This window comes from Capnocytophaga sp. oral taxon 335 str. F0486, from assembly GCF_000277665.1.
Classification (GTDB): Bacteria; Bacteroidota; Bacteroidia; order Flavobacteriales; family Flavobacteriaceae; genus Capnocytophaga; species Capnocytophaga ochracea.
The window spans coordinates 57,672-173,014 of record NZ_AKFR01000015.1; the positions used below are offsets into that span (position 1 = coordinate 57,672).

Annotated in this window: 100 protein-coding genes, 1 tRNA gene and 1 pseudogene; 22 read left to right on the top strand and 80 right to left on the bottom strand. The window is 40.9% G+C overall.

The features are described 5' to 3' along the window. Nucleotides 1–66 precede the first annotated feature (66 nt). The 8 genes from HMPREF1320_RS02935 (at nt 67) to HMPREF1320_RS02970 (ending at nt 9,635) form a co-directional block, all read left to right on the top strand. Nucleotides 67–1,320 (top strand): sigma-54 interaction domain-containing protein, encoded by a 1,254-nt coding sequence (locus HMPREF1320_RS02935; RefSeq protein ID WP_009419829.1) that lies wholly within the window; start codon nt 67–69, stop codon nt 1,318–1,320. Nucleotides 1,321–1,448: 128 nt separating this feature from the next. Further along, a complete protein-coding gene (locus HMPREF1320_RS02940; protein ID WP_009751569.1) occupies nt 1,449–2,720 on the top strand; it encodes a nucleotide sugar dehydrogenase in 1,272 nt (423 codons plus the stop codon). Nucleotides 2,721–2,776: 56 nt separating this feature from the next. After that, nucleotides 2,777–3,721 (top strand): transporter, encoded by a 945-nt coding sequence (locus HMPREF1320_RS02945; protein WP_009417383.1) that lies wholly within the window; start codon nt 2,777–2,779, stop codon nt 3,719–3,721. Further along, nucleotides 3,702–4,832 (top strand): GNAT family N-acetyltransferase, encoded by a 1,131-nt coding sequence (locus HMPREF1320_RS02950; protein ID WP_015782369.1) that lies wholly within the window; start codon nt 3,702–3,704, stop codon nt 4,830–4,832. The genes HMPREF1320_RS02945 and HMPREF1320_RS02950 overlap by 20 nt, the downstream gene beginning before the upstream one ends. 7 nt (nt 4,833–4,839) lie before the next feature. Then, nucleotides 4,840–5,538, top strand: a complete 699-nt coding sequence (locus tag HMPREF1320_RS02955) for a ZIP family metal transporter (protein ID WP_009417406.1) — start codon at nt 4,840–4,842, stop codon at nt 5,536–5,538. 27 nt (nt 5,539–5,565) lie between these two features. Then, nucleotides 5,566–7,890 (top strand): glycoside hydrolase family 20 protein, encoded by a 2,325-nt coding sequence (locus HMPREF1320_RS02960; RefSeq protein ID WP_009751563.1) that lies wholly within the window; start codon nt 5,566–5,568, stop codon nt 7,888–7,890. A gap of 73 nt (nt 7,891–7,963) precedes the next feature. Beyond that, nucleotides 7,964–9,346 carry a dipeptidase gene (locus HMPREF1320_RS02965; protein ID WP_009751581.1) on the top strand — a complete coding sequence of 461 codons (1,383 nt, stop codon included), beginning with the start codon at nt 7,964–7,966 and terminating at the stop codon, nt 9,344–9,346. A gap of 215 nt (nt 9,347–9,561) precedes the next feature. Beyond that, a tRNA-Asn gene (locus HMPREF1320_RS02970) sits at nt 9,562–9,635 on the top strand. Nucleotides 9,636–10,317: 682 nt separating this feature from the next. On the opposite strand, the gene HMPREF1320_RS02975 is transcribed toward HMPREF1320_RS02970, so the two are convergent. The 47 genes from HMPREF1320_RS02975 to HMPREF1320_RS03200 form a co-directional block, all read right to left on the bottom strand. Then, nucleotides 10,318–11,745 carry a NupC/NupG family nucleoside CNT transporter gene (locus tag HMPREF1320_RS02975; RefSeq protein ID WP_009751561.1) on the bottom strand — a complete coding sequence of 476 codons (1,428 nt, stop codon included), beginning with the start codon at nt 11,743–11,745 and terminating at the stop codon, nt 10,318–10,320. Nucleotides 11,746–11,757: 12 nt separating this feature from the next. Next, nucleotides 11,758–12,366, bottom strand: a complete 609-nt coding sequence (locus HMPREF1320_RS02980) for a bifunctional nuclease family protein (RefSeq protein WP_009410183.1) — start codon at nt 12,364–12,366, stop codon at nt 11,758–11,760. 156 nt (nt 12,367–12,522) lie between these two features. Further along, nucleotides 12,523–12,969: a copper resistance protein NlpE N-terminal domain-containing protein gene (locus tag HMPREF1320_RS02985; protein WP_009417407.1), complete on the bottom strand. Its 447-nt coding sequence runs from the start codon at nt 12,967–12,969 to the stop codon at nt 12,523–12,525. Nucleotides 12,970–12,989: 20 nt separating this feature from the next. Continuing rightward, on the bottom strand, nt 12,990–14,444 hold the full coding sequence (locus tag HMPREF1320_RS02990) for a sensor histidine kinase (RefSeq protein ID WP_009751588.1): 1,455 nt from the start codon (nt 14,442–14,444) through the stop codon (nt 12,990–12,992). A 19-nt stretch (nt 14,445–14,463) separates the two neighbouring features. Beyond that, nucleotides 14,464–14,814: an SPOR domain-containing protein gene (locus HMPREF1320_RS02995; RefSeq protein ID WP_009410186.1), complete on the bottom strand. Its 351-nt coding sequence runs from the start codon at nt 14,812–14,814 to the stop codon at nt 14,464–14,466. Between the two features lie 10 nt (nt 14,815–14,824). Then, the gene (locus HMPREF1320_RS03000) at nt 14,825–15,511 is read right to left on the bottom strand and encodes a hypothetical protein (RefSeq protein WP_034553972.1); all 687 of its coding nucleotides are present in this window, start codon (nt 15,509–15,511) and stop codon (nt 14,825–14,827) included. A 35-nt stretch (nt 15,512–15,546) separates the two neighbouring features. Further along, nucleotides 15,547–16,107, bottom strand: coding sequence for a bifunctional pyr operon transcriptional regulator/uracil phosphoribosyltransferase PyrR (pyrR, locus tag HMPREF1320_RS03005; protein WP_009417399.1), 561 nt, complete (start codon nt 16,105–16,107; stop codon nt 15,547–15,549). A gap of 5 nt (nt 16,108–16,112) precedes the next feature. Beyond that, nucleotides 16,113–18,602, bottom strand: a complete 2,490-nt coding sequence (locus HMPREF1320_RS03010) for an O-antigen ligase family protein (protein WP_009751541.1) — start codon at nt 18,600–18,602, stop codon at nt 16,113–16,115. Nucleotides 18,603–18,688: 86 nt separating this feature from the next. Further along, the gene (recF, locus tag HMPREF1320_RS03015; protein WP_009751506.1) at nt 18,689–19,807 is read right to left on the bottom strand and encodes a DNA replication/repair protein RecF; all 1,119 of its coding nucleotides are present in this window, start codon (nt 19,805–19,807) and stop codon (nt 18,689–18,691) included. Between the two features lie 250 nt (nt 19,808–20,057). Beyond that, nucleotides 20,058–20,924, bottom strand: a complete 867-nt coding sequence (locus HMPREF1320_RS03020; protein ID WP_009751579.1) for a hypothetical protein — start codon at nt 20,922–20,924, stop codon at nt 20,058–20,060. Between the two features lie 813 nt (nt 20,925–21,737). Further along, nucleotides 21,738–22,223 carry a 50S ribosomal protein L17 gene (gene rplQ, locus HMPREF1320_RS03025; protein ID WP_002675077.1) on the bottom strand — a complete coding sequence of 162 codons (486 nt, stop codon included), beginning with the start codon at nt 22,221–22,223 and terminating at the stop codon, nt 21,738–21,740. Nucleotides 22,224–22,254: 31 nt separating this feature from the next. Beyond that, nucleotides 22,255–23,247, bottom strand: coding sequence for a DNA-directed RNA polymerase subunit alpha (locus tag HMPREF1320_RS03030; RefSeq protein WP_002675075.1), 993 nt, complete (start codon nt 23,245–23,247; stop codon nt 22,255–22,257). 22 nt (nt 23,248–23,269) lie between these two features. Beyond that, nucleotides 23,270–23,875, bottom strand: coding sequence for a 30S ribosomal protein S4 (gene rpsD, locus HMPREF1320_RS03035; RefSeq protein ID WP_009751554.1), 606 nt, complete (start codon nt 23,873–23,875; stop codon nt 23,270–23,272). Between the two features lie 84 nt (nt 23,876–23,959). Then, the gene (gene rpsK, locus HMPREF1320_RS03040) at nt 23,960–24,361 is read right to left on the bottom strand and encodes a 30S ribosomal protein S11 (protein WP_002679512.1); all 402 of its coding nucleotides are present in this window, start codon (nt 24,359–24,361) and stop codon (nt 23,960–23,962) included. 13 nt (nt 24,362–24,374) lie between these two features. Beyond that, a complete protein-coding gene (gene rpsM / locus HMPREF1320_RS03045; RefSeq protein WP_002675068.1) occupies nt 24,375–24,749 on the bottom strand; it encodes a 30S ribosomal protein S13 in 375 nt (124 codons plus the stop codon). A gap of 2 nt (nt 24,750–24,751) precedes the next feature. After that, nucleotides 24,752–24,868, bottom strand: coding sequence for a type B 50S ribosomal protein L36 (ykgO, locus tag HMPREF1320_RS11025; protein WP_002676536.1), 117 nt, complete (start codon nt 24,866–24,868; stop codon nt 24,752–24,754). 275 nt (nt 24,869–25,143) lie between these two features. Beyond that, nucleotides 25,144–25,359, bottom strand: coding sequence for a translation initiation factor IF-1 (infA, locus tag HMPREF1320_RS03050; RefSeq protein ID WP_009751557.1), 216 nt, complete (start codon nt 25,357–25,359; stop codon nt 25,144–25,146). A gap of 7 nt (nt 25,360–25,366) precedes the next feature. Then, complete coding sequence (gene secY / locus HMPREF1320_RS03055) at nt 25,367–26,710, bottom strand: preprotein translocase subunit SecY (RefSeq protein ID WP_002675064.1); 1,344 nt, start codon at nt 26,708–26,710, stop codon at nt 25,367–25,369. A gap of 10 nt (nt 26,711–26,720) precedes the next feature. Further along, nucleotides 26,721–27,173, bottom strand: a complete 453-nt coding sequence (gene rplO, locus HMPREF1320_RS03060) for a 50S ribosomal protein L15 (RefSeq protein WP_009751575.1) — start codon at nt 27,171–27,173, stop codon at nt 26,721–26,723. Between the two features lie 17 nt (nt 27,174–27,190). Further along, nucleotides 27,191–27,373: a 50S ribosomal protein L30 gene (rpmD, locus tag HMPREF1320_RS03065; RefSeq protein WP_002675060.1), complete on the bottom strand. Its 183-nt coding sequence runs from the start codon at nt 27,371–27,373 to the stop codon at nt 27,191–27,193. Nucleotides 27,374–27,385: 12 nt separating this feature from the next. Further along, the gene (gene rpsE, locus HMPREF1320_RS03070; protein ID WP_002675058.1) at nt 27,386–27,910 is read right to left on the bottom strand and encodes a 30S ribosomal protein S5; all 525 of its coding nucleotides are present in this window, start codon (nt 27,908–27,910) and stop codon (nt 27,386–27,388) included. A gap of 5 nt (nt 27,911–27,915) precedes the next feature. Continuing rightward, entirely contained in the window at nt 27,916–28,272 is a 357-nt protein-coding gene (gene rplR / locus HMPREF1320_RS03075) for a 50S ribosomal protein L18 (RefSeq protein WP_002679484.1), read from the bottom strand. An 11-nt stretch (nt 28,273–28,283) separates the two neighbouring features. Continuing rightward, entirely contained in the window at nt 28,284–28,826 is a 543-nt protein-coding gene (gene rplF / locus HMPREF1320_RS03080) for a 50S ribosomal protein L6 (RefSeq protein WP_009751543.1), read from the bottom strand. Nucleotides 28,827–28,847: 21 nt separating this feature from the next. After that, on the bottom strand, nt 28,848–29,246 hold the full coding sequence (gene rpsH / locus HMPREF1320_RS03085) for a 30S ribosomal protein S8 (protein ID WP_002675052.1): 399 nt from the start codon (nt 29,244–29,246) through the stop codon (nt 28,848–28,850). Between the two features lie 20 nt (nt 29,247–29,266). Beyond that, a complete protein-coding gene (gene rpsN, locus HMPREF1320_RS03090; protein ID WP_002675050.1) occupies nt 29,267–29,536 on the bottom strand; it encodes a 30S ribosomal protein S14 in 270 nt (89 codons plus the stop codon). Nucleotides 29,537–29,540: 4 nt separating this feature from the next. Further along, nucleotides 29,541–30,092 (bottom strand): 50S ribosomal protein L5, encoded by a 552-nt coding sequence (rplE, locus tag HMPREF1320_RS03095; RefSeq protein WP_009411644.1) that lies wholly within the window; start codon nt 30,090–30,092, stop codon nt 29,541–29,543. 1 nt (nt 30,093) lies between these two features. Then, the gene (gene rplX / locus HMPREF1320_RS03100; protein WP_002675045.1) at nt 30,094–30,408 is read right to left on the bottom strand and encodes a 50S ribosomal protein L24; all 315 of its coding nucleotides are present in this window, start codon (nt 30,406–30,408) and stop codon (nt 30,094–30,096) included. 16 nt (nt 30,409–30,424) lie between these two features. Continuing rightward, entirely contained in the window at nt 30,425–30,793 is a 369-nt protein-coding gene (gene rplN, locus HMPREF1320_RS03105; RefSeq protein ID WP_002675043.1) for a 50S ribosomal protein L14, read from the bottom strand. 2 nt (nt 30,794–30,795) lie between these two features. Further along, nucleotides 30,796–31,053: a 30S ribosomal protein S17 gene (gene rpsQ, locus HMPREF1320_RS03110; protein WP_002675041.1), complete on the bottom strand. Its 258-nt coding sequence runs from the start codon at nt 31,051–31,053 to the stop codon at nt 30,796–30,798. A gap of 14 nt (nt 31,054–31,067) precedes the next feature. Continuing rightward, complete coding sequence (rpmC, locus tag HMPREF1320_RS03115) at nt 31,068–31,259, bottom strand: 50S ribosomal protein L29 (protein WP_002675028.1); 192 nt, start codon at nt 31,257–31,259, stop codon at nt 31,068–31,070. 10 nt (nt 31,260–31,269) lie between these two features. Next, a complete protein-coding gene (gene rplP, locus HMPREF1320_RS03120; protein ID WP_002679503.1) occupies nt 31,270–31,689 on the bottom strand; it encodes a 50S ribosomal protein L16 in 420 nt (139 codons plus the stop codon). 20 nt (nt 31,690–31,709) lie between these two features. Continuing rightward, nucleotides 31,710–32,450 (bottom strand): 30S ribosomal protein S3, encoded by a 741-nt coding sequence (rpsC, locus tag HMPREF1320_RS03125; RefSeq protein WP_002679516.1) that lies wholly within the window; start codon nt 32,448–32,450, stop codon nt 31,710–31,712. Between the two features lie 8 nt (nt 32,451–32,458). Next, complete coding sequence (gene rplV, locus HMPREF1320_RS03130; RefSeq protein ID WP_002675020.1) at nt 32,459–32,869, bottom strand: 50S ribosomal protein L22; 411 nt, start codon at nt 32,867–32,869, stop codon at nt 32,459–32,461. An 8-nt stretch (nt 32,870–32,877) separates the two neighbouring features. Beyond that, nucleotides 32,878–33,156, bottom strand: coding sequence for a 30S ribosomal protein S19 (gene rpsS / locus HMPREF1320_RS03135; RefSeq protein ID WP_002675018.1), 279 nt, complete (start codon nt 33,154–33,156; stop codon nt 32,878–32,880). Between the two features lie 11 nt (nt 33,157–33,167). After that, complete coding sequence (gene rplB, locus HMPREF1320_RS03140; protein ID WP_009751580.1) at nt 33,168–33,995, bottom strand: 50S ribosomal protein L2; 828 nt, start codon at nt 33,993–33,995, stop codon at nt 33,168–33,170. A gap of 21 nt (nt 33,996–34,016) precedes the next feature. Beyond that, complete coding sequence (rplW, locus tag HMPREF1320_RS03145) at nt 34,017–34,304, bottom strand: 50S ribosomal protein L23 (RefSeq protein WP_009417396.1); 288 nt, start codon at nt 34,302–34,304, stop codon at nt 34,017–34,019. Between the two features lie 7 nt (nt 34,305–34,311). Further along, a complete protein-coding gene (rplD, locus tag HMPREF1320_RS03150; RefSeq protein WP_002675013.1) occupies nt 34,312–34,941 on the bottom strand; it encodes a 50S ribosomal protein L4 in 630 nt (209 codons plus the stop codon). Continuing rightward, a complete protein-coding gene (rplC, locus tag HMPREF1320_RS03155; RefSeq protein WP_002675012.1) occupies nt 34,941–35,558 on the bottom strand; it encodes a 50S ribosomal protein L3 in 618 nt (205 codons plus the stop codon). The genes rplD and rplC overlap by 1 nt, the downstream gene beginning before the upstream one ends. 171 nt (nt 35,559–35,729) lie before the next feature. Further along, nucleotides 35,730–36,041, bottom strand: a complete 312-nt coding sequence (rpsJ, locus tag HMPREF1320_RS03160) for a 30S ribosomal protein S10 (protein ID WP_009417400.1) — start codon at nt 36,039–36,041, stop codon at nt 35,730–35,732. Nucleotides 36,042–36,053: 12 nt separating this feature from the next. Next, nucleotides 36,054–38,174 carry an elongation factor G gene (gene fusA, locus HMPREF1320_RS03165; protein WP_009751505.1) on the bottom strand — a complete coding sequence of 707 codons (2,121 nt, stop codon included), beginning with the start codon at nt 38,172–38,174 and terminating at the stop codon, nt 36,054–36,056. Nucleotides 38,175–38,182: 8 nt separating this feature from the next. Beyond that, complete coding sequence (rpsG, locus tag HMPREF1320_RS03170) at nt 38,183–38,659, bottom strand: 30S ribosomal protein S7 (RefSeq protein ID WP_002675008.1); 477 nt, start codon at nt 38,657–38,659, stop codon at nt 38,183–38,185. Between the two features lie 32 nt (nt 38,660–38,691). Next, on the bottom strand, nt 38,692–39,099 hold the full coding sequence (rpsL, locus tag HMPREF1320_RS03175) for a 30S ribosomal protein S12 (protein WP_002675007.1): 408 nt from the start codon (nt 39,097–39,099) through the stop codon (nt 38,692–38,694). Nucleotides 39,100–39,512: 413 nt separating this feature from the next. Continuing rightward, nucleotides 39,513–41,945: a phenylalanine--tRNA ligase subunit beta gene (pheT, locus tag HMPREF1320_RS03180; protein ID WP_009751555.1), complete on the bottom strand. Its 2,433-nt coding sequence runs from the start codon at nt 41,943–41,945 to the stop codon at nt 39,513–39,515. 164 nt (nt 41,946–42,109) lie between these two features. After that, nucleotides 42,110–43,024: an SPFH domain-containing protein gene (locus HMPREF1320_RS03185; protein ID WP_002675001.1), complete on the bottom strand. Its 915-nt coding sequence runs from the start codon at nt 43,022–43,024 to the stop codon at nt 42,110–42,112. A 721-nt stretch (nt 43,025–43,745) separates the two neighbouring features. After that, nucleotides 43,746–45,737 (bottom strand): RagB/SusD family nutrient uptake outer membrane protein, encoded by a 1,992-nt coding sequence (locus HMPREF1320_RS03190; protein ID WP_009417394.1) that lies wholly within the window; start codon nt 45,735–45,737, stop codon nt 43,746–43,748. Between the two features lie 12 nt (nt 45,738–45,749). Then, the gene (locus HMPREF1320_RS03195) at nt 45,750–48,926 is read right to left on the bottom strand and encodes a SusC/RagA family TonB-linked outer membrane protein (RefSeq protein ID WP_034553978.1); all 3,177 of its coding nucleotides are present in this window, start codon (nt 48,924–48,926) and stop codon (nt 45,750–45,752) included. Nucleotides 48,927–49,889: 963 nt separating this feature from the next. Beyond that, nucleotides 49,890–50,546 (bottom strand): carbonic anhydrase, encoded by a 657-nt coding sequence (locus HMPREF1320_RS03200; protein ID WP_009417398.1) that lies wholly within the window; start codon nt 50,544–50,546, stop codon nt 49,890–49,892. Between the two features lie 287 nt (nt 50,547–50,833). On the opposite strand from HMPREF1320_RS03200, the gene HMPREF1320_RS03205 reads away from it, so the two are divergent. Then, nucleotides 50,834–52,519 (top strand): glutamine--tRNA ligase/YqeY domain fusion protein, encoded by a 1,686-nt coding sequence (locus tag HMPREF1320_RS03205; RefSeq protein WP_009751513.1) that lies wholly within the window; start codon nt 50,834–50,836, stop codon nt 52,517–52,519. Between the two features lie 75 nt (nt 52,520–52,594). Here the strand turns inward: HMPREF1320_RS03205 and bglX are convergent, their stop codons facing one another. The 11 genes from bglX to HMPREF1320_RS03260 all read right to left on the bottom strand — a co-directional run bounded on the left by bglX (nt 52,595) and on the right by HMPREF1320_RS03260 (nt 74,632). Then, on the bottom strand, nt 52,595–54,880 hold the full coding sequence (bglX, locus tag HMPREF1320_RS03210) for a beta-glucosidase BglX (RefSeq protein WP_009417409.1): 2,286 nt from the start codon (nt 54,878–54,880) through the stop codon (nt 52,595–52,597). A gap of 10 nt (nt 54,881–54,890) precedes the next feature. Further along, nucleotides 54,891–56,534: a family 16 glycosylhydrolase gene (locus HMPREF1320_RS03215; RefSeq protein ID WP_009751501.1), complete on the bottom strand. Its 1,644-nt coding sequence runs from the start codon at nt 56,532–56,534 to the stop codon at nt 54,891–54,893. Between the two features lie 36 nt (nt 56,535–56,570). Continuing rightward, nucleotides 56,571–58,115 (bottom strand): PKD domain-containing protein, encoded by a 1,545-nt coding sequence (locus tag HMPREF1320_RS03220; protein ID WP_009751507.1) that lies wholly within the window; start codon nt 58,113–58,115, stop codon nt 56,571–56,573. Between the two features lie 88 nt (nt 58,116–58,203). After that, complete coding sequence (locus HMPREF1320_RS03225) at nt 58,204–59,685, bottom strand: RagB/SusD family nutrient uptake outer membrane protein (RefSeq protein ID WP_009751584.1); 1,482 nt, start codon at nt 59,683–59,685, stop codon at nt 58,204–58,206. Between the two features lie 145 nt (nt 59,686–59,830). Continuing rightward, nucleotides 59,831–62,845: a SusC/RagA family TonB-linked outer membrane protein gene (locus HMPREF1320_RS03230; RefSeq protein ID WP_009751528.1), complete on the bottom strand. Its 3,015-nt coding sequence runs from the start codon at nt 62,843–62,845 to the stop codon at nt 59,831–59,833. 807 nt (nt 62,846–63,652) lie between these two features. After that, nucleotides 63,653–66,457 (bottom strand): triple tyrosine motif-containing protein, encoded by a 2,805-nt coding sequence (locus tag HMPREF1320_RS03235; protein WP_009751485.1) that lies wholly within the window; start codon nt 66,455–66,457, stop codon nt 63,653–63,655. A 310-nt stretch (nt 66,458–66,767) separates the two neighbouring features. After that, complete coding sequence (locus HMPREF1320_RS03240; protein WP_009751550.1) at nt 66,768–68,153, bottom strand: glucoamylase family protein; 1,386 nt, start codon at nt 68,151–68,153, stop codon at nt 66,768–66,770. Between the two features lie 235 nt (nt 68,154–68,388). Then, nucleotides 68,389–69,192 carry a prolyl oligopeptidase family serine peptidase gene (locus HMPREF1320_RS03245; protein ID WP_034553980.1) on the bottom strand — a complete coding sequence of 268 codons (804 nt, stop codon included), beginning with the start codon at nt 69,190–69,192 and terminating at the stop codon, nt 68,389–68,391. Next, a complete protein-coding gene (locus HMPREF1320_RS03250; RefSeq protein ID WP_009417393.1) occupies nt 69,182–70,036 on the bottom strand; it encodes a LamG domain-containing protein in 855 nt (284 codons plus the stop codon). Before HMPREF1320_RS03250 ends, HMPREF1320_RS03245 begins: the two co-directional genes overlap by 11 nt. A 19-nt stretch (nt 70,037–70,055) precedes the next feature. Then, entirely contained in the window at nt 70,056–71,591 is a 1,536-nt protein-coding gene (locus HMPREF1320_RS03255) for a RagB/SusD family nutrient uptake outer membrane protein (RefSeq protein ID WP_009751559.1), read from the bottom strand. 11 nt (nt 71,592–71,602) lie between these two features. Continuing rightward, a complete protein-coding gene (locus tag HMPREF1320_RS03260; RefSeq protein WP_009417395.1) occupies nt 71,603–74,632 on the bottom strand; it encodes a SusC/RagA family TonB-linked outer membrane protein in 3,030 nt (1,009 codons plus the stop codon). Nucleotides 74,633–74,830: 198 nt separating this feature from the next. Between HMPREF1320_RS03260 and HMPREF1320_RS11835 the strand changes: the two are divergent. The 3 genes and pseudogenes from HMPREF1320_RS11835 to HMPREF1320_RS03270 all read left to right on the top strand — a co-directional run bounded on the left by HMPREF1320_RS11835 (nt 74,831) and on the right by HMPREF1320_RS03270 (nt 79,438). Then, nucleotides 74,831–74,983, top strand: a pseudogene (locus HMPREF1320_RS11835) (glycine cleavage system protein T). A gap of 523 nt (nt 74,984–75,506) precedes the next feature. Beyond that, nucleotides 75,507–78,230, top strand: a complete 2,724-nt coding sequence (locus tag HMPREF1320_RS03265; RefSeq protein WP_009751546.1) for a penicillin-binding protein 1A — start codon at nt 75,507–75,509, stop codon at nt 78,228–78,230. A 161-nt stretch (nt 78,231–78,391) separates the two neighbouring features. Further along, nucleotides 78,392–79,438 (top strand): endonuclease/exonuclease/phosphatase family protein, encoded by a 1,047-nt coding sequence (locus HMPREF1320_RS03270; RefSeq protein WP_009422254.1) that lies wholly within the window; start codon nt 78,392–78,394, stop codon nt 79,436–79,438. An 80-nt stretch (nt 79,439–79,518) separates the two neighbouring features. Here HMPREF1320_RS03270 and HMPREF1320_RS03275 read toward each other — a convergent pair whose 3' ends face one another. The 15 genes from HMPREF1320_RS03275 to nrfH all read right to left on the bottom strand — a co-directional run bounded on the left by HMPREF1320_RS03275 (nt 79,519) and on the right by nrfH (nt 98,073). Continuing rightward, nucleotides 79,519–80,283, bottom strand: a complete 765-nt coding sequence (locus HMPREF1320_RS03275; RefSeq protein ID WP_009417403.1) for a porin family protein — start codon at nt 80,281–80,283, stop codon at nt 79,519–79,521. A gap of 18 nt (nt 80,284–80,301) precedes the next feature. Next, nucleotides 80,302–81,090 (bottom strand): porin family protein, encoded by a 789-nt coding sequence (locus HMPREF1320_RS03280; RefSeq protein WP_009751538.1) that lies wholly within the window; start codon nt 81,088–81,090, stop codon nt 80,302–80,304. An 18-nt stretch (nt 81,091–81,108) separates the two neighbouring features. Next, nucleotides 81,109–81,891, bottom strand: coding sequence for a porin family protein (locus HMPREF1320_RS03285; RefSeq protein WP_009751597.1), 783 nt, complete (start codon nt 81,889–81,891; stop codon nt 81,109–81,111). A gap of 33 nt (nt 81,892–81,924) precedes the next feature. After that, complete coding sequence (locus HMPREF1320_RS03290) at nt 81,925–82,572, bottom strand: CBS domain-containing protein (RefSeq protein WP_009751524.1); 648 nt, start codon at nt 82,570–82,572, stop codon at nt 81,925–81,927. Nucleotides 82,573–82,585: 13 nt separating this feature from the next. After that, nucleotides 82,586–84,742 carry a PepSY domain-containing protein gene (locus HMPREF1320_RS03295; protein WP_009751578.1) on the bottom strand — a complete coding sequence of 719 codons (2,157 nt, stop codon included), beginning with the start codon at nt 84,740–84,742 and terminating at the stop codon, nt 82,586–82,588. A 153-nt stretch (nt 84,743–84,895) separates the two neighbouring features. Next, nucleotides 84,896–87,136: a GH92 family glycosyl hydrolase gene (locus HMPREF1320_RS03300; RefSeq protein WP_034553983.1), complete on the bottom strand. Its 2,241-nt coding sequence runs from the start codon at nt 87,134–87,136 to the stop codon at nt 84,896–84,898. Nucleotides 87,137–87,204: 68 nt separating this feature from the next. Further along, nucleotides 87,205–88,782 (bottom strand): phosphoethanolamine transferase, encoded by a 1,578-nt coding sequence (locus HMPREF1320_RS03305; RefSeq protein ID WP_009751496.1) that lies wholly within the window; start codon nt 88,780–88,782, stop codon nt 87,205–87,207. A 6-nt stretch (nt 88,783–88,788) separates the two neighbouring features. Beyond that, a complete protein-coding gene (locus HMPREF1320_RS03310) occupies nt 88,789–89,952 on the bottom strand; it encodes a glycosyltransferase family 4 protein (protein WP_034553986.1) in 1,164 nt (387 codons plus the stop codon). Then, nucleotides 89,933–90,763 (bottom strand): glycosyltransferase family 2 protein, encoded by an 831-nt coding sequence (locus HMPREF1320_RS03315; protein ID WP_009417389.1) that lies wholly within the window; start codon nt 90,761–90,763, stop codon nt 89,933–89,935. The genes HMPREF1320_RS03310 and HMPREF1320_RS03315 overlap by 20 nt, the downstream gene beginning before the upstream one ends. After that, nucleotides 90,764–91,885 (bottom strand): EpsG family protein, encoded by a 1,122-nt coding sequence (locus tag HMPREF1320_RS03320; RefSeq protein ID WP_009751552.1) that lies wholly within the window; start codon nt 91,883–91,885, stop codon nt 90,764–90,766. Then, complete coding sequence (locus HMPREF1320_RS03325; RefSeq protein WP_083835354.1) at nt 91,882–93,294, bottom strand: lipopolysaccharide biosynthesis protein; 1,413 nt, start codon at nt 93,292–93,294, stop codon at nt 91,882–91,884. Before HMPREF1320_RS03325 ends, HMPREF1320_RS03320 begins: the two co-directional genes overlap by 4 nt. A 543-nt stretch (nt 93,295–93,837) precedes the next feature. After that, on the bottom strand, nt 93,838–94,632 hold the full coding sequence (gene ccsA / locus HMPREF1320_RS03330; RefSeq protein ID WP_009751525.1) for a cytochrome c biogenesis protein CcsA: 795 nt from the start codon (nt 94,630–94,632) through the stop codon (nt 93,838–93,840). Nucleotides 94,633–94,656: 24 nt separating this feature from the next. Continuing rightward, nucleotides 94,657–95,877 (bottom strand): cytochrome c biogenesis protein ResB, encoded by a 1,221-nt coding sequence (locus tag HMPREF1320_RS03335; RefSeq protein WP_009751590.1) that lies wholly within the window; start codon nt 95,875–95,877, stop codon nt 94,657–94,659. A gap of 83 nt (nt 95,878–95,960) precedes the next feature. Continuing rightward, nucleotides 95,961–97,427 (bottom strand): ammonia-forming cytochrome c nitrite reductase, encoded by a 1,467-nt coding sequence (gene nrfA, locus HMPREF1320_RS03340; protein WP_009751594.1) that lies wholly within the window; start codon nt 97,425–97,427, stop codon nt 95,961–95,963. A gap of 28 nt (nt 97,428–97,455) precedes the next feature. After that, nucleotides 97,456–98,073 carry a cytochrome c nitrite reductase small subunit gene (nrfH, locus tag HMPREF1320_RS03345; protein ID WP_034553989.1) on the bottom strand — a complete coding sequence of 206 codons (618 nt, stop codon included), beginning with the start codon at nt 98,071–98,073 and terminating at the stop codon, nt 97,456–97,458. Between the two features lie 186 nt (nt 98,074–98,259). Between nrfH and HMPREF1320_RS03350 the strand changes: the two genes are divergently transcribed. From HMPREF1320_RS03350 to HMPREF1320_RS03360, 3 genes are all read left to right on the top strand, one after another. Next, nucleotides 98,260–99,675, top strand: coding sequence for an alginate export family protein (locus HMPREF1320_RS03350; RefSeq protein ID WP_009751589.1), 1,416 nt, complete (start codon nt 98,260–98,262; stop codon nt 99,673–99,675). Nucleotides 99,676–100,258: 583 nt separating this feature from the next. Continuing rightward, complete coding sequence (locus tag HMPREF1320_RS03355; protein ID WP_009751534.1) at nt 100,259–101,167, top strand: hypothetical protein; 909 nt, start codon at nt 100,259–100,261, stop codon at nt 101,165–101,167. Further along, on the top strand, nt 101,148–101,774 hold the full coding sequence (locus tag HMPREF1320_RS03360) for an ATP-binding cassette domain-containing protein (protein ID WP_009751522.1): 627 nt from the start codon (nt 101,148–101,150) through the stop codon (nt 101,772–101,774). Before HMPREF1320_RS03355 ends, HMPREF1320_RS03360 begins: the two co-directional genes overlap by 20 nt. Before the next feature lie 450 nt (nt 101,775–102,224). On the opposite strand, the gene HMPREF1320_RS03365 is transcribed toward HMPREF1320_RS03360, so the two are convergent. Both HMPREF1320_RS03365 and polA read right to left on the bottom strand, forming a co-directional pair. Beyond that, nucleotides 102,225–102,743: a class I SAM-dependent methyltransferase gene (locus tag HMPREF1320_RS03365; protein ID WP_009422277.1), complete on the bottom strand. Its 519-nt coding sequence runs from the start codon at nt 102,741–102,743 to the stop codon at nt 102,225–102,227. Between the two features lie 149 nt (nt 102,744–102,892). Next, nucleotides 102,893–105,691, bottom strand: coding sequence for a DNA polymerase I (polA, locus tag HMPREF1320_RS03370; RefSeq protein ID WP_009751519.1), 2,799 nt, complete (start codon nt 105,689–105,691; stop codon nt 102,893–102,895). A gap of 253 nt (nt 105,692–105,944) precedes the next feature. Here polA and HMPREF1320_RS03375 point away from each other — a divergent pair, with 253 nt between their 5' ends. The 7 genes from HMPREF1320_RS03375 to tsaB all read left to right on the top strand — a co-directional run bounded on the left by HMPREF1320_RS03375 (nt 105,945) and on the right by tsaB (nt 111,607). Continuing rightward, a complete protein-coding gene (locus tag HMPREF1320_RS03375; protein ID WP_002674885.1) occupies nt 105,945–106,205 on the top strand; it encodes a thiamine-binding protein in 261 nt (86 codons plus the stop codon). Nucleotides 106,206–106,241: 36 nt separating this feature from the next. After that, a complete protein-coding gene (gene pnuC, locus HMPREF1320_RS03380) occupies nt 106,242–106,913 on the top strand; it encodes a nicotinamide riboside transporter PnuC (protein ID WP_009410835.1) in 672 nt (223 codons plus the stop codon). Beyond that, entirely contained in the window at nt 106,877–107,425 is a 549-nt protein-coding gene (locus HMPREF1320_RS03385) for an AAA family ATPase (RefSeq protein WP_009751586.1), read from the top strand. Before pnuC ends, HMPREF1320_RS03385 begins: the two co-directional genes overlap by 37 nt. 919 nt (nt 107,426–108,344) lie before the next feature. Further along, the gene (locus tag HMPREF1320_RS03390; protein ID WP_009751494.1) at nt 108,345–109,235 is read left to right on the top strand and encodes a fructose bisphosphate aldolase; all 891 of its coding nucleotides are present in this window, start codon (nt 108,345–108,347) and stop codon (nt 109,233–109,235) included. A 118-nt stretch (nt 109,236–109,353) separates the two neighbouring features. Then, nucleotides 109,354–110,226 (top strand): hypothetical protein, encoded by an 873-nt coding sequence (locus tag HMPREF1320_RS03395; protein ID WP_009751537.1) that lies wholly within the window; start codon nt 109,354–109,356, stop codon nt 110,224–110,226. Beyond that, the gene (gene rsmI / locus HMPREF1320_RS03400) at nt 110,226–110,903 is read left to right on the top strand and encodes a 16S rRNA (cytidine(1402)-2'-O)-methyltransferase (RefSeq protein ID WP_009751602.1); all 678 of its coding nucleotides are present in this window, start codon (nt 110,226–110,228) and stop codon (nt 110,901–110,903) included. The genes HMPREF1320_RS03395 and rsmI overlap by 1 nt, the downstream gene beginning before the upstream one ends. A gap of 68 nt (nt 110,904–110,971) precedes the next feature. Further along, nucleotides 110,972–111,607 (top strand): tRNA (adenosine(37)-N6)-threonylcarbamoyltransferase complex dimerization subunit type 1 TsaB, encoded by a 636-nt coding sequence (tsaB, locus tag HMPREF1320_RS03405; protein WP_009410830.1) that lies wholly within the window; start codon nt 110,972–110,974, stop codon nt 111,605–111,607. 9 nt (nt 111,608–111,616) lie between these two features. On the opposite strand, the gene HMPREF1320_RS03410 is transcribed toward tsaB, so the two are convergent. Genes HMPREF1320_RS03410 through HMPREF1320_RS03430 form a run of 5 tightly spaced genes read right to left on the bottom strand, consistent with a single transcriptional unit; the run spans nt 111,617 to nt 115,304 of the window. Continuing rightward, the gene (locus tag HMPREF1320_RS03410) at nt 111,617–112,336 is read right to left on the bottom strand and encodes a 3'-5' exonuclease (protein WP_009419085.1); all 720 of its coding nucleotides are present in this window, start codon (nt 112,334–112,336) and stop codon (nt 111,617–111,619) included. 24 nt (nt 112,337–112,360) lie between these two features. Further along, nucleotides 112,361–113,527: a serine hydrolase domain-containing protein gene (locus HMPREF1320_RS03415; protein WP_009751520.1), complete on the bottom strand. Its 1,167-nt coding sequence runs from the start codon at nt 113,525–113,527 to the stop codon at nt 112,361–112,363. A 30-nt stretch (nt 113,528–113,557) separates the two neighbouring features. Next, nucleotides 113,558–113,905 (bottom strand): DUF2149 domain-containing protein, encoded by a 348-nt coding sequence (locus HMPREF1320_RS03420; protein WP_002674860.1) that lies wholly within the window; start codon nt 113,903–113,905, stop codon nt 113,558–113,560. Continuing rightward, nucleotides 113,902–114,501 carry a MotA/TolQ/ExbB proton channel family protein gene (locus HMPREF1320_RS03425; protein ID WP_009751497.1) on the bottom strand — a complete coding sequence of 200 codons (600 nt, stop codon included), beginning with the start codon at nt 114,499–114,501 and terminating at the stop codon, nt 113,902–113,904. Before HMPREF1320_RS03425 ends, HMPREF1320_RS03420 begins: the two co-directional genes overlap by 4 nt. Nucleotides 114,502–114,548: 47 nt before the next feature. After that, nucleotides 114,549–115,304, bottom strand: coding sequence for a patatin-like phospholipase family protein (locus HMPREF1320_RS03430; RefSeq protein ID WP_009417408.1), 756 nt, complete (start codon nt 115,302–115,304; stop codon nt 114,549–114,551). Nucleotides 115,305–115,343: the final 39 nt, after the last annotated feature.

Below are 115,343 nucleotides of genomic sequence, written 5' to 3' on the forward strand. Positions count from 1 at the left end.
ATCGAACTGACATAAATTCAAAAAAATATTCGTACCTTTGCCGTTCATAAACTCTCAACTAAAAAAGTGGAAAATATACAAGCTATAAAACAGCGATTTAGCATTATTGGCAACGACCCTAAGCTGAATCGCGCTATCGAAAAAGCTATACAAGTAGCCCCTACTGACATTTCGGTACTCATTACCGGAGAAAGTGGGGTGGGAAAAGAGGTTATACCGCGCATCATTCACTCGCTGTCTTTACGCAAACACGGCAAATACATAGCCGTAAACTGCGGAGCAATCCCCGAAGGGACTATCGATTCGGAACTTTTTGGTCACGAAAAAGGCGCTTTTACGGGAGCTACCGCTACCCGTAGTGGGTATTTTGAGGAAGCCGATGGCGGGACTATCTTCTTGGACGAGGTAGGTGAATTGCCCCTCACTACCCAAGTGCGCCTCTTGCGGGTGCTCGAGAACGGCGAGTTCATAAAAGTAGGTTCCTCGGTAGTGCAGAAGACGAATGTACGCATTGTGGCAGCTACCAATGTGCAAATGCAAGAAGCTATTAAAAAAGGACGTTTCCGCGAAGACCTTTACTACCGACTCAGCACAGTAGAGATACATTTGCCTCCTTTGCGCGAACGCAAAGACGATATCCACTTGCTTTTCCGCAAGTTTGCTTCGGATTTTGCTGAGAAATACAAAATGCCTCCTGTGAAGCTCAGCGAAGATGCGGTACATCTGCTCACGAACTACCGCTGGAGCGGGAATATCCGTCAGTTGCGCAATGTAGCCGAGCAGATTTCGGTACTTGAACAGCGCAGGGATATTACAGCGAGTATTTTGCGCACCTACTTACCTGATGAGGGTAGCAATCTACCACAGGTTGTACCTCAGCAAGCGCGCCAGGATAGTGATTTTAGCAACGAACGCGAGTTGCTTTACAAGGTGCTTTTCGATATGAAATCTGACCTCAACGACTTGAAAAAGCTTACTCTTGAACTGCTACAACACGGCAATTCAGCCCAAGTACAACAGGACAACGAGGGACTTATTCACCGCATCTACGGCAATGATTCACACAAGAATGAGGCGAGCTCTCCAGCTTATTCTATTATTCCCGTACCTCCTACCGAGAAGGAAATCCTATCTCACGAAGAGGTGTACGACTATGAGGAAGCTGCGGAAGAAGAGCGTTTTTCACTTCAAGAGCAAGAGCGCGAGATGATACGCAAGTCGTTAGAACACAACGGTGGCAAGCGCAAGGAAACCGCCAAAGCCTTGGGGATTTCGGAGCGGACGCTATATCGCAAACTAAAACAGTATAATATGATTTAGGCACTAAGCTTTGGGGCATAAGCCTCAGGCAATAGGAGGTGAGAGGAGAGAACTTTCTGCCCAGCCGGACGAGGCGGAGTTTTGGGAAAGGATTGTTAATTATTAATTGTGAATTGTTAATTATTTAGATGAAATCATATAAAATAGGCATTATTGGGCTGGGTTATGTGGGGTTCCCCTTAGCTTGTCTGTTTGCCAAAAAATATCCTACAGTGGGTTACGACCCCTATACGGCGCGAGTGGAAAGCCTCAACACGGGTATTGACACTACGGGCGAAATCGGTAGTGAAACCCTTAAAGAACGGTTGGCTACCCACCTTATTTGCACTGCAAACCCTGAGGACGCTAAGGATTGCAATGTGTACATAGTGGCAGTACCTACACCTATCGACCTCTATCAGCAACCTGACCTTACCGCTTTGCGCGAAGCGAGCCAAACAGTAGGCGCATTGCTAAAAAAAGGAGATATAGTAATTTACGAATCGACGGTTTACCCAGGAGTGACGGAAGAGGTGTGTGTGCCTATCTTGGAAAGCGCGTCGGGGCTTGCATACAACCGCGATTTCTTTGTGGGTTACTCGCCCGAGCGCATCAACCCTGGTGATAAGCACCATACCGTGGAGACTATCTGCAAGATTACCTCAGGCTCTACCCCTGAGGTAGCACAGGAAATAGATACGCTCTACAATTCAGTGCTGAGGGGAGGCACTTACCTTGCCCCGTCTATAAAAGTAGCCGAAGCCGCCAAAGTGATAGAAAACGCTCAGCGCGATGTGAATATCGCCTTTATGAATGAGATAGCGAAGATATTCAATATTTTAGAGATTGATACTAATGCGGTGATAGATGCAGCGAGTAGCAAGTGGAACTTCTTGCCCTTCCGCCCCGGTCTGGTAGGTGGACACTGTATAGGGGTAGACCCTTACTACCTCATACAAAAAGCTAAACTGCACGGCGTATCGCCACGCTTAATGATGGAAGCCCGAAAGACAAACGACTCGATGGGAGGCTATATCGCCTATCAGATTATCAACCGCTTGTGTTTACAAGGTATGCCTGTGAAGGACAGCCGAATCCTGCTCTTAGGTTTTACATTCAAAGAAAACTGCCCCGACACTCGCAATACGAAAGTAGTGGATATCTACCGTACTCTTGAAAATTTTACTAACAATATTACAGTGTATGACCCTTGGGCAGACCCTAAGCGCGCTTGTGAAGAGTACGGCATTGAGGTAGCTATTAAACCACAAAACCTCGCTACCCACAACGATGTAGTGGTGCTTTGCGTGGCACACCAAGAGTTTCTGCAAATGAATATAGGAAATTACTTAAAAGAAGACGGTATCGTTTACGACGTAAAAGGGAAGTTAAAAGTGAAGAAGAATGTGTTTAGGTTATAAAAGTTGTATAGTAAAAAACTTTTTCCTACCTTTGTCGCCTAAAATATTCACATACAATGAAGAAAATATACTTGCTAATGCTTTGTGCTTTTCCGTTTTTGGCAAAGGCACAATACACTGAAATTATTAACTCAAACCTCCCAGGCACTTCACAAAGTGCTTATGCAGTAGGGGCGAGAGTATTACAATTTGAAGGAGGTTTTTGGTACGAGCACAACCACCACAAAGAGACAGGCACTTCTATGGATTTTACTGGAATGAACTATGCAGTGCGTTATGGTTTTTATAAAGAAGAATTGGAAGTGATGCTCAATGGTACTCTTGCTTATGACCGTACAATTGCATCTAACGGTACGACCTCGCACTTTGGTTTTGTGAATAATACTATTGGGGCTAAATATTTACTCTTTAAACCTGCTTTTTTAGATGAAGAGCCGAGTATTTACAGTTGGAAGGCTAATAACTCTTTTAGATGGCGCAATCTCACACCTTCCATATCTCTTTATGCAGGGGTGAATTTCTTACCAAACAAGCGATATTACTACGAGTCAATACCGGCACTCTCTCCCAAAGTAGCAGCTATCTTTCAAGCAGAGCCTATCCCTCGTGTGGTGTTGGTAGCAAACGGTATCATTGATAGATTCTTAAGCGGTAAAAACACCGAATACAGCTATTTGTTCACCGTTACTCATAACTTAGACAATGGTTGGTTTAGTATCTTTGCAGAACATCAAGGTATTCACAGCCAGCATTACAACGACCAGATTACGCGTCTTGGCGTTGCCTTCTTGCTTTCCGATAAAATACAACTCAATGCCGATATGGGCTTTGGCTGGAAAGATACCCCACAACGCTATATGGGATTGTTCGGGGCTTCTTATCGCATCGATAACCACAACAGCTATATCAAGAAGGTATTGAGTGAAACAATAGAAACCACCAAAATACAACACAAGAAAAAACCTAAAAGAAACAGACGTAATGCCATTGATCCTGATTAAAGAACTCACCACTAAAAAGGAACTTACCGAGTTTGTGAAGTTTCCTTTGTCTTTATACAAAAACAACCCTTATTGGGTACCGCCTCTCATCAGTGACGAGGTAGCCTCTTTTGACAAAACCAAGAACCCTGTATTCGACAATGCCGAAGCCTTCTTTTACGGAGCTTACAATGAGAAAGGTAAAATGGTAGGGCGCGTAGTAGCTATTATTAATCAGCACGACCTTAAACAGAGTATAAAGAAAGTGCGGTTTGGTTGGCTGGATATGATAGACGACATTCAAGTAACACAAGCTCTCTTGGATAAGGTAGCTGAAAAAGCCCGTGAGTATCAATTGGAGTATATGGAAGGTCCTATGGGCTTTTCGAGTATGGATAAGGTGGGCTTGCTCACTGAGGGCTACGAACATATCTCGAATATGATGACGTGGTATAACTATCCTTATTATAATCGGCATTTAGAGCAATTAGGCTTCACTAAAGAAAAAGGCTTTATCGATATGTCTTTCCTTATAGAGAATGCTAAACCCGAATTGTTCAAAAAAACAGCCGAAGCCATTAAAAAACGTTATGGCGTAAAACTTATCGATACCGCCACTACCAAAGAAGTGCTCAAGCACGTAGATGCAATGTTTGACCTTTACAACGAAACCTATTCTAAGTTAGCCTCCTACGTGCCTATAAGCGAACGTCAGCGAGAGTACTTCAAACAAAAGTATATCCCTTTTATCAATCCTGAGTATATACGTTTTATTGAAGATAAGGACGGTAAACTGATATGTTTTGCCATTGTGATGCCTTCGTTCTCTAAAGCATTACAAAAGGCAAAAGGCAAACTCTTCCCTTGGGGTTGGTGGTATTTATTACAATCGAAACGACATCACGATACGGTGGAGTTCTACCTTATTGGGGTAGCCCCCGAATACCAAAGTAAGGGTATTCCCGCCTTGTTGTTCGACTATTATTATGATATATTCACCCGCAATGGGGTTACTCATTGCGTGATTACACCTGAACTCGAAGAAAATATTGCTATTCAGCAACTCTGGAAGAGCTTTGACCCGGTTATCTTTGCTCGCCGTGCTACCTTTAAAAAACAGGTAAGAGATTAAATGTAAAATGAATTATCTTCTCCCTTTTCTGGCAGTAGTATTAGGCTACTCATTCGTTACCTTTTTTAAACCTGCCCAACAACAATACACCAAATTACTACTCTCTTTCAGTGGCGCTTACCTATTGGCACTCACTGTATTCGTGCTGATACCCGAAGTATATCACTCTCACGATGAGCACACGCAAGATTTTAAATACATAGGACTTTTTGTGATAGTAGGAGTACTCTTGCAAATTGTCTTAGAGTTCTTTTCGCACGGAGCCGAACACGGCCACACCCAGCACCCACACCCACACCAGCATAGTGCTTTTCCTCTCTCACTGTTTATCAGCCTTAGTATTCACTCGATTTTAGAAGGTTTCCCGCTATCTCACGGACATAATCACGACCTTGTGTATGGTATATTCGTGCACAAACTGCCTGTGGCTATTGTGCTCACTACTTTTTTTGTGAATTCGGGGGTGAACAAGTGGAAGACAGCACTGTTTTTACTCTTTTTTGCCCTAATGACGCCATTAGGCACTTTTTTAAGTAATACAGTACCAAGCCTTGTCAATTACCAAACGGAGCTTTCGGCTATTGTAATAGGTATTTTCTTGCATATTTCTACCGTTATCTTATTTGAAAACTCCGAAGGACATCGCTTTAACCTATTAAAGTTTTTAAGTGTTTGTGTGGGATTTGTGGTAGCGTATCTTACTTAGTAAATTGACCAATTAACAGATTAACCAATGAAGACGATAAAAAAATTCTTATGCATTAGTGTTTTATGGGTAATAGCTTGTCAGCCCCCTAAGAAAGAAGTTGTTTTCAGTGAAAACGACCTTAATGTTATCCCTCGACCTCAATCGCTCACTATGGGTAAGGGTAGTTTCCGGTTTACTAAGGAAACTATTTTTGTAAGCGATGTTTCTTTAACAGCTGCAGCCAGACTTTTTGCAGAGCAGTTCGAGAGAGCATCTGGTATCAAATTGCCCATCAAAAAAGAGGCAGTAACAACAAATTACATTGCTCTTGTAGTTGATAAATCTCTGCCAAAAGAAGGTTACTCCCTTGTGGTACAACCTGAACATATATCCATAGTCGCTGCCGACTACAACGGGGCGCTTTATGCCCTCGAAACGCTGCGTCAGCTACTGCCTAAAGAGTTTGAAAGCACTACACCCGTGAAGACTGATTGGGCGGTGCCCGCAGTTACCATCACTGATGTTCCTCAGTACGCTTGGCGCGGATTGATGCTGGACGTCTCTCGCCATTTCTTCCCCAAGGAATATATACTGAAAACTCTCGACCGTATGGCAATGCTCAAGCTCAATACCTTCCACTTCCACTTAGTAGACAATGAAGGTTGGCGCATAGAAATTAAAAAGTATCCTAAACTTACCGAAATAGGTGCGTGGCGTGTAGACCAAGAGGATAAACTATGGGATGAGCGCACTCCTAACTCCGCCAACGCCTTTGCCAATCCTGCGACAGCTCCTAAAAAATACGGAGGTTTCTATACTCAAGAAGATATTAAAGAGATTGTAGCTTACGCCTCTGCACGTGGCATTACAGTAATCCCCGAAATAGAAATGCCTGCCCACGCAATGAGTGCCATAGCGGCTTACCCCAAACTGTCTTGTCACAAACGCCTCATAGGAGTACCCTCAGGCGCGGTGTGGCCTATCACCGATATCTATTGTGCGGGGCAAGAAGAAACTTTCACTTTCTTGGAAGATGTACTTACCGAAGTGATGGAGCTCTTCCCCAGTAAATACATTCACGTAGGTGGTGACGAAGCCACTCACACCGAATGGGAAAAGTGCTTCAAATGCCAAGCACGTATGAAAGACCACCACTTAAAAGATGTGCACCAACTACAGAGTTATTTTATCAAGCGTATAGATGATTTCTTAGTATCCAAAGGGCGCACTTTGGTAGGTTGGGACGAGATAATGGATGGTGGTTTAGCTAACAATGCAGTGGTGATGAATTGGTGCGGTATTGAGGTAGGTAAAAAAGCCCTCGAACAAGGCAACCCTGTTGTCCTCACTAGCGATTGCTATATAGACAACTATCAAGGTCTTCCCGACTATGAGCCTCAAGCCAATGGTGGTTACTTACCACTCAAAAAACTTTACCATTACAGTCTTGAAAAAGAAAACCTCAGCCCAGCGCTACAAAAAAATATTTTGGGTACGCAAGCCAACTTATGGGCAGAACACGTGGGTAGCACTGAATATTCAGAATATATGCTCTTTCCGCGATTGTTGGCGCTTGCTGAAATCAGTTGGACAGCCGATAACTTGAAGAACTGGGACAACTTTATAAATCGCACTCAAGCCTTTATGAAGCGTTTGGACGTGATGAAGGTAAACTATGCCCACTCTATGTATCAAGTAGCCCCTACCGTTGAAAACCAAAAGGGGAATATCTTTCTAAAATTAGACTGTGAAGTCCCCAACGCCGACATTCGCTATGCTTTGGGAGATACTCCTATGGAGAAAGCCACGAAATACCACCAGCCTATTGCGCTGAATCGAAGCACGACCTTTAAAGCAACTGTTTTCAGTGGAAAGGCGACCAACACCATTACCACTGGCGAGGTAACATTCCACAAAGCGATAGATAAGAAAGTAAGTTACAGTCCACTTTATCACAAGAGTTACCAAGGGCAAGGAGAAGCGACGCTCACCAATATCATTCGCGGTACCAAAAACTTTCACGATGGGCAATGGCTCGGTTGGTTAGGCGACGATGTTACCCTCACCCTCGATTTGGAGCAGGTTACTGAGGTGAGAGAGGTGCACATAGGAGCAATGGATGCCCAAGCATCTGGCATTTACTTCCCTGTAAAATTTACGGTAGCCCTTTCAACCGACGGTAAAAACTACCGTGAAGTAGCCACTCACAACGAGCCTTGTGTAGTGAGAGGAAAAGTCACCTTAAAAGATTTTGTGTTGAAGTTTAGTCCAATGGAAGCACGCTATATCAAGCTCACCCTCAAAAACGTAAAAACACCGCCAAAAGGAGGTGATGCTTGGCTTTTTATAGATGAAATTTTGGTATTTTAGAAAAATAATGTACCTTTGTTGCGTTTTAAAACCACAAATTGATAATTATTAATTGTAAATTGTTAATTGACATATGGATTCAGTAAAAAATTATATCAATGAAAACAAAGACCGCTTTATTGCGGAACTGATAGAACTGCTTAAAATGCCCTCTATCAGTGCTGATGCTGCCTATTCTCAGGATGTGCTCAACACCGCCGATGCTGTAAAAAACGCCTTAGAGAAGGCTGGCTGCGACAAGGTGGAAATATGTGAAACCCCTGGCTACCCTATCGTATATGGCGAAAAAACTATCGACCCTGCCCTGCCTACTGTTTTAGTATATGGGCACTATGATGTACAACCCGCTGACCCTATTGAGCTTTGGGAATCTGACCCTTTTGAGCCTGTTATCAAAAAAACCGATATTCACCCCGATGGAGCTATCTTCGCTCGTGGAGCTTGCGACGACAAGGGGCAAATGTTTATGCACGTGAAAGCCCTTGAATATATGGTGAAAAACAACGTGCTCCCTTGCAATGTGAAGTTTATGATTGAAGGCGAGGAAGAAATAGGCTCAGGAAGCCTTAGTTGGTTTGTAAAAAACAACCACGAAAAACTCAAAAACGATATTATTCTCATTTCCGATACCAGTATGCTGGCTAATGACACCCCTTCTATCACTACGGGCTTACGCGGACTTAGCTATGTGGAAGTGGAAGTTACCAGTGCTAACCGCGATTTGCACTCTGGTTTATACGGTGGTGCCGTAGCGAACCCTATCAACGTGCTTACTAAAATGATTGCTTCTTTGCACGACGAGAACAACCGCATTACCATTCCGCATTTCTACGACAAAGTAGAAGAGCTCTCACAAGCTGAACGCGATGAAATGGCAAAAGCACCCTTCTCACTCGAAGCCTACAAAAAAGCCTTAGATATCGATGAAGTATATGGCGAAAAAGGCTATACCACTACCGAGCGCGCCTCTATACGTCCTACCCTTGATGTAAATGGTATCTGGGGAGGCTATACAGGGCAAGGAGCTAAAACCGTAATCCCAAGTAAGGCTTATGCCAAAATATCAATGCGCTTAGTGCCTAACCAAGACAACCACGAAATTACCGAGCTCTTCACCAAACACTTTGAGAGTATCGCACCAGCAGGTGTGCGCGTGAAAGTAACTCCGCACCACGGCGGACAAGGCTATGTAACCCCTACTGATACGCCTGCTTACCAAGCAGCAGTAAAAGCCTGCCAAGCGAGCTTCGGCAAGGAGCCTATACCTGTACGTTCAGGAGGTAGTATCCCTATTGTAGCCCTTTTTGAAGAAGAATTAGGTAGTAAATCTATTCTCTTAGGCTTTGGTTTAGATAGTGATGCTATCCACTCACCTAACGAGCATTATGGTATTTTCAACTTCCTAAAAGGTATTGAAACCATTCCGTGGTTCTATCACTACTTTGTAAACAAGTAATACAAGTTACATAGATAGTAATAAAGACTTTACCAAAACTCGTAGCACGAGAGGCTATTAAATTTTTGGTAAAGTCTTTTTATATTATTATTGAAAATAAACGACTTAGCAATACAGCTAAAAAATATATAATATTTTTCTGCTTAAAAATTTGCAGGTTTCAAAAATAGTTGTACCTTTGCACCGCAATTAAGGAAAACATAAGTAGAATATATTCCTCCTTAGCTCAGTTGGTTAGAGCATCTGACTGTTAATCAGAGGGTCACTGGTTCAAGTCCAGTAGGGGGAGCAACAAAAAAAGCACTTACATAATGTAAGTGCTTTTTTTATTTTATCTTCTTACAAATCTTATTCCTTAGCTCGGTTGTGAGCATTCTACATTCTTTCATACGATTCACTTTTTTGTAATAACTGACTATGAGTCCTTATAGCACTAATTTCATCTTTATAAAATACAATAATCTGGTGGGCTATCTGGTGTGAAGATTAGTTAGAGTTTTTAGAGAAGGAATAGAGATTAAGGCACTGCGAAAGGAAACGGAGAAGTTCGGAAGAAGCAATTCAGGTAAAAGATAAAAAATGAGCTGTAAGGAGGGTGGGGTTAGCTTATAGAGAGCTTATAGGAAGCTTATACGAATCTTGGACGATTGGTATAGAAAGGGTATATAAGTAGTTGATTCATACTGTGATACAACAACGTAAAAAATGTTAAAAATGGGGTTTCGTGGCGAAAGAAAAGGGAAGAGGTATTAGGCCTTAGGCCATAGGCACTAGGAGGGAGTGTGACGGGAAAGAGAATTAGCAAATTAGGTGTGAGCTGGACGGACGGGTACGAGCTACACGGGGGATTGTAGCAAAATAGGCAATAAAAAACTTTGCCAAAGTTGTAGAACGATAGGTGTTCAGAACCTTTGGCAAAGTGTTATGGTATAAAAAGCGATTTTAAGCTTGTGTTATTTAGAAAAGTGTGGTTACCCGATAATCATTCCAGCGATAGTTGCGGATAACAGAGAGGCTAAAGTACCCCCGAGAACGGCTTTTAAGCCGAATTGAGAGAGTGTTTTGCGTTGGTTGGGGGCTAAGGCACCTATACCACCTATTTGAATGCCTATGGAGGCGAAATTGGCAAAACCGCAAAGCATATAGGTAGCCATAATGATAGATTTGTTATACATTAAGTGAGGAGCACTCGTCATATCTTTTAGAGCAGCTAACTGAGTGTAAGCTACAAATTCTGAGGAGGAGAGCTTAATACCAAGCAATTGTCCCATCAGCATAACGTCTTCTTTGGCAATACCAGCGAGCCACATAACGGGTGAGAAAACGGTACCTAAAATCATTTCTAAAGAGAGTCCGTTATAAGGAGTATTGCTAGCTATGATATTGTTGAGATGTGTTTGATAACCTACCCAATTAAAGAAATAATTAATCATTGCGATAAAAGCCACAAATACTAAAAGCATAGCCGCTACATTGGCAGCGAGTTTAAGTCCTTCGGTAGTACCATTGGCGATAGCGTCGAGCACATTGGAACCTACATTCTCCATAGAGACGTGCGAATCGTTAGAGAATTGCTCGGTTTGAGGGCATAGCATCTTGGAAACTACGATAGCACCGGGGGCAGCCATTACGGAAGCTGCTAAGAGGTGTCGGGCGAAGAGCAAGCGCATTTGGGGGTCGTCGCCACCGAGGTATTGGATATAAGCAGCCATAACGCCTCCTGCTACGGTAGCCATTCCGCCTATCATCACAAGGAGGATTTCGGAGCGAGTCATTTTGGCTAAATAGGCTTTAATCATCAGAGGGGCTTCGGTTTGTCCTAAGAAGATGTTCCCCGTAACCGAAAGACTTTCGGCACCTGAAATATTCAGCAGTTTAGACAATGCCCACGCCATACCACGCACTATTACCTGAATAACACCTAAATAGAACAATAGGGAGGTGAGTGCAGAAAAGAAGATGATGGTGGGGAGTACTTGGAAAGCGAAGATATAGCCTATGCTATTGGTATCGACTAAGTTACCGAGGAGAAACTGACTACCTGCTCTTGTGAAATCTAATATGAGCACAAAGATACTACCGGCAAAATCGAAGGCGTCTTGTATAAAGCCTACTTTTAGAATACCTATTGCAATGGAGAGTTGTAGGGCTAAGCCTATGCCAATAGTCTTCCAATTAATAGCGCGCCTATTGCTACTGAAAAGATAGGCGATAAACAGGAGGGTAATCATACCTACCACGCCACGAGTAAAACTTTCGAGAGTGAAACCTTCGCTAGCGACAGCCTTCATTACTTGTGTAGTGGCGGTTTGTGTAGTAGGAGATTGTGTAGCGTCTTGGGCGACACTTATGAGTGGTAAAAGGAAGCTAAGGCTTCCGATGGTTATGTTTTTTTTCATTGGTATATAGTTTTAAAAAGTACTATCGCGTTTAGAGATTTCATCTCTGATAAGCGCTGCCATTTCGTAATCTTCATTTTCGATACAGTCATTTAGCATTGTTTTTAGTTCGGGTAAGGCGTATTTAGTATATCTGTTTCGGCTGCTATCTTCCTCATCAACATTGTCTAACGAAGGACTTATGGTATTGGAAGGCTCATCGTTGAGCAGAGGGATATAAATGCCGGCTCTTTGAATGATATCTCGATAGGTGTAGATGGGTGCGTTGCAACGCAAGGCAATGGCGATGGCATCGCTGGTACGAGCTTCGATGGTGTATTCTTGACCATTTTGTACACAGAGGATATTGGAGTAGAAAATGCCTTCTTCTAATTTGTAAATCACGACTCTTTTTATCTGTATACTGAAAGTATCGGCGAATATCTTGAAGAGGTCGTGCGTAAGGGGTCGAGGAGGTACAAGACTCTTCTCTAATTCCAAGGCAATAGATTGTGCTTCAAAGGTACCAATGACGATGGGTAGCTTTAAATCGGTCTCGACCTCGTGCATTATAAGCACAAAGGCATCGTTCTGCGATTGATTGTATGATATCCTTTTTATGAAAAGACGCACTAAATCCATTGGAAATTTGCTAACATAAAATACAAATTAGGGGGTAAAGTTATAACAATTATTTTAACTACAAAAGATTTTTTACATATTTTTTTCTTCTTTGTAAAAGAAAAGGCTGTTCAATACAAGATTGAACAGCCTTCGCTTTACATAAGATTTTACTTGTTACATTTGTTTGGTAAGAGTATATTCTTTTACCATTTTAGGTTCTTTACCATCTTCACCTACTTGTACGATATTATCGCCTTTGGTAATATAGAAAGATTTGTGATTATCAGCTTTAGAAACGAGTGTAAAACCTTTATCAGTGTGTTCTACTTTACCTTCTTCTTTAGATTCGAAGTTTTTGCTTGCACAGTTTTCTTGTTTTACATAGGTGTCATCGGCATAGAGATGGATAACGGTAGCCATTCCGCCGCAATCGGCTGCAGGAAGAGTACCTACATAAGTAGCTAACAATTGAGGAGTTACCATTTCTTCTACTTTTTCAGCAGCATTCTCCATCATAGTAGTGGTTTCACTTACTACAGTGTTAGCAGTTTGTGAAGGATTGTTTTGGCAGGAGGCGAGCATAAGCACAGCAACTCCCAATGTTAAGATGTGATTTTTCATAAAATATAATGTTTATTTATTTACTTATTCAAAAAGTGTACCAATACTACAGTAAATTCACTTCCCTTTCCTACTTCGGAAGTAAAATGAATGCTACCCCCGTAGGAAAGTACGATGTTTTTCACCATTGCTAATCCCAAGCCACTACCACTGGTTTTGGTAGTGAATTTTGGTTCGAATATCTTTTCTTTATCGGCGTCGGGGATACCCGTACCATTGTCTTTTACTTTTAGAGTAATATCGGTATCGGTTTTATTAAGGCTCACTTCAATAGAAGGGAAAGGTTCGTTTTCGGTAGCTTGTAGCGCATTTTTCACCAAATTGGTAACTACACGACCGAGCTGGTCTTTATCGAATACACTTATAATCTCATCGTGAGAATGGGTGAAGTGAATTTCATCAGAATTAAAGATATCTAAAGTGCGTTTGATAACAGACACAAAATCGAATTCCTCATCGTTTTTAGCAGGCATATTGGTAAGTGCTGAGAAGGCAGTAGAAATATTACTCAATATGTCTATCTGTTGGATAAGAGATTCGCAAAATTCATTAGTTTGTTCAGCGGTTTGAGGCTCTCGAAGGGCTTTGCGTTGATAACTTTGCACGGAGAGACGCATAGGAGTAAGAGGATTTTTGATTTCGTGTGCTACCTGCTTTGCCATATCGCGCCACGCTTGTTCGCGTTCGGATTGCGCCAAAAGGGCTTTGCTGTTCTCAATCTCATCAATCATTCCGTTATAGGCATTTACCAACTCGGTAATCTCGGCAGGGGCAGATTTGAGAAGTATCTTTTCGTTTTGGGAGAGCAAACGAGTTTTCTCTAAACGACCTTCGATAGTTTTAAGCGATTTGGTAATATATTTAGAAATGAAGTAAGCTACCGCAAGGGCAACTACTAAGAGCGAGAAATACACCATCGCTAAGTTATACAGCGACCCTTTTAAAGCGCGCTCGTTGAAGGTGTCGTTCTCGAAATAAGGAATGTTGAGAATAGCGATAGGCTTGAACTGCAAATCGGTAATATAACTGTAAGAGGTTTGGTAACCACGCCCTGCAAATTCGTGGTGCTCAACAAGACGTTTATTGAGTGTAGCGGAAAGCTGATGCAGTACATCAGGAGGAATAAAAAACGCATCTTGGTCGGGCGAGAGAGAGGCTTTGGAGCTTTTTAGCAGAACGCCGTCGAGGTCATAGAGGGCAAAGTTTAGGTTTTGGATATTGGCAATGCTGTAGATATCCTCCCGAAAGATAAGGGGTATATAAGGGGTTTCGACAGGGAAAGTGGTTTGCGAGAATACATATTGTATCTGCATCTTGATTTGGTTTTCCTTGTCGATAAGTCGCTCATCGTGATATTCTAATGCCTGTTTTTTATACTGCCCAATCATTACGAAAGCCAAAATAGCGAAAGCTACTAGCACGAGTAGGGTCATACTGAGGAATATCTGAAAGCGAAGGGTGTTTTTTTTAAACATAGTGTCCCCTTATTACAGGTTATTTTAAGCCTATCACAAAGGCTGCGGGATAAGATTTTTTAATCTCTACAAGTTTCTTCTCAGCCTCTAAACGCGTACGGAAACTACCAAGGCGCACTTTGTAGTTAGGCGACTCGAAAGTGAGCAATACAGGGTATTGTTTGTATTTGCTTTTGGCATCGAGCATTACTTTATTAGCTTCGGTGATATTGCCATTATAGATTTGTACTTGGAAAGCGCTCTCGGTACGAGCTATTTCCTTTTTGAGTTCCATAGCATCGGCTATATTCTTTTCCTGACTAATAGTTATTTGTGCATAGGAAGCGCTTGTGAGCAATAGTATTCCAGCTATAAATATGTTTTTCATCATCAATATAAATTTAATTCTTTTGTTTTCTTTGGCGTAAGAACCAATACAATTTACTAAATCCAAAGCCTATGCCAAACAAGGCTATAAAGAAAGTAAATATACCTCCCAATACTTTTAAATTGATAGGTTCACTTTGGGGAACGTAGAGTATTTGTCCGTTAGCAGTACCTATAAGTCCTAAGAGAGTGATAAGCAAACTCACCAAAAAGTGTAGCTCTAAGCGCAGGTCTTTCTCAGGTAACAGCTTTTGAAGACCCAAAGAACCTAATATTATGAAAACTATCACACTCGCACCTATCCAAAAGGCAATATGCTCAAACGATACCCCTGTATAATAAAAGATAGCTTGAGTGAGTACATAGAACAATGCAGGAAAGATAAGCAGGTTAGGATACCACTGCAAAACTTTATGCCAGCGACTTTCTTTACCTTTGAAAAGCGTACGTAGTGAAGTAAAACAATACGCCATACACACAGCAGTTTCTACGGTGAGCAGTACAGTGATATTACCGAGCACTTTGGGGTTGCTGAGCATTGTTTGGAGGGTAACTTGTGACTGTTCTGAGGCAAAATCAGTAGCCAACCATACAAACAAGAAACAAACAGCTGCAAATAACACGTGTTGCCACAGTTTCCAAAAACTGAGTTTCAGCACTACGTTCAGCATTATAAAGACTGTAAGAATTGCTATTACCATATCACATATTCCTTATCTCTTACTTACATTCTCTGCTACACCAGCTCACCCACTTTACTTATTACCTCTACTGAGTCTTCTCCGTCGTTTTGTTTCCAGTGTACTACCACACGTTCATCATTGATAGCGTCTACTTGCTTACCGCTGTAATCGGGTTGTATGGGGAGATGACGACTAAAACGCCTATCAATAAGCACTAAGAGCTCTATTTCAGAAGGGCGCCCGAAGCTCTGTATGGCACTGAGAGCAGCGCGAATACTGCGCCCTGTGTAGAGCACATCGTCTATAAATACCACTCTCTTGTTTTCGACGATAAAGTCGACAGCAGTAGAGTTGGCTTCAAGAGGTCTACTTGTGCGCCTAAAATCGTCGCGAAAGAAAGTAATATCCAATAAGCCTAATGGAATATCAGCAATGTGGTATTCGTTAGTAAGTAGTTCTACCAATCGCTCAGCTAAATAAGTGCCACGGGGCTGGATACCGATAAAAACCGTATTCGAGAAATCGTTATGGTTTTCTATCAGCTCACAAGCGAGGCGGTGTAGCATTACTTGGAGTTCCTTCTCGCTGAGGATTTGTTTTGTATAGGTATTCATTTGACTTAAAAACTGAGGGTATTTAAGTTGCGTTGAGCATCGGTATTGCCTTCGCTAGCGGCTTTTTGGAAAAAGACTTTAGCATTCGCCTTGTCGCCCAACATATAGTAGCAAGAGGCACGATAATTATTCAGTATAGCATCTACGGACACTCCTAAGCTCTCCATTTCAGCCATATCGTTAATGGATTTCTGGTATTGCTGAGTGTTGTAGTAACTAATAGCACGATACCTGAGCCCGTCTATATGAGCAGGGACTTTCTCCAAAAATCTCGTAAATATAGGAATTGCTTCAGCATAACGTTGCTGCAAATAGAGTTGCATTGCCTGAGTGTAAAGAGGGGCAAACTGTTCTACCTGCATACGCGAGATAATCTTGTTGCGGTTATTAATTATATCTTTATTGTCGGGCAAATACACAATAGCACTATCTAAGGTAGCACGAGCATCAGCTATTAAGTTATTTTTCTCTTGCAGATAAGCCAAAGAGTTCCACGCTTGTACTTCACTGCGATTACCGCGAAGAGCGTCTCTATCTACATCTACGTGGAAACGGTTTTTCAGTATAGTTTTCCACTTAGGTTGTGTTTTCTGCACACTGTCTTTCTCCAAGCCTAAATACTGTTTGAGCAAGTGAATCGATTCTTGTTCTTTACCCATATTGTTTAGCGCAAAGGTCTCTAAATTTAGGTTACCGAAGAAATTAGGCTTTATCATTCGGGCTTTATGAGCATATTTATAAATACTATCGTTGTTTTTGTTTTCTTCCATAAAGTATGATACAGCAGTAAAATACTCAGGGCGCGCATCATAAGGGTGGTAATGAATGGAAGCCAATACTTTACGTGCCTCATCGAATTTCTTTTCGTCTATCAAGTAACGCGCTTTTTCTACATCTACAGGCTCAGCCACTGCCGTGAGATTTGGAATACGAGGATAGTTGCGTATCAGGTAATCCGAAGGTGATTTAGTAGGACGCACCCCTTGTTGCTCTTCTTTTACCATACGTTGTATTTTAGAAGAATCAAAGTACATACGCTCTACTACCACATTCAAAACCATTGCCACCACGGCTACTGCTCCTATAAAACCTACAACACTCATTGGCAATTTGCGCTCTTCTCCTTTTTTCTTACTGAAATACAATACTGCCAAGCCTACTGCTATCCCTACATAAATACCAAAAAGGGCTTGAATTTCGGGGCGGTCTTGAGGAAAGTTAAAGAACGCATCAAACGAATAAGCAAAGAGACCAAACAATGGTAAGAAAAACCATTGCTCTTGCTCAGGATTCTTGTTTTTATAAGTGCCTCTTAGGAAATAATAAGCTGCCAAGAGGAAGATAGCCAAGAACGCCAACCCTGCGAAGATTCCCGCTTCGGCGGTGAGCTCCAAAAAGTCGTTGTGGTTCTTATACATATAAATATAATGCGGACTATAAGAATTCTCATACTGTAAGAAGCGTACCTTCCAGTTACCAATGCCTACACCCAACAGTGGGTCGTTAGGAATCATATCGGTAGTGGTAATCACCCAAGCAGTTTTACGCAAATTGTTACTGGTATTCTCTTGGTTAGCTACCTCAGCCAAACGAGCCCCGAAACTGGTGCTTTGTCGCACTTGTTGAGGGTATAAATAGTTCTGTACAAACGAGAAAATACCAAAAGCAAGAACTACCAAGCCTACGTGCATCAGTACTTTTACGCCCGTTTCACGGCGTTTTAAGATAAAATAGTCGATAGCACCATACGTGATGAAGATAAGCGTTGTAAGAATAGTTGCTAAGTAGAAAGCACGGGTACTCATAAAGAAGATTGCCAAAGTACCGACTAAAACACCTATCCCTCCGATGATACGCAAGGTGTTTTTGTGAAAATAAAACAACCAGATAGCAAAAGGTATCTTAATAAACATAGCCGAAGCCAAAATATTCTTGTTAGAATACGAGCCTTTGATATTGTAATCGGCACTAATACCCTTGATGATGCCTTTTACTCCGTCGAGGGTTACCAAAAAGTCATAACACAAAAGAATTGTCATCGCAACTGCCAAATGTACTAAACTCTTTTTGTTGTAAATTACCAAAGCCGATACCATCCAAGCAGCTGAGAAAGCTGTAAATATCTTAAAGAAGTGCAAAATCGCTTCTTCTATATCAATAGCTTTGGTAAACGAGAGCAATGCCAATACCATTATCAGGCAGTAAGCAATCCCTATTTTATTGGTAAAAAAGCCAAACAGTAATTGTGTGCGTTCTCTGAATTCTTTAATAAAAAACACAAGTCCTACTACTATCAAGTTCAGAATAGCAAAGGTGTAAAACTTTGTAGCATTGGAGTCGAATGCCATCCAGTTAGGGGTAAGTACCGTTACATAGCCATAGGCAATGAGCAAGACACTCGCCAAAAGCTTCATACTCGAACTCCTTTCCTCACTCACTGTGAGGGTAGGTTTAATAGGATTCTTGCTGGGTGTTTTCTTCTTGTTGGGTTTCATCTTATGTATTTATATAAATTTTCAACTAACAATTAATATCTGTAAAAGTCACTTTCTCTTCTCATTTACCTTTTATCTCTTATCTTTTACCTGCTTTTGTGGCTCTTACTGCCCGTGCGGCTCGCACCTATTTGAATCATCTCATACGCTAGTCCCGTTTGCTTCACTACGTCTTCGGTGCGTTGCGAATGAGTGTCGGTAATAAAAAGCTGTCCGAAATGTTTTTGAGTAACCAACTGCACCAACTGCGTTACGCGAGTATCGTCGAGCTTATCAAAAATATCATCTAAAAGCACTATGGGTGTAACCCCTAACGATTGCTTCAACACTTCAAACTGCGATAGCTTTAAGGCTATCAAAAACGACTTCTGTTGTCCCTGACTGCCATACTTCTTCATCGGGTAGCCCTCAATCTCAAAAAGCAAATCGTCCTTGTGAATACCTGCGGTAGTGTATTGCGCACTGCGGTCTCGCTCAGTATTTTCGACAAGCTGGGTAGCCAAATCACTTTGGTGCAAACTACTGTCGTAATGCAAACTCACTCGTTCCTTACCCCCCGAAATATACGCGTACTGCTCGCTAAAGATAGGCAAAAACTCTTCCATAAAAGCTCGCCGTTTCTCATAAATGTGTTGTCCTAAGGGTGCCAACTGCTCATCGTAAATGTGCAAAGTCTCTAAAGAGAAAACGCCTCCTTCTGCCATTTGTTTCAGTAACGTATTGCGTTGCAAGAGCGTGCGGTTGTAGCGCAAAAGCAGTTCTAAGTAAGCTCTATCGGTTTGCGAAATCACACTATCCAAAAACTTACGGCGTGTTTCACTACCTTCTACTATCAAGTCGCGGTCGGAAGGTGAGATAAGCACCATAGGGTATTTACCTATATGGTCAGCCAGACGTTCATAGGCTTTACCATTGTGTTTCATTACTTTCTTCTGTCCTTTTTTAAGGCTACACACTATCTGTTCTTCACGTTCTTCTTGCCGAAACTGTCCTTCGATAAGATAAAACTCCTCGCCGTGGCGTACACTCTGCACTGCCGAAGTAGTAAAGTAGCTCTTTGCCATACCTAAGTGATAAATAGCATCAAGCAGATTCGTTTTCCCTACACCGTTATCTCCTACAAAACAGTTGATAGTAGGGCTAAAGGCATACGCTTGTGAGAGTATGTTCTTGTAGTTTACGACCGATATTTGTTTGAGAAACATCATTTGTTAGTGCAAAGGTACGAATAATTTGTGAATTACCAAATTTGTCGATTGGGTAATGCCTCCTAGATATTCTCTGATCCTCTCCGAGAAAGTATGAAAACTCAGAGTACTCCGAAAACTAAGGCTTTCTACTAATTTTAATCTGTCTCATAAAAACAAAAAAGTAGAGAAAAACGCTATTTTCTCTACTTTTTTAAGCTACTTTTATTCTGAACGTTCTTTTCTAAAATTGAAAATATTGTTCTTTCTAATAAATATATTCTGTAACAGACAATTTTTCCTCAGGTTTATTTTCTTCATTAGGAACTGAGTAATACGTATCTCTTACAGGATAATCGCCGTTATATTCATAAACAGTTCTAAAAGTTACCTTAGAAACCTTGTTAGGTTCCTTTGGATTAGTTTCTGTTTTGGTTTGCTTGATAATATTGTTTCTGCTTACCCCTGTTGTAAAATAATCCGGATATAAATCTCTAAATGTAGGAGAAAACAAAGGGTTTATTTTATTATCATATTCATAGGTAACAACAATGTCATAATCTCTATAATCTTTATACTCTTGTTTTACTACATTCCCATTAGCATCTAAAGTATATGTACGTGATGAATATATTTTTTTGTTTTCTACAAATCTCTCTTTACTAGCGATTATTTTGTTTGCTTCACTATACTGGTAGTTTACTTCTTCATAATTATCCTGACGGTAACGAGTTAGTTTTTTAATGACTCTCCCATTGCCATCATATTGATATTCTGTTGTTGAAGGAGTGCTATTATATTTAGATTTAGACACCTCACGTTCTAATTTTCCATTGTTGTAAAAATAAGAGTCCTCATAATCACCATATCTCTTTTTTACAGGGCGTTTGCCATCATATTCATATTCTGTAACAGAAGAATACGAAACAGTATCCGCTTGATAGTGTGTATAAGATTCTTTCTTAGGACGGGCATCGTCATACAATTCAAATATACGTTCTACCCGAAGATAAGGACTTGTTGAAATAATTTTCTTAGGGTGTTTAGCTGAAACACCTTCCTCACTTCCCCCATTGTCCTTATTACAAGCTACAAAAGTAGCTATTGCTATTAAAGCTAAAAATATTTTCTTCATCGTTTAAAAAGTATTTGTTAATCGGCACAAAAATACATACTTTTTTGTTCTCCACCAAATATTTCATCACCTTTTTTGTTTTACATATAACACAAACCATTTGCTAACCTTCCTGTCTATGTGCTCACGCCTAATCTGCTAATTTTCTAATTTCCAAATTTTCTAATTCTCTAATTTCCCAGTCGTGCCACTCACACCTAATCTGCTAATTTTCTAATTTCCAAACTTGCTAATTTACTAAATCTCTTTTCTGTCACACTCCCCCCTAGTGCCTATGGCCTAAGGCCTATTGCCTTTTCTATTTCTTTCGCCTCGAAACCCCGTTTTTAACATTTTTTGCGTTGTTGTATCACAGTATGAATCAACTACTTATACACCCTTTCTATACCAATCGTCCAAGATTCGTATAAGCTTCCTATAAGCTCTCTATAAGCTAACCCCACCCTCCTTACAGCTCATTTTTTACCTTTTACCTAAATTACTTCTTCCGAACTTCTCCGTTTCCTTCCGAACCCCTCAACTCTCCAAATTTGCTAATTCAACAGCCTGTGCGGCTCGCACCTTTGGCAAAGTTAAATATTTCTAGTATTATTGGCTTTTTCAAGTAGCTTGCTACCTATTTGTTCGATTTTTTAAAGATTTGTATGATTTCTGTAGCCTAAACTACACTTTTCTTACATCAACCTCACCTCATCTTAAACTCTTTATATAAAAAGCTAAAAATAGCCTTAAAAAAGAAATCTTACACAATAAAAAAGGGCTTGCCGACGGCAAGCCCTTTTTTATAATTTACGAACCTAATAAACTGCAATATTATTCAGTAGCTTCAGCAGTAGCCTCTGGTTTAACTTCGGCTGTAGCTGGAGTTTCTTCAGCAGTTGCTTTCTTTCTACCACGGCGGGTAGTTTTCTTCTTAGCGGTTTTAGCTACGTTGTAAGTAGTGTTGTAATCTACAAACTCAATCATAGCCATTTCAGCGTTATCGCCCAAACGGTTTCCTAATTTAATGATACGAGTGTATCCACCTGGGCGGTCGCCTACCTTTACAGCCACTTCTTTGAAAAGCTCGGTAACAGCATATTTATTGCGCAATTTACTAAAAGCGATACGACGGTTGTGAGTGGTATCTTCTTTAGATTTGGTTACCAAAGGCTCTACAAATAATTTTAAAGCCTTTGCTTTTGCCAAAGTAGTGTTAATACGTTTATGCTCAATCAGTGAGTTCGCCATATTGGCAAGCATTGAATTTCTGTGAGCAGTTTTTCTTCCTAAATGATTAATTTTATTTCCGTGTCTCATTTTTCCTTAGTTAAAATATCGCAAGAGCGAGTTAATCTTTATCCAATTTATACTTCGAGGTGTCCATACCAAACACTAAACCTTTATTGACTACCAACTCATCAAGCTCAATTAATGATTTCTTTCCGAAGTTTCTAAACTTCATCAAATCGGCTTTATTGAAAGATACCAAATCACCTAATGTTTCTACTTCGGCAGCTTTCAAACAATTGAGTGCACGAACGGATAAGTCCATATCCACCAACTTAGTTTTTAGCAACTGGCGCATATGCAATGATTCTTCATCATAAGTATCAGTTTGTGCTATTTCATCAGCCTCTAAAGTAATTCTCTCGTCGGAGAAGAGCATAAAGTGATGAATGAGTGTTTTTGCAGCTTCTGTAAGTGCTTGTTTAGGGTGTATAGACCCATCGGTTTTAATTTCAAAGACTAACTTCTCGTAGTCTGTTTTTTGTTCAACACGATAATTTTCAATAGAATATTTCACATTTTTAATAGGGGTAAAAATTGCATCAGTAGCAATTACACCTATCGGTGCATTTGGTTTTGCATTTTCTTCAGCCGAAACATAACCACGTCCTTTTTCAATAGTAACCTCTATTGTAAAAGAAGCTGAAGAATCCATATTGCAAATCACCAAATCAGTATTTAATACTTGAAAACCTGAAAGAGCTTTTTGAAAATCACCGGCAGTCAATTGTCTTTTACCAGAAACAGTAATAGTTGCTGTTTCGTTTTCTATATCCTCAATCTGGCGTTTAAAACGTATTTGTTTCAAATTGAGAATAATTTCAGTAACATCTTCTCTTACTCCTGATATAGTAGAAAATTCGTGTCCTACTTTATCAAATTTCACAGAAGTGATTGCAAAACCTTCTAACGAAGAAAGCATAACTCTTCGTAATGCGTTACCTATTGTTAAACCATACCCTGGTTCCAAAGGGCGAAACTCAAATCGTCCTTCGAAATCAGATGATTCAATCATTATAACTTTATCTGGTTTTTGGAAGTTGAATAATGCCATAATTTGACTGCTGTCTTTATTATTATTTAGAGTACAACTCTACGATTAACTGTTCTTTAATATTTTCAGGAATCTGAATACGTTGAGGTACTGCTACGAAAGTACCTTCCATTTTTTCAGGATTCCAAGTGATCCATTCGTATACGGTGCTGTGAGCAGCCAATGAATTTTCGATCACACTTAAAGATTTTGATTTTTCGCGAACACCTACTACATCACCTGGTTTAAGAGAGTAAGACGGAATGTTTACAATATTTCCGTTTACAGTGATGTGACGGTGAGATACCAATTGACGGGCTGCACTACGAGTAGGAGCAATGCCCATACGGTATACTACATTGTCTAAACGAGATTCGCAAAGTTGAAGAAGCACCTCACCGGTAATACTTTTACTTCTTTTTGCTTTTTCATATAGATTATGGAATTGTTTTTCTAAAATACCATAAGTATATTTAGCTTTTTGTTTTTCTTGTAGCTGGATAGCATATTCAGAGCGTTTTGCTCTACGGCGTGCCAAACCGTGTTGTCCGGGAGGATAGTTTTTTCTTTCAAAAGATTTATCATCTCCGAAGATAGCTTCACCAAATTTACGAGCTATTTTTGTTTTTGGTCCTGTATATCTTGCCATTTTAAATTATTTAAATGAAAGGTAGTTATGAATTAAGGCATTCCTTCGATAACAACTCACCTTTCTTACTTGTTAGTATTGAAATTAGACTCTACGTTTTTTAGGAGGGCGACATCCGTTGTGAGGTAGTGGAGTAACGTCGATAATTTCAGTTACTTCTATACCTGCATTATGAATAGTACGGATAGCAGATTCTCTACCGTTACCCGGTCCTTTCACGTATACTTTTACTTTTTTAAGACCTGCGTCAAAAGCTACTTTAGCTGCATCTTCTGCGGCTACTTGGGCAGCGTAAGGAGTGTTCTTTTTAGACCCTCTGAAGCCCATTTTTCCTGCTGATGACCACGCAATTACGTCTCCTTTTTTGTTGGTAAGAGAAATAATAACATTGTTAAAAGTAGCTGAAACGTGTGCTTCGCCTACTGACTCAACCACTACTTTTCTCTTCTTAGAGACTTTTGCATTCTTTGCATTTTGTTTTGCCATACTCTACTACTTATTATTTAGTTGCTTTCTTCTTATTCGCAACAGTTTTTCTTTTACCTTTTCTTGTACGAGAATTGTTTTTAGTTTTTTGTCCGCGCAAAGGCAATCCGTTACGATGGCGGATACCGCGATAACAACCGATATCCATCAAACGTTTGATATTCAATTGGATTTCGGAGCGCAATTCTCCTTCAATTTTATAAGACGCAACCACTTCGCGAATACGAGTGATTTCGTCATCATTCCATTCGCTTACTTTTGTGTCTTCGTTTACTTGAGCTCTACTTAAGATTTCTTTAGCTCTACTTTTTCCAATACCAAAAATGTAGGTTAAACCAATAACCCCTCTTTTGTTTTTTGGTAAGTCAATACCTGCAATTCGTGCCATAATTATCCTTGTCGTTGTTTAAATTTAGGATTTTTCTTGTTAATTACGTACAATCGTCCTTTTCTGCGCACAATGATGCACTCTGAACTTCTTTTTTTAATTGATGCTCTAACTTTCATTTCGTTTTGTTTATATCAATAGAGTGCGCAAAACTACAATTTTTTTTTGTAATAGCCACATTTTTAGCTCACAAATATGCAATTATACATTCCACTCACTCATTTTTAAGCATAAAAAACCATATTCAAGATACTGAATACAAATGCTTTATACTAAAAATACTACAAATAAAAAATTCTTTTTTATGATTATAATTTCTCACAGATATTACTAAAATAGAAAAATATCTGTGAGAAATTAACAACCAAAATATTGGAAGAATTCTCTTAATTAACTAATAACGGTAAGTGATACGAGCTTTACTTAGGTCGTAAGGACTCATTTCGAGTTTTACTTTATCACCAGGAAGAAGCTTGATGTAGTGCATACGCATTTTTCCTGAGATATGGGCAATCACTACGTGACCGTTATCCAATTCAACTCTGAACATTGCGTTAGACAAAGCTTCTACAATGATTCCGTCTTGCTCAATTGCTGCCTGTTTAGCCATATATTAATTAAGATACTTTTCTGTTTTTACCTGTTTTCATCAAACCATCATAATGGCGATTGAGCAGATATGAATTTACTTGTTGCATAGTATCAATTGCAACCCCTACTAAGATGAGTAGTGAGGTACCACCGTAGAACAATGCCCATTGGTCTTGCATTCCGATGATTTTAAGCAGAGAAGGGAATATTGCTACCAAGGCTATAAATATAGAACCTGGGAGAGTGATGAGCGACATAATTTTATCTAAATAGTCGCCTGTTTCTTTACCTGGGCGTATACCTGGTATGAAACCTCCACTGCGTTTTAGGTCATCGGCCATTTTGTTTGTAGGCACTGTAATTGCAGTATAGAAATACGTGAAGAGTATAATCATAGCTGCAAATAGCAGGTTGTACCAAAATCCGAAGACGTTTGAGAAGGCTGCTTGAACACTTTTTGCAAATTCTGACTGTGATAGTCCGGCTACAGTGGCTGGGATAAACATCAAAGCTTGAGCGAAGATGATAGGCATTACCCCTGCAGCGTTAATTTTTAAAGGAATGTATTGGCGAGCTCCGAAGATGTTTCTCTCGTTAGTAGTTCCACCATCAGCTGTTCTGCGTGCATACTGTACTGGGATTTGACGTACTGCTTTGATTAGATAAATACAAAGCAAAATGATTACAAACCAAAGAATTATTTCGATAAGAATCAATAGAGGTCCTCCATTACCAGTAAGGCGAGAGGCTGTTTCAGACAAGAATGCGCGAGGCAAGCGGGCGATGATACCTACCATAATGAGGAGGGAGATACCGTTACCTATTCCTTTATCGGTGATTTTTTCACCTAACCACATTGCAAAAATAGTTCCTGTTACTAAGATAAGCACTGCTGGAACAATAAAATTGAGTCCCTTACCTAAAAGGAAAGCAGAATCAGGGACTCCTAATCTATTGATACCGTATAAGTATACAGGTGCTTGTACAATACATATTGCAATAGTAAGCCATCGAGTGATTTGGTTTATCTTTCTTCGCCCGCTTTCACCTTCTTTTTGTAGTTTTTGGAGATAAGGAATAGCGATTCCCATCAACTGTACTACGATAGAAGCCGAGATGTAGGGCATAATCCCGAGCGCGAATACTGAGGCATTAGAGAAAGCGCCCCCTGTAAAAGCATTAAGGATGTCGAGCAATCCGCCACCTGAGGTTTTCGTTGCTAACTCGTGGAGTTGAGCGGAGTCGATACCAGGGAGGACGATGTGAGCTCCAAAGCGATAAACTAACAAAATTCCGAGAGTTAAAATAATTCTATTTTTTAACTCTTCAATTTTCCAAATGTTGGTCAGGTTCTCGATAAACTTCTTCATAAATTAAATATTACAAGGTTACAGCTTCACCACCAGCTGCTTCGATAGCAGCTTTAGCACTTGCTGTAAACTTATGAACAGATATTTTTAGCTTAGATTTTAGTTCTCCACCACCTAATATTTTCACCAAGTCAGTTTTTTTAATGAGGTTTAGTTGAACTAAGATTTCAAGGTCTACTTTATCAGTAATTTTACCATTATCAACGAGTTCTTGTAGTCTACCCAAGTTGATACCTACGTATTCCTTACGGTTAAAGTTTTTAAAACCGAATTTTGGTACGCGTCTTTGGAGGGGCATTTGTCCACCTTCGAAGCCAATCTTATTAGAAAAGCCTGAACGAGATTTAGCTCCTTTGTGACCACGGGTAGCGGTTCCACCTTTACCGGAACCTTGACCGCGACCTACGCGCTTCCCTTCTCTGTGAATTGAACCCTGTGCGGGTTGTAAATTACTCAAGTTCATAACTTTGTATAAAAATATTATTTAACTTCTTCTACAGAAATTAAGTGTTTTACCTTATTGATCATACCAAGGATACTTGGTGTAGCTTCGTGTTCCACGGTTCTACCGATTTTGGTAAGTCCTAAAGCCTCAAGAGTAAGTTTTTGGTCTTTTGGACGTTTGATGCTACTTTTAATTTGTGTTACTCTAAGTTTTGCCATTGCTATAAAAAATTAACCTTTAAACAATTTTTCTAAAGAGATGCCACGTTGAGCAGCAACAGTTTTAGCGCTGCGCAACTGCAATAAAGCATCGAAAGTAGCTTTTACCACGTTGTGAGGATTAGAAGAACCTTGTGATTTAGAAAGTACGTTATGGATACCTACTGATTCCAATACGGCACGTACTGTACCTCCTGCGATTACTCCGGTACCCTCAGTAGCTGGTTGTAAGAATACACGAGCTCCGCCGTATTTTCCTTTTTGTTCGTGGGGCAAGGTAGTACCGTTAAGAGGGATACGCACTAAGTTTTTCTTAGCGTCTTCTACTGCTTTAGCAATAGCTTCAGAAACCTCTTTAGATTTTCCTAAGCCGTGACCAACCACGCCGTTTTCGTCGCCTACTACAACGATAGCAGAGAAACCGAAAGCGCGACCACCTTTAGTTACTTTAGTAACACGTTGTACTCCTACCAAACGGTCTTTCAATTCCAAACCACTTGGTTTTACATATTCTACATTTTTATATTTCTGATACATAGTTATTAGAATTTAAGTCCGCCTTCTCTAGCACCGTCGGCTAATGATTTCACACGTCCGTGATAAAGATATCCCCCGCGATCGAAGGATACTTTTTCGATACCTTGTTTTAAAGCTTTTTCAGCAATAGCTTTACCGACCAATGCTGCTTTTTCAGTTTTAGTACCTTTGGCGGCACTAATTTCTTTATCACGTGAAGATGCAGCCAACAGAGTAGTTCCTTTAGTATCATCTATGATTTGTACATAGATTTCGTTATTACTTCTGAAAACAGCCAAACGAGGTTGTTCAGCAGTACCTTTTACTACTTTTCTGATTCTGCTTTTAATACGTTGTCTTCTTTCTATTCTTGATAATGCCATTGTTCTAACTATTAAGCTGATTTACCTGCTTTTCTTCTCAACTCTTCGCCTACAAATTTCACACCTTTACCTTTGTAAGGTTCAGGTTTGCGGAAGCTACGGATTTTAGCCGCTACTTGACCGAGTAGTTGTTTGTCGTGAGAAGTTAATTTAATGATAGGGTTTTTACCTTTCTCGTTGATTGTCTCGAGTTTAATTTCTTTTGGCAATTCGAGAATGATGTTGTGAGAGAAACCGAGGGCTAAATCTAACTTTTGTCCTTGGTTAGCTGCACGGTATCCAACCCCTACTAACTCTAATTCTTTAGTGAATCCTTCAGAAACACCTACGACCATATTATGGACTAAGGCACGGTATAAACCGTGTTTAGCATTTTGGTCTTTGGTAGCATCTGTAGTTTCAAACACTAAATGTCCATCTTCTTGCTTTACAGCAATGTCTTTAACCTCTTGGGTTAATTCGCCTAATTTCCCCTTTATGGTTACAACGTTATCTTTGATAGTAACGGTAACGCCTGCGGGAATATTGATGGGTGCTTTACCTATTCTTGACATTCTTTATTGTCTTTTTATTGATTAGTAAACGTAACAAATTACCTCTCCACCGATATTGAGTTCTCTAGCTTTTTTACCTGTCATCACGCCTTGTGATGTAGAGATGATAGCAATACCCAATCCGTTTAATACTCGAGGTAGGTTATCAGCGCCAGCGTACTTTCTTAGACCTGGACGGCTGGCTCTTTCAATATGCCTAATAACGGGTTCTTTAGTCACTTTGTCGTATTTCAAAGCTATTTTGATAGTACCTTGAACGGTAGAGTCATCAAATTTATAGCTAAGAATGAATCCTTGGTCGAAAAGGATTTTAGTAATTTCCTTTTTGAGTTTAGATGCAGGGATTTCTACAACTCTATGACCTGCGCTATTAGCATTTCTAATTCTTGTTAAATAATCTGCGATAGGATCTGTATACATAAATTTGTCCTTTTAAATTATTACCAACTTGCTTTTTTTACACCAGGAATTAATCCTTTGTTTGCCATTTCGCGGAATAACACACGTGAAATTCCAAAAGTGCGCATATACCCTTTAGGGCGTCCTGTAAGTTTGCAACGGTTATGCAGACGGACAGGAGAAGCATTTTTAGGGATTAGCTGAAGTGCTTCATAATCACCAGCTTCTTTTAGAGCTTTGCGTTTAGCAGCATATTTAGCTACTAACTTTTGACGTTTCACCTCGCGGGCTTTCATTGATTCTTTAGCCATATACTTAGTTCTTTTTAAAAGGTAATCCTAATTCGCTTAATAATGATTTAGCTTCTTTATCAGTGTAAGCTGAAGTAACGAAGGTAATATCCATACCTGCAATCTTATTGATTTTATCGATGTCGATCTCAGGGAATATGATTTGTTCGGTAACGCCTAAGTTGTAGTTACCTCTACCATCGAAGCCATTTGCTTTCACGCCTTGAAAGTCTCTTACACGAGGAAGAGCTGTAGTGATAAGACGGTCTAAGAACTCATACATTCTTTCGCCGCGAAGGGTAACTTTGGCACCGATAGCCATACCTTTACGGAGTTTGAAAGAAGCTACGTCCTTTTTAGAATAAGTGGCAACAGCTTTCTGACCAGTAATTTTGGTAAGTTCGTCTACAGCATAGTCGATTTGTTTTTTATCGGCTACGGCTGAACCAACACCGCGGCTCACAACTATTTTTTCAAGTTTAGGAACCTGCATTACGTTTTTATAGCCAAATTCTTCTTTTAGAGCCGCAATAACGCGCTCTTTGTATTCTTGTTTTAATCTAGGTACGTAAGCCATATTATATTACTACATTAGATTTTTTAGAAATTCGCACTTTTTTACCGTCACGTACTTCGAATCCTACACGAGTAGTTTTTTTCGTTTTAGGGTCGATGAGGGCGAGGTTAGAAATGTGAATAGATGCTTCTTTTTCTACGATTCCACCTTGAGGTTTTTGAGCGTTAGGTTTGGTGTGCTTTTTCACCAGGTTAACTCCCTCAATAATCGCTCTGTTCTTCTCGCGATCTACACGTAATACTTTGCCTTCTTTACCTTTTTCGTCTCCAGCAATTACTTTTACGGTATCTCCAGTTTTAATTTTTAGTTTCATCATTTACTTTAGTTAAAAATTAAAGCACTTCTGGTGCTAATGAAACGATCTTCATAAATTGTTTATCACGAAGTTCACGTGCTACGGGACCGAATACACGGGTACCTCTCATTTCACCAGCTGCGTTCAAGAGAACGCAAGCGTTTTCATCAAATCGGATATAAGAACCATCGGCACGGCGTACTTCTTTTTTAGTTCTTACTACCACCGCGGTAGAAACTTGTCCTTTTTTTACGTTTCCGTTAGGGGTAGCTTCTTTGACGGTAACTACAATCTTATCGCCAACAGAGGCGTATCGGCGCTTAGTACCACCGAGTACACGGATTGTTAGCACTTCTTTAGCGCCAGTATTATCGGCTACTTTTAGTCTTGATTCTTGTTGTACCATAATTACTTAGCTCTTTCAATGATTTCTACTAATCTCCAACATTTGGTTTTGCTCAATGGGCGTGTTTCCATTATACGCACAGTATCACCAATGTTGCAATCGTTTTTTTCGTCGTGCGCAACATATTTTTTAGTGCGCAACACGAACTTACCATACATAGGGTGTTTTACACGTTTCACTTCTGAAACTACGATAGATTTATCCATTTTGTTGCTTGTAACAACCCCTATTCTTTCTTTTCTTAAATTTCTTTTTTCCATAAGGCAGGTTCGAATTATTGTAATTCTCGTTTAGTTAGCTCACAAGCCAATCTCGCAATAGTTCTTCTTACATTACGTAATTGAATTGGTTTTTCCAATGACGAAATTGCGTGTGCCATTTTCAAATCTGCATACGATTTCTTAAACTCACCAAGCTTTTCTTGTAGCTCAGTTATTGTCAATTTGTTAATTTCAGACTGTTTCATTGTTCTTTAATTAATTTTGATAATCTCTTGCTACAACGAATTTTGTTTTCACGGGTAGCTTTTGAGCTGCGAGGCGTAGCGCTTCTTTTGCTACGTCGAGCGGCACACCGCCTACCTCAAACATTATTCTTCCTGGTTTTACTACGGCTGCCCAGTATTCTACGGCACCTTTACCTTTACCCATACGTACTTCCAAAGGCTTTTTGGTAATAGGTTTATCTGGGAAGATTTTGATCCAAAGTTGACCTTCACGTTTCATATAACGGGTAGCAGCTACACGAGCTGACTCGATTTGGCGAGAAGTGATGAATGCTGAATCTAACGATTTAATTCCGAAAGTACCATTAGAAAGGAGCGCACCGCGGTGAGCTACACCTTTCATTCTGCCTTTTTGTTGTTTACGATATTTCGTTCTTTTTGGCTGTAACATCTTTCTTGTTCTTTAAAAAATTACTTTTTGCGACGCGCTCTTTTGGGTGCACCCGCGGGCTTGTCAGTTGATTTACCAGAGAAATTTCCACCGGTGGCTTTTTTAGTCATACCTACAAGTGGAGAGAGTTCTCTTTTACCATAGATTTCGCCTTTCATAATCCACACTTTGATTCCCATACGACCGTATGTAGTGTGAGCTTCGTCAATAGCGTAATCAATATCAGCTCTAAAGGTTGAAAGAGGGATACGACCTTCTTTAAAGCTTTCGGAACGTGCCATTTCGGCTCCATTCAAACGACCTGAAATCATTACCTTGATACCTTCGGCGTTCATACGCATAGCTGAAGCGATAGCCATTTTGATAGCGCGTTTGTAAGAAACACGACCTTCGATTTGGCGGGCGATGCTTGCTGCAACGAGAGCTGCGTCAAGCTCAGGGCGTTTGATTTCAAAAATGTTGATTTGGATGTCTTTACCAGTGATTTTCTTAAGTTCTTCTTTCAACTTGTCTACCTCCTGACCGCCTTTACCGATAATAATACCAGGACGAGCGGTGGTGATAGTAACGGTTACAAGTTTGAAAGTACGTTCGATAATCACGTGAGCAACACTAGCTTTAGATAAACGAGCGAGAACATATTTTCTGATTTTATCATCTTCAGCGAGTTTATCTCCGTAATCATTGCCTCCATACCAGTTAGACTCCCATCCTCTGATAATTCCTAGGCGATTTCCGATTGGATTTGTCTTTTGTCCCATAGTTTATCTTAGCTTTCTGTGTTAAAATTTTTAGCTCCAAGCACCAAAGTTATGTGGTTAGAGCGTTTTCTAATTCTGTGTGCTCTTCCTTGTGGAGCTGGGCGTAAGCGTTTAAGGATAGCGCCACCATCCACGCGGATTTCTTTGATGAATACTCCTGCTTCTTCCAAGTTAGCGTCCTCGTTTTTAGCTTGCCAGTTAGCGATAGCTGAAAGCAACAATTTTTCTAAACGAGCGGCTGCTTCTTTTTGGTTGAATTTCAAAATAGCCAAGGCTTTGTCTACTTGCTGTCCACGTACTAGATCCGCTACTAAGCGCATTTTTCGAGGAGAAGTAGGGCAGTTATTTAACTTCGCGAAAGCCAAGCTTTTTTTAGCTTCTTTAATTTCGTCTGCTCTTAATTTTTTTCTAACTCCCATAGCCTTAATTATTTTTTACCTTTATTTTTTGCACCTGCGTGTCCACGGAAGGAACGAGTAGGTGAAAATTCTCCTAATTTATGTCCCACCATATTTTCAGTGATATATACAGGGACAAACTGACGACCGTTGTGAACTGCAATAGTTTGGCCAACGAAGTCTGGTGTAATCATAGAAGCGCGTGACCAAGTTTTGATAACGTTTTTCTTACCAGATTGTATATTTTGTTGGATTTTCTTTTCCAAGCTATAGTGAACGTAAGGTCCTTTTTTTAATGAACGTGCCATTTGTTAGTCTCTTATTTTTTTCTGCGTTCTACAATATACTTATTACTTGCTTTGGTTTTAGAACGAGTTCTATAACCTTTCGCTGGTATTCCTTTACGTGAGCGTGGGTGACCACCGGTAGCACGACCTTCACCACCACCCATTGGGTGATCGACAGGGTTCATAACTACAGCACGTGTACGAGGACGGCGTCCTAACCAGCGTGAGCGACCTGCTTTACCTGAAAGTACCAATTGGTGATCAGAGTTTGATACGGCTCCTATGGTTGCGAGGCAAGTGAGGAGGATCATACGGGTTTCACCTGAAGGTAGCTTTACAGTAGCATACTTACCATCTTTTGCCATTAGTTGAGCAAAAGTTCCTGCAGAACGAGCGATGTTAGCTCCTTGTCCAGGGCGCAATTCAATACAAGAAATTACAGTACCGAGAGGGATTTGAGAGAGCGGCATTGCGTTACCGATTTCAGGGGCGATGTTTTCTTGACCTGAAACGATTACTTGATCTACTTTCAAACCAGCGGGAGCGATGATGTAACGCTTTTCACCGTCGGTGTATTGAACGAGAGCAATAAACGCTGTTCTGTTAGGGTCGTACTCGATAGAAACTACTTTGGCGTCTACGCCGAATTTGTTTCGTTTGAAGTCGATGATACGGTACTTTTTCTTATGACCACCACCAATATAACGCATGGTCATTTTTCCTTGATTGTTTCTACCACCGGTCTTTTTCAACGGAAGGAGCAAACTCTTTTCCGGCTTATCAGTAGTAATGGTGTCGAATTCGTTTACTACTCTAAAACGCTGACCAGGGGTAATCGGTTTTAATTTTCTAACTGACATTTTTGTCTATTTGTTAAATACTTATATATTACTATAAAAATCTATAGTTCCATCTTCTACTTGCACTACTGCTTTTTTCACAGCGTTGGTTTTAGCAATTTGCAAGCCTGTTTTTGTATAACGAGTAGATCGTTTAGGGCCGTAGTTAAGGGTACGTACGGATTTCACTTTAACGCCATAAGTAGCTTCAACTTCATTTTTGATTTGAATCTTGTTAGCGTCCTTAGCTACTACGAATGTATAGCAGTTTCTCAACTCGCTATTTTCGTTTGCTTTTTCTGTATTTACAGGTTTGATTAATACGCTCATTTTCTTCTTATTTTGTTAAAATTGACTCTAAAACTGCTACTGAGCTCTCAGTAAGTACTACATTTGAAGCGTTTACCAATTGATAAGTGTTTAACTCTGAAGCAGTTACTACACTTGAAGTAGGTACATTACGAGAGGACAAATATACGTTATTATTTGTATTTGGCAACACAAAAAGTGATTTTTTATTTTCTAAGCCCAAAGATTTTACAACTGCGGTGAAATCTTTAGTTTTTGGAGCGTCGAAATTTAAATCTTCAACTACAACGAGGGCTTGGTTTTGTAGTTTAGCGCTGAGGGCAGAACGGCGAGCCAAGCGTTTTACGTTTTTAGTAAGTTTTTGTGTATAGTCTTTAGGACGAGGACCGAATATGCGTCCACCACCCACAAATACAGGAGATTTTACGCTACCTGCACGAGCTGTACCAGTACCTTTTTGTTTTTTGATTTTGCGAGTACTTCCAGCCACTTCGTTTCTTTCTTTAGCCTTGTGAGTACCTTGACGTTTGTTAGCTAAATAGCGTTTAACATCTAAGTATACTACGTGATTATTAGGCTCGATACCGAACACAGCATCAGAAAGGGTTACCTTTCTACCTGTTTCTTTTCCTTTTATGTTTAATACTGCTACTTCCATTATTTGTGAATAGTTACGTAAGCATTTTTGTGACCTGGAATACAACCTTTTACAACTAAAAGATTTTTCTCAGCAACCACTTTCAATACTTTCAAGTTTTGTACTGTTACCTTTTCAGCTCCCATACGTCCAGCCATACGCATACCTTTGAATACGCGTGAAGGATAAGACGAAGCGCCTACTGAACCTGGTGCTCTGAGGCGGTTATGCTGACCGTGAGTAGTTTGACCTACTCCGCCAAAACCGTGGCGACGCACTACCCCTTGGAAACCTTTACCTTTAGAAACGCCTGTGATATCCACAAACTCTCCTTCGGTGAAGAAATCGACGGTGATAGTATCACCTAATTTGTAATTGTCTTCAAAACCTTGGAATTCAACAACTTTTTTCTTTACAGAAGTACCTGCTTTTTTGAAGTGACCAAGCTCTGCTTTGGTAGCACGTTTTTCTGCTTTGTCATCGAAACCAAGTTGAAGAGCATCATAGCCATCAACCTCTTTGGTTCTGACTTGGGTAACTACGCAAGGACCTGCTTCGATGATGGTACAAGGTATATTTTTACCGTTCTCATCAAAAATGCTGGTCATTCCTACTTTTTTTCCGATTAACCCAGACATAAAATTAAATATTAAATTAGTTATTAGTTCTTTTTAATTGACAATTAACAATTGATTATTGACAATTATTATAATGTTTCAGGGTCAAAAAATGCCCGAGACTTTTTAACCCTGAATCATTTTTATCCGTTTTTCCCTAACCCACAGTTTCGGGACATTTTAGTAAAGTTATCAAACTTTAATTTCTACTTCTACACCACTTGGCAATTCCAATTTCATCAAAGCATCAATAGTTTTTGATGACGAGCTATAGATATCTAAAAGACGTTTATGAGAGCTCAATTGGAACTGTTCACGTGCTTTTTTATTTACGTGAGGTGAGCGCAACACAGTAAAGATTTTTTTGTGTGTAGGTAATGGAATAGGTCCTGTAACTACTGCACCTGTTGCTTTTACTGTTTTTACGATTTTCTCAGCAGATTTGTCTACTAAGTTATGGTCGTAAGATTTTAACTTTATTCTTATTTTCTGTTGATTACTCATTTTATCAATAATTTAGTTGCCTCTGGCGTTTTTAATTACTTCATCTGCTATGTTTGATGGGGTTTCTGCGTAATGAGAGAACTCCATAGTAGAGGTAGCACGTCCTGATGATAGTGTACGCAATGACGTTACGTAGCCAAACATTTCTGACATTGGCACAAATGCTTTGATTACCTTAGCACCGTTACGGTCGTCCATATTGTTTACTTGACCACGACGGCGGTTCAAGTCTCCTACGATATCACCCATATTTTCTTCTGGAGTAATAACTTCCAATTTCATAATAGGTTCCATCAATACGGCTTTTGCAGCGCGAGCAGCTTCTTTGTAACCCAATTTGGCTGCCAACTCGAATGACAATGAATCTGAATCGACAGGGTGGAAAGAACCATCGATAAGAACAATCTTCATCGCATCCATTTCGAATCCTGCCAAAGGTCCGTTTTTCATTGCTTCTTTGAAACCTTTTTCTACAGATGGGATATATTCTTTAGGAATGTTACCACCTTTGATTTCGTTAACAAACTCGAGACCTACTTTGCCTTCTTCGGCTGGTTCCATACGGAATACGATATCGGCAAATTTACCACGACCCCCTGTTTGTTTTTTGTAGACTTCGCGGTGATCAGCTTTACCTGTGATAGCCTCTTTGTACTCTACTTGAGGTTGTCCTTGGTTTACTTCTACTTTGAACTCACGTTTGAGGCGGTCTACGATGATATCCAAGTGTAACTCACCCATACCAGAGATGATAGTTTGACCAGAGGCTTGGTCGGTTTTTACTTGGAAGGTAGGGTCTTCTTCAGCGAGTTTAGCTAAAGCCATACCTAATTTATCAACGTCGGCTTTTGTTTTAGGTTCTACAGCGATACCGATTACTGGATCGGGGAATACCATACTTTCGAGAACGATAGGGTATTTTTCATCGCAAAGAGTATCACCTGTTTTGATATCTTTAAAACCTACAGCAGCCCCTATATCACCAGCTTCGATGTATTCGATAGGATTTTGTTTATTAGCGTGCATCTGATAGATACGAGAGATACGCTCTTTGTTGTTTGAACGAGTGTTCAACACGTAAGAACCCGCATCTAAGTGTCCAGAATAAGCGCGGAAGAACGCCAAACGACCTACGTAAGGGTCAGTAGCAATTTTGAATGCCAAGGCTGCAAAAGGAGCATCAACAGCTGGCTTGCGGAGTGCAGGCTCACCTGTTTCAGGATTAGTACCCTCGATAGCTTCTTTGTCAAGAGGTGAAGGCAAGTAGCGGCAAACAGCATCAAGCATAAACTGTACTCCTTTGTTTTTGAATGATGAGCCGCATACCATAGGAATGATAGCCATATCCATTACTGCAGCGCGCAATGCTTTGTGGATTTCGTCTTCAGTAATAGAATTTTCATCTTCCATAAATTTTTCGAGAAGACCTTCGTCGTAACCAGCTACTTCTTCAATCAATTGAGCGCGATATTTGGCTACATCCTCTTTCATATCGGCAGGAATTTCTACTACGTCGAAAGTAGAACCTGAATTTTCTTCGTGCCATACGATGGCGCGGTTTTTAATCAAATCTACAACACCTTTGAAATCTGCTTCGTCACCGATAGGCAATACGATAGGAACCGCGTTAGATTTGAGCATATCTCTCACCTGGTTGCAAACGTTGAGGAAATTAGCTCCTTGACGGTCCATTTTATTTACGAACCCAATACGAGGAACTTTGTAGTTATCAGCCAAGCGCCAGTTAGTTTCCGATTGAGGTTCTACGCCATCAACGGCAGAAAAAAGGAATACTAAGCCGTCAAGTACACGTAAGGAACGGTTTACCTCAACGGTAAAATCGACGTGGCCTGGGGTATCGATAATGTTGAAGTGATACTCTTTGGCATCGGCGGTAGGTTTACCATTTTCGGTAGGGAAGTTCCATTTACAGGTAGTAGCCGCTGAAGTAATAGTAATACCGCGTTCAGCCTCTTGTTCCATCCAGTCCATAGTAGAAGCACCATCGTGTACTTCACCAATTTTGTGCGTTTTACCGGTATAGAAAAGGATACGCTCGGTAGTTGTGGTTTTACCGGCATCAATATGCGCAGCAATACCTATGTTTCTTGTATATTTTAAATCTCTACTCATCGTGTTAATTAAAATCTAAAGTGTGAGAATGCTTTGTTAGCTTCAGCCATACGGTGCGTATCCATTTTTTTCTTCACAGCAGCACCTTCTTCTTTAGAGGCAGCGATAATTTCGGCAGCCAATTTCTGAGCCATTGATTTCTCATTGCGTTTACGAGCGAAACCGATGAGCCATTTCATCGCCATAGACACTTTACGGTCTGGACGGATTTGCATAGGGATTTGGAAGGTAGCACCACCCACGCGACGTGAACGCACCTCAACGTGAGGCATCACATTGCTAAGAGCGTCTTTCCAAACATCTAATGCCGACTTTTCGTCGTTATTCTTCTTTTGTTCTACGATATCAATTGCGTCGTAGAATACTTTAAAAGCCACTGACTTTTTACCGTCCCACATAAGGTTATTCACGAAACGCGTAACCAATTGGTCGTTAAACTTAGGGTCTGGTAAAAGGGGGCGTTTTTTAGCCTGTCTTTTTCTCATTTCTTTTCAGTTAAAAGATTTTGTGTGTTAAATTACTTTTTCTTTTTGTCGGCGGGAGCTGCTTGTCCTGGTTTAGGGCGTTTCGCACCGTATTTAGAACGGCGTTGCGTTCTACCTGCTACACCAGCCGTATCGAGAGCACCACGAACAATGTGGTATCTAACACCTGGTAAATCTTTTACCCTTCCGCCTCGTACCAATACTATCGAGTGCTCTTGGAGGTTGTGACCTTCACCAGGTATGTAAGCGTTCACCTCATTGCCATTAGTCAAGCGAACACGAGCTACTTTACGCATAGCTGAGTTCGGCTTTTTAGGCGTTGTGGTGTACACACGTGTACATACACCTCGGCGTTGTGGGCACGAATCCAAAGCAACCGATTTACTCTTCTTGGTAATTCTGGTTCTTCCTTTTCGTACTAATTGTGAAATTGTTGGCATAATTTACAATACTATATATAATTATTTATTTACTTGTTGTCAGTCCATAGGACTTAGAGGTTTGGACTTAATTATCCAAAGCGGGTGCAAAAGTACAACTATTTTTTTAAACTGCAAAAGTCTCTGATAGATAAGAGGTGAGAAATGAGAGATAAGAGATAAGAGATAGGAGGTAAGAAACAAGAGGTATAGACACTATATTATCGTTGATTACCAATATTTTAATGAGATTTAGTTTTAGAAATTAGTGTAACATAAGTAGTTATGAAAAAGTTGTGATTTGTTATAAATATCACAAAATAATTCTAATTTTGTTCTATAACAATAGTCTTAATTTGAGAACTAATTTAAGGAGCATAAAAAAATAAGACGACGTAAAAACGCCGTCTTATTTTTGTTCTAATTTCTATTTTTTACTCTCTTAATGTAGCCCCTAATTGTTTTTCAAAAGCGTCTTGGAGGTGTTGCATCGTTTTGTCGATTTGTTTATCGGTAAGAGTTTTATTGTTGTCTTGAAGTACAAAACTGAGGGCATAGCTCTTCTTGCCTTCGGGCAGTTTGTCGCCTTGGTATACATCAAAAAGATTTACGTGTTTTAAGAGGTTTTTCTCGGTAGCGTATGCCTTTTCGTAAAGGTCGGCGAAGGTTACTTTCTCATCGAGCAAAAGAGCTAAATCACGACGTACTTCGGGGTATTTAGCAATTTCCTTGTATACCACTTTATGGTCTTGCACTTGTTCTAAAATCACTTCCCAATGCAAATCAGCTACAAGCACCTCTTGTTTGATATCGAAATCTTTAAGCACTTTGCTTTTTACTACTCCTATCGTTCCTAAAAGGGTCTCCCCTATTTGCCAACGGAACCCTTCACTACTCAACGTGTCGTTAGCTTCTAAAGGCAAAATAGTGATTTCCTTCAAGCCGAGACGTTCGAAGAGAGATTCAACTACTCCTTTGAGCTCAAAGAAAGAGGTTTTTTGAGCGGGAGCGCCCCAATACTCAGGTTGGGTATTACCTGTGAGATATAACACCAAATGCTTGCTTTCAGTATAATTACCATCAATATAGTGATAGTTCTTGCCAAACTCGAACAACTTCAAGTCGGAGCGTTTGCGGTTGTTATTATAAGCAATCACTTCTAAGCCTGAAAACACTAGATTCTTACGCATATAGCCCAAATCGCTACTCAAAGGATTGAGGAGCTTTACTGCTTGCTCTGGATTTTCGGCATAAGTAGTAATCTCTTTTTCTGACACAAGACTGTTGGTCATTATCTCAAAGAAGCCTTTCGCTACCAACTGGTCGGCTACCACATTTTGTATGTTATGGTCGTCGTATTTGTTAGAATACGCCATTGTAGCATTTAGCTTTTCAGAGAAAATGACATTGTTGTAACCATAGATACGAAGGATTTCCTCTATTACATCGGCTTCACGCTGTACATCTACGCGGTACGAAGGGACTGACAAGCCTAACCCACGTTCGGTAAACGAATTTACTTTGATATCTAAAGAGTGTAAGATAGCCTTAATCGTATCGCGTGAAATCTTCTGACCAATAAGTTTATCTATTTTCTCAAAAGTAAGAAACACCTGAAAATCTTCTTGCTTTTTAGGATAAAAATCTATCACATCGGATGATATAACCCCTCCTGCAATATTTTCAATCAGTACTGCGGCATACATTAGGGCGTATTTACAATCTTCTATATTAATACCGCGCTCAAAGCGATAAGAAGCATCGGTATTGATGCCGTGACGTTTGGCTGTTTTGCGCACCGATACAGCATCGAAATAAGCACTTTCTAAAAATACATTGCGAGTAAAATGAGTGATACCTGAGTTTTCACCGCCTAATACCCCTGCTATACAGAGAGGTTTTTCGGCATCACAAATCATAATGTCCTCAGCGTTGAGGGTGCGTTCTACTCCGTCGAGGGTTTTGAACTTCGTGCCTTCATCGGCATTCTTTACAATCACCTTGCGACCAATAATATGGTCGGCATCAAAAGCGTGAATAGGTTGTCCCATTCCGTGCAGTACGTAGTTTGTAGCATCTACTACGTTGTTCTTAGGAGTAATGCCTATGGCTTTGAGTTTGTTTTGCAACCATTCAGGCGATTCGTCTACGCGTACATTACTAATGGTAACACCGGTATAGCGAGGTACGAGTTTTTTGTTCTGTACCTCTATATCCATTTTAAGTGAACGGTTATCGACGTGGAATTTTGTAATAGAAGGAGTGATGAGCTCTAATGAAATACCTTTTTGCATCAAGCCTGCACGTAAGTCGCGTGCTACACCGTAGTGGCTCATTGCATCGGCGCGGTTAGGAGTCAATCCTATTTCGAACACTTCGTCGGTTTCTACCTCAAACACCTTACTGGCAGGGGTACCTACTTCCCATTTGCCGTCTAGCACCATAATGCCATCGTGACTTTCGCCTAAGCCGAGTTCGTCTTCAGCACAAATCATACCGTAACTCTCTTCGCCACGAATTTTACCTTTCTTAATTTCGAAAGGCTTACCTTCTTTGTCGTAGAGTACTGTGCCAATGGTAGCTACAAGTACTTTCTGCCCTTGTGCTACGTTAGGAGCTCCACAAACGATTTGCAAAGGAGCTTCGCCTCCTACATCTACTTTGGTGATTTTAAGTTTATCGGCGTTAGGGTGTTTTTCGCATTCGAGTACGTGACCTACCACTACCCCTTTGAGTCCCCCTTTTACGCTTTCGAAGTGTTCAATCCCTTCTACTTCTAAGCCTAAATCAGTAAGGATGACCGCTGTATCTTCAGCAGGCATTTCTAACTTCAAATATTGTTTTAACCAGTTATATGATATTTTCATAGTTGTTTTTTTCAATCTTCAATCAAGCGTTACTACACTTTGGCAGAGTGTATACGGCAAAAAATTATTACAGAGTGCAAAATTAGTAATTTTAGCAATAACCACAAAAAAAAGCTATTCAAAAAAAATGAATAGCTTTTAAAATCTAATTATTTAACAGTGAGTTAGTCGTTTTTCTTCTTCTTCAAGGTTTCGGTTACTTGAGCTGAAGCGGTGAAGGAGGTAATCATATTGTTGAGCATCTCACTACCTGCTTCGGGTGAGTTAGGAAGTAGGATAAGATTACTATTGGTTTGCTGACCTACGGCTTGCAAGGTGTCGTAGTGTTGAGTAACCACAATAAGCGCTGAAGCTTCTTGCGAGCTGATACCTACTTTATGCAATACGTCTACACTCTCTACCAATCCGCGAGCAATTTCACGACGCTGGTCGGCGATACCTTGACCTTGCAAACGTTTGCTTTCGGCTTCTGCTTTTGCTTTTTCGACGATGAGAATGCGTTGTGCATCACCTTCGTATTGAGCCGCTACTTTTTCGCGTTCGGCAGCATTGATACGGTTCATTGCGGCTTTTACTTGGGCATCGGGGTCGATATCGGTTACTAAGGTTTTGATGATGTCGTAACCGTAAGTTTCCATTGATTCTTGTACTTCGCGTTTTACGGCAATGGCGATATCGTCTTTCTTAACGAATACATCGTCGAGTTTCATCTTAGGGACTTCGGCGCGGACTACGTCGAATACATAGCTGGTAATCTGGTCGTGTGGGTATTCGAGCTTGTAAATGGCATCGTATACTTTTTCTTTGATCACCACGAACTGTACTGATACTTTGATTTTGACGAATACATCGTCCAAAGTTTTAGTTTCGACAATGACATCGAGCTGTTGGATTTTGAGACTGATGCGAGCGGCTACTTTATCGATGATAGGTATTTTCATTTGTAAACCCGAATGACGAATGCTTTCGAATTTACCAAAACGTTCTACTGACACGGCGGTTTGTTGGCGCACGGTGAAGAAAGTAGATAGCAAAAATACTAATGCAAAAAAGAATAAAATGTAAAATAAATAGGGCATAATGTGAAATTTTATGGGTTATTAACGGCTACAAATGTACTTTCTTTTTTTGAATTGTGCAAGAAATATGAGAACAGAATTTTGAGTTTAAAATAATTTAAAGAAAATGAGGAAATTAGAGGATTAGAAAATGAGAGAATGAGAAAATGAGAGAATTAGAAAATTAGGAAATTAGGAAATGAGAGAATGAGAAAAATAGGAAATGAGGTAAATGCCAATAATACCAGAAATACCAATAATACCAGCAAAGGGAATGGACGGGTCGGAGTTTTCAGACGAGTAGGACAGGTTAGAGGAGGGATTGGAGAGTTCGGAAGGAAACGGAAAAGAGCGGAAGAGAGGAGGGAGGGATTTTGACGAAAAAAGGCTGTAAGAAGGGTGGGGTTAGCTTATAGAGAGCTTATAGGAAGCTTATACGAATCTTGGACGATTGGTATAGAAAAGGTATATAAATAGTTGATTCATAATATGATACAACGAGTATAAAAATGGTAAAAACAGGGTTTCGAGGCGAAAGAAAGAGGAAGGGGCACTAGGCCTTAGGCCATAGGCACTAGAGGGGAGTATGACGGAAAAGGGAAGTAATGACGGAAGACGAATGATGAGTGACGAAAGGTGGGGCGATGAAAAAATTTATGGCGAATAACTACAAAATAGAAAAAGCTACCTTTTAGGGGTAGCTTTTCCTATTTAAGCAATAAAAATTATGTTATGAAAGATGTTATTTTAGACTTTCGCCGGCTACTTTGCTCCAGCCTGGATTTTGATAGATTACCGAACCATCTAAATTGGCTTGATTTTGAGAAGTAAGACGGAAGGCGTCCATAGGGATTGGCTCGAAATAATGAGCATCATTCCACTTATAACCATCGTAATAAAGATTGTTCACTTTATTGCGTTGATAAGGACGCAAGTAGACGCTGTTGGATTGTGGGTTTACATTTCCTTTATCGGTGTCGCTTACTACTAATTTGGAAGAGCCATCTTGGTTTTTATACCAATCTTTCATAGTTCCCCAAATTTTGAATCCTTCGACAATATAAGGAGTGTTTTTAATCTGTTCCATAGAGCGCCAACGTTTTAGGTCAGCCCAACGCATACCCTCGGCAATAAACTCGTTACGACGTTCGCGACGGATATTGTAAAGTGTTGTATTCACCAAAGTTCCTGAGGAGTAAGCTCCCCAGTCGCCAAGTTTTTCTTTCTCCATATCGGTAGCATTGATGGTTTTTTGGAAATCGGGATCTACGTTAGCACGTGTTCTAAGAGCGCGCCAATAGCTTTGAGAAGAGCCATCGAGGGTACCATCGAGGAGATATTGAGCTTCCATATAGTTGAGTAAAGCTTCGGCACCACGAAAAACAATAGAGCCTGTGATACCGCGGTTGTGGGTTGTAGCATCGTCTTCAGAATAGTTCAATCCTTTTTTCACGCGATAGCCTGTGGTAGCACGGGTTTCGGCAGGATTAAGGATTTCGGGTACACGGGCTTTTACAGGAGTCCCTTCGTGGTAATACAAGGTGTCGTTATCTAACTTAGTGAAGAGGCGCAAGCGGTCGTCGCGTTTTTCTATTGTATTGAAAAGAGTCTCATCGCCTAAATAGCCTGATCCTGATGCATAGATGGGCAAGCCGTTTTTCATTAGGTAAGAGTCTACGAGTCCTTTGGTATAGCCAGAGCCACCTCCGTTACGAGCTAATTCCATTTGGATATTATGCGTTTGTTCAGTTCTAGAATATTTACGCCAGAAGATAACCTCGTCATAAGATTCCATATTATCATCGGCAAACATCATAAAATAGCGATTCTTAATAGCCATACTAGCATCGCGAGCTACACGCACGCCAGAGTTAGGGGTAAGGTTATTTACCATCTTATCGGCGACTACTTTAGCAGCGTTTTTAGCTTCGGTAAGGAAGAACTTAATTTCATCGTCGATGTTGATACTGAAGCCACTCAAATAGCTTGCTTGAGCGCCAGGCCAGCCAGCTCCTCCTGGCACCTGGGCAGTACCTTTGTGGTATTTAAGCCAAGTACCTTCGTAGAGTGCTACACGAGACTTGAGGAGATAAGCAGCGTTAAGATTGATGCGATTTTTGCCATTAGGGGTACTTTCGCTGAGCAGGGCGATGGCTTTGTCTAAATCGGAAAGGATAAAGCGAGCGACCTCATTTTGAGGACGGCGTTTACTTTGCTCAGTTAAGATAGCGTTCTCGTCGGGCAACACTTCAGTAATGATGGGGAAGTCGCCAAAGTTTTGGAGTCTTACGAAATAGATTTGTGCTCTGAGCGCATAGACTTCTCCTATACACTGCTTAATATTAGCAGGGCTTCCTTTAATTTCATTGGCTTCGTATTTAGGAAGTACTTTCTCAAAGAAGTAGTTGCACTTTCTGATAGACTCGAAATCCCATTCTTTACTAGTACTAGGCACACGCCATTCACCGGGTAAGAATCGAGCATTACCAGCTGGGGCAACTTGGTTATCGGTTGCATCGTCCGATTTGAAGACGGAAAGCCCGTATTGTCCTGGTGGAATAGTAGAGAAACTTACATCGGGATAGAGTTTGATCGCATAAGAGAGTAAGTCGCTTTCGGTATTAAAGAAGTTATCGGGGGTTACTTTATCCAAAGGCTCTCTATCTAAGAACTTATCGCAAGAGGTGAGCAATACTCCTGCTGATAAAGCTATATATTTTAAATATCTTTTCATAGTTTACTAAAATTAAAGAGTTATATTTAAACCAATTGCCCAAGTTTTTGAGATAGGATAAGTTTTAGCACCTTCGTCGCCATAACCGATACCTAACATTTCGGGGTCGTAAAGTTTGCTGAGCTTGGTAAAGGTGAGGATATTTTCACCTGAAATATAGACACGTAAGTTACTAATGCCTATTTTCTCACTTACTTCTTGGGGGAGTGTATATCCGAGCTGTATGTTTTTCACCCTTAGATAAGCAGCATTTTGCAAATAGCGGGTTTGTGTATGGCGGTTTCTACCTGAATCCCAGTCGGGACGAGGATAGTAAGAGTCGAGATTTTGTCCTAATGGGTGATTAGGGTCATTGCGGAAATAGTCCAAATGTTCCTTAAAGACTACGGTTTGCCACTTACCGCCACTTGCTCCCCAGAAGTAAGAACCACTGGTGGCAAAGTCGCGTTTGCCTACCCCTTGCAAGAAGAGACGGAAGTCGAACCTTTTGTAAGAGGCATCGAGGGTTATACCATAGTTATATCGAGGGGTTTTGTTACCTATAATAGAAAGGTCGCCAGAGTCATCGACAGTGTTTTTACCGTTAGATATTTTACCGTCGCCATTAAGGTCTTCGTACATAATATCGCCCGCACTCCAGTTACTTCCTAACTGACTTTGGTTCACCTTAGCTAAATGAGCGTCCATTTCGGCTTGTGTTTTGGCGATTCCTTTGGTGGTGTATCCCCAGATATCACCATCATAACGACCCTCGTACCAATTATCTCTTTTGTCACCTAAACTCTTAGAAGGGTTAGGGTATTTAAGGATTTTCTGACGGGAGTCGGCAAGGGTAAAGGTAAGACCATAGCGAAAATCTTCACCGATTTTATCTTTCCAGCTGAGCATTACTTCAAAACCACGGCTTTCCATATCGGAGTTGTTAGTTTTAGGGACTGCTGCACCAAGGGTTTGAGGTAGCTCGGGAGCAGGTCCTATCATACCGTAAGTGGCACGGACAAAGTAATCGAACGTGAAGTTTAAACGATTTTTAAGGGCGGTTACATCGAGACCTGCATTCCAAGAACGTACAGTTTCCCACCCATAAGTAGTACTGATAAGTGCAGGTATACCAGCAACATTAGGACGAGATTCTCCTAAAACCCAATTACCTTCATTGGTTTTGTAATCGATTATAGTATAAAGCGGATACCAGTTTTTGGTATTTTGGTTCCCCAATTCACCCCAAGAGCCTCTAATCTTGAAGGTGCTCACATAATCGCGATAGGGTTCCCAGAAGTTTTCTTGAGCTACGTTCCAACCGGCAGAGAAAGAAGGGAAGAAGCTCCAACGTTGATTGCACAAGAAGCGAGAAGTACCATCATAACGACCATTTACCTCTAACAAATATTTACCTTGATAATCGTAGTTGATACGACCAAAGAAACCTAAGGTAGCCCAATGGCTATAGCCTCCTTTGGTTACTTCTTTACCAGAAGCGGTATTTAGAGTAGGAGTTAAAGGGGTAATCACATTCTTTTTATCGCCTGATAAATCTCTACTCTTTAGAAGTTCCGACTGAAAGCCCGCCATAAGCTTAAAGTTATGACCACTTTCTAAATTGATGTGATAATTTGTGAATACGTTAGGGTTTAAGAAGTTTTCTTTCTTAGCATATTCATATATAGAAGAAGTCTCGTTATCTACAATATAAGGTTGATTTTTCACATCTTTAGCGTAAGTAGTAAGATGGTCGGTGTGATTGAACTCTGTATAGATACGGTAGTTAAACTCAGCTACCACGTCCCATTTATCAGTGATTTTGTAATTGGCAGTGAGTTGAGAATACAACCAATCCTTCTCAGATTTTTGTTTACCACCTTCTTTCAGGTATGGTACTTTACTTTCACGGGTATAATTGCCATTTGGGTCTTTGAGAGGGATAATAGGCCAATAACGAATGATATCGTGGAAGAATACGGCATTGTGGGTAAGGTAAGAAGGGGCTTCGTAATTCTGGCGCACTAACCGAGAACTATAGCCTATGGAGAGTTTGTCATTAATTTTAGCGTTTATTTTACCTGTAAGGGTATAGCGGTCGAAGTCTTCGGAGGCATAACGGAAAAGTCCATCGCGGTTTAAGTAGTTAGCAGAGATGTAATACTGGTTTTTATCACTACCGCCACTTACACTGAGGTTGTGTTCATAAGAATAATAAGCTTTCTTGTAGTGTTCTTCAATCCAGTTGGTATTTGCAATAGGGAGCAAGTCGTGAGCGTCCCAAGCTTCCCATTTACCAGAAGAGTTTTCGAACATTGATTTGGTAATCTTTCCTTCTTGAAAGTCTTTTATTTGTTGAAGTTTCCAATCTTGGAATTGCGTACCGCCTACATCGGCGTCGTTAAAATAAGTAGCCCAAGAGTAAGAATCGACCATTTTAGGGCGAATGATAGGAGAATCAGCACGCAAATTAGAAGTATAGTTTACTATTACTTTACCAGATTTTCCTTTTTTAGTAGTTATGAGGATTACCCCAAACGGAGCTCTTGAACCATAGATAGAAGCAGCCGCAGCATCTTTAAGCACTGAAATATTCTCGATATCATTAGGGTTGAGGGCATTCATATCGCCTTCCATACCATCGATGAGTACTAACGGGCTTGCATTAGAGCCATCGCCAATGGTACCTGCCCCACGAATGTTAAAGCTTTTGGTAGCATCGAGCTGACCTCCAGCGGTGGAAGTGGAGATGTTCAGCCCCGGAACAATACCTTGCAAAGCCTCAGTGACGGTAGCTACGGGACGTGCTTCGATAGCTTTAGAGTCGACAGAACTGACAGAACCCGTAAGGTTTACTTTCTTTTGGGTACCAAACCCCACCACTACCACTTCGCTGAGTTGCTGGGTATCTTCTTTTAGCTGTACATTAACTGTATAAGAATTGCCACCCCCTACAACTTTTTTAGTCTGGGTAGTAAACCCTACAAAGCTAAACTCGAGCACATCGCCTGCTTTGGCTTGGATTTGGTAATTACCGTCAAAATCAGTAGATGTACCGTGCGTAGAGCCTTTAACCACTACGGAAACTCCGGGTAAAGGCGTTTTTTTATCGTCAGTAACTTTACCTTTTACTGAGATGGTTTGTGCCATAAGAGTTGTTAAAAAGCAACCTAACACAAACATAACAAATGTTAAATACTTTTCTTTCATAAGTTTGGCTATTAAATGAAATTTACGGCGTAAAAGTAGCACTATTTATTATATCTACCAAATAATCATAGCTAATATTTTTAAATAATTTTATATATCTCGTTAAATAGAGGGGATAATCATATGAATTACAATAAATAAGGAGAAAATAAAAGAAAGTGCATCATTATTAATTTTAATACTTTTCAAAAGAAAAAGGAAGAAAGTGTGAGGTCGTAGCACGACGGGCGAGGAAAATTAGCAAATTAGAAAATGAGGGAATTAGAGAATGAGGAAATGAGTAAATATTGTCAGTTTATTCAACTTTGCCAAAGGTGCGAGCCGCACAGACAAAAACTTTGGCAAAGTGTATACCCCTAAAAGTGACATATTTGAGCTATCGGAAGGAAACGGAAAAGTTCGGAAGAGGAGAGGGAGGGTTTTTGATGAGAAAAGGGTGTTAGGAGGGTGAGGTTAGCTTATAGAGAGCTTATAGGAAGCTTATACGAATCTTGGACGATTGGTATAGAAGGGGTGCATAAGTAATTGACTCATAATATAATACAGCGGAACAAAAAACGGTAAAAACAGGGTTTCGAGGCGAAAGAAAGGGAATCCTCACCCCGTCCCTCTCCCAAGGAGAGGGAGTGTAGTGACGAGGAACGAATGACAAATGACGGAGGTAATAGGGGGAATGTAGCGAAGGAAAAGTGTGAACCACACAGGCAGGTGTCAGTCGCACGGGCAATGAGGAATGAACGGAGAATGACGAGGGTGAGACGGTGAAAAAGTTTTATGAGATAGGTTAAAAAAGTGGGTGCTGTCGGAGAGACTTAGGGAAGCGAAAAGATAGACGTGGTAGAATAGGTGTTTATAAAAAAACTTTTGAAAGAAATTGTATTTAATATAAGTTCGTTGTAAAGTAGCCAGAGAATAGTTGGAGCTGATATATGACGTCTTTTGATTTTTGACTATTGAGTGAAATTAGTAGGGTTTATACCATTCTTGTCCGGTGAGGTCGTATATCTTTTGGATTTTATGAAGGAAGGCTTCGAAGTCGAGGTTAAGGTCTATAAGTTCGCCGGTGTGAATATCGAATACCCAACCGTGAACAGCAGGGTATTGGTGTTTCAGATAACTTTCTTGCACAACTGCCATTTTGGTAACATTGAAACACTGTTCTTCTACGTTCAGTTCTACCAAACGGCGGTAACGCTGGTCGGCATCAGTAATGGCATCGAGTTCTGCTTGATGCAAGCGGTATACATCGCGAATAGTACGCAACCAAGGGTTTAGCAAACCAAAGTCTTTGGCTTGCATAGCAGCTTTTACCCCTCCGCAATCGTAATGACCACATACGACAATATGCTTTACTTGCAGGTGTTCCACGGCGTATTGTATCACGGCAGTAGAACTCATATCGAGGGTGTTTACTACATTGGCAATATTGCGATGCACAAACACTTTACCAGGACCTACACCCATTAACTCTTCGGCAGCTACACGACTATCGGAGCAACCTATATAAAGATAGTCGGGGTTCTGGTCTTCGGCGAGTTTCTCGAAGAAATGAGGGTCGCCCTCTTTGCGGTGTTTTACCCATTGACGATTGTTTTCAAATATTTTGTTGTAAGTAGGCATAAGTTATAATGATTAGTGGCTACTGAGGTGGCAAAGGTAGGTGTTTTTAGGGAAATGACAAATATTCGCAGGGAAATCTCCGAAAAGCTGAATATCAGTGTGCATACAATAAACCGCCATAGGCAAAATATCCTAAGAGAAAACACACGCTGATAATGTGGAAGCTATTGCCTTCGCCAAAAGAATGAGAGTAATTGGTTAATTAGTAAATTAGGAAATTATTTGTATCTTTGCACCTTGAAAACAAGAATTAACTATCTACCATTCATCATTAATCATTAAAAAAGATGTCAGAAGAATTAAAAGAACAACGCTCTAATAACTTTATAGAAAATATCATTGAGGAAGACCTTGCGAAAGGCTTTTCCGCCAACGCCTTACGCTTTCGCTTCCCTCCAGAACCAAATGGCTACTTGCACCTCGGTCACGCGAGTTCTATCTGCCTCAACTTCGGATTGGGCTTGCGCTACAACGCCCCTGTAAACTTGCGTTTCGACGATACCAACCCTTCTAAGGAAGAACAAGAATACGTAGATGCGATTCGCCGTGATGTAGCGTGGCTCGGATTCAAATGGGATAAAGAATGCTATGCTTCCGACTATTTTCAAGAACTTTACGACTGGGCAGTAATGCTCATCAAACAAGGAAAAGCCTATGTAGATAAACAAACATCGGAAGAGATTGCCGCTCAAAAAGGCACGCCAACGGTAGCAGGAACTGAGAGCCCTTATCGCAATACCTCCCCTGAGGAAAACCTCGCCCTTTTTGAGCGTATGAAAAACGGTGAATTCGAAAATGGCACGTATGTACTCCGCGCCAAGATAGATATGGCATCGCCTAATATGCTAATGCGCGACCCTATCATTTACCGCATTATGAACGCTTCACACCACCGCACAGGTGACAAATGGCATATCTACCCTATGTACGACTGGGCGCACGGCGAAAGCGACTACCTCGAACAAATATCACACTCCCTTTGTACATTAGAATTCTTACCACACAGAGAGTTATACGATTGGTTTTTAGACCAGGTATACGACAACACTCGTACCCGTCCTAAACAACGTGAGTTTGCCCGCCGTAACCTCAGTCATACGATTGTGAGTAAACGTAAGCTGTTGCAATTGGTAACCGAAAACTATGTTGCTGGCTGGGACGACCCTCGTATGCCTACTATCTCAGGCTTACGTCGCCGTGGTTATACCCCTGAAGCCATTCGTAAATTTGCTGATACCATCGGTATTGCCAAACGCGAAAACCTAATAGATGTATCGCTATTGGAATTCTGCGTGCGCGAGGACCTCAATAAAAAAGCTAACCGTGTAATGGCAGTGCTCGACCCTGTGAAGGTGGTGATTACTAACTATCCCGAGGGACAAGAAGAGTGGCTTGACGCCGAAAATAATCCTGAGATAACCCCTATGACCTATCGTAAGGTGCCTTTCAGTAGAGAAATTTATATCGAGAGAGATGACTTTAGAGAAGAGGCTGACAAGAAGTATTTCCGATTAAAATTAGGAGGAGAAGTACGTTTGAAGAATGCTTATATCATCAAAGCTGAAAGCGTAGTGAAAGACGCTCAAGGGAATATTACCGAAATACATTGTACTTACGACCCCGATAGCCGCAGCGGTAGTGGTACCGAAGCGAGTATGCGCAAGGTAAAAGGCACATTGCATTGGGTATCCATACCCCACGCCGTGAAAGCCGAAGCGCGCCTCTACGACCGCCTCTTTACCGTTGCTGAACCCGACCGCCAAGAAGATAGCTTCTTAAACTACATCAACCCCAATTCTCTAAAAGTAGTAACTGCTTATGTAGAGCCAAGCCTCAAGACCGCCCAAGCAGGCGACACGGTACAGTTCCAACGTTTGGGGTATTTCAGCGTAGACCCTGATACTACCCCCGAAAAATTGGTGTTCAACAAAACCGTCGGCTTAAAAGATACGTGGGCTAAGATTAGCGAATAAGATATCATACACTAAAACAAAAAAAGGATTGCCCTAGAAGAGCAATCCTTTTTGCGTGTAATGAAAGAAAAAAATCTACTTTAGTTCAAAATCTTTTTCGTTGCTGTTATCGGCGGAGTGTTGGGCTACCCAGAGTTTGAAAGCGCCGGGTTCGGTTACTTTTTTCAAATCAGCGTTGTAGAAGGCTAAGAGGTCTTCGGTAATTTCAAACTGTACTTGTTTGCTTTCGCCGGCTTTGAGTGCGACTTTTTGGAAGCCTTTGAGCTCTTTCACCGGACGGGTTACACTACCCACCAAATCGCGTATATATAACTGTACTACTATTTCACCATCGCGCTTGCCGGTATTGGCTACTTGGGCTGTAACAGTGATCTTACCTCCTTTGCTGAGGGTGGCACTGCTGAGCTGTACATTACTAATATTAAAGGTGGTGTAGCTCAATCCGTAACCAAAAGGATAGAGAGGTGTGACAGGCGCATCCTCATATTTAGAACGGTAATCAACTGTTGGGTTATTAGGATCAACGGGGCGACCGGTGTTCTTGTGATTGTAATAGATAGGCACTTGCCCAACATTACGAGGGAAACTCATTACCAAACGCCCTGAAGGGTTGTACTTACCAGCTAATACATCGGCGATACCATAACCTGACTGAGTACCAGGGAACCACACTTGCAAAATAGCATCGGCTAATTCACTTTCTTCACTGAGGTCGAGCGGACGACCGCTATACACTAATAACACTATAGGTTTACCTGTTTGTTTGAGGGCGCGGAGCAATTCGCGTTGAGGAGCGCGCAAACGTATATCGGTAAGGCAAGCGGATTCACCAGACCAGTTATAATCTTCACCTAAGGCTACCACTGCTACATCAGCGGTACGTGTTGTAGCTACTGCTTTGGCTATATCGGCAGAAGTTGTGGCGGTAAGGGTACAACCTTTAGCATAGCTAAACTGCACCTTACTATCTTTATACACTTCTTGTAATCCTTTGAAAAGAGAAGCGCTGAGTTCACGGTCGCCGCGACCTTGCCATTCGCCATTTTGGTTAATAGAATCTTTTACCATAGGGCCTATAAGGGCTACCTTTTTCGGCATATCGGGAGTGATAGGCAATACCTCGGCGTTGTTTTTGAGCAATACCACTGATTTAGCAACCGCAGTGCGGGCTACTTGCAAGAACTCCGGTTTCATAAGGGTTGTTTTGGCGCGATTCTCATCGAGGAACTTATAAGGGTCGTCAAACAAGCCCAATACGAATTTCATTTCCAAGATACGGCGTACAGCGGTGTTGATAGTCTCTTCTTTCACCTTACCCTCTTCGACTGATTTTTTGAGGTGCTTGATAAAGTTAGCGCCTGTCATATCCATATCAATACCAGCATTGATTGCTAGCTCGGCAGCGTGCTTATTATCAACCGCAACACCGTGAGGAACCAGTTCGTTAATACCGGTATAATCGGTTACTACAAAGCCTTTAAAGCCCCATTGCTTGCGAAGGATATCGGTCATTAGATAGCGATTGGCAGTTGCAGGGATACCGTTCACCTCGTTGAAGGAAGCCATTACGGTGCCCACTCCTGCATCAATTGCTGCTTTATAAGGTGGTAGATAGGCATTCCAAAGGGTGTGCTGAGAGAGCTCGGCGGTATTGTAGTCGCGCCCTGCTTCGGCAGCACCATAGGCAGCAAAGTGTTTTACACACGCTAAGACAGTATTGGTTTTGCTAAGCGAATGCCAGTCGGTTCCCCCTTGAAAACCTTGTACGCGAGCTTTGGCGATTTCACTTCCCAAGAAGGGGTCTTCGCCAGCGCCTTCCATCACACGCCCCCAGCGTGGGTCGCGAGCGAGGTCGACCATAGGAGCAAAAGTCCATTTGATGCCATCGGCAGCAGCTTCTTCGGCAGCAATAGCAGCAGTTTGGCGCATTAGGTCTAAATCCCAAGAGCAGGCTTCGGCAAGCGACATAGGAAATATGGTTTTATAACCGTGAATCACGTCGTAACCAAATAGAATAGGGATACCCAAGCGAGTTTTCTTGACAGCTATATCCTGCAATTTGCGCACTCCAGGCACGGTAACAGCATTGAACACACTACCTACGAGACCTTTTTCGAGATAAGGCTGAAAGTCATCGGACATTACGGGGCCTGTAACATCCCAATTAGCGGCAAACTGAGTAAGTTGTCCTATTTTTTCTTCTAAGGTCATTAGCGATAGCAAAGAATCTACCTTGCGTTCGATGTTTTTATCGCCACTGAAGGATTCCCATTTCACAGGGGTTTTATCGTCGGTTTTTGACGAATTGTTACAAGCTACTACAGCTAATGCCATAGCGATACAATACGTTATTTTCTTCATAATAATTAATTTACTGATAAATTCTTACATAATCGATTTCAAGGCTATCTTCGGTGAAATTATTAGCTACTTGACCTCCCAATGTTCCTCCCATCGCGACATTTAGAATAAGGAAGAATTTTTGGTTGAATGGCAATTTAGCATTGTTGTCCATTTCGAAATAGTTCTTGTTATCGACTGCAAAGATAATCTTTTTTTCTGTCCACGTCATCGTATAGATATGAAAATCTGCAGAAGTGTTTGCAAATTCAGTTTCTTTGTCGTAATCGCCCTGATGGTTGTTATCGGTGTCGTACCAATGGCAAGCGCCGAGTATATGGGTCTTTTTATTACCTTTTTGTTCGAGCATATCTATTTCGCCACATTTAGGCCAGCCATCGGTAGCGAAGTTATTGCCCAAGAACCACATTGCAGGCCAGGTGCCTTGAGATGCTGGTAATTTGGCTTTGATTTCCACTTTACCATATTTGAAGCCATACAAACCTTCAGTTTTGAGTCGTGCAGAAGTATACCCTCCACTGCCATCGGCTTTGGCTGTAATTTTGAGCAGACCGTTTTCAACTTTCACATTTTCAGGGTCTTTGGTGTATGTTTGCAACTCGTTATTACCCCAACCATTACTACCTTTGCCTAAATCATACGTCCATTTTGTCGCATCGGGGGTGCCCGCTTTATTAAACTCATCAGACCATACGAGGTTGGTAAAACTATTTTCGGAAGGTTTGGTAGTGGTAAAAATGTGATACCAAGCAAGCTGACTATTAGGTTGGATCACGCGCACGACAAGTTGTGTATCGGTAAGGCTGATGATATCATAAGTGCTTGCTCCTACCCACCAACCGAGCATACCACCATTGGAGAGCTCGATAGCTGTACCGCGATAGGCTTTGTTGTCGTACTTACCTTGGGTAGCGGCTTTAGAAGTAGAAGGCACGAAGGACACTTGTTTCTCGCCTGTAATCGTAGGGACTACATCGGTGCCGTGACATTGGTCTTTAGCTACACCTAACACCTCAGCGTAAGCTCCTGGTATAAACACGTGATCGGCAGTTTGTTTATAGGTAATACCATTGGCTGTACGGGTGAAGATGAAGGAATTTTCGAACATACAAGTACGAGTAGGGTCAAATGGTGTTGCTTGCCACCAAGCGGGGTAGCCATATTCGCCATTATCGCCACTTTCTTGAGGGCCTAAGCCTGCATATCCCGCTACATTGGCAGCCCAATACCAAGTTTTAGTATCGCCTACATTCTTACCAGCAAGCATATTTTCAGCTTCAGCATCGGAGAAGGAACTATATACTTCCAATTCTAAAGACACAGAACTCATAGAGCCTCCTGCACCTACAGCACTTACTACCGCTGTGAATTTGTTGGTACCTACTTTGGTATAGCGGTGTTGGATTTTACCAGAGGGAGCCATTTCGGTCTTGCCATCGCCAAAATCGACACGGTAAGAAATGGCATTTTGGGCGGTTACTACAAAGTTCACCAAACCCGTGCCGTCGCCGTGAGGATGAGTGTTATCAGCCCCCACGATGCTGAACGAGGCATTTACATTAGATGGAGGTGTAAGGTCTCCAAACTCGTGCTTATCTTTACAACTTATAAAGACAAAAGCTACTAATAGGGTTAAAAGATTTAAGGTTTTCATTTTAATTTGTCAATTTAGTGCGAACCGCACGGGCAATTAATTAAGTGTTATTTCGTCGTAGTAATAAGTGGTATCATCGCCTTTTTCACCAAAGTCGAAGAAAACAACTACTTTAGTATATTTTGCGCTGGTATCAATACCAGTAAAGTCAAAAGAAAGTTCTTCCCAAGTGTTCTTTTTGGTGATGCGAGCATCTACTTCTTTTGCGTCATCGCTAGTAGCTCCCTCTAATTTCACTTTTACAACAATACCTGTTTTAGGTGACAAGGCTTTTAGCTTCAATACCTTGTGACTTTTCATATCCAAACTTTCGGAAGTGAAGAACGCACCTGCCCACGTTTCACAACCTTTGGTGCGTACCATTTTTACTACTTTGGTAGATGTATTGCCTGTAGTATTAGGGTTGGCTACTACTTCCACATCTGCCATATTGCCAAAGGTAGTAAATTCGGGAGCTGTACCTTCAAAGTTTTCGATTATCACGATATTCGATTTTTTGTAGAAATACAGGTTATCAATAAATACCGTACCTTGTCCTACTAATTTGATTTGGTGTACATCGGTGATTACAAATCCTTGTTTGGTGTAGTCGCTTAGCGGAATATCGATACTTGTCCACTTATCGGCAGTGAGGGTCTTTTTGATAAACTTCTCACCATCAGCGCCTGTGCTTTTGCTAATCAAATAGATATCTAAAGCTGTAGCATCGGCAGTCCAAACGTCTAAATGCAAGAACTCCATCGCCGATAGGTCGATTTCTCGGGCAAATTGGATACCTTGATAATTGAGGTGAGCGTATTGCAAGATTTCATCAGTACCCAACTTAAAGAGGTTGTAGGCAGTGGCTTGTCCCCAATTAGGATTGAAATCGGTACCTGCCACATTGGTATATCGTCCGCTGAAAAGCGAAACGACCTCTTGTGCTTTGCGAATTGGAGGTTGAGGAGCCGCAGTAGTAGGCTGTTGCAAAGCAATTACTCGTACCGTTTTTTGTACTTTGGTAGTTTGTTTGCCAGCACCTTTCACCTCTATCGTAAGGGTGTAAGTACCTGTTTGTTTATAAATATGTGAAACAACTTCACCTATATTGCCAGACACTGGTTTTTCATCAGCGCTTTCACCGAAATACACATCGTAAGTAATCGCAAAGTTAGCTTTAGCTGTTACATTCACTTTCTTAGAAACCGCTTGGTCGTTAGCCACAGTTACTTCTACATTCTCAGGAGCGCGGAACGACACCTCTAAAGGCAAAGTCGCTTCGGCTTCCTTGCCTGCGATGTTCACAGCTACTATTTTCACTTGGTAACTACCTTCAGCATAAGTGTGTGTTACCGAACCACCTGCTTTCACTGTAGTGGGAGTTGCAGTGCTATCGCCAAAGTAGACTTTGTAGGAGGTTACTCCCGTAGCTACTGGCGTGATGGTTACAGCTCCTGAGTTATCGGTGCTCACCTGAAATTTAGCTGAGACATCGGTAGGAGCCGTGGCATTTTGGACGAAACTGAGATCGTCCTTATCTTTTTCGCAAGCTACCATTCCAATGAGGAGCAGTAGTGCTATTAGGGTTTTGAGTGCTTTCATTTTAATTTAGATAAGAGTTTTTAGCCCCCGAACCCCCGAAGGGGGACAAGCTGCAAAGGAGACTTACTTCGTAATTCGTAATTCGTCATTAATATCCTTGGTTTTGTTGCCAATTGCCGTTGGCGTAACGAATTTCTTCGTGGGGTATGGGGAAGACTTCGTTTTTATTGGCAGTAAAGCCTTGTATTTCGGTACCTTTACCCGTGCGGACTAAGTCGAAAAAGCGCAAGCCTTCGCCTAAGAACTCTACACGGCGTTCTTTCCAAATTGCTTCGGTAAGGGCAGTGCCTGACACAGTAATATTGTGATTTTCATCGCCAAAGGCACGTTTGCGCACTTGGTTGAGGTAATCGCGAGCGCGTTCATCACTGATATTACCACGATTGAGCGCTTCGGCAGCCATTAAGAGCACATCGGCATAGCGAATGGCACGATAGTTATTAGGGTTGGTAAGGTTTTGGTCGGGGCTATTGAGGTCGCCTTTGCGAGCAATATATTTTCTATTGAAATAGCCCGTATGTTTGTAACCTTCGGCATAAGTAGCGTTGTTCGCTGCTGCCCACGCTACGATATCCAAGATAGCTACATCTTTGCGGAGGTCGCCTGCTTCAAAAGCATCGACAGCTTCTTGCACAGGCACATTGAAACTATAGCCAGAATCGAACACAGGGCCGTTGTAGTTGCGGATACTGTTAAACCCTACCGCTACATTCCCTTTGCTACATTGCAAACAGTCGAAGCTCGCACCTTCAGCATCGGTGTATTGTATCTCGAATACCGATTCAGTACCGTTTTCACCTTCTTTTTCAAAGATAGACGCATAGTCGGTTACAAGAGAATAGGTATTGCTGTGTATCACGGTTTCTAATACTTGAGCAGCTTCGGCAAACTTGTTTTGGTATAAATACACCTTGCCGAGGAGGGCTTGAGCCGCACCTTTGGTAGCACGCCCTACTTGACCGTCGGGGGGTGTTGTAGGCAAGTGAGGAATGGCAGCCAAAAGGTCTTTCTCAATAGAAGCATAGACCTCACTCACAGGGGAACGAGGTATTTTTTGTTCGTCGCCACGTTCAAAGCGTTTGTTTTCCTTAAGAGGAATTGCTCCGAACCATTTCACGAGTTCAAAATTGTAATAAGCGTGAAGGAAATGTGTTTCGGCAATGATCATCTCTTTGCCCTCAAAGGCTGTTTTGTTTTGGAATTCCAAGATATAAGCCGTGCGGTTTACACCAGCAAACATCCAGTCCCACAAGTCTTTGAGTTGTGCATTGACAGGAGTATGAATCATCTGGTCTATTTGCTGAAAGCCTATTACATCCGATGCTCCTTCCCCTCCGCAAAGGGTATTATCGGAGGCAATTTCGCCCATCAATACATTTATATACGTAGAATGCAACAAGTTGTAGGATGCAATCAGCGCATTTTGGTAATCTTCTTTAGAATTGAAGTAACTTTCGGAGTTTATCTCGTACTGTTTGGTTTTGTCGAGAAAATCGTCGGAACAAGCAAGGGCAAAGGCGAGGAGCATTAGCCCTACTGTCCATTTTTGTATGTGGTGTATCGTTTTCATTTGTTTATGTTTTTATATGTTATAGAACAGCCCACAAACTTCAGCTTATGCTGATAGTTTTTTCGCCCACGAATCGCACGAATTTACACGAATTTCAGCTTACGCTGATGAGATTGGTGGCTTCGCTGTTAGATGGAACGACTTTTTAGAATGATGTATTAAATCCTAAGATAAACTGACGGGCTTGTGGATAAAAGCCGTAATCAATACCTCCACCAATGGCATCGCCAGAGGTAGCTGAAGGGTCATAACCTTTGTACTTAGTGAACGTAAAGGCGTTGTTTACTGAAAAATATACGCGGAAGCTCTTCATCTTCACACTCTCCAATACCGATGCAGGAATCGAATAGCCCAACTGTATGTTTTGAACGCGCAAGAATGAGGCGTCCTCTACAAAGAAACTTGAGAACAGATTATTAGTAGTTGCTCCCGTAGTTACACGAGGTGTGCTGTTGCTAGTACCCTCACCACGCCAACGGTCAAGATACAAACGCTGACGGTTTACGTTAGGTTGTGAACGCTCGTAGTTACGCACCATCTCTTTATCGAGCTCGGCATACATATAGGTCGAGAAATCAAAGTTTTTATACTTCGCATTGAGGTTCAAGCCCATATAGTAAGTGGCGGTAGGTTTACCCAAATAAGTACGGTCTTTAAAATCGATTACTCCGTCGCCATTCACATCTTTATACCTGATGTCGCCAGGTTTGGCAGGAGCCCCTAAAGCGAGTTGTGAAGGGTGCGCATCTACCTCAGCTTGGTTTTGGAAGATTCCATCGGCTTGCAAACCGTAGAAGTAACCAATAGGTTGCCCCACTTCCATACGTGCAGGCGCTAACTGACCGACGCTGAAAGCCCCTCCTTCTGGAATCACATCACCATTGATTGAGACCACTTTTCCGTCCAAACGGGTGATATTGTAGTTAAAGCCCCAAGAGAAAGGTTTGGTTACATCACTTTTATAACCTAACGCCACCTCAAAGCCTTTATTTTGAGTATTCCCTGCATTCACAGTAGGGTTTGAAGCCCCTGGTGCAGCCGTTCCTATAATACCTGAGACAGGGAAATTAGAAATGAGCAAATCGTTGCGGTTTTCTATAAAATAATCGAATACTAACGACAAGCGGTTGCCAAGTGTATTGAAGTCAAAACCGACATCTAACTTTTCGGCTACTTCCCATTTGGCACTTGGGTTGGGCAATTTGCCTACAGCTTTTCCGCGCACTATCTGTCCGTTGAACACGTACACAGCTTCCCCGTTTAAAATTGCCTTATAGAGATTCTTACCGGCATTGTTACCGAGTGTACCGTAACTACCGCGCAATTTGAGGAAGTCTATCCATTTGCTATCTTTTAGGAAACTTTCGTCGGATACTTTCCAACCTGCTGTTACTGATGAAAACAAGTCGGCACGGTTATCTTTCGGGAAGTCTGAAGAAGCATCACGGCGCAACATTGCTGACAGGAGGTATTTGCTCTTATAATCGTATTGCAAACGACCAAAGAAAGAAGTAAGACGCGAATCGTTCGTATACGAGTTATCAGTTTTGCTGTTGTTCGTACCTGTAGTAAGCCCTATATCGGCAAAGTCCCAAGAGTTATTAGGCACATCGTAACCTGTAGCACTGAGTCCACTACCCCAGTTGCGTTGCGCACTAGTACCCACAGTGAGTGAAGTGTTGTGATTTTTCCAGAAAGTTTTGTTATAAGTAGCAAAAGTCTCCCACGTATAAGCGTGTGTTTCATTCTTTTCCTGAGTTACCGTACTGCGGCTACGGTTGAAGATTTTGCCCGTACCAAAGAAGCTCAGTGGTTGGAAATCTTTTTTCTCATCGTTATAGGTTTTAAAACCGATGCGTGAAGTGAGGTCTAAACCTTTGATGAGGTTATAACTCAACTGAAAGTTACCTTCTAAGCCATTGCCATCGTACTGATTATAAGTATTTTTAATCTGTGCTAAAGGGTTGATCACCTCATTGCCCAAGAAACCTGTTAAATCCTCGTCGTCTAATTTATAGGTAGGTGAGAAGTTCAAAGCGTTGAAGAGCACTGCACCCAAACCGTTTTCCTCAATGGTTTTGCGCTTGTTGTTGTAATAATTAGCAGTGAAGTTCATCTTGAGTTTTGGAGAAATATCAGCACCTAAACTCACTTTCACATTATTGCGTTTGAAGTTAGATTTTTCGGGAGCGACGATACCGTCTTGAGTGAGGTGAGAAGCACCAAAGTAATAGCTAAATTTCTCTCCACCACCAGAGATGCTGGCAGTTACATCGGAAATTGTCGTATTTTTGAAGACCTCATCTTGCCAATTGATACCTTTACCTAAAGAAGCTAAATTGCCAAAAGGTAATGGCTGACCGTTGGCTGCATAACTTTCATTGAGCAAGGCGGCATACTCGGTAGCGTTCATATAATCCAACTTTTTGGTAGTTTGCTGGATACCTGCATACGAACTGATTTTCACTTCCAAAGGTGTATTTTTACGTCCTCCCTTAGTAGTTACGAGCACTACCCCATTGGCTCCTTTGATACCATAGATAGCTGCTTGCGCATCTTTCAATACAGTAAGACTCTCGATATCCTCGGGGTTGATACTGTTGAGTGCCCCTTCGTAACCATCGATAATTACCAAAGGCTCGTTGCTACCGTTAGAACTCACTCCGCGAATGAGAATGTTTATCTTCCCTCCAGGTGAACCCGAAGCCTTGTTTACGCTCACCCCCGAGGTAGTACCTTGCAGGGCAGTAGCTGCATCCACAGGCTTTAGTTCGGTAATGGTTTTAGCATCTACTACTGATACCGAACCTGTTACGTCCTTTACTTTTTGAGTTCCATACCCTATAACTACCACTTCACCGAGGGTTTGGGTATCTTCTTTCAAGGTAACGTTCAGCGCATTGCCATTGTTCACAGTGATTTCTTGAGTGATGTAACCCACATACGAAAACACCAGAACCTGACCTTTCTTCACATTGTCTAAGGCAAAATTCCCTTCGAAATCGGTAGAGACCCCGTGGGTAGTGCCTTTTACAACCACCGAAACCCCCATCATCGGACTGTTAGGAGCTTCTTTCACATTTCCTTTTATGTTATAAGTTTGTGCCACTGCCAAACTCGTACATAAAAATAGCAACATTGGTAAAATAAATACTTTCATCTGAATTGCTCTTTTTAAATGGTATGTTAATGTATTATATTAGGTTTAAACTGTTTCTAACTTGCTCTTTTCTTTCCTTTACTTTCGCTTCTCTACCTATTACTGATATTACTGGTATCGTTGTATTGTATTATTAATCAACTATTTATACACCCTTTCTATACCAATCGTCCAAGATTCGTATAAGCTTCCTATAAGCTCTCTATAAGCTAAGTCCATCATTCATCTAGTAAAAATCCGTCTCTTTTTTTGGATAAAGTTAAGAATAATTTTCGTGCGCTTTCGTTCTTCCATTCCCCGTGATAACTTTTGATAAGTTTTATCTCAAAAATGATAAATTACAGCCTTAATTTCAAAACAACAAATCACCTTTTTCAGTTGCTTTTTCCTACTCTCTCTAAATTTATACTTTTCAATCAGTATTATTGGCATTTCTGGCATTAACTCGGTATTACCTTCTCTTTCTTTTATTTCTCTTTCAATCACGCAACAAAGATAAACGCAATTATTCAACACACAAAATATTTTACCTATACAAAAAATATACAAGGAGTATTTTTAACGTAAATGTATAGTTGCTATTAACGAGAATTACAAAACAAACCATTGTAAATCTTACATTTAAACTTATATGCAAAAAATCTATGTAAAGGTAACAACAAATAAAAAACACCTCTTAAAAAGAGGTGTTGTATAGGTAATGTATATATTTTTTTAAGAAAATCAATTTATGTTTTCTACTCACTCGTACATCTCACATCTGCCTGTGTAGCTCGCACCACTAATCATTAACCATTAATCATTAATTTAGAGCTTTAGAATATAGTCAGTAAGGTTCTGATTGCGCGCTAAACGCATCTTTTTGCGCAAGCGGTAGCGCTTTATCTCTATACTTTGCGTAGAAATGTTCAGTAGTGGAGCAATTTCTTTACTCGAAAGGTTCAAACGCAGGTAAATGCACAGTTTAATGTCATTAGGAGTAAGGTCAGGGTGAAGTGATTTAAGCCGATTAAGGAAGTCACGGTCAGTTTGATTAAAGATTTCTTGAAAATGCTCCCAGTCACCTTCGCTGTTGATGTTATCTTCCACAATGTGTAACACTTCTTTGCTATTGCCACTATTCAAAAGAGCCTCTTTGATGCTCATCAGCAGTTCATTCTTGCGCACGATGTTCATCGTAGTCACCGCCAGCTCGCGGTTCTTGCTCTCCACTTCACTATGGAGCTTATCGTTTTGGAGTTTCATTACCGTGCGGTCATTTTCCAATTGCAATAGGGCGAGTTCTTTCTCTTTTTCTTGTTCTACCTTCTTCTTATGACGCTTGTAATGAACTCTATACACTCGGTGAATTATAAAAAGCAAAAGCAGTAAGAGTCCTATATAGGTAGCTATCACTACATTAGTGGCATACCAAGGTTTTTCTATTACAAAGTGAAAAATAGCCGTATTGGTCGAAACAGCATTTCCCACTCTGGCTCTTACCAGAAAGGTATAATCACCTGCAGGCAGATTATCAAACTGCACACTTGCCTCCTTGCTCCAGTCGCTCCAATGCTCGTAAAGTCCTTCTAATTTATATTGATATACAGTTTGAAACATCGCATTATAGGCAGGCACACTATAGCTAAAACGCAGATTGTTCTGGTTGTATGCCCAGCGGGTATCAGCACTATTAAGAGCAATAGGTTGCCATACGCCTTCCACTTTGCTTTTATCTATATGTTCTATATGCACTTCATAAGCAGTATGGTGCGACGGATTAAACACAAAATCCATAAAGCCGGTGCTCGTACCTAAAAGGCAATCACCTTCTCGGTACTCATTGAGGTTCTCAAACCCTACCAAATCCTTGCGAAAAGCAGCCGAGAGAGGCATCTTTTTCAGCTGAAGTGCCTTGTCTAACTTACCCTGACTCATCTTCACTATATTGTATTGGGTAAAAAACCACAATCCGTCCTCTTTACCCCGTAACATAGTGCCCGATAAGTAGGCATCTTGGTCGAATAGCCGATGGGTAAGGCTTTCATCTTGCACAAACTTACGTGCGGTAATATCATATTTAAACAAGCCTTTTTCGGTGAAATACCAAATCTCATTGCGGTATTTAGCAATCGCCGACTTGCGTCCCATTGGGGCAGAAGTCTCTTTGTGCACTTGGAGTACTCTGGTAAAATCAGGGGAGAGTTGTAACCGGAACACGCCTTTGTACTCGTGGCTTACCAATAGTTCAGTAGGCGAAATAAACTCAAAAAACCTACTAGATACGTTGAATCCTGTTATCTTATTGCGGTATTGCCAACGCCCTTCTTTCAGTTCCAAAAGGTATAAACCTTCATAATTGCCTTGCAAAAGCCAATTAGGATGTCCTTCCACAGGTTTAATATCCCAAGTACCCAAAACATTACACACCAATTGTGCTCGATGGTTGTTTATCACAAACGTACCTGAATTGTGCCCACAAAACAAAGTGCCTTGTAGTTCTTTCAGTTGCCACACTTGCCCTTTAGTACCTTCAACCAACTGAAATGGCTGACCTGCTTTCAAAGGAAAAGACGCATAAAAAAGCCCCTGATTAGTACCCAAATACAAATCACCTTGGTAAACAATAGACGTATAAACGGCTCCTAACACTCCTTCGTTATCTTTATACTGACGGAAAGGCGAAAAGAAATTCACCATACTAATGCCATTGTCTAAGCCTAACCACACATTGTGTTCCTTGTCCTCGAAGATAGAAAGCACCGTGTTGTTTTGCAAGCCTTGCTTCTGATGAAGGTGCTCCCACATTTGTCCTTCTGGTGATAATCGGTATACACCATTGGCAATCGTCCCCAGCAAGATAGAACCGTCAGAGAGTTGTTCGCAACTGTAAATATTTAGAGAAGAAGTAAGCGCTCCTGTACTCACTTGCCAAGGTTTCACCTCAGCAGGTGTTCCTTCGTAAATGCCTTTGTCTTGGGTAACAAATAGAAACTTACCTTTATATGGGAAGATATTAATAACAATATGCTCGCGGAAAAGAGATGCTTCTGAACGCAACTCCTCTTTACCATTCACAAGAGCAAAAAGCCCCTCATTCATCTTTTGAAAGAAGATATGCTCGCCCACTTTGAAGATTTTAGGTAGGTTGTTTTGCGAATGCACAATGTGAAAGCGGTCGTGCTGAGAGTCGTAAATATAAAGTTTGTGCAACGACTGGAAGAGCACCCAATGGTCAAAAAAAACAATTTTCCATACCTCTTCGTCTTCTATATCCTTAGGCGCCAAGCGTTTACTTAGTGAAGTATATTGCAAACGGTTGAAAGCATCTGCTTGCCAATAACCAAATTCAGCAAAACCTCCCGTATAGATAGTGTTATCTTTGGCGTTTACGGCGCGCACTATCGCCCCATTGGGCAAGGGGTAATGTTGCCATACCACCCCATTGAACTCCAATAGACCTATATTGTTAGCAAAATATATCTTTTGATTTATCGCTTGACATATTTTCCAATTCTGACTCTCACCCGAGTATACCGAAGGAGCGTAGTTATAGATAGGTGGCAATAACTGAGCGTGTATCGTCCCTACAAACCACCCCATCAAAACACACAGAAAAACACGCATACGCATAAGGTATTAAAGCTTAGTTGCTGGCAAAGATAACTATTTTATTTTGAATATTCCAAAAAACATCCTCTATTTTCAATGAAAGTCTCTTTTCGCTTATTTCTCCCTCATCATTTGTCTCTGAGTTGGTATTATTGGTATTTTTGGTATTATTGTATTAAAATTGGTGTTCTTTATTTTTAGTCATTAATCAAACAAAGGGCGATGTGTGAACATCGCCCTTTGTTAAAACCTAATTTTCAAAACACTGTTAGTAATAAACTTCTGGTTAGGTTAGATATAAGATAATGTTAGGCTTTATCTTTTATCTTTTTTACTGCACCTTAAAATTCAGCTTCTTTAATCCCTCCTGCACTTCGGGGCAACTCATAAACAGTTTCCAAATGAGACCCGTGCGGTGGTTTTCTATCATCGGGGCAATAGTGAGCTGGTCGATAGCCAAATAACGCTTAGGATACCATACCGCTTGCTCGCTGAAAGCGTCGTAAAAGCCGTATTTACCCCAAATAGTATCGCCCAAATCGTAATAGAAATGCTTGAGTGCAGCCATTGATTCCTGAGGCGTATAAGGGAAGCTAGAAAGTGCAGCAGTAGGCACTATCACCCCTAAATCGTTACTGGGGCTGTGGGCTGAATATCCTTTTACTGAATAACTGGCGGTAAGTCCCCAGCAGTTCGCCCCATAACCTTTATAACCTTTCGGGTTTTCTAGGCAATATTTGTAGTTGATAAGGGTGTGATTGCGATTCAAATCCCAATAATTGGCATAATCATCGCTGAGTCCTTTGGGGTTCAATCCTATGTACGAATAATGCGCCCAAAATAGCGGACCTCCGTATTGTTCTGCGCCGTTGTGTTTGAGAATCAATGGCAGATTGTACGTTACCTGAGTGCTTTTGATAGCTCCCCCACGTGCCCAACCGTTGTGATAAGCCGAAGCAGGAATGGTGTGGGTTGGCGAAGCAGCGGCTAAAATATAGGTAATCAGGCACTCGTTATAACCTTTGAGTGGAAAATTCATCTGCCAAGCATAATCAGGACTCCAATGCCAATAGAGCACATCCTGTCCGTTTAAGTACCAATCCCATTCCATTTCGCGCCATAATTTATCAATGCGAGAAGCTAAGGCTTTTTCGGTATCGTTGCCATCTTTGAAATACTGACGCACGCAGAGCAATCCTTGCATCAAGAAAGCACTTTCTACAAGGTCGCCCCCATTGTCTTTCTGTCCGAAAGGTTTCGTTTTACCCGTACGCCCGTCAATCCAGTGCGACCATACACCGTGATAACGGTCGGCTTTCTCCAAGAAAGTTACGATTTTAGTAAATCTTTCTACCGCTTGTGCACGAGGGATAAAACCGCGCTCTACACCCACCAATAGCCCCGCAATCCCAAAGCCCGAACCTCCCGTAGTGATGATATGAGCATCATCGGAAGGCACATCTATATGATTGCGCTCAGGGGCTAAACCCGAATTAGGTTCTGCGCCGTCCCACATATAGTTGAGGTGCGCACGCTGGATATAATCTAAGAAAGCATCGTCGGAAGCAAATTCCATTGGACGGTTCTTTTCGGTAGGTGGCTGAGGAGTAGGTTTTTCTACCACCTTTTTATTGTCCTTACTACAACCGCAAGAAACGAAGAGCAGGAGGAAAGCTAAAAGTGAAAAGTGAATCGTGAAAAGTTTGTTTTTGTTCATAATAATATTTTTAAGATTTTAGTAAAAAACTTGTTTTTTGTAAAGAAAGTACCTGAAAAAGTTATATTTGTATGGGCGTTTGCAAAACGCCCGTACATAACATACTTCAAAAATTATTAATAATCAGAGTAGTCAACTTTGCCAAAGGTACGAGCCGTACGGGCAAGAAACTTTGGCAAAGTATAGCGACAGATTTTAGTGAATCGTGAAAAGTTTGTTTCTGTCTATAAGAGCATTATTTCTTTTTAAAAGTCCATTGCAAAAAGTCTGGAGTGTTGAAAGCGGGATGCCAAGCGTTGTGATTTGCTCCGTAAAACTCTATATATTCGGCTTTTTTGCCGGTAGTTTTTAGGGCTTTATAGGCTTCACGCGAGTAGGTTACAGGAATCACATCATCAATATCACCGTGATAGAAACGGAATTGAGTTTTCCCTTTGAACTCACGCATACGCTCTATATTGGTCGCCCCACATATCGAGACAGCTTTGGCAAAGGTATCGGGGAAGCGATACACCATATCCAAAGTAGCAATCGCCCCCATTGAAATGCCCATAATGTACACTCGTTTAGGGTCGATAGGGTAAGTAGCCAAAGTCTCGTCTAAAAGTTCCTTCACCAAGCGTAAGTGTTTAGTGATAGGCACTTCTTTAGGCAGCGGATTAGCCGTATTCTTATACCCTTGATCGGGGCGTTTTTCAAGCGACCAATACGCACCCTCAGGACACTGAGGGAATAGCACAAAGCAAGGGTACTTATCTCGGTTCGCAGGATTGGTAAACACTGTACCCCCATTGCGCAACTGACTTTCATTATCGTTCCCTCTTTCGCCTGCTCCGTGCAAGAAGAGCACCAAAGGGTATTTCTTGCCTTTCTCCATTTTTTTAGGTTGAAGAAAGCGATAAGGCATACTATTCTTTTGCTTATCCACATATACGCCTTTGGTATACGCCTCATTCTGCGCCCGCACCGCAGGGGCATCCAACAGTATAAATAGTGCAAAAAAACAATATAAATAAGGATATAAATGCTTATTTTTCATTATATAACGCTTTGATAGCCTCATCGCTGAGTGCCTTGTTATAGAAATAGAACTGGTCGAGTTCACCAGGGAAAGCATTCATCCAAGTCTCTACCTTCTTGCTTGGCGCAAGTGGAGGGGTAACACCATTACCAAAAGTGCCAATTACAATAGGTCCCATATTGTGAAATGCTGGGGTGCCAAAGTTATCTTTTGTAGCAACTACTTCACCATTTCTCAGTATATCAAACTTACGTGTTTGAATATCATAACGAAAAGCCAAATGTACCCAATCGCCAATAGTATTTGCTATTTTAGGAGTATACCAAATATTTGACTTGCTATACTGCTTTTCACCATTGACAGCCCTCTCAGTGTAATGTGCCATTTGTATCTTAAAGAAACCTTCATTAGGCACATTGTTCCCACTGAGGAAAATATCCAAGTTTCCCCACGTATCCTTAGTGTCGGAGATAGTGAACAGCCCACCAGTTTTACTCTCATTAGCTTTCATCCAAAAAGCTACCGTAAAGCTTTCGAGATGGGCAATTGTATCACGCAAGGAGATATCACCAAGATAAGTTGCTTTTGATGGTTTAACAAGGATATATGACTTCTCTGCTCCTTGGTAGCATTTACCCACTTTGCCATCAGGATAAGTGATATTGCCATCTTGCTGTGTAATTACGTGGTAATTACTCATATCTTTATTCTTATCTTCAAAGGTAAGCGCTAACTTACGTGGGCTATAAGTAATAGGGGGTTGCTCTGGGTAGTTGAACTCAGGGTCTTGGTCTAATTTTTGAAAGCAGCTCCCAAAACCGAGCAGCCCTATGTTTATCATTAGAATATATATCTTTTTCATCGCTATTTAAATTTAATGATTAATTATAGTCAGGATTTTGTTTTAATACTCCATTAGAGGCTGTCACTTGGCTATTAGGCAAAGGTAGGTATCTGTGTTTAGGTTGATACCCCAAAGAACCCAATACAGCTGAGGCTTCACCCCAGCGCACTAAGTCGTAGAAGCGGTCAAACTCCATAGCGAGTTCTATACGGCGTTCGTGATGTATCGCCTCACGAAGTTCAGATTGGGCTGCAGTGGTTATCCTTGGCAATACATTGCTATTACTTCCTCGTGCCCGCGCCCGTATCATCTCTAAATAAGTCAATGCTTCACCTGCGTTTCCTATTTCATTAGCAGCTTCGGCTGCCATTAGCACTACATCTGCATAACGAATTATGCGGATATTAAACCAAAAACCATTCTTTGCAAACTTCTTTCGCAATTCAGGGTTGGTGTATGCCTTTTTATTGTAGTACTTATTGGCAACATCACCATTGGCAATAGGTCTTTCGTTGTATGGCGTATTAGGCTGTATAGTACCTAACTGACTTTCTGATTTCACAAAGTAAAGTAATGTCTCATTTTTACGAGGATCACCTGCTTCAAAAGCATCAGCAAGTTCTTGGGTAGGGGTGTTCCAACCCCATCCTAAGTTCCATTCACCAGGTCCACGAACCCCTTGCACTTCTGCAAATTGACTACCTACTTCATTTGATGCTTTGTAGGTTTCATTTGCTGTACACTGTATCTCAAAAATAGATTCACTACTATTCTCCCCACTTTCTCTGAAAATCTGTTCAAAAGGAGTGTTAAGGTTGTAAAGCCCTGACTGAATTACTTCAATAGATGCAGTGTAAGCACTCTGAAAATCAGAACGCATTAAATAAGTTTTTGCATGTAAAGAGCGTGCTGCTCCCCAAGTGAGGCGACCGACATAAGCGGCAGGCCAAGTTCTTGGAAGTCCTTCTTCTGCAATGGTTAAATCCTTATCAATGAGCTTATAAATGTCTTCAACTGACGACTTTGGTATATTAGCTTCATCTTGATTATTAATAGCAAAATCAATCAAAGGTACTTCGCCAAAGGCTCGTACTAAATTAAAGTAAGCAAAAGCGCGGAAAAAATGTGCCTCAGCAAAGTTTACTTTGTCCGACTCAGTGCGCTTGCTCTCTTCAATCTCGTTGATCTCTTTAATAGCTGTATTTGACAAGTGTATCAACTCATAATGTGAAGAATAGTAACCCGATATAATGCTATTGGTTGATGTGTATTGAAAATTATCATACATTCTTCCGTGTTCTGCACCATCTGAGGCAGTAGAACCTTTTTCAGCATCTTCACTACGGAAAGAATGGATTGCCAAGGCAACATTTCCTGAGGTAATATTGAACCCCCGTATTTTAGCATACATCGTAAAGATCTTAGCCTCTATACTACCTGATATGCTGTTTTGGTCACCATCTTTCCATTCGCCTTGTGGCTCTTGGTCAAATTTAGCACAACTCATAGGTAGACTTAGGCACACTGCCATAAGCCCCGTAATACATAATTTATAAATTGTATTTCGTTTCATAGTCTACTTTGTTAAAATGTTAGGTTAATACCATAAGTTAAGATCATTGGCATTGGGTAAGTACCTCCATCAATACCAAAGGCTAAGGCACTACCCCCAATTTCAGGGGTATATCCTGTATTCTTATGCCAAGTCTTGATGTTTTGTGCATTGGCATAAACGCGTATCTTCTTTACCTTCAATCTTTCTAATACTTGCTGAGGTAAACTATACCCTATCTGTAAGTTGCGGAAGCGGAAGAAGCTGCCGTCCTCAATGTAGTAATTGGAGTTCATACGGTTGATAGCACGGCTGTTGTCAATTACAGGTTCCCAATTAGAAGTTCCCGCTCCTCGCCAACGTCCCATACGATGTGCCTGATAATTGAGGATTGCATACTCTGATTCGCCCCATCCACGATAGATTTCATTGCCATAAACACCCATAAAGTCAGCAGTAAGGTCAAAGCCTTTATAAGCGAGGCTTACATTAAAACCATAAGTAAAATCAGGGGTAGGGTTACCTATTTCGGTACGGTCAGCGGGGGTAATTTTGCCATCACCGTTAATGTCTGCAAACTTTAAGTCACCAGGGAGTACATCAGTCAATGTATTTTTAGGTGAATTGCTAATATCATCATTATTTTGATATACTCCTATAACTTTATAGCCATAGAAATGTCCAATAGGATGCCCCTCTAAGGTGCGTGATATACCTTTTGTTCCGTTATAGAGGGCATCATCTTTACCTCTACCAAGTGAGAGCACAGTATTCTTAATTGTAGTGAGGTTGCCTGAAAAGGAGTAGCTAAAATCACTATCTTTTGCCTTATCATTCCAAGAAGCAGAAAGCTCCCATCCCTTGTTTTCAATTTCACCTAAGTTCTGCAATGAGTTCTTAGCTCCTGCAAAACTTGCAAGTTCTACAATAAGGTCTTTTGTGTTTTTGCGATAGTATACAGGTTCAATACTCAAACGATTATCCAAAAACCGAATTTCAGCACCTGCTTCCCAAGCGTAGGTCTTTTCCCAGCCTAAGTTCTGTACTAAGTATTTCGGTGCATAACCTGTAATAATACGGTCACCAAACACTGCACTACCTGAACTCTGCAATATTGGGTAAGTAGGGTAATTATTAGGCGTATTTTGATTCCCCAATACCCCCCACGAGCCTTTTAACTTTAAGTAGCTTATTGCCTTTTGCCGTTTCATAAAGGCTTCTTCACTCACTACCCAGCCAGCTCCAAAAGAATAGAAGTTATCCCACGTATTGCCTAAGTTGTGGAATACTGAGGCACCATCACGGCGGAACGAAGCATTCACTAAATAGCGATTATCGTAGTTATACAAAGCTCTGAATAAGTACGACATCGTAAAACGGCGATATTGCCCTGAACCATTTTTAGCACCACTTTCATTCCCAATAGATGATAACCACCACTTGCTATCGTTCTCATCAGGGATAGAGAAAATAATATCTTCCATCTTTTGTTGGCGAGAACCATTCAATGAAGTGTGTTCAAGATAATTGCTGGTAAGCCCAGTCATCAAAGTAAGATTGTGCTTATCAAACATCTTTTTATACGTCAGGATGTAATCCTGTTGAGTGGCCATTGTAGTAGACTTGCTCTGTGAGATACTCTCTTGCTCATTCGTGTTGATTCGTTTGTTGGTGTCACGGTTAAAAACCCAAATGATTGGTGTGTAAGCTCGGCTTTCACCTACGCGATAATCCATTGAAAGTGTTGCTTTAAAAGTCAGGTCTTTCAGTATGTCCAATTCTCCGTATACATTCCCTGCTAAGCGGTGATTTACTGCTTTGTTATGATTGGCAAGTTTCTCTATATCAATCAAGGGGTTACCTACTTGCGTACCTTGGAAATTTGGCAAATAGTTCAAAAGTCCAGTAGCACTATCATAAGGCTCAGCTATAGGGGCCGCTTTCAAAGCTCCTGCTACTCCCTTAGCATCTGCTGGTAAAGTGCGAGATCCGTTGGCTTGAAAACCTAAACGCAAGTAATCTGTCAAGTTATAATCACTGCTAACGCTCAACGTAGTCTTACTGAGCTTCTCGTGCTTGATAGAACCTTCCTCTTCTGTATATCCCGCACCGAGGTAGAACTTACTTTTTTCATTTGATGAAGCAATGCTAATATTGTGGTTCGTCACCCAAGCAGCTTTGCGAAATATCTCATCTTGCCAATCAGTATTGGCTGTCCATTTACTAAAATCAAAGTATCTGTTATCAACATCTTCGCGGCTGGCAAGCTCTTCTTTAAAAAGCTCACGAAACTCATCGCCGTTTGCCATCTTGATGCGGTCGTAGATCGTCTTAAAGCCCAGCGAGCTGTTGATGTTCACCATTGTAGTGCCCTTCTTAGCTTTCTTAGTGCTGATGATGATCACCCCATTGGCACCACGCACCCCGAAGATCGCCAGCGACGAGGGGTCCTTAAGTATCTCCATCGACTCTATATCTTGCGGATTGAGGTAGTTGATATTATCGGTAAAGAGCCCATCGACTACGTACAGAGGTGTATAGCCGTTGATAGAGTTTGTACCGCGGATACGTATTTCGGGGTCTTGCCCTGCACGTCCTGTATTAACGATTTGCACCCCTGCTACCTTCCCTTGTATAGAGGCTACGGGGTTGGTCGAAGGGCGATCAGCAAACTGCTCGGTCTTGATGCTGGCAATGGAGCCTGTGAGGTCGCGCTTCTGCGTAGTCCCATAACCGATCACCACCACCTCTTTTAGCTCTTGTGTATTTTCTCTTAAAGTAACATTAATGCGGGAGCGTCCTGCTACTTTTACATCTTGGGTCTGCATACCTACAAAGCTGACTTCCAAGACGGCATTGGAGGGCACATTGGGAAGTGTATAGTGCCCTTCGAAGTCGGTAGAAGTACCCTGGGTAGTACCCTTTACAATTACGTTTGCTCCTGGAATGGGGTTTTTAGTCCCTTCTTCATAAACGGTACCTTGTACGGTAATTTGCTGAGCGTGCAGGGTAACGGTTAGAGAAAACATCAGGAAGAAAAACAATATTTTCTTTATTTCCATATGTTGTTGATTTTTTTCACCGCAAAATTGCTAAAAGTTTCTTTTGTCTCCAAAAAAAGAGCTACGTCAAAACTACTACAATGAAATGACGTACTACGTCAAAAGTACTACAAGAAAATACAATATTTTGATTGTTAGATATTTCTGAGAGCAAAAAAGTGAGTAAATTAGAAAATGAGAGAATGAGAGAATTAGAAAATGGGTAGTGATAAAAAAGGTTTTTTGACAGGTCTGACTTGTCGGACAAATTGGACTGGTTAGGATTTTCGGAAGGAAACGGAGAGGTTCGGAAGAGGGAAGGGAGAGTTTTTGATGAAAAAAGGCTATAAGGAGGGTGGGGTTAGCTTATAGAGAGCTTATAGGAAGCTTATACGAATCTTGGACGATTGGTATAGAAAGGGTGTATAAAGAGTTGATTTATAATATGATACAGCAAGGTTAAAAATAGAAAAAACGGGGTTTCGAGGCGAAAGAAAGAGAAAAGGCAATAGGCCTTAGGCCTTAGGCACTAGGAGGGAGTATGACGGAAAGGAGAAGGGATAATTAGGGAATTGGCAAATTAGAAAATTAGTAAATGGGAAAGTGTGGGGGCTTAGGTCAATAGATAATAGAGGGAAACATCCCCCCTAACTACCTTCAAAGGGGAATGTGATGACGGAAAAGAGAATTAGCAAATTGGCAAATTTGGAAATTAGCAAATGGAAAAGAGGTTAAGAAATTCAGAGAGGCTCAGGAAAGGTGTAAGCGGTGAGAGAAACTTATTAAGGAACTAGACCCTAAATTGCTATAAAGTGGAATAAGAAAAACGGTGGGATTCTTTGTTAATTGAAAATTATATCGTACTTTTGTACTTTAAACATCATTAAAACTAAGTATGAATCTGAAAAATATATCGTTTAAGAAGCTACTTACACAAGGCGGTCTTGCGCTTGCTACCCTGCTATCACGGTTGTTAGAAGGCTGTATCGCTTTGGCTTCGATGGTATATAAATTACTACGTTATGCCTTAAAAGTGCTCTGGGCGGTATTTATCTTCGCTTTGCTTATAATCCCTTATGGTATCTTTAGACTTTACCAAGGATATAAGAATAGAAAAAATGCTCCGAAAAAGGAACAGGAACAGATAGTATATACGGGCAACATATTCCACCGCAGTTGGCAATGGTTGCGGGCTAAACCTTATCAGTTTTACCTCAAATGGATAGGTATACCGATTGGGATAGGCGTAGCAGGTATACTGTTGCTCATCTTGTTAATTTACTTTGGGGCTTTTGGCAAGTTACCCTCAGAGGAGGATTTGAAAGAGTTGCGCCAATCGGAAGCGAGTCTTGTTTACGATTACGAGAACCAATTGATAGGGAAATTTTATATCTTCGACCGTACTAAAATAGAATACAAGGACTTTCCTCCTTATCTTATCAACGCACTTATCGCTACCGAAGACGAGCGTTTTTACTTGCACGGAGGGGTAGACACGAAGAGTTTGTTTAGGGTTTTCTTTAAATCACTGCTTTTGCAAGACGACTCATCGGGAGGGGGAAGTACTGTTACAATGCAGTTGGCTAAAAATATTTATGGGCGTGGACAGCGCTACGGGAAACTTTCGATGCCTATACACAAAATCAAAGAGATGATTATAGCCAGACGCATAGAAAAGGTATACAGCAAGGAGGAAATCTTGACACTTTACCTCAATACTGTGCCTTTCAGCGATAATACTTACGGGATAGAAAGTGCGGCGCAACGATTCTTTGACAAATCGGCGAGAGACCTTACGCTTAATGAAGCGGCTACGCTTATCGGCACGCTTAAAGCGACGAATAGCTATAATCCGCGTACCTCACCCAAGCGCAGTGAAGAGCGTCGGAATGTGGTATTGGCACAGATGAAGAAAAACAACTTGCTGACCGAAGACGACTTTAAAGTTCATACGAGAGACACTCTTAAAACTACGGCAACTACGGCTGAAAAAGATGGTGTAGCGCCTTATCTTGTAGAGCAAATACGCTTATTATTACCTGAACTGCTGAAAGACGTGAAGAAGCCAGACGGTTCGGCTTATAATATCTATAAAGATGGATTGCGCATCTATACGACCATTGACAAGACAATGCAGGAATATGCTGAGAAAGCAGTGGAAAAGCATTTAACATCGTTACAACAAGATTTTGAACAGACCTATGGCAAACGTGCTCCTTGGAACTTGGACAGTGACTGGTTTAAGGAAGAAGTGAAGAAGTTGCCTGCTTATAAAGAACTTGAAGAGCAAAAACTCTCGGAAGCGAAGATATGGGCGAAGCTGAGTGAGAAGAAGCCAATGGATTTATCTTTCTATACCGAAGACAGTATCAAAAAGCATAGTACATTGGACAGTTTGTCGCGTTTTATACGCATATTAAACACGGGATTTGTGAGTGTAGAGCCTCAAACAGGGGCAATTAAAACTTATGTGGGTGGAGCAGACTTCCGCTACTTTAAGTACGACCATATCCTACAAAGCCGTCGCCAAGTGGGCTCAGTTTTTAAACCGATAGTATACGCTACTGCCTTAGAGATGGGAATGCCTGTGTGCACGCACTTTTCGCCCCTGCCTTTAACCTATGCTGATTACGAATATTGGTCGCCACGCAACGCTTCTAAGACTGACGAAGACCCTAACATATATTACTCAGTATGCAAGGGATTGCGAGAATCATTGAACACCATAGCAGTACAAACGCTCTTTTATGCGGGGTTAAAGAACGTGATAAAGAAAACCCGACAATTAGGCATCACCTCTACCCTACCGAATGTGCCTTCGATAGCATTGGGTTCGGCTGAACTATCGGTGATAGAAGTAGCTAAGGCTTATACGGCTTTTGCGAACAAAGGGGTACCCGTAGAGCCTTATTTTATCACTCGAATAGAGAACAAAAAAGGGGAAGTAATATGGGAACGTAAACCTAAGGTTTTAGCTCCTGCACTGAGTGAACGCACTGCCCAAATAATGATACAGATGATGCGCTCGACCGTGAACGAAGGTACCGCATCACGTATGCGTGGACAATACGGACTTACCAATGACCTTGCGGGTAAAACAGGTACGACCCAAGACAATAAAGACGGTTGGTTTGCGGGAATGCTTCCCAACCTTGTGATGATTACGTGGGTGGGTAACGACCAGCAGATAGGTTTTAAAAGTACGCGTTTGGGACAAGGAGCTAACTCGGCATTGCCTATTGCTGCCTTGTTTGTATCGCAACTGAACCGCAACAGCAAGTATAAAGACCTAACGCGAGCTACTTTTAAGGTAAGCGAAGAGATACGTACGGAGGTAACTGAATGTGAGCCTACTGTACGCGAAGGTTTCTTTGACCGCCTTTTGAGCAGTACTGCCAAAGATACTATAAGAGCAGGAGATGTGCATTATCGGATTTATGAGCGCAAAGGTAAGCTACACAATGTGGAAGATGAGGAAGATATATCGGTAGACGATGTGGTAAATCCTGCCAATACCCCTGCGCCAGCACCAAGCACTCAAACAGCTACACAGGAGGGAAAAGAAAAGAAAAAAGGGCTTTTGGATAGGATTTTTAGTCGTAGCACGACAGGCGATTAGTCGTAGCACGACAGGCGATTAGCCATAGCACGACAGACAATTGAATGAGGAAATTAGGGAATGAGAAAATTAGCAAATGAGGAAATGAGAAAGGATAAGATTTTAAGAGAGGCAATAAAATATTGAGATAACTAAAGACTAACAAATTAAAACTAATATAGATGAAAAGAATAGTATTTTTAATGGTGTCGTTCATCTTGATGACACCTTACATAAACGCACAAGAGAAAAAGAAGTTTGCTGTGAGAACCGTTGCTTTTTACAACGTTGAGAACCTTTTCGACACGATTAATGACCCTCATAAGTTTGATGATGACCGCACTCCTGAGGGAGCTGACCGCTGGACGAGTAAGGTGTATAACGACCACGTACACAAGATAGCCAAAGTAATTTCGGAGATAGGAAGTGATGTTACCAAACACGCCCCCGATATAGTAGGTCTTGCCGAAATAGAAAACGAAGCGGTAGTGAGAGACCTTATCAATACCGAATATTTAAGGAAATATAATTATGGGATTGTACATTACGAATCACCCGACGCTCGTGGGGTGGATGTAGCCCTCATCTACAAGAAAAGCGTGTTTAAACCTACTGCTTCATTTCCACACCCTTTATACCTCACCAAAGATGACGGGAAGCCTCTTTACACTCGCGACCAACTGTTAGTAAGTGGTGAATTGGACGGAGAAATGATTCATTTTATAGTAAACCACTGGCCTTCGCGTTTTGGAGGAGAAGCTAAAAGTAGACCCAGTCGTGAAAAAGCGGCGGCTTTGAACAAGAAAATTATAGATTCACTCCTCAGTAAAGACCCTAATGCTAAAGTGATAGCAATGGGTGACTTTAATGACGACCCTATTAACTCAGGCTTTAAGAATGTGTTAAAGACCAAAGACAAAAAAGAAGATGTAAAACAAGGAGAGTTATTTAACCCTATGGAGGCTATGCTGAAAAAAGGAATGGGAACATTAGCCTATCAGGACGGATGGAATCTTTTTGACCAGTTTTACTTTACTTATGATTTGCTAAAAGAAGACAAGAGTAGTTACCGCTACTGGAAAACGGGGATATTCAATCGCTCGTATTTGGCTAACCCCAAAGGGCGCTATAAGGGATATCCTTTCCGCAGTATGAGCAATGGCAATTACACTTGGGGATATTCTGACCACTTCCCGGTGTATATGTACCTTATCAGAGAACTGAAATAAGGCTATAAGAATATTTATGTTAGCAATTGAGAGGCTACCCGAAGAGTTTAAAATATTTTCGGGTAGCCTCTCGAACTTTTCTATTCTTCTCTCACCTCTGTTGTCTCCTGAGTAGGTGCTTCTACAGGTGCTACACTCTCAGGCTGTGGCGCAATTACAGGAGGCTCTTGCTCTTGTAAAGGTCTGTTTTTAGAGAGTTTAAACCCTACACCTACCGAAATGGCAAAGTAATAACTTTGAGCGTCTTTAAAGTTTAGGTAAGGTGTATATTCTTGATTGGTGAGAGGCGATAGATTGGTAGAAAAACGGCCGTCTACCGTAAGTATGATTTTAGGAAATTCCCACATCACGCCTCCTCCTAAATGCAAATTCATCACAACACTATTGAAATTTGAGGTGATATCATACTTTTCATTGTATTGTTTCTCGGAATAAGAAGCTAAAAGTAAGAATTTAGGAGCTACTCCTATTTGTCCAAAGCCCCTAAATTTCTTTTTACCTTCTATTTGTAGTAAAAGAGGTACTTCCAAGCAGTCAAAACGAATAAAATGACAGTCGGATAGTTTTAAATCAGAACCTTCGGGACGAAAAGGAATAGCTTCGCGTTTGTACATCACTTCGGGTAAGAATACCCAATGGGTCTTGAGTGGAAGGCGGAAGAATACGCCTGTGTTAAAAACTCCTGAATGCCCAAAGTACTCTATATTATAGCTTTCATTGGCTGTTTTAGGAGTTATAACGCTTACCGTTGCCAAAGGATTATTAAGTTTTACTCCTATGGCTGTCTGAGAAAAACCGAGTGTAGCAACACTCAAAAAAACGATGGTGATTAAAAAACGTTTCATAATATATGTTGTTAAAAATTAAATTTCTTGTTCTTGTGGTGTATTCGCCTCAGCAGAAATACTATCATTAGTAATTGTTGGGAGCTCTTCCTGAGGAATAGCCGTCTCTAAAGGCAATGCTTTCTTTTTAAAAGGTTTGTAACCTACTCCTAAAGAAAACGCAAAATAATAGCTTTGCGCCTTACTGAAATCAATATCAGGGGTGTTCTTTTTAGAGGTAAGTGGTGTAAGGTTAGTAGCGAGTCTTCCATCAGCAGTAAAAACCCAATCTTTTCTGTTCCATAAAACACCTCCCCCAACATTTAAATTGAGAACAACCCTATTAAAAGAGCTCGTAACATTATGGTCGCCTTTTTCTAAAACAGCAGAATACTTTGCTGAAGTTAAGAATTTAGGAGCCACTCCTAATTGAGCAAACCCTCTTACGGTGCGCTTTCCTTCCCATTGTAACAGGATAGGGACCTCAGCATACCAAAATTCATATACTCCGCGATCAGAGAGAAGTTCTTCTATTGTTTCCTCTTGATGAAAAAACCAAACCCCTTCACGCTTGAACAACACTTCGGTTTGTAGTGCCCAATGTGTTTTTAGAGGCATTCGCATAAAAGCTCCTATATTAAAAGCCCCTATATAAAACTCACCAAAAATACCTCCTCCGTTTCTAATCCCCTTAGGTGTATTTGCAATTTGATGTTTCATTACATTAACTGCTACAAACGGATTAGCAACTTTCACCCCTACGGCTATTTGGCTATAGCTAAATGCCGAAATACTTAAAAGCATAGCAGTAATTAAAAAACGTTTCATAATACCTTTAGTGAAAGATTATTCGGTTATGGGTTCTTTATTTACCTCTTCAGTAGGAGTTACGACTTCTTCAGTAGGTGTGATGACTTCTTCAGTAGGAGTTACCACCTCTTCAGTAGGAGGAGTATTATTTTTCTTTTTAGAGAATTTGTAGCCTGCACCTAACGAAAATGTAAAGGTATGATTTTTCGCTTCTATAAAATTTAAATAAGGTGAACTGCTATTCGTTGCCATTTTGGTGAGATTAACTGAATAACGCGCTTCGGCGAACAACAACCATCTGGAGCGTTCTACGATCAACCCTCCTCCTATATTGAAATTGATGTGTAGTTGTCCTGTGCCAAAATAGTATTTCATATCTTGCACCTCATTACTTCCTTTATCTCTAAAAGCTGCTCTTGTACTGATTTTAGGTGAAAAACCTAACTGTGTAAATCCTCTAACGGGTTTTTTGCCCTCGAATTGCATCATAAGAGGGATTTCTAAGTAATCAAACTCATAATAAGGGCGTTCTTCGGTATCCCAAGTGCTATTTTTAGGACGGAATGACAATGTTTCTCGGCGATAAAGCACTTCTGTTTGTAAAGCCCAACGTTTGGCGAGTTGGAAATGCGCAAATACACCTGAATTAAAAGCAGCAATTCGCGGATAAATCTCAATGTCATAACTTTCGTTAGAGGTGAGATCGTTGAAAAAATTAAAAGTATGTAATGGTGTATTCACTTTCACCCCTATCGCGGTTTGCGCAAAGCCAACATAAGCAGCACAAAACCATAAAATTGTAGTTAAAAAACGTTTCATAGTATATATTTAGTTAAAGATTATTCTTACCTCTTATCTGCTACCTAAGTCTAAGTATTTTTCAAAATAATCAGCGATGTCTTTGAGTTCTTGGCGGTAGTGATCGTCGTCTTTTTCGGTGAGGATACCATAGCCATAACGACGGAAGTCCTGTAGTATATCCGAAAATCGTTCGCTTGCGAGTTTGAGTGTGATATGTACGTTGTCTTCCGTGCGATTGGAGAGATAAAGTCCTAAAAGTGTCCCCCCGTTTTCCTCTACAATTCTGCTAATTTCAGCAAACGAATAGCTCAGCGCATCTTTCTGTAAGATAAGCACGTGTCCTGCTTCTTGTATAAAAGGGGTTTGGGTGAGTTGTAGCACAAACTCATCTAAGTGATAGTAGCCTATAAAGTGTTCTTCTTTATTGATAACGGGCAACATATCGGTGTGATAGCGTCCAAAAGCCTCTACTACAACATCCCACGTAGCAGTTAGCGGTACAAAAAAGCGTTCTAACGCATATTGATAATCGGCTACTGTAGCTTCTTTATCCTCCTCATCCACTGCTTCTTTGCGGAGTACCCCTATAAAAGTATTGCCTTCACACACGGGCAAAGCCGAAAGTGAATGTGCCTCAAAAAGCAACTTCACTTCCTCTATTGAAGTTGTAAGCGTAATATGTAAAGAATGAGTTGTCATATTATTACTTGAATTAATAACAGTCAGATTTTATTTGTCCTTTGTTTTGGTAGTAGCTCAGCGGTTTTTCTAAATGCTCTCTACAAATCGCCTCTAAAACTTCGGTAACTGCTTTCTCCATCGCAACCGACCCGCATATCATTATAATTCCTTTGTTTTTCAGGAGTTCTGCAAAAAAAGGAGCTTCTCTTCGCAAGATGTCTTGCACGTAGAATTTATCCCCTTCGCGCGAGAGGGCTTGCCAATAGTTGGCTATTTTTCCTTCGCGAGTAAACTGTTCTATATAAGGGCGGTAGATTTCCAAAGAGGCTTCACGGCGACAACCCCATATCAGGGTGATAGGTTTCTTTTGGGTATTTTCGGCTATCATTCCCATAAAAGGCGCCATCCCCGAACCGTTGGCAATACACACCACTTGAGGCGCTTCTTTAGGGAAATGGAAGTGTTTGTTGGCTACCAAAGCCCCTTGCAGCATATCGCCTACTTGCAAATTGTTCAGCAGGTTAGAAACGACCCCTTGTGAGTGTAGCTTCACGCTCAACCACACATTTCCTTGGTATTTGGCAATAGAATAGAGTCGTTCGCGCCCGTCTTCGGGGGTAATGCCCAAGAGGTCGCCTGAGGTAAAACTACTTTTTTGGGAAGGGCGGAGGGCTATTAGGAAAATATCGTCGTCCATTACAGGCGTTTTCTCTGTTACGGTGAAAGTGAGCAGTTTTCGTTTGGGCTGTACGCTGAAATCATCAGGCAAAGCCAAAGAGAGTTTTTGAGTCATAGCCCAAGCTGTTGCCCACGCTTTAAACTGACCAAAATCTTGGTCGTTTACGGTATGCAAAGGCAGTGCACATTCAGCTTGTGCAGTAGCCGATAATAATTGGTCTACTTCTTTGGCATATTTGCAGAAATCGGGGTAAGTGTCAGAGCCAAAGCCGAGTACGCTATACGCTAAAGGTTGTGCGGGGGGATATTTCGCCCATAGTTGCGCAAAGTGAGTCGCATTGATAGGCGCCTCGCCATCGCCATAAGTGCAAGTAAATACAATGAGTTGCTCTGCTTTAGCAAAACGAGTGTAGGCATTCATATCGGTGAGGTAGGAACGCTTGCCCAAACGGAGGAGTTCGTTGTGGAAAAGGATAGCAAATTTGCGGGTAGTACCTCCTTCAGTGCCTACTAACACGATATACTCACATTCGCTTTTATCAAACGGATTATTGATGCCTTTCTTTCGTTTTCTGAGGGTCATCGCAAAGCCAGAGTAGAGGAAGAACAACAGCGCCATACACGAGAGCAACAAGACGGTCGCCCAGAGGTAATGCCCTTTGCCTACGTGCAGGGTGCGCACCAAATACGCCAAGCCTTTGTATGGAGAGGTGGAGGTGCTAATCACCTCACCCGTAAACTGATTGACTACTATATTTTTATCGATGAAATCTACTTTATAGACCTCTTCTACATCTTCAAAAGCAGGAAATTCTACTTGACGCACTTCGGCGAGAGGTACTTGGAAAACGGGGAAGTCTTTAGCGGGTTTTGCGGGCGTTTCTTGTAGTGTGCTAACATCGTAATTGTGTTCAGCTTTGAACTTAGGAAACACTTTCACGGTTTCGAGCATCATATACACCCCTGTGAGGGCAATAATAAAGATAGGCACGAGCGCCCAGCGCCCCAGAGCACTGTGGTAATGATTGTAGAATTTCTCTTGTGGAAACTTGTGGAAAAACCTGCCCCAGCGTTGCTGTTTGCGGGCGATGAGCCATATACCCGACAAGGCTACTACACACAAACACAAAGCTGTAAGTCCCATTATCACCCGTCCCGTTTTGCCCATATAGAGTGAGCGGTGTAGCGTTTTGATGAATTGTATAAACTTCGAGGGTTTGTAATCCCCTTTGATGACCTCCCCCGATTGCGGATGGATAAAGAGTTTTTCGCCCTCAGCCGTCTCTATTTGCACAAAGTGATTGCGGTCGATAGAGAGTTTAAGCGCATCTATATTCTTTTCCTTCAAAACGGCAATTGTTTGGGCAAGGGTAGTGCTTTCAAACGCTGCACTTTTGTAAGGCAACGTTTGGTTATACACCGATTCACCTGCTAAGATGACCCCCGTGAGAGCCCCCAGCAGTATGAATACCCCCGCTATCAGGGAAAGAATTAAATGAAGTTTACGCATAATAATTACGAATTACGAGTGACGAATTACGCAAAGGCGATTTGTTGATGTGTTGATTTGTCAATTTGTTTAGCACGAGCTACAAGCTCGCGCCAGCGGTGTGACGAAAATGTGATTTAGTTTTTTGAATAGCGCCTCAGTATCACACTTTTCTTATCTCTTACCTAACTCAAATCGTATTTTCTTTGCATTTTTTAGCGCCTCGTGACTGATAAAATAGGTTTTGTAAGGCTTGTCGTCGATGTAAATGTTCTTAATGTAAATGTTTTCAGGCGAAGCATTACTTTCTATTACCAAATCACCAGCAGGATAGTACTGCGGATTGCGTTTGAGGGTGATTTTAGTAAACTTAGGCGAGGTGAAAGTATAGTTAGGCTCAGCGGGAGTAATAGGATAAAAACCTGCCATTCCATAAATGAGCCAAGCCGACATTACTCCTGTGTCTTCATTGCCTGGGAGCCCCGCAGGTTTGTTTTGAAAATACTCATTGATGAGTTGGTCTACTTTCTGTTGGGTTTTCCACTCTTTGCCTTTTAGGAAGTTGTAGAGATACGGATAGGCAATATCGGGTTCGTTTGCCATATCGTACTGTTTACTGTCGAAAATATGGTCGAGTTGCTTTTCAAAAGGTTTTTCACCGCCCATTAGCTTGATCATTCCTTTTACATCGTGGGTTACCATATATACGTATTGCCAAGCATTGCCCTCGATATAGCCCACATTCTCTTCAAAATTAGCCCCACTTTCGGGGTTGAAAGGCGCATACCACTTGCCATTGGCGTGACGTGGACGCAATAAATGGGTTTCCTTATCGAATAGTTTTCTATATGAATAGGCTTGTTTGTTAAACTTCTCGTAATCGGCTTTTTTGCCGAGTTTCTTGGCAATTTGTGCAATGGCAAAGTCGGCAACATTGTACTCTTGGGTAGTAGATACCGGACCTCTTACACCCCCATCTACACTCAGGTACCCCAATTTCCAATACTCTTTCACCCCTGGGCGTATAGGGTTGTTTTCAAGGGTATTCGCCCCTTTGAGCATCGCCTCATAAGCTGTTTGTATATTAAAATCGGTAAGACCGCGCAGGTAAGTATCCGCTAATACTATGCTGGCAGGATCGCCTACCATCGTAAAGGTTTCGGTAGAATTGAGTTCCCATTTGGGTAGCCAACCACTTTCTTTGTAGATATCGAGCATCGTGCGCACCATTTGCAATTGTTGTTCGGGGTAGAGCAAGGTGAGCAATTGGTGGTAATTGCGATAGGTATCCCACAATGAGAACACCGTATAACGCTGGTGATTTTTGCCTATTTTGTTAGTCTTGCTCTCAGGGTAATCGCCATTCATATCGTTCAGAAGGTTGGGGTGAATAAGCGCGTGATAGAGTGCTGTGTAGAATATGGTTTTTTGGTCGTCGGTACCGCCTTCTACGGTAGCGCGGAGGGCATCGTTCCACGTTTGGCGGGTAGTGGCATATACCTCGTCGAAAGTGCGGTCGCCTATCTCTTTTTCAAGGTTTTCACGGGCGTTGGCTATGCTCACGTACGAAATACCCACTTTGAGTTCCACTACTTCATCTTTGTCGAATTTATAACGGAAATACGCCCCTATACTATCACCTACTACCTCGCGGGCAAATTGTTCTTTGAGGCGAGTGTCGCCGTTGTACCACATCCATTGGGCTTCCACCCCTTGATGTTTTTCGGGCGTATGCCATACCCCATATGAGGGGGCAACTTTGCTTACTTTGGCTACAAAATACACCGGATAAGCCAGCTCCGGACTGTTATAGCAGAAAGTCCCTACCATACGCATACCTTCCACCTCGGTAGGCGATACGAATTTCAGCATTGCGCCTTTCTCATTGGTGAGTCCAAGTCCGAGGTTGATAAGTAGGTTAGCTTCTCCTTTAGGGAAGTGATAGCGAGTGATACCTGCGCGGGTGGTGGCAGTAGCTTCGGTTTTGATATTGTATTTAGTGAGGAAATTGCTATAATAGCCAGCTTTGGCAACTTCTTTTTGGTAAGTAGAGCCGTATTTTAAGTGATTTACCTCCAATTTACCAGTGGTAGGCATTGCGATAATCACCCCGAGTTCAGGGCATCCTACACCACTGAGGTTCACGTGAGTAAGCCCCGTGAAGAATTTATTTTCATTTACATAAGGATTAGAAAGCCAACGACTGTCTTTTTCAAGCGGAGCTTTCACCCCCGTAGTATCGAAAGCCACATTGAAAGGTGAAATGCTAAGCATACCGCGTGGAGCAATCGCGCCAGGGTGGGTAGCACCAAAATTAGAAGTACCAATGAGCGGATTGATATAATCCACAGGTTGCTGTTGTGCGTGTAGTGATAAAGCCACCCACAGAGTGGTAAAAGCAAATAGGTTTCTCATTCGTATAAAACGCTAAAATGGTTAATCAGGCTACAAATGTACAATTATTTTTTAGAAGATGCAACACATTATCTATGTTTTTTATCTATCAAAATAGGATCTTCTTCCAAAGTATCAAATGGTACATATTGGTTAAACTCCTCTATTATATCATTCTTGTCTGAAAGAAAATTGTAATCAGGATCAAGGCTCTTCTCTCGAATTCCTAACCAATGCGCATAACCACTTAAGAAATGAAATCCCGATTTTTGTACCTTTAACATCTTGTGTTCTGTGTCATCGCTATTGATTTGTATAAAAGGTGTTTCGAAAGCTTCTTTACTGTATCCGTGTACCAACCACGCATTTTTACTTTCTCGTTCTTTAGTAGCTAATCCGTGGTCTGAAAAATATATCATAGAAAAAGGTTCTCCTTGTTGTTGTAATTTTTCGTATATTTGTTTTAAGAAATCATCTGTTTGTTCTATGGTTTGTAGATAAGCTGAAATAATTCTGTTGTAATAATTGTAATGAATAGCATTTGAAAGCCTATCTTCGAAATATTCGTGGGATCCCATTATATGAATGATAAACAAACGGTTCTTTGAACTCTTTTCATTCAATCTTTTCTCAAAAGTAGGTAACAAAACAGTATCAAAATAGTTAATAGAAGAATAATCTCCCGTTTTCGTAAAATCATAATGATTTGACAAAGCTGCTATTTTAGCAATAGGTGTATCGTATTCTCCTACAGTACCTTGATTAGAAAGCCAATAAACTTCAAATCCCGCCTCTTTTGCTAATGATACAATATTGTTTGCATATACAAAATCGTTGTTTTTTATCTGTAAAAACATTCGCAATAAAGCGGTTGTAGTATTAGCACCAGCCGCTGTATATCCTTCTATTACAGTGCCCTTTACATTTTTTAGAAACGTAGAGTTTTCTAAAGGAAAACCATATAACGACATATAGTCTCTTCGCACACTTTCTCCTATCACTAATACATAGTTCTTGTAAGTAGGGGCTACTGAGGTTATTTTCCAAGAAGCCTTTTCTTTAATTTCCTTACTTAGTGATTTCCTTAACTGTTGGTATTCTGTAACGCTTTGATACATAAAATCATAAAAACCTATAAAAGAAACTCTTGATGCAGATAATTCCCATCTGCTTTCTGTATTGGTCTTCACGTGTGATTTTCCTAATGCGAAATAACCTCCTAATACACAAAATAACAAGGTTATCAATAGTTGTTTTTTAGTATAATAAAATCCTTTCTTTTTTCTTCCTAAATATAAAATTAGTATTCCATATAGGAGGATTAGCAACGAAATAAGATAGGTGTAAAAAGGTAAAGTTTTTAAAAATTCTTTGCTCTCTTGATAATTAGTTTCAAAAAAAGCTCCTACCAGAGTAGCAGGAGGTGCTCCAAACCATATTATTATCGGAGCAAACAACACACAAGTAATAACAATAAGGAAGAAAACTATTGAAAATACCCAATAGTGTATGCGTTTCAAAACAAGAAAAAATAAAAAACTTGCCAACACTCCTCTTAATGAAACATATCTCCCTAAAGTATAAGGCATTACAATACAAAAGACAAGTAGTAATATCTCAAATAAATGTAATTTTAAAAATGCTAATAAACGTTTTATCATCTTCATATTAATCTATAAATTTTTAGTTTTTAATAAATTATTGTATTCGTTCAAAAGAGCTTTCCACACTTCTTCTCGCTGATATCTGTTGGCGATAAGAGTTCTGCTATTCAGTTGTAAATATTCATATAGTTCTTTGTTATTTAATAACTCTGTCATTGCTTTTTGAAAAGCTTCTGTATTTTTAGGAGGAACGATAAGTCCGTTTTTGTTTTCTATAATAATTTCGTTACTACCGTTGATATCGGTTACGATACAAGGCAATTCCATAGCACCTGCCTCTAATACTACATTGGGGAAGCCTTCGCGATAACTTGGGAATACAAAACAGTTGGCTATTGCTAAATAAGGGCGTACGTCTTTTTGCTCTCCTACGGATATAATATCAGGGTCTGTATCTATGGCGCTTAATGTTTTAGTTTGCAAGGGGTCTAAATGAGCTTCTTGTCTGCCTACCAATAGCAGTTTTATAGGGGATGTTGTTTGCTGTTTCAGTGCTTGAAAAGCGGTAACCAATTCATTAATGCCCTTATCACCTACTAATCTTCCTACAAATATGTATACAAAATCTCCTGCTCCTATCTCTAACGATGCTCGTAAAGTAGCTTTATCAGTAGCCGAAAAATGTGTTTTAGAAAAATAATCGGTATCTATCCCGTTGATATTGCCATTAGCCAATACTTCTAAGAGTTTTGCTGTAATATGAAATCGCTGTAAATCTCTTTTTACCCCTTCACCTTCGGGATATATATCGGTAGCCGACCAGCATAGTAGCTTATCCATCGCTATGAGTAGCCGTTGCATTAAACCTTTGCGAGTGGGAAAAATGAGTCCGGTGAAAGTATGTATCCTGATAGGTACTCCTGCCATTTTTGCAGCCAGCATACTCAATAAGCCTGCCTTTGGAGTAATAGAATGTACTATAGTAGGTTTTTCTCTCTTAAACAAGCGGTAAAGTTTCAACAGAGAACTCAAATCTTTCAAAGGAGCAATAGGGCGCGACATTGCAATAGCAAAGGTATTTACTCCTTCTCGTCTCTTTACCTCTTCCAAGTCTTCTCCCTCACCCGAAATAGCAGTTACCTCAAAAGTCTCGTTCAAGAACTTTAACTGTCCTTTCAACAGAGTGTTTAAAGATGAGGGTACAGTGGAAGTTCTAAATAGTTTTGTTTTCATCTTGATAAGCTGTATAAGGTTTTACAGGGCTGATTTTTACATTGCGCCTATTCACAAGCCATTGCTCCATACCAAAAATATGAGCTATTCTATATACAATACCTTTGAGAAAATTCGCTCTAAAATAGTGTTTCCAATAGCTTTCATTAGGATATTTACTAAAAATATAGGCTTTACTTTGCTGAGCTAAAAAATACTTCTTGTAATAGTTATTGCCCACTTCTCTATAAAACAGCAACGGCTCATTCAAACGCACAAAATGGTATTTTGAGTGGGTGCGATACCACAGTTCAGCATCTTCTAAGCGAATAGCCTCGATATCGTAAGGATTTGTTAAAAACCATTCAGTCTTTGCCATTATAGTAGGTTGCATAAAATCCTTCACTCGTTCCAGTCTTTCTTCGGAGTCAATGGGGTATCGCGTTCCTATCACTTTGTTATCATCATTGATGATATACGCATTGGTACCTAATACATCTATTTCGGAGTGTGTTTCTAATATCTCTACTTGTCGAGCAATACGGTTAGGGTGCATCATATCATCGGCGTCCATTTTAGCAAGATATTTAGTTTTTGTTAATTGAGCAGCTTGATTATGTCTATAGCCTGATTTTCTATTTTTGCTATCTGATAACACTCTTATACGACTGTCTTTCTGAGCATAGCTTTGAGCAATAGATAAAGAATTGTCAGTGCTTCCATCGTCCAATAGCAACAATTCCCAATCGGTATAGGTCTGTTGTAATACCGATTCAATGGCTAAAGCTAAATACTTTTCGGCATTGTAAAAAGGGAGTCCAATGGTTACCATCTATGCGTGTTTTAAAGTGTTGTACAAAGTGAAAAAGGCGTATAGGAAAATGAAAAAAGCAATCACGGCGGTCTTAGGTTTAAAGTCTTTTGAAAAACAAGGCAGTACAATAAACGGAATTGCTATCCAAGCAAAGAGTCCCCAACGGTCGGAATACGGAATCTGGAATGCCATAAAAAACAGAAAACTTACGCTTACAAAGTATTTTAAAAGCTGGTCGTAAGAGGTGCTCCGAGTGCTCGCTACCATAAACGATTGCCTTCGCATATAGAGCCCTATCCCCAGAAAAAGTGTGGTAAAAGCTACAAACTGTGGTTTGAAGCCCACTTGATATAAGCCATCATCATTTAGAAAATAAGTACTAAATCGCCCTGGGTCTTTCCGCAAGATAACTTCCATAACCAAAGCAATATTTAACAGCCCTATATTTAGATAGGCCAAAACAATCCCCAATACGTATAAGGCTAAAAAATAGTACAATGGAATTCTTTTAGCTATTAATTGCAATAGCAGAAATACAACAATAGGAATTATTACAGTGGTGTGAGTAATAAAGGCTAATAATAAAAATAAATAAGCTGTGTATTGTTTTCTTTCCCATAAACTATAAGCAAATATTAAAAAAGCTAAAGAAAGTCCTTGTCTGATAATATTAATGGCTAAACTCTCTGCAAAAAACAACGACACAAAGGAGAAAAAAACAAAAAAAGCATTCGCTTGGTATTCGTTACTTAAGTTTTTCAAAGCATAGGCTATGATTCCGTAGAAAATTCCTGCAATTATTAGTAAAAATACCGAAAAAGGAGCGCCTATACTACTTAATCCTGCCATCAACCAGCTGAACATTACCTCCATTTTTACCTCTTGGGGTACATCACCTGCCATCCAGTAGTGATAATTTACCGTATCTGTACCTACACTTACATCTCTAAACCCTACAATCGCAATAAAGTAGAGCACAAAGAAAGGTAAAGCGTGTTTTGAAATAAAAGAGGGTAATTTATCTTCATTACCTCTATCTATTTGGTATGCCCAAACGAGGGCTATAATAGCCATTAGTGCATAACCAACGTTATACAATAGTTTAAAATACGCTTCTGAAATTCCTAATGGTGTAATCATAGTTCTTTATTTTTATACATAATTTGTTTCACTTCCTTTGCATAAAACACAGCAAAAAGCGACCCTATCACTAAACATTTTAACACAAAAGAGAGGTATAAATTATGAAATTCAATAGCTCGAATAAAATAGGCTATCAATAATAGCCCTACAAATATAAAGGCTACTTTCAGCAGATTCCATAACTGATGTTTTAAAATTCCTTTGAGTACTTTATCAAGAGAGAAACTCACCCAAAGGAACATTATCAAACTGTGGATTACAATTCCGTAGAGCACCCACTGAAAACTTCCGCAGTAGGCAATCAAAAGAACGGGAATAATGAGCAGTTTCCCGATGAGTTCTATCCGCAAATATTGGTTAGTGTCACCTAATACCGCAAAATAATCGATATTTAAGTTATAAAGCACTATAAAGACTCCTGAAAGGGAAAGGATTTGTAATATCGGGATACTTTCTATCCATTTTTCTGATAATATAATAATTATTATCTCCTTTGAAGCAAAAAATAGCACACAACTCACAAAACTCACCAATAAGAAAGTAACCTTTTCAAAAAAGAAGAACTTATCACTTTTAGCTTTGAGATTTTCTTCCTTAGAAAGAGTTGAGAAACTTACCTTTTTTACAATCGTAGAAATATTGGAAGAAAACAAATCGCGAAAGGTTACTGCACGAGTGTAATAACCCAAAGCACTTGCACTAAAAAACTTACCAATAAACACGTAGTAAATATTAGTTTGGAGGATATTTAGCAGGTTTGAAAATAGTAGATTCCCTCCATACAAAAACAACTGTTTAAACGATTGCCAAGAGAACAACCAACTGGGGCGCCATTTATTTAAAATCCAAAAAAGTACGACTGTAATAGCTTCTCCAATAAGCACTCTATACACCAAACTGTACACACCCCAGCCTCTTTTTGCCATTACGATAGCGCAAACGGCACTGATAGTTACAGAAATGAGCGAAACAACAGCAATCTTTCTGAAAGCTAATTCTTTTATAAGTATAGTGCGATGTATGAGCTCAAAAGAAACTAATACAATGTTAAGCCCTAATAACTGTAATAGAGGCTTAATCGATGGATTACTGAAAAAAGAGGCTATCCCTGCTGATGAGACATAGAGGAGTAGGTATAAAAATACTGAAAAACATATATTTATAAAGAAGATAGTGCTATAATCGGTTTGTGTAGTGTTCTTTTTATTGATAAGTGCTGCTCCAAAACCACCTTCTACCAAAACATTTGTTACAGTAATGAAGAAGGTAGCAATACCAATAAGACCAAAATCTTCAGGCACGAGGATACGAGCCAAAATAATCCCTACTACAAAATTCAATATTTGTTGTAGGAAATTATCCACTGAACTCCAAAATAGATGCCTAAAAGAATTGTTTTGTAACATTAAAAAAATGATTCTCTACATTAAGTAGTTAAATTGCAAAAGTAGCAACTCTGCCGAAAAAAAACAACAAAAAGAACGTATTTTTATTTTTTGAGTATTGATAAACAACTTCTCAGAGAGAGTCTGAACACATCGGAAGGAAACGGAGATTTTCAAAAGTAGGATTTTAGATAAAAGGTAAAAGATGAGCTGTAAATTGGGTGGGGTTAGCTTATAGAGAGCTTATAGGAAGCTTATACGAATCTTGGACGATTGGTATAGAAAGGGTATATAAGTAGTTGATTCATACTGTGATACAACAGCGCTAAAAATGTTAAAAGTAGGGTTTCGAGGCGAAAGAAAGAGAATCCTCACCCCGTCCCTCTGCCAAGGAGAGGGGAATGTAGGGACGGAAAAGAGAAGGGATAATTAGGGAATTAGCAAATTAGAAAATTAGTAAATGGGGAGGTGTAAGCTACACGGGCAGTTATAGCTTTCGGTAAAAATCGTAGCACAACAAGTAAAAAAGCTGTTAAGCGAGGGCTTAACAGCTTTTTTTATTATTTATCCTGAATAAGTATGTACACTCATTTGTGCTGTTGGCAAGTAGTTAACGCCAAACCAGCAGATGAGCAACAGTATAAATGCGAGCCCTACGATGATAAAACTCTGAAAGGGTTTCTTTTCTTTGTGATTGTACTTGTGGTGGAGATATACCAAATAGCCGAGCCAAGTGATAAACGCCCAAGTTTCTTTAGGGTCCCACGTCCAATAGTGTCCCCACGCTTCTTTTGCCCAAAGGGCTCCAAAAAGCAATCCAAAGGTGAGAAATACATAACCTATTTTTACGAGTTGGTCGATAACAGTAAAGATTGATTGTACTTCTTGTCCTTTTTTATAGCGATAAATGCCATAGAAAGCGGTAAGTGATGCCATACCCAACATCGCATAAGCAAAGATATACACGATTACGTGTGGAATGAACCACACGCTCTGTAAGGCAGGCATCAAGGCTTTGTTCATTGTATCGGGGTGAGTGTAGGTAAGCACTACAAATACAATACCCATTACTGCCGAATAGCTTAGCATCCACTTTTGACGATAGAGCCAATAGATAGCACAGCCTATGAGCCCCATAAAGAATGCGTACCAAACGCGCGTTTCGGCAAGTGTGCGCAATGGTGGACGGTCTAAGTTTTGCCATAAGGCAACGATAAAACCTCCTATGGTTAGGGTGGCTACTAAATGAGCTGTAATACTGAGGTTTCTAAGGTTTTTGCTTTTGCTGTAGATAAGCGTACCAGAAAGTAGCCATAGGGCTACTGAAATGTATGTTATAAGATTGAAATAATGCCACATAGTTTAGAAAATAGGAATTAGGAGTTAGGAATTAGATGTTTGTTTTTTAGTTTTTACTTCAAAGAGTAGGGCAATACCGCCAGCAAGTAGTAAGAAAATTCCTACATAAACGACAGGTAACCAAGGGTCGGAAATGAGTTCTACCACACTAAGTTCTGACCAACGTCCCATACGCTCGTCATAACTCAATTGGTAAATACGCCAACCACCTACACTGATAGGGTGATTCACCTCTATTTTTTCTTCTAAAACTTCTTGTTTTCCTTTTTGGTATACTAATACCTCAGATTGGAATTTACGTGCTTCGGCAGGAGCCATTACCAAGGTATGCTCATTGTCTAAATGAATGGCACGAGGTGAGAATTGGAAGTTACCTGCAGAAATCCAATCGGTTTTCTTTTTGTGAGTACGAAGGTCTTCTACGGTTACCTTAGCCGCATTGGTCGCACCCCACATCGTGTGATTGATGTAGGTACTATCGGTATCGGGAATAGCTTTTTCAAGGTATTGGAGAAGTGTAATTTTCCAGTTCAGCAGGGTTGCATAGTCACCTTCTTTCTCCAGCATAAAGCCTTGAGGTTTTTCGTGAGGTAGTGCTGAACCTGTACTATCAATCACAAATAGTTTGTTAGGATAAATATCAATACTGAACTCTTTGAGTTCCATTGCAATGGGGAGTTCTACCATCTGATTATCTTCAGTAGTAGCACGCCATTCGAGCTTATCCTTATAGAGGTTCATTTTCAGACGTATAATATCTCCCTGACCTAATACGCCAGCGAACATTGTAAGCCATAAGCCAAAGTGATTGAGGAGGAAAGGTATATTTTTGCGTTGGTAGACCATCGAGCGTTTTAGGATAGAAAACCAGAGGTTCATCAGTGCCAATACGAAGATAATGCCAAAGTACCAAGTTTTGGTAAGGTCGTCTAAGCCCAATTTGCCCACAAAGCTATGAGCTACCTCTTGAGGATTTACGTTGATGCTCCCCAAACCAATGGTGAGTACCCCAAGGGTTACGACCGTAACAATAGCAAAAGGCGCTGATGAAAAGCGCACGATAAAATTCGTTTTTCTAAAAATAAAATATACAGCTGTAGTGAGTACCACAAAGGCAAAGCCTCCTATTACATTGTAAGGAAAGCTAAACCAGCTTTTGCTGATACTTCCTAAGGTAAGTTGTAGTATCAGCCCTATGATAAGGGATAAGCACGCTACGAGAATAGCGAAGGGATATTGTTTCATAGTTAGGTAAGAGATAAGAGGTAAGAAATAGGGGCGAATGTAATTCGCCCCTACTCGTCATTTGTCATTCGTAATTCGTTAAATTACTTTTGGGTTACTAAGCGTCCTTTTTCTTTAGCTTCTTTAATCCATTTAGGGACGATAGTTTCCAAGAATCTTTTCTTAGCAGCTTCTTCTTTAGGAATATCTAGACCGATTTCTTTTTGGGCTTTAGCTTTAGTGCTGATATCAGGCATTACGAAAGCTGTTTTGATGTTTAGTTTTTCTTTAAGCACATCTAAATTATTTTCAGCTTGATAAGCATAGATAAGACCATCGCTAAGGAGGCGTTCAGATTCGATAGGAGCGTGGAAAGCGGCACCGTGTGAAGAGTGTACCATATCCCAACGCCATTGTGATTTGCGGATAAGTGCCAAAGTAGGTTTCATTTGTTCTTCAGTAGCGCCGTTATCCCACAAGAATTTAGCTTTAAAGTGTACTTTTGCTAATTGTTTTTCGAGTTTCATACGCATACCATATACAGCATCTTGGCGATCGTATACGTTTTTCACCAATTCTTCTTCACTTTGGCGGTGACAAGTTTGGCAGCTTGCTGATACGTTACGCAAAGGGCTACTGATTTGGTGATCGGTGAATTTCACAGCACCATCAGTTTTGTAAGGCATATGGCAATCGGCACAAGAAACGCCGCGTTGTCCGTGAATACCGAGTTGAGAAAGTTCATAGTCGGGGTGTTGTGCTTTGAGGATAGGGGCACGGCTAAGTGGGTGTACATAGTCAGTCCAACCTTCTGCATCGTAGTACTCTTCCATCTTTTCAATAGTCATACCTTTATCCCAAGGAAAAGTAAGATATTTTTTATCACCTTTGAAGTAGTACTCTACGTGGCATTGCGCACAGACGAGAGAACGCATCTCTTGATGAGTAGCTTTATTGATATCGCGCCCTTGACGTTTGAAGGCTTCTTGTAAAGCCAATTGACTTACTTGCAATTTCATAGTTTTAGTATCGTGGCAAGTAGCACAACCGATAGGATTTACGATTTGGCTACCCCATTGATCCCAAGGAGCGCTATAATAAGTTTCGGCACCTACTTCTTTGATTAAGCGAGGCACATCTGGGCTTTTACAAGTCCAGCAAGTACCTGGTTGAGGAGAGTGAGTAGAATCGGTAGGAGCGCCTGTACGAAGAATTTTAGTAACGTCTTCAATAGCGTGCATATGTCCGCGTGGAGCGTTGTATCCCTTAGAGAAAGAATAACCAGCCCAAAGGATTACCATTTCTGGACGTAGCTCAAGCAGATCATCATCGTTACTACTCATATACTTAGAGCGGAAAGTAGTGTCGGCAGTAGCTGCCCACGAAGCGTATTCACGAGGATAGAAGGGTTCATAAAGCTCATTGCGGCATTCACCTTCTTTAAGGTTATTACCACCTTTAGCTATTAACTGAGCTTCTGTTGATCTGTTCATTATCGAATTAGCCAATAGACCTAATAAAAAGGTAACCACTGCTAATAAACCTGCAATTAACCAATGTTTCTTTTTCATCGCTGTATAAATTATATTTCGTTTTTTTTTAATTATTTGATTTTTCTCTGTTTTTCACCATTTTGTCAAGCCAATCGGGAGTGTTGCTCGGCATATTGTCCACAATAGGCACAGGCGAATGAGGAGCAGCATTAAGTCCTCTCACACGGCTGTGTGGTACTTCGCGGTGGCAATCCCAGCACAATTTGCCATTATCGGCGTGTGCCATTTCAGCAGTTACCTTGCCTGCTTGCACTTCGCTTACAAGGGTGCTGTGGCAACGAATACAATTTTCTTGTACTACTCTTTGCCCTGGAGAGTGCATCTTAATCACTTGTGGTTCCATACGGAAGGTGAACATTGTAGCGTGGCGAAGACCATCGTTCGCTTTAAAATAATATTTGCGAAAGACGTTGTCGTGAGGCACGTGACAATCGTTACACACGGTATTGCGACCGTGCGAAGAGTGCATCCACGTAGCATACTCAGGCTCCATAATATGGCAGTTCACACACGCCTTAGGGTCGTCGGACAGATAGGTATGCGCTTTCGATATATAAAAAATATACCCGCAAAGCCCTATCAGTATCCCTACTAACGAGGGAATTAAGAAACGAAACCATCGTCCTTTTTTAGTAGATGGGGTGTTGTTATCTGTTGTCGCCATTATATAAAAAATATTTTTTTCGTTGCTTTTCGTTGCAAATGTAAAATAGTTTCCTTACATTTGCAAAAGAAAATAAAGACATATCCTTATTCTATTGTAATTCTAAATAAGAAGCTGTGGTCTTGTATCTTATTTTCAGTATTTTATCCTATTTTAAACGTAAAACATTTTAAAAACACTATACTGATGAAAAAACATTTATTATCATTTTTTGCTTTGGGTACCGCTTTCGTTTTGTACCCCACTTTAGCAACTGCGCAGGTAGAAAATCCTCCTGCCCCTAATGAAGGTGTTCCTCCTCCACAACCTCCTATGGAAGAGATGATGACACCTCCTCCTCCGCCACCTACCGATAACGAGTTCACGCTATCAGCACAAATTCGTCCGCGCTTCGAGTACCGCAATGGGGCATATCGCCCTTTAGTAGAAGGTGAATCTCCTGCTATCCTCACCAACAACCGCGTGCGCTTAAACTTCGACTATAAGCATAGCGACCGCCTACATTTGTACGTTTCTCTCCAAAACGTAAACGTTTGGGGGCAAGCACAACAAATACAAGCCGTCGATAGAACAGGCGGTATGTCAGTTTTCGAGGCTTACGCCGAATTCCCTCTTGTGAATACCCTTAGCGCAAAAGTAGGTAGACAAGTGATTGCACTGGACGACGACCGTATTTTCGGCTCTCTCGATTGGCACCCTGCCGGACGTAGCCACGATGCAGTGAACCTCAATTGGACACCTTCTGAAAAGTGGACACTTCGCGGTTTCTTTGCTTATAACCAATCGGGAAGTACCACGACCCCTACTCTAAATGTAAATACTCCCAGCGGACAGAATTTCACTCCGGGATTGGGTCAGGATTATCAACACTTGCAAGCTCTTCACGCGCATTATAGCATCAGTGAAGCGCACCAATTGTCGCTCTTGTTTGCTAACTTAGGTTACCGTACTAATGATAGTGCTGACCAAAATATGCAAACTTTCGGTGCGCACTACACTGGCAAAAGTAACCAGTTGACCTATGGAGGTTCTGCTTATATGCAAACTGGTAAAAATGCTGCAGGAGCCGATAAAAGCGCTTATATGTTTGCAGTGAATGCGGGCTACAAGTTCTCTCCTATCTTTGGCTTAACTGCTGGTGTAGACTACCTCAGTGGCAACGCCTCTGATGACACTTCGGGTAAAGATAAGGTGTTTAACCCATTCAGCGGTACCAACCACAAGTTCTACGGTTTTATGGATTATTACTATGTAGGTGCTCCTGGGTCTAAAGCTGCTCCTTCTGCAGGTTTGCTCAATCCGTATCTCACTGCCAATGTACGCACTGGTGAGAAGAGCAACCTCAGCGCTACTTTCCACTATTTTGCACCTGCTGCTAAATTTGAGGTTGGTAGCAAAAAACACAGTAGCTATGGCAGTGAAATCGACTTGGTGTACAACTTAAAGGTACAACCTTTTATAGGGTTGCAAGTAGGTTACTCTACTTACTTTGTTAACGATGGCACTAAAGCCCTCAAAGGTACTGCTAACCAACGCGGTTACCAAGACTGGTTCTGGTGTAGCCTAAACATCAATCCTAAATTGTTCTCTGCGATATTTTAATTGTATTGAACTATAATAAGAAGAGGTAAGAATTGCCATAGCATTCTTACCTCTTCTTTTTTGCTAAATTGTTCACTACATCTCTCTTCTACCTTCGCTTTACCTTCTCCTTTCCGTCGCTACATTCCCCCTATTACCTCCGTCATTCGTCATTCGTTCCTCGTCATTCCTTCCCTTTTCCGTCATACTCCCTTCTAGTGCCTATGGCCTAAGGCCTATCACCTCTTCCTCTTTCTTTCGCCTCGAAACCCTGTTTTCACCATTTTTAGCCTTGTTGCATTATACTATAATTCAATTACTTATATACCCTTTCTATACCAATCGTCCAAGATTCGTATAAGCTTCCTATAAGCTCTCTATAAGCTAACCCCACCCTCCTTACAGCCTTTTTTCATCAAAAGACCCCTTAGTCTCCTTCTGAAAATTTCCGTTTCCTTCCGAATCCTCCTAACAGTACCAACACATCGCTTTTTCATCTCAAACTTTGCCAAAGTTAATTATCAGTATTTCTGGCATTATTGGCATTATTATTTTTGTTTTATGAAAAATAATTCACTACCTTTGTAGCCAAATTATAAACACTATGTGCCTACGCACTTCGCTCTATCTAACCTACATCTATTACCGAAAACTCTTTCCAAAAGGAGATATCTTAACCATTGGGTTGCTGTTAGGAGTATTATGCTATGCCTTATATGCACTTTATCTGCATTATGAAAGTTGGCAATATGCACTTTGGATTTTGCCCTTAGGAAGTTTTATGTATCATAATAATCGAAAAGATTTATCATTATTAAAAGTACATTCACATTATAGAGCGATTATCATTACTGAATATGTAATCGAAAACCTCCCTTTTCTCGTTCTTATACTCTTAAAAAAGGATTTTATAACAGCGGTTGCCATATCATTATCCTTTGTGCTCATAGGTTGTTTACCTCAGAAAAACTTCACCCTAAAATATCCATTCTCTCTCGCCGACCCTTTTTGGCATATTGCATTTCGCAAGTATAAACTTATCTTAGGGGTACCTATAGCTATTGCACTCATCATTATAGGAGCTGTTTATCAAAACCCTAACTTAGCTCTTTTTGCCTTAGCTATTGTCGCTTTCATAGGTTGTATTCCCTATTTCGAAAGAGAGTTTAAAGCCCATATGAATGTTTCAGCCTATCGAGGAAAAGACTATTTATTACACCAACTCAAAGCAGGAATATTGAATATATCCTTTCTTTTTGCACCTGTTTTCATCACTTACATCATTTGTTTTCACTGGCAATATACAGAAGTCTTACCTTTGTATATCAGTGTTCCTACCTTAGGAGTTCTTACCAAATACGCCTTTTGGAACAATTCTTTATGGCAAACTTTTGCTTTGTTAGCCGTAAGTATAGGTGTTATTTATATCATTCCAGTGATAGCAATACCTTATTTTTGTCATTTAGCTCTACAAACCATAAAAAGACAGCAATATGCTCAACATTCTCATTAAAGAAAAAAGTTATTCTGGCAAACTAATTCTCAAAAACATACAACTTTCTATTCCTCAAAACGGACTCTATGGGGTAGTAGGTAAAAATGGTGCAGGAAAAACTACTTTTTTCAAATGTTTGTGTAGTTTAACATCTTTCAAAGGAGAAGTAAGCTATCAGCAACAACCTTTAATGCCTCAACAAATCGGTTTTCTCCCTACCGAACCTTATTTATACGAGCACCTTACCGTAGAAGAGTTTTATAAGTTTTACAGCTTGCTACTGGATATAAAACCACAAAACACAATGCCTTTTGAAGTAAATAAAAATCTACTCATCAAAGAGCTTTCCACAGGAATGCGAAAAAAAGTGTATTTCAATGCCGTATTACAAAAGCCCTACACCCTCTACATATTTGATGAACCTTTTAGCGGTTTAGATATTACTTCGGTACTTCAAATCAAAAAATTGCTAAAAAAACTATCAGAGACTCATATCGTACTATTCGCCTCTCATATTTTAGAAACCTTATCCGATTGCAAAGAAATATACTTATTACACGAGGGAAATACACAAATTTTTTTACCCTCAAATCTCAATAAAATTGAAGAATTTTTAAGTTTATAAAACTTTTTTAGGCTAAAAATTATTTATAATGAAACACCCGAAGGTTTATTTAAAATACGCTGTGGAATCAACAAAGGTTATTTACAACTGAAAAATGGCTATCGTGGTAATATAGGTAAAGGAATGAGCTTTACAGCTCGCTTCTATCTTACCAATCGTACCCTTTGGCAACTCCTCTTCGACCGTACCGACGACTGGTTCAATCCTAATATAATTTAACGTCAGTTCGATATATACAATATTGATTTACAATTGCTTTTTCATTATTGTTCCGTAAAATTCCTCAGCTAAAGCTGAGCAATCCGTGGAACAATGATGTTTTACAAAAGAATCATCTGTGCTAAATCCGTGTAATCCGTGAGATCTGTGAGAGACTTTTAGGTTGCTTGCTACAATTTGTTTGATTTGTTGCAATTTGTTTAATTTCTCTCCCGAAGGCAGATTGAACTATTATTTTCTCTCTGCAACCACGGCATAGTATCTATTCGTAAAATATCGCAATAACGGACGTAAACCTAACTTCTTCACAGGGTGCGTCCATTTCTCTCTATAAATAATACGAAAACCCGCTTTCTCTACCAGCATATCCAATTGCCAATCTTCAAACTCGTGATAATGACAGTCGCGAGGGTCAGACGTATTGCGGTAGGCTTTGGCAAACCAAAGGCGCAAGGGCACAGTAATGAGTACCCTTTTAGTAGGGAGATTCTGCAAAACTGCCAAAGGGTTTACCAAGTGCTCTAAAATTTCCAAAGCTACTGTAAAATCAGCCTTAAAGGCTTGTAGGGTGTGTGATTCAAAATCCAAATCCTGCCCCGTAGTGTTGAGCACAGTATAGCCTTCTTGTTGCATTACTGCCGAAAAAGGATTCTCCACCCCCACATCGAGGATAGTGCTACCCTGAGGGGTATATTGTTTGAGAATACTCAAAGTTTTTTGATAGCGTTTTTTAGGAAATATCTTGTACATAATTTACATTGACAATTAACAAGGAGATGACTCTTTTGAGCCACAACCTTTACCAAAGTTTGCGTCGCCTCATCTTTTACCTTTTATTCACATACCCAGCTGTGAGCCCTCGCTGGCTTTACCTTTTACCTCTTACCTCTTACCTGATTCTAGTGTGCATCGAGCCAGTTATCCCCTACCCCTAAGTCTGCTACAAGCGGAACAGCAAGAGTAAAAGCGCTCTCCATCGCTTCTTTAATGAGAGGCTTAACGGTATTGAGCTCTGTTTTAGGCACGTCGAACACTAACTCATCGTGTACTTGCAACAGCATACGGGTTTGAAGTTGTTGGCGAATCAACTCTTGCTGTATGCGTATCATCGCAATTTTGATGATATCCGCAGCCGAGCCCTGTATCGGAGCATTCACGGCATTGCGCTCAGCTGCTCCGCGCACTACTTGGTTACGAGAGTGAATATCGGGTAGATAGCGACGCCTTCCTAATACGGTCTCTACATAGCCGTGTTCTTGAGCAAATTGTATTTGCTTACTGATATAGTTTCGCAGGTTGGGATACGTAGCGTAATAAGTATCTATCAATTCCTTGCTCTCTGAACGACTCAAATTGGTTTGAGCCGAGAGACCAAATGCCGATACACCATAGATAATCCCAAAGTTCACTGTCTTGGCGTGACTGCGCTGTTCGCGAGTTACCTCTTCCAAAGGCACGTGGAACACTTTGGCAGCTGTGGAACGGTGAATATCCTCATTGCGGAGGAATGACTCAATCATATTGTGTTCTTCGCTGAGGGCAGCGATGATGCGAAGCTCTATTTGCGAATAGTCGGCAGAGAGAAGCACATAATCAGGATTGCGTGCGATGAACGCCTTGCGCACCTGCTGACCGCGAGGAGTGCGGATAGGAATATTCTGCAAGTTAGGATTATTACTGCTCAATCTACCCGTCGCAGCTACCGTTTGCATATAGGTAGTGTGTACACGACCGGTGAGTTTGTTCACCTCCAAAGGCAAGGCATCTACATAAGTAGATTTCAGCTTCTGCACTTGTCGCCATTCAAGTATATCGGCTACTATCTTATGCTTAGAAGCAAAGGGAGCTAATACTTCTTCGGAAGTGGCATACTGACCTGTTTTCGTCTTTTTAGGTTTGCTGTCAATTTTCAGTTTTTCAAAAAGAATATCACCTAGCTGTTTCGGCGAAGCCAAATTGAAGCTCTCCCCTGCCTGCTCGGCTATAGTGGCTTCGAGTTGTGCAATATCGGCATCTAAGGTCTTAGCGTATTCTTTTAAGAAGGGTACATCGAGGTTCACTCCTTCGCGTTCCATAGCGGCTAACACTTTTATCAAAGGCGCTTCCAAATCAGTATAGATTTTCTCGGCGTTCACTTTGGGCATTTCCTCCTTAAATACGTTTTTGAGTTGCCACGTAACATCAGCATCTTCCACGGCGTATTCCTTCACTTGGTCGAGTGGAACGGTACGCATAGAGCGTTGTGCCTTACCTTTACCTATCAAACTCTCAATAGTAATAGGGGTATAGTTCAGATAGGTTTCACTGAGGATATCCATATTGTGGCGCATATCTGGATTCAGCAGATAGTGGGCTATCATCGTATCGAAGAGTGCGCCTCGCACCTCAATGTTGTAGTTTTGCAATACTTTAAGGTCGTATTTCAAATTCTGACCTACCTTACCAATACGCTCATTTTCAAAGAACGGACGGAAAGTTTCAAGCAGTTTTGTTGCTTCTGCTTTATCAGTAGGGAAAGGTACGTAATAACCTTTGTGAGCCGACCAGCAGAAGGAAATCCCTACCAATTCGGCTTCCAGGGCGTTCACACTGGTCGTTTCGGTATCAAAACACACTTCGGTTTGTTGCAATAAATTCTGCAAGAGCAGTTGTTGCGCCATTGGGGTATCGGCTAATTGGTAGAAGTGAGGTGTATTAGTGCTGTTCTTCTTCTCGCTCATTACCTGCGGTTGGGCAAATAGGTCGCCTTGCGTAAAGAGACTTAACTGTCCCTCTGTGGGCTTATTTCCTGTAAGTGGCGGGGGTGTTGTTGGCATCTGGGGCTGATACGTTCTGAGAAAGTTCTGCAATAACTGACGAAATTCTAACTCTTCAAATATCCTCCCTACCGCTTCAAAATCGGGTTCGGACATCGCAAAGTCTTCTTCATCAAACGTTACAGGCACGTCCAGCATAATGGTAGCCAACTGTTTTGAGAGGATTCCTTTTTCCTTGTTGCTCTCTATATTCTCGCGCAGTTTGCCTTTCAGCTGGTCAGTATGGGCGAGAAGGTTTTCCATAGAGCCAAAGTCGGCAAGTAGCTTTTTAGCAGTCTTCTCGCCCACTCCTGGGAGCCCCGGTATATTGTCTACCGCATCCCCCATCATTCCGAGGAAGTCTATTACCTGCAAAGGATTTTGTACCTCAAATTTCTCTTGTACTTCTTTTACGCCCCAAATCTCCACATCGTTACCTCCGCGCGAAGGTCGGTATATAAAGATATTATCACTCACAAGTTGTGCATAGTCCTTATCGGGCGTTACCATATACACTTGGTAGTTCTGCTTTTCTGCTTGCTTAGAGAGTGTCCCGATGATATCGTCAGCCTCATAACCCTCTTTTTCGATGATAGGAATATGCAAGGCATTCAAGATTTCGTGAATATACGGGATTGCTAACCGAATGGCTTCGGGCGTTTCCTCCCGATTGGCTTTATAGTCGGCAAAGAGTTCCGTGCGCTCCACACTTCCTCCCTTGTCGAAAGCCACAGCAAGGTGGTCGGGCTTTTCTTTTTTAATTACTTCTAAAAGAGAGTTCATAAAGCCCAAAATAGCCGACGTGTTCAACCCTTTGGAGTTGATACGCGGGTTCTTGATAAAAGCGTAATAACCCCTAAAAATAAGGGCATAAGCATCGAGTAGGAAAAGCCGTTTTTTCATTCATTAAATAATTTATCCTCCATTAAGCCAAAAACATCAAGCATACTCCCTCTTAAATTCGCTAATTCCCTTTTCGAAGGGTGTTTTTAGTTCATTTTATCTTCACTCAATATAGGTAAAAAGGGGGTTACTCTTTTGGCTGAAAGAGATACATATTTTTGCGCAAAGGTAGTAAAATAATTGTAATTTCCCATTTTATTTGTACTTTTGTCCCGAATATAAATTAACCTTTAATAATTAATCATTCACCATTATGAAAGTATCTGTTGAACTTACTTTTAGCCCGTTACAAGACGATTACGAGCGTCCTATCATTCACTTTATCAAGAAACTGCGCGCCTCTGGGCTCATCGTACAAGAAAACCCTCTCAGTACCCAAGTCTATGGCGAGTATACCCAAGTGATGAATGTCCTCACCACCGAAATAGAAGAAGCCCTCGACTTAGTAGAACGTGGACTGATGTACGTGAAAATCGTAAAGTCCGACCGCCACGAGTATAAACCTTTCTTCTAAGTAAAGCCAGCGAGCAAGCGTAACTGAGTATCTGATATGGAAGCGTTTTTCAATTGGTTTTTTAGTCAGTATCAAGGAGTCCCTACCCATTTAGTGGTTTTAGAAATCATAGGTGTGTTCTTTGGGTTCCTCAGTGTTTGGCTGGCTAAAAAAGGAAATATATGGGTATACCCTACGGGTATCATCAGCACGGTATTATTTGTATACCTGCTATGGCACTACGTGCTGTGGGGCGATATGCTTATCAATGCCTATTATACAGCGATGAGTATCTACGGGTGGATACTATGGGCAAAGAACGCCCAAGACAATGTGATTACTATTTCCGCTACCACCCGTCGCGATTGGCAAATCTGCACTCTTTTAGGTGTTTTTAGCTTGGTTTTTGTCACTGCGGTATACTACCTGAAACCTTACATCAAAAACAACTTTTCTATGCAGGGAATCTCCTTAGGATTCCACAACTTCCTCCCTACCGAATATGTCGATGTCTTTACCACCTCCATTTTCTTGATAGGAATGTGGCTAATGGCAAAACGCAAAGTAGAAAACTGGGTCTTTTGGATTCTCGGCGACCTCATTTCAGTACCTCTCTACCTCAAAAAAGGAATGCTCTTCACCTCCTTTCAGTACTTTTTATTCACCATTATTGCCATTATGGGCTATAGAGAATGGAAACAACACTTACGCAACGAGACAGCCCGATAAAGCGTATCGCCTTTGTAGGTCCTGAGTGCACCGGCAAAACCACTCTTAGTCGTACTCTTGCCCAGCAGTTCCAAACCGTATGGGCTGAGGAGTATATGCGCACTTACCTGCAACACAAGTGGGACACTCAGCATCTCACCTGCACGTGGGACGACCTCCTACCCATCGCTCACGGACAAGTTTCGCTCGAAAACAAACGTGTCCAGCAAGCCAATGAATATTTGTTCTGCGACACCTGTCTGCTCGAACTAATGCTCTATTCTTACCTTTACTATGGCAAATGCAACCCACAAATAGAGCGCGCAGCCCTCACACATCATTACCACACCCTTTTTCTCACTTATATTGATATCCCTTGGCAACCCGACGACCTCCGCGATAAACCTCACGAGCGCGAGAGCGTATTTGCTTTTTTTGAGCAACATCTGAACGCTCACGGCATACAATACCATATCCTAAAAGGCTCCTTAGAAGAACGCATCGCCCAATGCACCAAAATGCTAACCGCATAACATCTTCTCACAAGCCCCCTCTATCCGACCTCCTTCCTACGAGTCCTCCCCGCCAAACAACTATTTTCGTCCCTACACTCCTCTTTTTCCTCATCACTACATTCCACATTTAAAGTGAGTTAGAGAGATGTTTATTATCACTATACTTTGGCAAAGTTTGAAACTTTGCCAAAGTTAATATAGCCCTCTTTGTCTTTGGTTCTCCCCTTTTTAGCCTCTCCGACCCCACACCACCCCATTTTCTCATTTCCAAATATGCTAATTCCCTAATTATCTCTTTCCCTTCCCGTCGCCACATTCCCCTTTTTTCGTCGCTCTCTACTCGTCACTACACCCCCTCTCCTTGGGAGAGGGACGGGGTGAGGATTCTCTTTCTTTCGCCTCGAAACCCTCTTTTTGCCATTTTTACACTCGTTGTATCATACTATGAATCAACTATTTATATACCCTTTCTATACCAATCGTCCAAGATTCGTATAAGCTTCCTATAAGCTCTCTATAAGCTAACCCCACCCTTCTCAAAGCCTTTTTTCATCAAAAACCCTCCCTCCCCTCTTCCGAACTTCTTCGTTTCCTTCCGAAACCCCTAACCAGTCCAAACACATCGTTTTTTCATCTCAAACTTTGGCAAAGTTGAATAAACTGACAATACCTCCGCTGGTTTACAAGGCGTAGCCTTGATTTTGTTTAAAATTTGTTTAATTTCTGAGGCACAGCCTCATTTCTCTAATACAACCTAACACTCCATTTTCTCATTTCCAAATTTCCTCATTCTCTCATTCTCTCATTTCCTAATTTGCTAATTTTCTAATTTTTCCCCGCCGTGTAGCTCGCATTATTAGCATTTCCAGTATTATTAATTTTTGTCAATTAAAAAATATTTCGTACCTTTGTACTATCTTTTAAACAGTAACACACTATGAAAAAAGAACAACTCAAACAAATGAAAGATGGCAAGGGCTTTATCGCAGCCCTCGACCAAAGTGGCGGTAGTACCCCAAAAGCCCTTAAACTTTACGGTGTGAATGAAGACCAATATAGCAATGAAGACCAAATGTTTGACCTCATTCACCAAATGCGTACCCGCATCATCAAAAGCCCCGCTTTTAACAGCCATAAAATTATCGGTGCTATCCTTTTCGAACAGACAATGGATAGAAAAATCGACGGTAAATACACCGCCGATTATCTCTGGGAAGAAAAACACATAGTCCCCTTCCTAAAAGTCGATAAAGGCTTAGAAAGCTTAGACGCCGATGGTGTTCAACTGATGAAACCTATAAACGGTCTTACAGAGCTCTTAGAGCGTGCCAATGAGCGTCATATCTTCGGCACCAAAATGCGTTCAGTCATTAAAAAAGCCTCTCCTGACGGTATTGCACGAGTGGTAAAACAACAGTTTGAGATAGCCAAACAAATCGTAAAAGCAGGACTCGTGCCTATTATAGAGCCCGAAGTAGACATCAATATCCTCGATAAATCACCTGCCGAAGCTATCTTACGCGACGAGATAAGAAAACACCTCGATGCTCTCCCCGAGACTTTTAACGTGATGCTCAAACTCTCTTTGCCAACTATTAACAATCTCTACAAAGAGTTCACCAAGCACCCTCGTGTAGTGCGTGTAGTCGCCCTTTCAGGAGGTTACCCAAGAGAGAAAGCTAATGATATCCTCGCCGAAAACAAAGGCGTAATCGCCAGTTTCTCAAGAGCACTTACCGAAGGACTCTCAGCTCAGCAAACCGATGCTCAGTTCAACGATACTTTAACTCACACTATCGAAGGTATTTACGAAGCTTCAATTAAGTAATCTAAAAAAACAGACTGCTCCAAAAAGATTTTCTGGGGCAGTCTGTTTTTTTGTTATTTCTTTATTATTCAAAAATATTTTATATCTTTGCCACATCTTAACTAAAGAATAGCAATCTATGAAAGAAGAATTAGAACAAAGTTTAGTAGCTCTCGCTACCGAAATTATTGCTAAACAAGGGAAACTTAACCTCATAGAACTCAATAGACAGGCTCATAAATTAGCTGAAAAAATCACTATATTGAGTTTCGTTGATAAATATTATCAAGACTTAGGCGCTAATGAAAACCGAAAAAACTCAATGATGAAAAAAGTATCTAATTTCATTGATGAAAATCAAGAAAAAGATATTTTCGACATCAACGTAGAAGCTACCGAAGTGCACCCTATTGCTCCTAAAGGACAAACAAAAGAAAAAGCTTCGTTTGTAGCAATGGAACCAAAACCCGTTCAAAAACAAACTGCAAAAATAGCGCAACCCCAAGTAGAAGTACATCAGCCCGAACCTGAATGGGCAGTACCTGTGGAACAACCCAAAAGAGTAGAAACATCTCAAATAGATTTTGCTATCGAGCAACCTCAGCAAGTAACACAGCCCGAACAGTTTATTGAGCAACCTCAGTACACCGATGAACAACGCATCTTAAAGCAATCCCCTTCCTTAGAAGAGTTTATCTCTCAGTCTAAGAACACAGTATTCGATAGAAAAGAAACTGATGAGAATATAAAACCCGTACAATCTCTTAACGATAAGTTAGGTAAAAATGCTCAAATCGGTTTGAATGATAAATTGGCTTTTGTACAAAAACTCTTCCTTGGTAGTGAAAGCGAATATAACAAAGTTGTAAAACATATCGGAGAACTCAATACAATGCAAGATGCTGTTTTATACTTAGAACAAGAAATAAAACCTACTTACAACTATTGGAAAGACAAAGAGGAATACGAAGAACGCTTCCTTTCTCTCCTCCTCAAACGCTTTGAAGTGTAATGAGCAAACTCTATCTCATTCCTACCCCCATAGGTAATCTCGAGGATATAACTTTGCGGGCGCTTCGTTTGCTCAAAGAGGTTGATATTATCTTAGCCGAAGATACGCGCACCAGTAGTAAACTTCTCAAACACTACGATATCCATACCCCTATGCAAAGTTACCACCTGTTCAACGAGCACAAAGTGGTAGATGGCTGGGTACAGCGCATCAAAGGGGGTACTACCATAGCACTCATCACCGATGCAGGAACTCCCGCCATTTCCGATCCCGGCTTCTTGCTTACACGTGCTTGCCTTACTGAGGGAGTAGATGTAGAATGCTTACCAGGAGCTACAGCCTTTGTGCCTGCCTTGGTAAACAGTGGTTTGCCTAACGACCGTTTTACCTTCGAAGGCTTCCTTCCCGATAAAAAAGGACGACAAACGCGCCTCTCTCAGCTCACAACTGAAACCAAAACGATGATTTTCTACATCTCCCCGCATAAATTGCTCAAAACCCTCACTGGCTTTATTACCACTTTCGGTACCGACCGTCCTGCGAGTCTCTCACGTGAGCTCACTAAACTGCACGAAGAAACCCAACGTGGCACGCTCCAACAACTGTTTGACCACTATAAAGACAAAAATATCAAAGGAGAAATAGTTCTTATTGTCTCTGGGAAAAGTGAAAAATAAACAGTCGCTTTTGCATCACAAACTTAGCCAAAGTTTAAAACTTTGGCTAAGTTGAAAAATACAACAAAATGATTATCCTTCACATAGAAACTTCAGGGCTCAACTGCTCGGTAGCCCTATCAAAAGACAATCATATTCTTGCAGAAAAATCTGAGAATGCAGGTAAGTTTACTCATTCCGAAAACTTACATCTCTTTATTGAAGACGTAATGCAACAAGCCTCCTTGCCCCTTTCTGCGGTTGATGCTATAGCGGTAAGTGCTGGCGCAGGCTCTTATACAGGTTTGCGCATTGGTATTGCTACTGCCAAGGGTCTTTGCTTTGCTTTGGAGAAACCCTTAATTGCTATTCCCACCTTGCAAATCCTCGCTCACCAAGCTCAGGGCAATTGTATTATCCCTATGCTCGATGCTCGCCGTATGGAGGTGTATAGTGCTGTGTTTAATAGTGCTTATCAGTTTGTGAGTCCCACTGAAGCTAAAATCCTCGATGAGCATAGTTATCAAGAAGAACTAAATAGGGGTAAAGTAACTTTTTTAGGTGATGGCAGTACGAAGTTTGCTACTATCTGTAAGCATCCTAATGCTGTATTTATACCCAATGCCTTCCCTGAGGCAAAAGATATGCTTCCGTTTGCTATAGAAAAATATACAAAACAAGACTTTGAAGATATTGCTTATTTTGAACCTCAGTATTTAAAATAGAAGTAAAAGTTAATGCCCTACAATTAGGATTTCATCATCGGTTAGAAGCTCTTCGTTGCGGAAACGTAGTAGTATTTGGGCTACTGTAATAGTATCTTTTTCACAATAAGTAGCAATGCGGTCTACATCGCCTTCATTGTAGAACACATCACGCACTTCACTACCATTAATATCGTCTTTAGGCGAAGGAATGCCCAAAATATGAGCCAAGAGCTTCAGCGAAGTGAAGTGTTTATAATCACCAAATTTCCATAGTTCAAGGGTATCGAGATGCGGAATTTCCCAAGGTTTCTTACCAAAGAGCTGTAGTTTTTGAGGAATAGGAATACCATTGATAATCATACGTCGCGAAAGGTAAGGAAAGTCAAACTCTTTGCCGTTATGAGCACAAAACAATTTATTAGCGCGTGAAAAGTGTTCTTCTACCAAACGTACAAAATCTTTTAACAACACTTCTTCCTCTCCCACAAACGAGGTAACCCTAAAAGTGCGTTGCTGATACCGAAAAGAAAAGTAGCCTACTGATATACATACAATCTTACCAAACTCCGCCCAAATACCTGCACGGTCGTAAAATTCTTCAGCAGTAAACTCATCTTTCCGCTGATAACGTGTCTTTTCCTCCCACAGTTCCTGTTCTAAAGCCGAAAGCTCAGCGTGTTGTTCATAGAGTGGTACCGTTTCTATGTCTAAGAAGAGAATATCTTCAAGATTAATCTTGTTAAGCATTTTTACTGAAATTCAACTATTAATTTAAAGTCTCATAACTCTACTACCCTCTAACACCTTATATGCCTCATCTATATAATCATAAATGTCTTGTGTAAACTTACTGCCTTCAGGAGAGGTATCAGCAGTGCGATGTCCTAAACGCACAATGATGACTTTATCAGTAGGATTTACAATTACGTATTGTCCCAAATGTCCGCGCATCATAAAGAAATGGGTATCTTTATAGTCTAATAGCCACCAACCATAGCCGTATTCTGGACTCTCGGCAAAGCGCGGTTGTACGGAAGTCGCCACAAAAGTAGAGTCTAATAGCTGTTTGCCATTCCACTTACCATTATCTCGATAGAGTTTCCCGAGGCGGGCAAAATCACGTGCATTCGAAGCAATACAACAATACGCTTTTTCGAGTCCGCTTTCTTTACTATCTAATTGCCAAAGAGCATCGCTCTCACAACCCATCGGTTGCCATAAGCTCTCGGTGAGATACTGAGTAAGGGTCTTCTTTGTAGCTTTCTCCAATACCATTCCCAAAAGGAAAGTATTTCCACTGAGGTATTTATAGGCTTTCCCAGGAGGAGAAACAATCCTCAGTTGGAGCATCTTTTCTCTAAAATGTTTATCAAAATAAGCACGAGTTGTAATAGAAAACGGATTGTAATACGCCTCGTCCCAGTCAAGCCCTGATGCCATAGACGACAGGTCGCCTACCGTAAGCTGGGCTCCGAAGCCTTTTTTGTACTCAGGGAAGAAATCGCTTACTTTTTGGTCGAGACTCTTGATATAACCATCGGCAATAGCCTTACCCAAGAGCGCCGACACATAGCTTTTTGCCATAGAAAACGAATTACTCTTGCTCTCAGTATTATAGCCTTCAAAATACTGTTCGTGCCATATACTATCACCTTTGATGATAAGAAAAGCTACCGTTCCGTATTTTTTATGAGCATTTTGTAGTTCGGGGGTTTCGGGTATTTTGTTGTAATCCGCTGAAAGTGGCCAAGGCTGAGGAGTAGGACTTTTAGCAATTGTACGATTGTCAAAATAGGTATAATCATCAAGGAAAGTAGTAGTATGCCCCGTGCCGTAGACCACCACTACTGCTTTGAGAATATAACCATAGCCCGCCACGTAAAGGGTACCAATGAGTAGTAGCAGTACAACAACGAAATTAATGAGAAACTTTTTCATATTTAATTTTTTAATAGGGTTTATTTATGTTTATTCTTCATCAGGTAATAATATAGTTTCGCCATTTTCGGTTTCGTACATTACCCCGAGGCGTTTACCTTTTTTCTGAGTGGTAGAAGCATCGGGGGTTGCACCTTCTACTGTTTTATATTTAGTGATTTTCTGTCCTTCACGACGAAGGATTTCCATATCATCACCTTTCTTCTTTACAATGGTAAAATCTTCACCCGAAAAGAAATCGGCCATATTTAGGTTCATCACCATCGATACCATTAAGGCAACGGCAAAGACCATTGCCACGTCAAAGAGGTTTACCACTACACTTAGCGGGTCGGCATCATCGTCTTTGAGTCGGGATATGCGTCGGTTTGTCTTCATTGTCTTGCGGGTTGAGTTAATATTCTACTTACGTACTCAAGGTTGTTGATTTCTTTGCTATACCAGCGTTGTTTGAACTGCAAAGTTACCAACCCTACTAAACTAATCACTAAGCCTACAACGGTGGTGGCAAATACCACTTGCATATTACTCGCCATCTTAGAAATGTCTCCGGTGGAGAGCCCTGTAAGCGCCGGGCTCATAGCAATAAGCGTACCGATGAGCCCCAAAACGGGACCTACTTTCGCCAATAGCTTAGAGGTGGCTATGTCTTTTTCGCCTTCATTCTCGAAGTTAGAAATCATATAGTCGTAATATGCCTCGTCGGGTATATGGCTAAGAATATCACGCAAGTATTGAGTGTAAAGAGCGTTATCGCGTGCGGGCAATAGGGCTTTAAGTTGTTCTGCGCTTTCGGGTGTGAGCGTCCTGATAGCTTCATTCAGCTGTTTGTCGTTTTTGTATTTAGTGATGAAGCGGTTGTAGAAACTACCTACCAATAATAAAGCGCGCACAAAAAGTACCAAGAGTACGATAATGTCGGGTATCAGTAAACTATCCGATACCAAGAATAGAATTTTAGAAATTTCACTCATAAAGTTAATGTCTTAATTTACCAATTTGTCAATGTTGCCCCTACTCATTAGCTAACTGACAAATTAGCTAATTTAGTAATTGTTTGTTCGTATCCATATTCAAAGGCGTGATCGAGCATTTTAGTATCGAGTACGCCTACATTGCTGAGATTATGTAATAGCAAGTGGTCACATTTTTTGAACTTGCGGTTATAATTGCCATCCATAGTGATGTTGTAAATCCGTTGCATAAACTGGAACGAGTTGCTGAGCTCCTTCTCGGTAATCGTTTCTAGCGGATTCACAAAACTCCCTATAATTCTATCGCATCGGTCTTTGAGGGGTTCTATGGGAAAGTTGTTCAGCAGTCCCCCGTCGCAATATAAACTGTCTCCTATTCTCACCGGTGAGAAGTAAGGCGGTAATGCCGACGAGGCAATGAGGGGCTGAATGAGCTCTCCTTTGCTAAAATACTGTACTTTACCATTCAGCAGATTGGTAGCTGTTACCACTAAGGGCAATCGCAAGTCTTCAAAAGTCGGACATTGGAATTGTTTTTTAAAGAACTTAGTATATTTAGCACTATCTACTAATCCCACTTTTTTAAAAGTGAGCATCGACCATTTGAACACAGGTGTTTCCTTAAAAAAATGCACCATATCCTCGGGCTTTACCCCACAAGCGTAGAGTGCCCCGATAAGTGCTCCACCACTGGTGCCTGAAATAATTGAGGGTTGCAAGCCTTTTTCTTCCAAAGCCTTTAACAATCCAGCGTGTGCCAAAGCGCGCACCCCGCCACCTGAAAATACTAAACCTAACTTCATTATTTGTCGATTATCGTCTTTACAGATTGTCCCCCTTCG

Bases quoted from the DNA above. Each gene is read 5' to 3' on its own strand.
- HMPREF1320_RS02940 (WP_009751569.1), top strand. From the start codon at position 1,449: ATGAAATCATATAAAATAGGCATTATTGGGCTGGGTTATGTGGGGTTC.
- HMPREF1320_RS02945 (WP_009417383.1), top strand. From the start codon at position 2,777: ATGAAGAAAATATACTTGCTAATGCTTTGTGCTTTTCCGTTTTTGGCA.
- HMPREF1320_RS02950 (WP_015782369.1), top strand. From the start codon at position 3,702: ATGCCATTGATCCTGATTAAAGAACTCACCACTAAAAAGGAACTTACC.
- HMPREF1320_RS02955 (WP_009417406.1), top strand. From the start codon at position 4,840: ATGAATTATCTTCTCCCTTTTCTGGCAGTAGTATTAGGCTACTCATTC.
- HMPREF1320_RS02960 (WP_009751563.1), top strand. From the start codon at position 5,566: ATGAAGACGATAAAAAAATTCTTATGCATTAGTGTTTTATGGGTAATA.
- HMPREF1320_RS02965 (WP_009751581.1), top strand. From the start codon at position 7,964: ATGGATTCAGTAAAAAATTATATCAATGAAAACAAAGACCGCTTTATT.
- HMPREF1320_RS02975 (WP_009751561.1), bottom strand. From the start codon at position 11,745: ATGAAAAAAAACATAACCATCGGAAGCCTTAGCTTCCTTTTACCACTC.
- HMPREF1320_RS02980 (WP_009410183.1), bottom strand. From the start codon at position 12,366: ATGGATTTAGTGCGTCTTTTCATAAAAAGGATATCATACAATCAATCG.
- HMPREF1320_RS02985 (WP_009417407.1), bottom strand. From the start codon at position 12,969: ATGAAAAATCACATCTTAACATTGGGAGTTGCTGTGCTTATGCTCGCC.
- HMPREF1320_RS02990 (WP_009751588.1), bottom strand. From the start codon at position 14,444: ATGTTTAAAAAAAACACCCTTCGCTTTCAGATATTCCTCAGTATGACC.
- HMPREF1320_RS02995 (WP_009410186.1), bottom strand. From the start codon at position 14,814: ATGATGAAAAACATATTTATAGCTGGAATACTATTGCTCACAAGCGCT.
- HMPREF1320_RS03000 (WP_034553972.1), bottom strand. From the start codon at position 15,511: ATGGTAATAGCAATTCTTACAGTCTTTATAATGCTGAACGTAGTGCTG.
- pyrR (WP_009417399.1), bottom strand. From the start codon at position 16,107: ATGAATACCTATACAAAACAAATCCTCAGCGAGAAGGAACTCCAAGTA.
- HMPREF1320_RS03010 (WP_009751541.1), bottom strand. From the start codon at position 18,602: ATGAAACCCAACAAGAAGAAAACACCCAGCAAGAATCCTATTAAACCT.
- recF (WP_009751506.1), bottom strand. From the start codon at position 19,807: ATGTTTCTCAAACAAATATCGGTCGTAAACTACAAGAACATACTCTCA.
- HMPREF1320_RS03020 (WP_009751579.1), bottom strand. From the start codon at position 20,924: ATGAAGAAAATATTTTTAGCTTTAATAGCAATAGCTACTTTTGTAGCT.
- rplQ (WP_002675077.1), bottom strand. From the start codon at position 22,223: ATGAGACACGGAAATAAAATTAATCATTTAGGAAGAAAAACTGCTCAC.
- HMPREF1320_RS03030 (WP_002675075.1), bottom strand. From the start codon at position 23,247: ATGGCATTATTCAACTTCCAAAAACCAGATAAAGTTATAATGATTGAA.
- rpsD (WP_009751554.1), bottom strand. From the start codon at position 23,875: ATGGCAAGATATACAGGACCAAAAACAAAAATAGCTCGTAAATTTGGT.
- rpsK (WP_002679512.1), bottom strand. From the start codon at position 24,361: ATGGCAAAACAAAATGCAAAGAATGCAAAAGTCTCTAAGAAGAGAAAA.
- rpsM (WP_002675068.1), bottom strand. From the start codon at position 24,749: ATGGCACGAATTGCAGGTATTGACTTACCAAAAAACAAAAGAGGGGTT.
- ykgO (WP_002676536.1), bottom strand. From the start codon at position 24,868: ATGAAAGTTAGAGCATCAATTAAAAAAAGAAGTTCAGAGTGCATCATT.
- infA (WP_009751557.1), bottom strand. From the start codon at position 25,359: ATGGCTAAACAGGCAGCAATTGAGCAAGACGGAATCATTGTAGAAGCT.
- secY (WP_002675064.1), bottom strand. From the start codon at position 26,710: ATGAAGAAGTTTATCGAGAACCTGACCAACATTTGGAAAATTGAAGAG.
- rplO (WP_009751575.1), bottom strand. From the start codon at position 27,173: ATGAACTTGAGTAATTTACAACCCGCACAGGGTTCAATTCACAGAGAA.
- rpmD (WP_002675060.1), bottom strand. From the start codon at position 27,373: ATGGCAAAACTTAGAGTAACACAAATTAAAAGTAGCATCAAACGTCCA.
- rpsE (WP_002675058.1), bottom strand. From the start codon at position 27,910: ATGTATCAGAAATATAAAAATGTAGAATATGTAAAACCAAGTGGTTTG.
- rplR (WP_002679484.1), bottom strand. From the start codon at position 28,272: ATGGCATTATCAAGAATAGAAAGAAGACAACGTATTAAAAGCAGAATC.
- rplF (WP_009751543.1), bottom strand. From the start codon at position 28,826: ATGTCAAGAATAGGTAAAGCACCCATCAATATTCCCGCAGGCGTTACC.
- rpsH (WP_002675052.1), bottom strand. From the start codon at position 29,246: ATGTATACAGATCCTATCGCAGATTATTTAACAAGAATTAGAAATGCT.
- rpsN (WP_002675050.1), bottom strand. From the start codon at position 29,536: ATGGCTAAAGAATCAATGAAAGCCCGCGAGGTGAAACGTCAAAAGTTA.
- rplE (WP_009411644.1), bottom strand. From the start codon at position 30,092: ATGGCTTACGTACCTAGATTAAAACAAGAATACAAAGAGCGCGTTATT.
- rplX (WP_002675045.1), bottom strand. From the start codon at position 30,408: ATGATGAAACTAAAAATTAAAACTGGAGATACCGTAAAAGTAATTGCT.
- rplN (WP_002675043.1), bottom strand. From the start codon at position 30,793: ATGGTACAACAAGAATCAAGACTAAAAGTAGCCGATAATACTGGCGCT.
- rpsQ (WP_002675041.1), bottom strand. From the start codon at position 31,053: ATGGAAAAAAGAAATTTAAGAAAAGAAAGAATAGGGGTTGTTACAAGC.
- rpmC (WP_002675028.1), bottom strand. From the start codon at position 31,259: ATGAAACAGTCTGAAATTAACAAATTGACAATAACTGAGCTACAAGAA.
- rplP (WP_002679503.1), bottom strand. From the start codon at position 31,689: ATGTTACAGCCAAAAAGAACGAAATATCGTAAACAACAAAAAGGCAGA.
- rpsC (WP_002679516.1), bottom strand. From the start codon at position 32,450: ATGGGACAAAAGACAAATCCAATCGGAAATCGCCTAGGAATTATCAGA.
- rplV (WP_002675020.1), bottom strand. From the start codon at position 32,869: ATGGGAGTTAGAAAAAAATTAAGAGCAGACGAAATTAAAGAAGCTAAA.
- rpsS (WP_002675018.1), bottom strand. From the start codon at position 33,156: ATGGCACGTTCATTAAAAAAAGGACCTTACGTTCACTATAGCTTGGAA.
- rplB (WP_009751580.1), bottom strand. From the start codon at position 33,995: ATGTCAGTTAGAAAATTAAAACCGATTACCCCTGGTCAGCGTTTTAGA.
- rplW (WP_009417396.1), bottom strand. From the start codon at position 34,304: ATGAGCGTATTAATCAAACCTGTAAATACAGAAAAAGCAAACGAAAAT.
- rplD (WP_002675013.1), bottom strand. From the start codon at position 34,941: ATGGAAGTAGCAGTATTAAACATAAAAGGAAAAGAAACAGGTAGAAAG.
- rplC (WP_002675012.1), bottom strand. From the start codon at position 35,558: ATGTCTGGGTTAATCGGAAAAAAAGTAGGAATGACCAGCATTTTTGAT.
- rpsJ (WP_009417400.1), bottom strand. From the start codon at position 36,041: ATGAGTAATCAACAGAAAATAAGAATAAAGTTAAAATCTTACGACCAT.
- fusA (WP_009751505.1), bottom strand. From the start codon at position 38,174: ATGAGTAGAGATTTAAAATATACAAGAAACATAGGTATTGCTGCGCAT.
- rpsG (WP_002675008.1), bottom strand. From the start codon at position 38,659: ATGAGAAAAAGACAGGCTAAAAAACGCCCCCTTTTACCAGACCCTAAG.
- rpsL (WP_002675007.1), bottom strand. From the start codon at position 39,099: ATGCCAACAATTTCACAATTAGTACGAAAAGGAAGAACCAGAATTACC.
- pheT (WP_009751555.1), bottom strand. From the start codon at position 41,945: ATGAAAATATCATATAACTGGTTAAAACAATATTTGAAGTTAGAAATG.
- HMPREF1320_RS03185 (WP_002675001.1), bottom strand. From the start codon at position 43,024: ATGCCCTATTTATTTTACATTTTATTCTTTTTTGCATTAGTATTTTTG.
- HMPREF1320_RS03190 (WP_009417394.1), bottom strand. From the start codon at position 45,737: ATGAAAAGATATTTAAAATATATAGCTTTATCAGCAGGAGTATTGCTC.
- HMPREF1320_RS03195 (WP_034553978.1), bottom strand. From the start codon at position 48,926: ATGAAAGAAAAGTATTTAACATTTGTTATGTTTGTGTTAGGTTGCTTT.
- HMPREF1320_RS03200 (WP_009417398.1), bottom strand. From the start codon at position 50,546: ATGCCTACTTACAACAAAATATTTGAAAACAATCGTCAATGGGTAAAA.
- HMPREF1320_RS03205 (WP_009751513.1), top strand. From the start codon at position 50,834: ATGTCAGAAGAATTAAAAGAACAACGCTCTAATAACTTTATAGAAAAT.
- bglX (WP_009417409.1), bottom strand. From the start codon at position 54,880: ATGAAGAAAATAACGTATTGTATCGCTATGGCATTAGCTGTAGTAGCT.
- HMPREF1320_RS03215 (WP_009751501.1), bottom strand. From the start codon at position 56,534: ATGAAAACCTTAAATCTTTTAACCCTATTAGTAGCTTTTGTCTTTATA.
- HMPREF1320_RS03220 (WP_009751507.1), bottom strand. From the start codon at position 58,115: ATGAAAGCACTCAAAACCCTAATAGCACTACTGCTCCTCATTGGAATG.
- HMPREF1320_RS03225 (WP_009751584.1), bottom strand. From the start codon at position 59,685: ATGAAAACGATACACCACATACAAAAATGGACAGTAGGGCTAATGCTC.
- HMPREF1320_RS03230 (WP_009751528.1), bottom strand. From the start codon at position 62,845: ATGAAAGTATTTATTTTACCAATGTTGCTATTTTTATGTACGAGTTTG.
- HMPREF1320_RS03235 (WP_009751485.1), bottom strand. From the start codon at position 66,457: ATGCGTATGCGTGTTTTTCTGTGTGTTTTGATGGGGTGGTTTGTAGGG.
- HMPREF1320_RS03240 (WP_009751550.1), bottom strand. From the start codon at position 68,153: ATGAACAAAAACAAACTTTTCACGATTCACTTTTCACTTTTAGCTTTC.
- HMPREF1320_RS03245 (WP_034553980.1), bottom strand. From the start codon at position 69,192: ATGAAAAATAAGCATTTATATCCTTATTTATATTGTTTTTTTGCACTA.
- HMPREF1320_RS03250 (WP_009417393.1), bottom strand. From the start codon at position 70,036: ATGAAAAAGATATATATTCTAATGATAAACATAGGGCTGCTCGGTTTT.
- HMPREF1320_RS03255 (WP_009751559.1), bottom strand. From the start codon at position 71,591: ATGAAACGAAATACAATTTATAAATTATGTATTACGGGGCTTATGGCA.
- HMPREF1320_RS03260 (WP_009417395.1), bottom strand. From the start codon at position 74,632: ATGGAAATAAAGAAAATATTGTTTTTCTTCCTGATGTTTTCTCTAACC.
- HMPREF1320_RS03265 (WP_009751546.1), top strand. From the start codon at position 75,507: ATGAATCTGAAAAATATATCGTTTAAGAAGCTACTTACACAAGGCGGT.
- HMPREF1320_RS03270 (WP_009422254.1), top strand. From the start codon at position 78,392: ATGAAAAGAATAGTATTTTTAATGGTGTCGTTCATCTTGATGACACCT.
- HMPREF1320_RS03275 (WP_009417403.1), bottom strand. From the start codon at position 80,283: ATGAAACGTTTTTTAATCACCATCGTTTTTTTGAGTGTTGCTACACTC.
- HMPREF1320_RS03280 (WP_009751538.1), bottom strand. From the start codon at position 81,090: ATGAAACGTTTTTTAATTACTGCTATGCTTTTAAGTATTTCGGCATTT.
- HMPREF1320_RS03285 (WP_009751597.1), bottom strand. From the start codon at position 81,891: ATGAAACGTTTTTTAACTACAATTTTATGGTTTTGTGCTGCTTATGTT.
- HMPREF1320_RS03290 (WP_009751524.1), bottom strand. From the start codon at position 82,572: ATGACAACTCATTCTTTACATATTACGCTTACAACTTCAATAGAGGAA.
- HMPREF1320_RS03295 (WP_009751578.1), bottom strand. From the start codon at position 84,742: ATGCGTAAACTTCATTTAATTCTTTCCCTGATAGCGGGGGTATTCATA.
- HMPREF1320_RS03300 (WP_034553983.1), bottom strand. From the start codon at position 87,136: ATGAGAAACCTATTTGCTTTTACCACTCTGTGGGTGGCTTTATCACTA.
- HMPREF1320_RS03305 (WP_009751496.1), bottom strand. From the start codon at position 88,782: ATGAAGATGATAAAACGTTTATTAGCATTTTTAAAATTACATTTATTT.
- HMPREF1320_RS03310 (WP_034553986.1), bottom strand. From the start codon at position 89,952: ATGAAAACAAAACTATTTAGAACTTCCACTGTACCCTCATCTTTAAAC.
- HMPREF1320_RS03315 (WP_009417389.1), bottom strand. From the start codon at position 90,763: ATGGTAACCATTGGACTCCCTTTTTACAATGCCGAAAAGTATTTAGCT.
- HMPREF1320_RS03320 (WP_009751552.1), bottom strand. From the start codon at position 91,885: ATGATTACACCATTAGGAATTTCAGAAGCGTATTTTAAACTATTGTAT.
- HMPREF1320_RS03325 (WP_083835354.1), bottom strand. From the start codon at position 93,294: ATGTTACAAAACAATTCTTTTAGGCATCTATTTTGGAGTTCAGTGGAT.
- ccsA (WP_009751525.1), bottom strand. From the start codon at position 94,632: ATGTGGCATTATTTCAATCTTATAACATACATTTCAGTAGCCCTATGG.
- HMPREF1320_RS03335 (WP_009751590.1), bottom strand. From the start codon at position 95,877: ATGAAACAATATCCCTTCGCTATTCTCGTAGCGTGCTTATCCCTTATC.
- nrfA (WP_009751594.1), bottom strand. From the start codon at position 97,427: ATGAAAAAGAAACATTGGTTAATTGCAGGTTTATTAGCAGTGGTTACC.
- nrfH (WP_034553989.1), bottom strand. From the start codon at position 98,073: ATGGCGACAACAGATAACAACACCCCATCTACTAAAAAAGGACGATGG.
- HMPREF1320_RS03350 (WP_009751589.1), top strand. From the start codon at position 98,260: ATGAAAAAACATTTATTATCATTTTTTGCTTTGGGTACCGCTTTCGTT.
- HMPREF1320_RS03355 (WP_009751534.1), top strand. From the start codon at position 100,259: ATGTGCCTACGCACTTCGCTCTATCTAACCTACATCTATTACCGAAAA.
- HMPREF1320_RS03360 (WP_009751522.1), top strand. From the start codon at position 101,148: ATGCTCAACATTCTCATTAAAGAAAAAAGTTATTCTGGCAAACTAATT.
- HMPREF1320_RS03365 (WP_009422277.1), bottom strand. From the start codon at position 102,743: ATGTACAAGATATTTCCTAAAAAACGCTATCAAAAAACTTTGAGTATT.
- polA (WP_009751519.1), bottom strand. From the start codon at position 105,691: ATGAAAAAACGGCTTTTCCTACTCGATGCTTATGCCCTTATTTTTAGG.
- HMPREF1320_RS03375 (WP_002674885.1), top strand. From the start codon at position 105,945: ATGAAAGTATCTGTTGAACTTACTTTTAGCCCGTTACAAGACGATTAC.
- pnuC (WP_009410835.1), top strand. From the start codon at position 106,242: ATGGAAGCGTTTTTCAATTGGTTTTTTAGTCAGTATCAAGGAGTCCCT.
- HMPREF1320_RS03385 (WP_009751586.1), top strand. From the start codon at position 106,877: ATGGAAACAACACTTACGCAACGAGACAGCCCGATAAAGCGTATCGCC.
- HMPREF1320_RS03390 (WP_009751494.1), top strand. From the start codon at position 108,345: ATGAAAAAAGAACAACTCAAACAAATGAAAGATGGCAAGGGCTTTATC.
- HMPREF1320_RS03395 (WP_009751537.1), top strand. From the start codon at position 109,354: ATGAAAGAAGAATTAGAACAAAGTTTAGTAGCTCTCGCTACCGAAATT.
- rsmI (WP_009751602.1), top strand. From the start codon at position 110,226: ATGAGCAAACTCTATCTCATTCCTACCCCCATAGGTAATCTCGAGGAT.
- tsaB (WP_009410830.1), top strand. From the start codon at position 110,972: ATGATTATCCTTCACATAGAAACTTCAGGGCTCAACTGCTCGGTAGCC.
- HMPREF1320_RS03410 (WP_009419085.1), bottom strand. From the start codon at position 112,336: ATGCTTAACAAGATTAATCTTGAAGATATTCTCTTCTTAGACATAGAA.
- HMPREF1320_RS03415 (WP_009751520.1), bottom strand. From the start codon at position 113,527: ATGAAAAAGTTTCTCATTAATTTCGTTGTTGTACTGCTACTACTCATT.
- HMPREF1320_RS03420 (WP_002674860.1), bottom strand. From the start codon at position 113,905: ATGAAGACAAACCGACGCATATCCCGACTCAAAGACGATGATGCCGAC.
- HMPREF1320_RS03425 (WP_009751497.1), bottom strand. From the start codon at position 114,501: ATGAGTGAAATTTCTAAAATTCTATTCTTGGTATCGGATAGTTTACTG.
- HMPREF1320_RS03430 (WP_009417408.1), bottom strand. From the start codon at position 115,304: ATGAAGTTAGGTTTAGTATTTTCAGGTGGCGGGGTGCGCGCTTTGGCA.